The sequence below is a fragment of the Streptomyces sp. MST-110588 genome (assembly GCF_022695595.1).
Lineage (GTDB): Bacteria > Actinomycetota > Actinomycetes > Streptomycetales > Streptomycetaceae > Streptomyces.
In genome coordinates, this window is the sequence record NZ_CP074380.1 from 7,584,588 (window position 1) to 7,699,930 (window position 115,343).

Annotated in this window: 87 protein-coding genes and 13 pseudogenes (1 of these 100 only partly in view); 46 read left to right on the top strand and 54 right to left on the bottom strand. The window is 72.0% G+C overall.

Annotated features, from left to right (window positions below):
* From KGS77_RS32980 to KGS77_RS32990, 3 genes are all read right to left on the bottom strand, one after another.
* Nucleotides 1-1,455 carry the 5' portion of an SDR family NAD(P)-dependent oxidoreductase gene (locus KGS77_RS32980; protein ID WP_242587825.1) on the bottom strand. It extends 1,434 nt beyond the left edge of the window, so 1,455 of the gene's 2,889 nt are visible here — the first part of the coding sequence; it begins with the start codon at nt 1,453-1,455; its stop codon lies off the left edge, out of view.
* 232 nt (nt 1,456-1,687) lie between these two features.
* On the bottom strand, nt 1,688-4,969 hold the full coding sequence (locus KGS77_RS32985) for a type I polyketide synthase (RefSeq protein WP_242586978.1): 3,282 nt from the start codon (nt 4,967-4,969) through the stop codon (nt 1,688-1,690).
* A gap of 164 nt (nt 4,970-5,133) precedes the next feature.
* Nucleotides 5,134-5,421, bottom strand: a complete 288-nt coding sequence (locus tag KGS77_RS32990; protein WP_242586979.1) for a hypothetical protein — start codon at nt 5,419-5,421, stop codon at nt 5,134-5,136.
* A 608-nt stretch (nt 5,422-6,029) separates the two neighbouring features.
* Between KGS77_RS32990 and KGS77_RS32995 the strand changes: the two genes are divergently transcribed.
* Nucleotides 6,030-7,601 carry an AarF/UbiB family protein gene (locus KGS77_RS32995; RefSeq protein WP_242586980.1) on the top strand — a complete coding sequence of 524 codons (1,572 nt, stop codon included), beginning with the start codon at nt 6,030-6,032 and terminating at the stop codon, nt 7,599-7,601.
* Nucleotides 7,602-7,705: 104 nt separating this feature from the next.
* Here KGS77_RS32995 and KGS77_RS33000 read toward each other — a convergent pair whose 3' ends face one another.
* On the bottom strand, nt 7,706-8,707 hold the full coding sequence (locus KGS77_RS33000; RefSeq protein WP_242586981.1) for an NADP-dependent oxidoreductase: 1,002 nt from the start codon (nt 8,705-8,707) through the stop codon (nt 7,706-7,708).
* Nucleotides 8,708-8,874: 167 nt separating this feature from the next.
* On the opposite strand from KGS77_RS33000, the gene KGS77_RS33005 reads away from it, so the two are divergent.
* The 11 genes from KGS77_RS33005 (at nt 8,875) to KGS77_RS33055 (ending at nt 21,604) form a co-directional block, all read left to right on the top strand.
* Nucleotides 8,875-9,783 carry a LysR family transcriptional regulator gene (locus KGS77_RS33005; protein ID WP_242587826.1) on the top strand — a complete coding sequence of 303 codons (909 nt, stop codon included), beginning with the start codon at nt 8,875-8,877 and terminating at the stop codon, nt 9,781-9,783.
* Between the two features lie 17 nt (nt 9,784-9,800).
* Nucleotides 9,801-9,995, top strand: coding sequence for a hypothetical protein (locus tag KGS77_RS33010; RefSeq protein WP_242586982.1), 195 nt, complete (start codon nt 9,801-9,803; stop codon nt 9,993-9,995).
* 50 nt (nt 9,996-10,045) lie between these two features.
* A complete protein-coding gene (locus tag KGS77_RS33015) occupies nt 10,046-10,261 on the top strand; it encodes a hypothetical protein (RefSeq protein WP_242586983.1) in 216 nt (71 codons plus the stop codon).
* A 151-nt stretch (nt 10,262-10,412) separates the two neighbouring features.
* On the top strand, nt 10,413-12,044 hold the full coding sequence (locus KGS77_RS33020; protein WP_242586984.1) for a M48 family metallopeptidase: 1,632 nt from the start codon (nt 10,413-10,415) through the stop codon (nt 12,042-12,044).
* Between the two features lie 162 nt (nt 12,045-12,206).
* A complete protein-coding gene (locus KGS77_RS33025; RefSeq protein WP_242586985.1) occupies nt 12,207-13,253 on the top strand; it encodes a hypothetical protein in 1,047 nt (348 codons plus the stop codon).
* 300 nt (nt 13,254-13,553) lie between these two features.
* Nucleotides 13,554-14,840 (top strand): phosphatase PAP2 family protein, encoded by a 1,287-nt coding sequence (locus tag KGS77_RS33030; RefSeq protein WP_277994338.1) that lies wholly within the window; start codon nt 13,554-13,556, stop codon nt 14,838-14,840.
* Nucleotides 14,841-14,980: 140 nt separating this feature from the next.
* Complete coding sequence (locus KGS77_RS33035; protein ID WP_242586987.1) at nt 14,981-15,466, top strand: hypothetical protein; 486 nt, start codon at nt 14,981-14,983, stop codon at nt 15,464-15,466.
* 26 nt (nt 15,467-15,492) lie between these two features.
* The gene (locus KGS77_RS33040; protein ID WP_242587827.1) at nt 15,493-17,952 is read left to right on the top strand and encodes a glycosyl hydrolase family 65 protein; all 2,460 of its coding nucleotides are present in this window, start codon (nt 15,493-15,495) and stop codon (nt 17,950-17,952) included.
* Between the two features lie 205 nt (nt 17,953-18,157).
* On the top strand, nt 18,158-19,081 hold the full coding sequence (locus tag KGS77_RS33045; RefSeq protein ID WP_242586988.1) for a universal stress protein: 924 nt from the start codon (nt 18,158-18,160) through the stop codon (nt 19,079-19,081).
* A gap of 342 nt (nt 19,082-19,423) precedes the next feature.
* A complete protein-coding gene (locus KGS77_RS33050) occupies nt 19,424-19,951 on the top strand; it encodes a hypothetical protein (protein WP_242586989.1) in 528 nt (175 codons plus the stop codon).
* Between the two features lie 207 nt (nt 19,952-20,158).
* Nucleotides 20,159-21,604 (top strand): serine hydrolase domain-containing protein, encoded by a 1,446-nt coding sequence (locus KGS77_RS33055; RefSeq protein ID WP_242586990.1) that lies wholly within the window; start codon nt 20,159-20,161, stop codon nt 21,602-21,604.
* A 69-nt stretch (nt 21,605-21,673) separates the two neighbouring features.
* Here the strand turns inward: KGS77_RS33055 and KGS77_RS33060 are convergent, their stop codons facing one another.
* Nucleotides 21,674-22,303, bottom strand: coding sequence for a septum formation family protein (locus KGS77_RS33060; protein ID WP_242586991.1), 630 nt, complete (start codon nt 22,301-22,303; stop codon nt 21,674-21,676).
* A gap of 181 nt (nt 22,304-22,484) precedes the next feature.
* Here KGS77_RS33060 and KGS77_RS33065 point away from each other — a divergent pair, with 181 nt between their 5' ends.
* The 4 genes from KGS77_RS33065 to KGS77_RS33080 all read left to right on the top strand — a co-directional run bounded on the left by KGS77_RS33065 (nt 22,485) and on the right by KGS77_RS33080 (nt 26,884).
* On the top strand, nt 22,485-23,093 hold the full coding sequence (locus KGS77_RS33065) for a hypothetical protein (RefSeq protein WP_242586992.1): 609 nt from the start codon (nt 22,485-22,487) through the stop codon (nt 23,091-23,093).
* 486 nt (nt 23,094-23,579) lie between these two features.
* The gene (locus tag KGS77_RS33070) at nt 23,580-25,604 is read left to right on the top strand and encodes an APC family permease (RefSeq protein WP_242586993.1); all 2,025 of its coding nucleotides are present in this window, start codon (nt 23,580-23,582) and stop codon (nt 25,602-25,604) included.
* A 186-nt stretch (nt 25,605-25,790) separates the two neighbouring features.
* A complete protein-coding gene (locus KGS77_RS33075) occupies nt 25,791-26,402 on the top strand; it encodes a hypothetical protein (protein WP_242586994.1) in 612 nt (203 codons plus the stop codon).
* Entirely contained in the window at nt 26,399-26,884 is a 486-nt protein-coding gene (locus tag KGS77_RS33080; protein ID WP_242586995.1) for an RDD family protein, read from the top strand. Before KGS77_RS33075 ends, KGS77_RS33080 begins: the two co-directional genes overlap by 4 nt.
* Nucleotides 26,885-27,013: 129 nt before the next feature.
* On the opposite strand, the gene KGS77_RS33085 is transcribed toward KGS77_RS33080, so the two are convergent.
* Entirely contained in the window at nt 27,014-28,417 is a 1,404-nt protein-coding gene (locus KGS77_RS33085; protein WP_242586996.1) for an MFS transporter, read from the bottom strand.
* Between the two features lie 217 nt (nt 28,418-28,634).
* Between KGS77_RS33085 and KGS77_RS33090 the strand changes: the two genes are divergently transcribed.
* Genes KGS77_RS33090 through sulP form a run of 3 tightly spaced genes read left to right on the top strand, consistent with a single transcriptional unit; the run spans nt 28,635 to nt 31,064 of the window.
* The gene (locus tag KGS77_RS33090; RefSeq protein WP_242586997.1) at nt 28,635-29,057 is read left to right on the top strand and encodes a hypothetical protein; all 423 of its coding nucleotides are present in this window, start codon (nt 28,635-28,637) and stop codon (nt 29,055-29,057) included.
* A 28-nt stretch (nt 29,058-29,085) separates the two neighbouring features.
* Entirely contained in the window at nt 29,086-29,274 is a 189-nt protein-coding gene (locus KGS77_RS33095; protein WP_242586998.1) for a hypothetical protein, read from the top strand.
* Between the two features lie 29 nt (nt 29,275-29,303).
* Nucleotides 29,304-31,064, top strand: coding sequence for a sulfate permease (sulP, locus tag KGS77_RS33100; protein ID WP_242586999.1), 1,761 nt, complete (start codon nt 29,304-29,306; stop codon nt 31,062-31,064).
* 123 nt (nt 31,065-31,187) lie between these two features.
* Here the strand turns inward: sulP and KGS77_RS33105 are convergent, their stop codons facing one another.
* From KGS77_RS33105 to KGS77_RS33115, 4 genes are read right to left on the bottom strand one after another with little or no spacing between them, the layout of a single operon-like run.
* Nucleotides 31,188-32,675 (bottom strand): alpha-amylase family glycosyl hydrolase, encoded by a 1,488-nt coding sequence (locus tag KGS77_RS33105; protein WP_242587000.1) that lies wholly within the window; start codon nt 32,673-32,675, stop codon nt 31,188-31,190.
* Nucleotides 32,672-34,381 carry a hypothetical protein gene (locus KGS77_RS35135; protein WP_347404598.1) on the bottom strand — a complete coding sequence of 570 codons (1,710 nt, stop codon included), beginning with the start codon at nt 34,379-34,381 and terminating at the stop codon, nt 32,672-32,674. The genes KGS77_RS33105 and KGS77_RS35135 overlap by 4 nt, the downstream gene beginning before the upstream one ends.
* Nucleotides 34,312-35,361 (bottom strand): hypothetical protein, encoded by a 1,050-nt coding sequence (locus tag KGS77_RS35140; RefSeq protein ID WP_347404558.1) that lies wholly within the window; start codon nt 35,359-35,361, stop codon nt 34,312-34,314. Before KGS77_RS35140 ends, KGS77_RS35135 begins: the two co-directional genes overlap by 70 nt.
* 37 nt (nt 35,362-35,398) lie before the next feature.
* On the bottom strand, nt 35,399-36,820 hold the full coding sequence (locus tag KGS77_RS33115; RefSeq protein WP_242587001.1) for a hypothetical protein: 1,422 nt from the start codon (nt 36,818-36,820) through the stop codon (nt 35,399-35,401).
* Between the two features lie 140 nt (nt 36,821-36,960).
* Here KGS77_RS33115 and KGS77_RS33120 point away from each other — a divergent pair, with 140 nt between their 5' ends.
* The 3 genes from KGS77_RS33120 to KGS77_RS33130 all read left to right on the top strand — a co-directional run bounded on the left by KGS77_RS33120 (nt 36,961) and on the right by KGS77_RS33130 (nt 40,076).
* A complete protein-coding gene (locus tag KGS77_RS33120; protein WP_242587002.1) occupies nt 36,961-37,164 on the top strand; it encodes a hypothetical protein in 204 nt (67 codons plus the stop codon).
* On the top strand, nt 37,164-37,649 hold the full coding sequence (locus tag KGS77_RS33125; RefSeq protein ID WP_242587003.1) for a DUF1269 domain-containing protein: 486 nt from the start codon (nt 37,164-37,166) through the stop codon (nt 37,647-37,649). Before KGS77_RS33120 ends, KGS77_RS33125 begins: the two co-directional genes overlap by 1 nt.
* Before the next feature lie 141 nt (nt 37,650-37,790).
* The gene (locus tag KGS77_RS33130; protein WP_242587004.1) at nt 37,791-40,076 is read left to right on the top strand and encodes a LuxR family transcriptional regulator; all 2,286 of its coding nucleotides are present in this window, start codon (nt 37,791-37,793) and stop codon (nt 40,074-40,076) included.
* Between the two features lie 78 nt (nt 40,077-40,154).
* Here KGS77_RS33130 and KGS77_RS33135 read toward each other — a convergent pair.
* The 3 genes and pseudogenes from KGS77_RS33135 to KGS77_RS33145 form a co-directional block, all read right to left on the bottom strand.
* A pseudogene (locus tag KGS77_RS33135) lies at nt 40,155-40,389 on the bottom strand (carboxymuconolactone decarboxylase family protein).
* A gap of 99 nt (nt 40,390-40,488) precedes the next feature.
* Nucleotides 40,489-40,971 (bottom strand): LuxR C-terminal-related transcriptional regulator, encoded by a 483-nt coding sequence (locus KGS77_RS33140; RefSeq protein WP_242587005.1) that lies wholly within the window; start codon nt 40,969-40,971, stop codon nt 40,489-40,491.
* Nucleotides 40,972-41,040: 69 nt separating this feature from the next.
* Nucleotides 41,041-41,334 carry a hypothetical protein gene (locus tag KGS77_RS33145; protein ID WP_242587006.1) on the bottom strand — a complete coding sequence of 98 codons (294 nt, stop codon included), beginning with the start codon at nt 41,332-41,334 and terminating at the stop codon, nt 41,041-41,043.
* A gap of 173 nt (nt 41,335-41,507) precedes the next feature.
* On the opposite strand from KGS77_RS33145, the gene KGS77_RS33150 reads away from it, so the two are divergent.
* Nucleotides 41,508-41,972 (top strand): hypothetical protein, encoded by a 465-nt coding sequence (locus KGS77_RS33150; protein ID WP_242587007.1) that lies wholly within the window; start codon nt 41,508-41,510, stop codon nt 41,970-41,972.
* A 104-nt stretch (nt 41,973-42,076) separates the two neighbouring features.
* On the opposite strand, the gene KGS77_RS33155 is transcribed toward KGS77_RS33150, so the two are convergent.
* A complete protein-coding gene (locus KGS77_RS33155) occupies nt 42,077-43,387 on the bottom strand; it encodes a diacylglycerol kinase family protein (protein WP_242587008.1) in 1,311 nt (436 codons plus the stop codon).
* Nucleotides 43,388-43,600: 213 nt separating this feature from the next.
* Here KGS77_RS33155 and KGS77_RS33160 point away from each other — a divergent pair, with 213 nt between their 5' ends.
* Nucleotides 43,601-45,004 carry a DUF2252 domain-containing protein gene (locus KGS77_RS33160; protein ID WP_242587009.1) on the top strand — a complete coding sequence of 468 codons (1,404 nt, stop codon included), beginning with the start codon at nt 43,601-43,603 and terminating at the stop codon, nt 45,002-45,004.
* On the opposite strand, the gene KGS77_RS33165 is transcribed toward KGS77_RS33160, so the two are convergent.
* On the bottom strand, nt 44,996-45,802 hold the full coding sequence (locus KGS77_RS33165) for a YhjD/YihY/BrkB family envelope integrity protein (protein WP_242587010.1): 807 nt from the start codon (nt 45,800-45,802) through the stop codon (nt 44,996-44,998). The genes KGS77_RS33160 and KGS77_RS33165 overlap by 9 nt on opposite strands.
* 352 nt (nt 45,803-46,154) lie before the next feature.
* Between KGS77_RS33165 and KGS77_RS33170 the strand changes: the two genes are divergently transcribed.
* From KGS77_RS33170 to KGS77_RS33200, 7 genes and pseudogenes are all read left to right on the top strand, one after another.
* Nucleotides 46,155-46,817, top strand: coding sequence for an MFS transporter (locus tag KGS77_RS33170; protein ID WP_242587011.1), 663 nt, complete (start codon nt 46,155-46,157; stop codon nt 46,815-46,817).
* A 44-nt stretch (nt 46,818-46,861) separates the two neighbouring features.
* Nucleotides 46,862-47,281 carry a nitroreductase family deazaflavin-dependent oxidoreductase gene (locus tag KGS77_RS33175; RefSeq protein ID WP_242587012.1) on the top strand — a complete coding sequence of 140 codons (420 nt, stop codon included), beginning with the start codon at nt 46,862-46,864 and terminating at the stop codon, nt 47,279-47,281.
* A 62-nt stretch (nt 47,282-47,343) separates the two neighbouring features.
* A complete protein-coding gene (locus tag KGS77_RS33180; RefSeq protein WP_242587013.1) occupies nt 47,344-47,763 on the top strand; it encodes a MerR family transcriptional regulator in 420 nt (139 codons plus the stop codon).
* A 269-nt stretch (nt 47,764-48,032) separates the two neighbouring features.
* On the top strand, nt 48,033-49,655 hold the full coding sequence (locus tag KGS77_RS33185; RefSeq protein WP_242587014.1) for a DUF4331 domain-containing protein: 1,623 nt from the start codon (nt 48,033-48,035) through the stop codon (nt 49,653-49,655).
* A 378-nt stretch (nt 49,656-50,033) separates the two neighbouring features.
* Complete coding sequence (locus KGS77_RS33190; protein ID WP_242587015.1) at nt 50,034-51,398, top strand: hypothetical protein; 1,365 nt, start codon at nt 50,034-50,036, stop codon at nt 51,396-51,398.
* A complete protein-coding gene (locus KGS77_RS33195; protein ID WP_242587016.1) occupies nt 51,395-53,077 on the top strand; it encodes a nickel transporter in 1,683 nt (560 codons plus the stop codon). The genes KGS77_RS33190 and KGS77_RS33195 overlap by 4 nt, the downstream gene beginning before the upstream one ends.
* A 204-nt stretch (nt 53,078-53,281) precedes the next feature.
* A pseudogene (locus KGS77_RS33200) lies at nt 53,282-53,524 on the top strand (type B 50S ribosomal protein L31); the annotation flags it as partial.
* A gap of 408 nt (nt 53,525-53,932) precedes the next feature.
* On the opposite strand, the gene KGS77_RS33205 reads toward KGS77_RS33200, so the two are convergent.
* Nucleotides 53,933-54,085 (bottom strand): transketolase C-terminal domain-containing protein, encoded by a 153-nt coding sequence (locus KGS77_RS33205; RefSeq protein WP_242587017.1) that lies wholly within the window; start codon nt 54,083-54,085, stop codon nt 53,933-53,935.
* 152 nt (nt 54,086-54,237) lie between these two features.
* Here KGS77_RS33205 and KGS77_RS33210 point away from each other — a divergent pair.
* Nucleotides 54,238-55,178 (top strand): annotated as a pseudogene (locus tag KGS77_RS33210) (IS5 family transposase).
* Here the strand turns inward: KGS77_RS33210 and KGS77_RS33215 are convergent.
* Nucleotides 55,178-55,429, bottom strand: a pseudogene (locus KGS77_RS33215) (1-deoxy-D-xylulose-5-phosphate synthase); the annotation flags it as partial. The pseudogenes KGS77_RS33210 and KGS77_RS33215 overlap by 1 nt on opposite strands.
* Before the next feature lie 63 nt (nt 55,430-55,492).
* Here KGS77_RS33215 and KGS77_RS33220 point away from each other — a divergent pair.
* Nucleotides 55,493-56,059 (top strand): rhodanese-like domain-containing protein, encoded by a 567-nt coding sequence (locus KGS77_RS33220; RefSeq protein WP_242587018.1) that lies wholly within the window; start codon nt 55,493-55,495, stop codon nt 56,057-56,059.
* Nucleotides 56,060-56,215: 156 nt separating this feature from the next.
* Here the strand turns inward: KGS77_RS33220 and KGS77_RS33225 are convergent, their stop codons facing one another.
* The gene (locus KGS77_RS33225; RefSeq protein ID WP_242587019.1) at nt 56,216-56,413 is read right to left on the bottom strand and encodes a hypothetical protein; all 198 of its coding nucleotides are present in this window, start codon (nt 56,411-56,413) and stop codon (nt 56,216-56,218) included.
* 613 nt (nt 56,414-57,026) lie between these two features.
* Here KGS77_RS33225 and KGS77_RS33230 point away from each other — a divergent pair.
* Nucleotides 57,027-57,734 (top strand): phosphatase PAP2 family protein, encoded by a 708-nt coding sequence (locus KGS77_RS33230; RefSeq protein ID WP_242587020.1) that lies wholly within the window; start codon nt 57,027-57,029, stop codon nt 57,732-57,734.
* Between the two features lie 7 nt (nt 57,735-57,741).
* Here KGS77_RS33230 and KGS77_RS33235 read toward each other — a convergent pair whose 3' ends face one another.
* The 21 genes and pseudogenes from KGS77_RS33235 to KGS77_RS33335 form a co-directional block, all read right to left on the bottom strand.
* Nucleotides 57,742-59,085, bottom strand: coding sequence for a glutamate-1-semialdehyde 2,1-aminomutase (locus KGS77_RS33235; protein WP_242587021.1), 1,344 nt, complete (start codon nt 59,083-59,085; stop codon nt 57,742-57,744).
* 7 nt (nt 59,086-59,092) lie between these two features.
* Nucleotides 59,093-59,644, bottom strand: a complete 552-nt coding sequence (locus KGS77_RS33240) for a dTDP-4-dehydrorhamnose 3,5-epimerase family protein (protein WP_242587022.1) — start codon at nt 59,642-59,644, stop codon at nt 59,093-59,095.
* On the bottom strand, nt 59,641-60,915 hold the full coding sequence (locus tag KGS77_RS33245) for a polysaccharide pyruvyl transferase family protein (protein WP_242587023.1): 1,275 nt from the start codon (nt 60,913-60,915) through the stop codon (nt 59,641-59,643). Before KGS77_RS33245 ends, KGS77_RS33240 begins: the two co-directional genes overlap by 4 nt.
* Complete coding sequence (locus tag KGS77_RS33250) at nt 60,912-61,868, bottom strand: glycosyltransferase family 2 protein (RefSeq protein WP_242587024.1); 957 nt, start codon at nt 61,866-61,868, stop codon at nt 60,912-60,914. The genes KGS77_RS33245 and KGS77_RS33250 overlap by 4 nt, the downstream gene beginning before the upstream one ends.
* A complete protein-coding gene (locus KGS77_RS33255; protein ID WP_242587025.1) occupies nt 61,865-63,163 on the bottom strand; it encodes a hypothetical protein in 1,299 nt (432 codons plus the stop codon). Before KGS77_RS33255 ends, KGS77_RS33250 begins: the two co-directional genes overlap by 4 nt.
* Before the next feature lie 5 nt (nt 63,164-63,168).
* Complete coding sequence (locus tag KGS77_RS33260) at nt 63,169-64,461, bottom strand: DUF4910 domain-containing protein (protein ID WP_242587829.1); 1,293 nt, start codon at nt 64,459-64,461, stop codon at nt 63,169-63,171.
* Nucleotides 64,462-64,574: 113 nt separating this feature from the next.
* Nucleotides 64,575-65,600 carry an SDR family oxidoreductase gene (locus KGS77_RS33265; RefSeq protein WP_242587026.1) on the bottom strand — a complete coding sequence of 342 codons (1,026 nt, stop codon included), beginning with the start codon at nt 65,598-65,600 and terminating at the stop codon, nt 64,575-64,577.
* 3 nt (nt 65,601-65,603) lie between these two features.
* Nucleotides 65,604-66,251 (bottom strand): PIG-L deacetylase family protein, encoded by a 648-nt coding sequence (locus tag KGS77_RS33270; RefSeq protein WP_242587027.1) that lies wholly within the window; start codon nt 66,249-66,251, stop codon nt 65,604-65,606.
* Entirely contained in the window at nt 66,248-67,111 is an 864-nt protein-coding gene (locus KGS77_RS33275; protein WP_242587028.1) for a glucose-1-phosphate cytidylyltransferase, read from the bottom strand. The genes KGS77_RS33270 and KGS77_RS33275 overlap by 4 nt, the downstream gene beginning before the upstream one ends.
* A gap of 13 nt (nt 67,112-67,124) precedes the next feature.
* Nucleotides 67,125-68,434 (bottom strand): annotated as a pseudogene (locus KGS77_RS33280) (class I SAM-dependent methyltransferase).
* Nucleotides 68,431-69,704 (bottom strand): annotated as a pseudogene (locus KGS77_RS33285) (glycosyltransferase). The pseudogenes KGS77_RS33280 and KGS77_RS33285 overlap by 4 nt, the downstream one beginning before the upstream one ends.
* Nucleotides 69,705-69,717: 13 nt before the next feature.
* Nucleotides 69,718-71,022 (bottom strand): O-antigen ligase domain-containing protein, encoded by a 1,305-nt coding sequence (locus tag KGS77_RS33290; RefSeq protein WP_242587830.1) that lies wholly within the window; start codon nt 71,020-71,022, stop codon nt 69,718-69,720.
* Nucleotides 71,022-72,545 carry a right-handed parallel beta-helix repeat-containing protein gene (locus tag KGS77_RS33295; RefSeq protein WP_242587029.1) on the bottom strand — a complete coding sequence of 508 codons (1,524 nt, stop codon included), beginning with the start codon at nt 72,543-72,545 and terminating at the stop codon, nt 71,022-71,024. Before KGS77_RS33295 ends, KGS77_RS33290 begins: the two co-directional genes overlap by 1 nt.
* A 12-nt stretch (nt 72,546-72,557) precedes the next feature.
* Nucleotides 72,558-74,593: pseudogene (locus KGS77_RS33300) on the bottom strand (alginate lyase family protein).
* Nucleotides 74,590-76,776 (bottom strand): bi-domain-containing oxidoreductase, encoded by a 2,187-nt coding sequence (locus tag KGS77_RS33305; RefSeq protein ID WP_242587030.1) that lies wholly within the window; start codon nt 76,774-76,776, stop codon nt 74,590-74,592. Before KGS77_RS33305 ends, KGS77_RS33300 begins: the two are co-directional and overlap by 4 nt.
* Nucleotides 76,777-76,801: 25 nt before the next feature.
* A complete protein-coding gene (gene asnB / locus KGS77_RS33310; protein ID WP_242587031.1) occupies nt 76,802-78,730 on the bottom strand; it encodes an asparagine synthase (glutamine-hydrolyzing) in 1,929 nt (642 codons plus the stop codon).
* A gap of 3 nt (nt 78,731-78,733) precedes the next feature.
* Nucleotides 78,734-80,296: a Wzz/FepE/Etk N-terminal domain-containing protein gene (locus KGS77_RS33315; RefSeq protein ID WP_242587032.1), complete on the bottom strand. Its 1,563-nt coding sequence runs from the start codon at nt 80,294-80,296 to the stop codon at nt 78,734-78,736.
* Nucleotides 80,293-81,689 (bottom strand): annotated as a pseudogene (locus KGS77_RS33320) (Wzz/FepE/Etk N-terminal domain-containing protein). The gene KGS77_RS33315 and the pseudogene KGS77_RS33320 overlap by 4 nt, the downstream one beginning before the upstream one ends.
* Nucleotides 81,686-82,966, bottom strand: a complete 1,281-nt coding sequence (locus KGS77_RS33325) for a glycosyltransferase family 4 protein (RefSeq protein ID WP_242587033.1) — start codon at nt 82,964-82,966, stop codon at nt 81,686-81,688. Before KGS77_RS33325 ends, KGS77_RS33320 begins: the two are co-directional and overlap by 4 nt.
* Nucleotides 82,956-84,299 carry a nucleotide sugar dehydrogenase gene (locus tag KGS77_RS33330; RefSeq protein ID WP_242587034.1) on the bottom strand — a complete coding sequence of 448 codons (1,344 nt, stop codon included), beginning with the start codon at nt 84,297-84,299 and terminating at the stop codon, nt 82,956-82,958. Before KGS77_RS33330 ends, KGS77_RS33325 begins: the two co-directional genes overlap by 11 nt.
* A 100-nt stretch (nt 84,300-84,399) precedes the next feature.
* Entirely contained in the window at nt 84,400-85,866 is a 1,467-nt protein-coding gene (locus KGS77_RS33335; RefSeq protein WP_347404560.1) for a sugar transferase, read from the bottom strand.
* A 1,106-nt stretch (nt 85,867-86,972) separates the two neighbouring features.
* Here KGS77_RS33335 and KGS77_RS33340 point away from each other — a divergent pair.
* The 3 genes from KGS77_RS33340 to KGS77_RS33350 all read left to right on the top strand — a co-directional run bounded on the left by KGS77_RS33340 (nt 86,973) and on the right by KGS77_RS33350 (nt 89,757).
* Nucleotides 86,973-87,350: a hypothetical protein gene (locus KGS77_RS33340; protein ID WP_242587036.1), complete on the top strand. Its 378-nt coding sequence runs from the start codon at nt 86,973-86,975 to the stop codon at nt 87,348-87,350.
* Nucleotides 87,351-87,760: 410 nt separating this feature from the next.
* A complete protein-coding gene (locus KGS77_RS33345; protein ID WP_242587037.1) occupies nt 87,761-88,423 on the top strand; it encodes a helix-turn-helix domain-containing protein in 663 nt (220 codons plus the stop codon).
* Nucleotides 88,420-89,757: an MFS transporter gene (locus KGS77_RS33350; protein ID WP_242587038.1), complete on the top strand. Its 1,338-nt coding sequence runs from the start codon at nt 88,420-88,422 to the stop codon at nt 89,755-89,757. The genes KGS77_RS33345 and KGS77_RS33350 overlap by 4 nt, the downstream gene beginning before the upstream one ends.
* A gap of 72 nt (nt 89,758-89,829) precedes the next feature.
* On the opposite strand, the gene KGS77_RS33355 is transcribed toward KGS77_RS33350, so the two are convergent.
* Nucleotides 89,830-90,066, bottom strand: coding sequence for a transposase (locus tag KGS77_RS33355; protein ID WP_242587039.1), 237 nt, complete (start codon nt 90,064-90,066; stop codon nt 89,830-89,832).
* Between the two features lie 541 nt (nt 90,067-90,607).
* On the opposite strand from KGS77_RS33355, the gene KGS77_RS33360 reads away from it, so the two are divergent.
* Nucleotides 90,608-91,648, top strand: a complete 1,041-nt coding sequence (locus KGS77_RS33360) for a hypothetical protein (protein ID WP_242587040.1) — start codon at nt 90,608-90,610, stop codon at nt 91,646-91,648.
* Nucleotides 91,649-91,760: 112 nt separating this feature from the next.
* On the top strand, nt 91,761-92,354 hold the full coding sequence (locus KGS77_RS33365) for a hypothetical protein (protein WP_242587041.1): 594 nt from the start codon (nt 91,761-91,763) through the stop codon (nt 92,352-92,354).
* A 121-nt stretch (nt 92,355-92,475) separates the two neighbouring features.
* On the opposite strand, the gene KGS77_RS34765 is transcribed toward KGS77_RS33365, so the two are convergent.
* The 3 genes and pseudogenes from KGS77_RS34765 to KGS77_RS33375 form a co-directional block, all read right to left on the bottom strand.
* The gene (locus KGS77_RS34765) at nt 92,476-92,610 is read right to left on the bottom strand and encodes a hypothetical protein (protein ID WP_277994297.1); all 135 of its coding nucleotides are present in this window, start codon (nt 92,608-92,610) and stop codon (nt 92,476-92,478) included.
* A gap of 481 nt (nt 92,611-93,091) precedes the next feature.
* Nucleotides 93,092-93,320, bottom strand: a pseudogene (locus KGS77_RS33370) (IS5/IS1182 family transposase); the annotation flags it as partial.
* A 77-nt stretch (nt 93,321-93,397) separates the two neighbouring features.
* Complete coding sequence (locus KGS77_RS33375; RefSeq protein WP_242587042.1) at nt 93,398-94,009, bottom strand: GNAT family protein; 612 nt, start codon at nt 94,007-94,009, stop codon at nt 93,398-93,400.
* A gap of 139 nt (nt 94,010-94,148) precedes the next feature.
* Between KGS77_RS33375 and KGS77_RS33380 the strand changes: the two genes are divergently transcribed.
* Complete coding sequence (locus tag KGS77_RS33380; protein ID WP_242587043.1) at nt 94,149-94,490, top strand: hypothetical protein; 342 nt, start codon at nt 94,149-94,151, stop codon at nt 94,488-94,490.
* A gap of 127 nt (nt 94,491-94,617) precedes the next feature.
* Here the strand turns inward: KGS77_RS33380 and KGS77_RS33385 are convergent, their stop codons facing one another.
* Nucleotides 94,618-95,193 carry a hypothetical protein gene (locus tag KGS77_RS33385; protein WP_242587044.1) on the bottom strand — a complete coding sequence of 192 codons (576 nt, stop codon included), beginning with the start codon at nt 95,191-95,193 and terminating at the stop codon, nt 94,618-94,620.
* Nucleotides 95,194-95,221: 28 nt separating this feature from the next.
* Nucleotides 95,222-95,995: a hypothetical protein gene (locus KGS77_RS33390; RefSeq protein WP_242587045.1), complete on the bottom strand. Its 774-nt coding sequence runs from the start codon at nt 95,993-95,995 to the stop codon at nt 95,222-95,224.
* A 400-nt stretch (nt 95,996-96,395) separates the two neighbouring features.
* On the opposite strand from KGS77_RS33390, the pseudogene KGS77_RS33395 reads away from it, so the two are divergent.
* A pseudogene (locus KGS77_RS33395) lies at nt 96,396-96,623 on the top strand (YbaK/EbsC family protein); the annotation flags it as partial.
* A gap of 148 nt (nt 96,624-96,771) precedes the next feature.
* On the opposite strand, the gene KGS77_RS33400 reads toward KGS77_RS33395, so the two are convergent.
* Entirely contained in the window at nt 96,772-98,262 is a 1,491-nt protein-coding gene (locus KGS77_RS33400; RefSeq protein ID WP_242587046.1) for a carboxylesterase family protein, read from the bottom strand.
* 22 nt (nt 98,263-98,284) lie between these two features.
* Nucleotides 98,285-99,199 carry an MBL fold metallo-hydrolase gene (locus KGS77_RS33405; protein ID WP_242587047.1) on the bottom strand — a complete coding sequence of 305 codons (915 nt, stop codon included), beginning with the start codon at nt 99,197-99,199 and terminating at the stop codon, nt 98,285-98,287.
* Between the two features lie 564 nt (nt 99,200-99,763).
* Between KGS77_RS33405 and KGS77_RS33410 the strand changes: the two genes are divergently transcribed.
* A complete protein-coding gene (locus tag KGS77_RS33410; RefSeq protein ID WP_242587048.1) occupies nt 99,764-102,535 on the top strand; it encodes a LuxR family transcriptional regulator in 2,772 nt (923 codons plus the stop codon).
* Nucleotides 102,536-102,652: 117 nt separating this feature from the next.
* On the opposite strand, the pseudogene KGS77_RS33415 reads toward KGS77_RS33410, so the two are convergent.
* The 5 genes and pseudogenes from KGS77_RS33415 to KGS77_RS33435 form a co-directional block, all read right to left on the bottom strand.
* Nucleotides 102,653-102,876 (bottom strand): annotated as a pseudogene (locus tag KGS77_RS33415) (gamma-glutamyltransferase); the annotation flags it as partial.
* A 259-nt stretch (nt 102,877-103,135) separates the two neighbouring features.
* Nucleotides 103,136-104,554, bottom strand: a complete 1,419-nt coding sequence (gene lmr(A), locus KGS77_RS33420; RefSeq protein ID WP_242587049.1) for a lincomycin efflux MFS transporter Lmr(A) — start codon at nt 104,552-104,554, stop codon at nt 103,136-103,138.
* A 602-nt stretch (nt 104,555-105,156) separates the two neighbouring features.
* On the bottom strand, nt 105,157-106,680 hold the full coding sequence (locus KGS77_RS33425) for an aldehyde dehydrogenase family protein (RefSeq protein WP_242587050.1): 1,524 nt from the start codon (nt 106,678-106,680) through the stop codon (nt 105,157-105,159).
* 168 nt (nt 106,681-106,848) lie between these two features.
* On the bottom strand, nt 106,849-107,856 hold the full coding sequence (locus KGS77_RS33430; protein WP_242587051.1) for a DUF6114 domain-containing protein: 1,008 nt from the start codon (nt 107,854-107,856) through the stop codon (nt 106,849-106,851).
* Nucleotides 107,847-108,404, bottom strand: coding sequence for a DUF6230 family protein (locus tag KGS77_RS33435; protein WP_242587831.1), 558 nt, complete (start codon nt 108,402-108,404; stop codon nt 107,847-107,849). Before KGS77_RS33435 ends, KGS77_RS33430 begins: the two co-directional genes overlap by 10 nt.
* 223 nt (nt 108,405-108,627) lie before the next feature.
* Between KGS77_RS33435 and KGS77_RS33440 the strand changes: the two genes are divergently transcribed.
* Nucleotides 108,628-109,284, top strand: a complete 657-nt coding sequence (locus KGS77_RS33440) for a TetR/AcrR family transcriptional regulator (RefSeq protein WP_242587052.1) — start codon at nt 108,628-108,630, stop codon at nt 109,282-109,284.
* Between the two features lie 369 nt (nt 109,285-109,653).
* Here the strand turns inward: KGS77_RS33440 and KGS77_RS33445 are convergent.
* Nucleotides 109,654-110,345: pseudogene (locus KGS77_RS33445) on the bottom strand (hypothetical protein); the annotation flags it as partial.
* 353 nt (nt 110,346-110,698) lie between these two features.
* Here KGS77_RS33445 and KGS77_RS33450 point away from each other — a divergent pair.
* The 3 genes from KGS77_RS33450 (at nt 110,699) to KGS77_RS33460 (ending at nt 114,746) form a co-directional block, all read left to right on the top strand.
* The gene (locus tag KGS77_RS33450; RefSeq protein ID WP_242587053.1) at nt 110,699-111,871 is read left to right on the top strand and encodes an acyl-CoA dehydrogenase family protein; all 1,173 of its coding nucleotides are present in this window, start codon (nt 110,699-110,701) and stop codon (nt 111,869-111,871) included.
* Between the two features lie 491 nt (nt 111,872-112,362).
* Entirely contained in the window at nt 112,363-113,616 is a 1,254-nt protein-coding gene (locus KGS77_RS33455; RefSeq protein WP_242587054.1) for a hypothetical protein, read from the top strand.
* Nucleotides 113,613-114,746, top strand: coding sequence for a phosphotransferase family protein (locus KGS77_RS33460; protein ID WP_242587055.1), 1,134 nt, complete (start codon nt 113,613-113,615; stop codon nt 114,744-114,746). The genes KGS77_RS33455 and KGS77_RS33460 overlap by 4 nt, the downstream gene beginning before the upstream one ends.
* Before the next feature lie 93 nt (nt 114,747-114,839).
* On the opposite strand, the pseudogene KGS77_RS33465 reads toward KGS77_RS33460, so the two are convergent.
* A pseudogene (locus KGS77_RS33465) lies at nt 114,840-115,226 on the bottom strand (hypothetical protein).
* Nucleotides 115,227-115,343: the final 117 nt, after the last annotated feature.

Below are 115,343 nucleotides of genomic sequence, written 5' to 3' on the forward strand. Positions count from 1 at the left end.
GTGCATCTCCCGCTGCCGCTCCAGATGCCGGGCGCGTGCCTCGACGGCATCGCGGACGTCCGGATCCCCGGGGTCCTGGCCGACGGCGCGGGCCTGCCCGGCGCACGCCTCGCGCAGCGCCGCAACGCCGTCCAGGCCGGCGGCCCAGGCGGGGAGTTCCTCCATCGGTGTGCGCCCCAGCAGCAGGAAGCGGCACGGGTACCGGGCGGCGAGCGCGGTCAGGCACCAGGCGGTGATGCCGCGCGCCCCGCCGGTGACGAGCAGCAGGTCCTGCGGTCCCGGCGGGTCGGTGGCACCTCCGGCCGGCAGCAGGCCGGCGGGCTCCGGTGACAGGGCGGGCGCGCGGCGCGAGGTGCCGTCCCAGGCGGTCTCGGTCTCGGGTGCCGCGTCCGCCGCTTCCTTGAGCACCTGCTCGGCCGCCGCCGCGCAGTCGGTGCCGGGGGCGATGTCCACGGCCCGGCAGAACAGGCCGCCTTCCTCCACGCGGACCGCCTTGACCAGGCCGCCGAGCCCTCCGTACAGCGCCGCTCCGAGGTGGCCGCCGGACCCGGCCAGACCCGCGGCGCCGTCGAGGTGGGTGACGGCGAGCAGGCCCGCGCGATGTCCGGCGGCAGCGGCGGTCCTCAGCGCGGGGACGGTGTGTTTGGCGACGAGTACGGCGTGAGCCAGACGGGCGACGGCGGTCCCCGGGTCCGTATCGGGTCCGTGCCCGGCGACCAGCAGGCACAGATCGAGCCGGTGGCCCGGCGACAGAGCCCGGCCGATCTGCTCCTTCAGGGTCTCCTCGCGCCAGTCGGCCAACTCTGCGGCGGGGGCGCGGACGGCCACACCCGGCAGGGCGATGCGCCGGGCGTCCCAGCCCTGCTCCCGCAGCGCGCCGGCGAGCGCGTCCGCCGAGGCACTGCCGTCGTCCACCAGGAGCGCGACGGGCTGCGGCGCGTAGGCGTCGGCGAGGACGTCGACCGCGGGCAGCGGACGCAGCCCCAGACAGGCGCGGCCGGTGGCCACCATGGGGAGCCCGGCGTGCTGCTCGGCCGACGTGCCGGTCGCCGCGGTGGTCGTGGTCGCAGCGGTGGTCGCGGCGCTCACGGTGGTCGTGGTCGCGGCGGTGGTCGCGGCGCTCACGGTGGTCGCGGCGGGGCCCGTGGTCAGCATCCGGGCGAGTTCCCGGACGCTGCGCGCCTGGGCGAAGCGGTAGATCTCCTCGCGGGGCAGGAACGGGTAACGGCGCCACGCCTCGGAGGCGATCTCGACCTGCTTGAGCGAGTCGATGCCCAGGTCGGTCTGGATGTCCAGGGCCGGGTCGACCATGTCGACGGTGTAGCCGGTCTTCTCCGCGACGAGTTCCCGCAGGATGCGTTCGACTTCCGTGGCGTCCTCGGGCGGGCCGTCGGAGGGCAGGGGGGCCGGGCCGGGCGGGTCCGGCTGCACCACGGGGGAGGCGGGCGCGGGCACCGGCCCCGGCGGGTGGCCGGTGCCTGCCGGTGCGACGTCCTGGGCGGGTGTCGTGTCTCCGGCGGGTGTCGTTTCTTCGGTGGGCGTCGTCTCTTCGGTGGGGGCCGGGCCCTCGGCGATGACAGTGGCGCCGTCGATCGCCGGCGTTCGGGTTTCTCCGTACGCCGCAGTAGCGGACGCGCGCGCACCGGTGCCCGCCGGCCCGGCGCGGAAGTCCCGTACGGGCGCTCCGTCACGGCCCGCCTCCAGACCCGTGCGCGCCAGCTCCAGCAGGATCTCCTGGCCGCGGATGTGCGCCCGGCCCAGCGCGGCGCTGTGCTCCCGTACGGCCTCGACGCAGGCGAGCAGGGTCGTGTCCGGCGGCTCGCCGTCGCGGTGGCCCACTGCCTCCGCCAGGGCCCGGGCGGTCTCCAACTGCCCGGACAGGAACTGACTGTGCAGGTCGAGCTGGGCTGTCGCGGCGCGTACGAGTACCGCCTGGCCGTCGGCCGCGGGGCGGCGGGGGCGGGGGCGGCCGTGCCGGTGCGCGGGGCGGGCCGGGCGGTGTGGCGCTGTCCGTACGGGCCGGGGGCGCCTTTGGCACCTCAGCCGCTTCGGGCGCCCTGGGGACCGGGGCCTTGAGCTGTGCCTCGTACCGGGCCCGCCGCGCCCGGACCGCGAACGAGGGGCCCTCCAACAGCCGTGCCACCGGGGACGGTTCGGGGCGCTCGGCCGGCGGCGGGGCGTCGTGGCGGTTGATGTCCCGGAGGCCGAAGCCGAGGACGGCCAGCCGCAGCGCCGCGTTCTTCAGGGCCGCCGCGCTGTCGGTGCCCGGCCCGGCATCGGTCGGTACGGCCTCCACGGCCTCTGCGACGTCCACGGCCTCTGCGACGTCCACGCCCTCTGCGGTGTCCACGGCCTCCGCGGTGTCCACGGCCTCCGCGCCTTCCACGGCCTGCCCGCCGAGGGTACGCAGCACCAGACGGCTCAGGATCTGGCGGGGTCCGCACTCCACGAAGACCCGGCAGCCGTCGGCGTACAGTTCCCGGACCCGGCCGGCGAAGTCCACCGGGCGCACGATCTGCTGGGCCAGGACGCGCCGGTTGGCCTCCGGGTCCGTGCCGTACCGCGCTCCCGGGGTGTTGGCCAGGACCGGGACGGCCGGTGGCCGCAGACCGGCCTGGGCCAGGGCCTGGGCAAAGGGCTCCACGGCGTGCGCGACCAGCGGCGTGTGGAAGGCGGCGGCCACCGGCAGCCGGTGCACGACGGGCCCGCCGCGCCGCGCGGACTCCTCGGCCAGGGCCGCGACGGCCCGTACCGGACCGCCGACCACCAACTCGTCCGGGGCGTTGATGGTGCACAGCGTCAGCTCCGGGTGGTCCGCGGCCCGCTCGCGCCACTCCCGGACGGACAGGCGTACCGCCGCCATGGCCCCGGCCTCGCCGTCCCCGTCCGACGGCGGCGCCATGGCCAGGCCGCGTCGCCGGGTGAGCAGCAGACAGTCCGCGTCGGACAGGCTCCCAGCCGCCCACAGGGCGGTGACCTCGCCGGAACTGTGGCCCAGCGCCGCGTCCGGCACGAACCCGAGGGCGCCGAGATAGGCGTACTGGCCCATGGCCAGCGCGCCGACCGCTGCCTGTGCGTACGTGGTACGCCGCAGCCGCTCCGCCTGCGCCGCCGGGTCACGCCGCCCCGGTTCCGGGTGGACGACCTGGGCGAGGGTCTCCTCCTCACCCGCCCACAGGGCGTTGGCGTCATCGAAGGCGCGGCGGACCGGGGGCATGCCGAGGAGGGCGGTCAGTCCCATGTCCACGTACTGGCTGCCCTGTCCGGCGAACAGGACGGCGGCCTTCGTCCCGGCGGGCACTCCCCTACGCCGGTAGTGCGCCCGCCCCTCCAGGCTCCAGCGGTCCGCCTCCGGGCGGGCGGCCAGCCGTGCCGCCGCCGCGCTCATCAGCGTGTCGCGGTCCGCCGGGTCCGTGGCGAGGACTCCCAGGCGGGCGTGGTCCGGCGGGACCGGGCCGTCGACGGGCGGCGCGCCCTCCCGCAGCAGGGCCAGCAGCGCGGCCGGATCGGGGGCGTGCCACAGCAGTGCCTGTGCGGTGTGGTGCGGCACGCGGGCGTGCCGGTCGGACGGCGGGTGTTCCTCCAGGACGGCGTGGAAGTTCACTCCGCCGAAGCCGAAGGCCGACACACCGCACCGGCGCACCGGCTGCCGCGGGTCGCGGACCCAGGGCCGTGCGCGGGTGTTGACGTACAGGCCGCTGTCGCGGGCCGCGTCCGTCACGGTGTCGACGTTGATGGTGGGCGGCAGGACTTTGTGGTGCAGCGCCAGTACGGCCTTGATCAGACCGGCCGCCCCGGCGGCTGCCTTGGTGTGCCCGATCTGGGACTTCACACTGCCGACGGCGGTCGGCGGCCGGCCGTCGGCCGGGCCGAGCACACCGCGCAGCGCTTCCAGTTCGACCGTGTCACCGGTGGGCGTGCCCGTCCCGTGGGCCTCGATCAGCCCCACCGACCCGGGCGGTACCCCGGCGTCCGCGTACGCGCGGCGCAGCGCGGTCATCTGCCCGGCGGCGCTCGGCGCGTAGATGCTGCCGGTCCGCCCGTCGCTGGAACTCCCCAGGCCACGCAGGACGGCGTAGATGCGGTCGCCGTCCCGCTCGGCGTCGGCCAGCCGCTTGAGGGCCAGCATGCCGATGCCTTCGCCGAGCAGGGTGCCGTCGGCATCGCGGTCGAAGGGTCTGACGTTTTCGCCGGGGGACAGGGCGGGGGTCTTGCTGAAGCACAGGAACGTGGAGATCGAGTTGTCCGCGTCACAGCCGCCGGTGATCATGAGGTCCGCGCGGTGCGCGGCCAGTTCGTCCACCGCCATCCGCACGGCCGCCAGCGAACTGGCGCACGCCGCGTCGACCACGCAGTTCGTGGCGCCCAGACCGAACCGGTTGGCGATGCGTCCCGCCACGACGTTCGCCAGGACCCCGGGGAAGCTGTCCTGCGTCCAGCCGGGACTCCACGCGGCGAACCTGCGGGCGATCTCCTCCGCGTCGGGCTCCGGAATTCCGCAGCCGAGCGCCGCTTCCTTGACGCGGGGAGAGCAGAGGCGGGCGGCGAGCGGGAAGAGGGTGGTGTTCTGGCCGCAGACACCGAGGATCACGCCCGTACGGTCCGGGTCGTACCAGGCCGACTCCGCGCACCGGGCGTCCTTGAGCACCTCTCCGGCGACCTGCAGACTCAGCAACTGCACCAGGCCGATGGAGTCGAGCGTCGACGGCGGCATGGCGAATTCCGCCGGGTCGAAAACGACGGGGGACAGGAATCCGCCCCGCCGGGCATAGGTCTTGTCCTCGGCCGCCGGATCGGGGTCGTAATGGTCGGCGACACTCCAGGAGGATTCGGGAACGCCGGTGACGCAGTCACGGCCCGCCACGACATTGCGCCAGAACTCCCGGGCATCGGGGGCCTGCGGGAACATTCCGGCCACGCCGATGACGGCGACCGGGCTTCCGGACAGTCGGAAACGGGTTGAATCCACCACGTGGGACCTCGAATTCCATGACATGGCGTGGCTGCTTCGGGCGGGCTTCCCGCCCGGTGAAGAGAGCGGGCCGAAAGGTGCGGTTCCCGTCCGTGCGGCGCATCGCCCGGCGAGGGTGCGTGCCGGGCGTCGCGAGGCCGCGGAGATCCATCAGAAGCGCCCTAGGACGCCGGCGACTTCGGGGGCCGCTGGGCGACTTCTTCCAGGGCCTTGCGCAATCGGTCCAGTTCGGCGCGGAGCTTGTCGAGTTCGTCGGTGTCGCGGGTGTCGCGGTCGCCTCTCGCGGGCCGCGCGGTACCGGGGGCGGGGCCCGGCCGGTCGGTGCCGCTGGCCGTGGCCGTCCGGCCGAAGCCCTCGTACTTCTCGAATGCGGTGATGATGTCGTCCAGGAACTCCTTGGTCTCCGCGACCAGTGTGTGCAGTGAGTGACCCAATCGGTGCATCGGCATGGCGCGACACGGTCCTTTCCCGGTCTGCGAGTGGATGAGGCGGTCTCGACTGTCGGAGCTGTCGGAATGGTGGGGAGGCGATGTCCCCGGCGGTCCGCGGGAACGCCGCCGCCCGGACGGGCAGACGTACGTCCTCGCGCCTGCTGCACGCGGCCGGGCCATGGCCCGAATGCGCAAAGTCGCCCGTCATTGCTCTACCCAGGAATCGGCCCGTGCTATCCGACCGCATTCACGTCGAACCGCTCACCGCCGTATCCGCGCGAAAAATCCGTGAGAAATGGCCGGCGCGCGGCACGGTCTTCACGCCCGGTACGTGCTTCCGGTACGTGATTCGGTTCCGCCGCGCGCGGGAAGTGCGCCGCGTGCGCCTTTTCGCTTTCCGGTACCGACCGCCGTGCACATTCGCGTCCGCGGGACTCGAACGAGTGGTTTCACGCACCGTGCGCAGACCGGGGAACGAGATCCCGGCCGCCCGGACCCCTCCACCGGCCACGCACGTTTCAACACCCGTCGTCCGAGCCAGCTAACAAGGGGCGCATCGCTACGTATCCTTCCGGCCTTCCCATACGGACACAGTCATCCGCGGCGTACGGACATGCCGCTCGTCCATGCCCGCGCGTGACCGGTCGGCCGGTCGCTGCTCACTGGAGGTGCCGGTGCTCGCCGAGCGTGGCCGACTGCTGCTGACCGTCGCCGCGGGGCTCCTGGCCGAGGAGGTACGCGGCACCGGCCGGCGGAACGGGCCCGGCCTTGCGGAGGACGGCCGGCGGGCACGGCAGCGCGCGGTACGGATCCGCGGTGCCCTGGAGCGGCTCGGCCCGTTGTACATCAAGGTCGGCCAGATCCTCTCCACCCGTCAGGACATGGTCCCGCACGCTCTCGCACGGGAGTTGGAGCACCTGCACGACCGGGCGGAGGTCTGCCCCTTCGACCGGATGGCGGCCGTACTGGAAGCGGACCTGGGACGCGGCTGGCACGGCCGCTTCCGGGACTTCGACGCCGCCCGGCCGCTGGGCTGCGCCTCCCTGGCCCAGGCGTACGCGGCCACCCTCGCCGACGGCCGGCCCGTCGTGGTCAAGGTCCAGCGCCCCGGCATCACCACGCTGATGGCCGCCGACATGCGGCTGCTGCGCGGCGCGACCCGGCTGCTCGCCCGGCGTACGCCGGTCCTCAGCGAGACCATCGGCTTCGACGCGATGCTGGGCGTGATCTTCGACGCCATGCACGACGAGCTGGACTTCACCCTGGAGGCCGCGAACATGGACCAGGCACGTACCGCCGTCGCCGCCACCCCCGGGATCGAGGTGCCGGCCGTGGTGCACGCCACGCCGCGCGTCCTGATCCAGCGCCGCGCCCCGGGCACCAGCATCCGCCAGGCCGACCCGGCGGCCTTCAAGGACGAGGAACGCGAGCGCATCGGTACCGACCTCCTGACGGTCATGTACCAGGGCTACTTCATCGACCGCCGCTTCCACGCCGACCCGCACCCGGGCAACATCTTCGTGTGCCCGGGCGGCCCGGCCACGCTGATCGACTGGGGCATGGTCGGCCGTATCGACCGGCACCTGAGCATGACGCTGATGATGACGCTGCTCGCCCTGGCCAACAACGACGCGCACGCGGTCGCCCACACCTGGCCCGAAATGGGCAGACCCACCGCCTGGGCGGACATCGGCGGGTTCGAACAGGACATGGCCGCCGTGGTGCCGAAACTCGCCTCCGTCCCGCTGGAACGGCTGGAGTTCGGCGCCTCGCTGGCCGCCCTGCTGCGGCACTCCAGCCGGCGCGGCATCCAGACCAACCCCATGATCGGCATCCTGGGCAAGTCCTTCGCCAACATGGAGGGCGCCGTACGCTATCTCGCCCCGCACCTGTCCGTGACCGACATCCTGGTGCGCCAGAGCCGGCGGGTGCTGGCGGAGTACGCCCGGCAGTCGCTCGCCGAACCGCAACTCGCCTACACCGCTCTCCAGATGCTCTGCGGTCTGGAAACCCTGCTGCCGCAGGCCCGCGCCGTGGGCCGGGGCCTGGCCGGCGGCGAGCTGACCGTCCAGCAGGCGCCCGTCACCCGCCCCTTCTCCCTGGTCGACCACCGCGCGAACGCCCGGCTCCGGCGCACCGAACGCCATCTGCTGGGCGCGGCGGCCCTCCTGTGGCTGCTGCGCCGCCGCCGACGCTGACCGGGCCGAAGCGATGGCCCGACCACTGACTACCGACTACCGGCCACCGACCACCGACCAACGACCACCGACCCGGGCCGTCGCGCACCGGCCTCTCCGTACGTCTACTCCGCCCCCAACTGCACGATCATCTTGCCGCTGTTGGCGCCGCCCAGCATGCCGAGGAAGGCGTCCACCACGCTGTCGAAGCCGTGGACCACCGTCTGCACGTCCACCACCCGCCCCGCCTGGAGGTGGGGGACGAGGAAGTCCTCCAGTTCGCCCTGGACATCGCGGTGATTGCGGACGAGCACGCCCTCCAGACGCAGGCTCTTTTCGACGATGTCGAAAAGGTTGCGGGGCGCGGCGGGCGGCCGGGCGCTGTGGTACTGGGCGATCGCGCCGATCCAGGCGATGCGGCCGAAATCGCGGAGGTGGGCGATGGCGCCTTCCAGATGGTCGCCGCCGACGTTGTCGAGGTAGACGTCGATGCCGTCCGGGGCGGCTTCGCCCAGCAGGTCGCCGACCGGCCCGTCGTGGTAGTCGAACGCCGCGTCGAAGCCCCATTCCCCGGTCAGCCGCCGGACCTTGGCGGGCGAGCCGGCGCTGCCGATGACCCGGCCCGCGCCCAGCAGCCGGGCGATCTGTCCCGCCGCGCTGCCCACGCCGCCCGCCGCCGCGGAGACGAAGACGCTCTCGCCGGGCTTCAGGGACGCCGTACGGGTGAGCGCGACGTAGGCGGTCAGGCCCGTACCGCCCAGGACGCCCAGATAGGAACGGGCCGGCACCCCCCGGTGAGCGGGCAGGACCCGTACCTCTTCCGGCGTCACCAACGCATGGGTACGCCACCCCTTGCGGTGGAAGACCAGGGCGCCCTCCTCCAGCCCCGGCGCGCGCGAGGCGATGATGCGTCCGACGGAGCGGCCCTCCAGCGGCGCGTTCAGGTCCCAGCCGCCGTCCATCAGCTCCCTCATGTACGGGTCGACAGAGAGGTAGAGGTTCTCCACCAGGGCCTGGCCCGGGGCGGGCGCGGGAACGGTCGCCTCGGTGAAGGCGAAGTGCGCGGCGGTCGGGAAGCCGTCGGGACGGGAGATCTGGTGGACGAAGCGGGCGGCCGTGCCGGTCACGTGGACTCCTGGACGAGAAGAAGGCGTATGGGTGCGGGTGCGGCGGTCCGCAGGTGATCGTCGGCCGCGCCCTGCTCACCGTAGGGAACCGTCGCCGCCCCGGGCAGAGGCCCGCATCGATGGAACCGGGCTTTCCATGAAATCCGCTCATGGAATACTTCCGCCACATGAGCGACCTCTCGCCGCACGAGCTGCGCATCCTGATCGCGGTCGAAGAAGAGCGCGGGTTCACCGCGGCGGCCACCGGCCTGGGCCTGACCCAGTCCGCCGTCTCCCACGCCGTACGCACCTGCGAGCGCAAGCTCGGGGCCGTCCTCTTCGACCGCGGCCGGCACGGGGCCCGGCCGACCGCCGCCGGCACCCGGGCGGTCGCCCGCGCCCGCCGGATCCTGCGACTGATGGAGACGATGGGGCAGGAGGTGCGCGGGGCGCAGGACGGGACGATCACCGGCCCGCTGCACATCGCATCGTTCCGCAGCGCCGCGGCCCACCTGCTGCCCGCCGTGCTGGAGCGGCTGACCCGCCGTCACCCGGGCCTGGTGCCCGAGGTGCGGATCGTACGGGAAATCGGCCGCGGCACCGGGGGCGAGGTCGCCGACGGACGGGCCGACCTGGGCATCGCCACACTGGACGCCTCGGGCCCGCCGCCGGGCCTGACCGGCGCCCGCCTCTTTGAGGAGCCGTACGCGCTGGCGCACCCGGCGGGCCGCGGGCACGCCGACCCGCGGACGCTGCCACTGATCGACTGGGACGAGAACTGCGGCTCGTACACCCGCGAGTGGTGGGCCGGCCAGGACTGGATCCCGCCGGCCACGATCCGGGTGGAGGACGACACCGTGGTGCTGTCGATGATCGCCCGCGGCATGGGCATGTCGATCATGCCCATGCTGACCCTGACCGGCGCGCCCGCCGACGTCACCATCACCCCCCTGACGCCACGGCCGCCCCGCCGCGGCGTCGGCTACGTGACGACCCCGGAAGCCGCCGAATCGGCAGCGGTACGCGCACTGATCCGCGAACTGCGCTCGCCCGCCTCCGCCCCCGCATGGGCCGACGCCGGACCGGCCGCGAGCTGAACGACGGAGCTGGACGAATGACAGCGAGGCCAAGGCCGGTGGAGATGCGGCACGGCGTGGCGGCCCGGACCGCGGCGTGTACGGAACTGGTGGCGTGGTCGCGCGGCGGCGACCGGGACCACGTACGGGTGGTCACCGGGGCGCCCGGCGTCGGCAAGAGCCGGATGGGCGGTTGGGCGGCGCACGGGACACATCCGGCGGGCCGCCAATAGTGCACGCCACCGGGCACGTGGTACTGGCCGGGTGGGGCGAGACCGTACCGGTGAACAGCTCGGCCGACCGCTTCCTGCGCGCGCCGGCCGTCGCCCACTGGGCCGCCGCCTTCGGCTCCGGCCGGGATCCCGGTGAGTACGACGAATTCCTGGCCACCCTGCGCGGACTGCTGCGGACGATCGATGCCGCGGGTTTCGAGGGCGGCCCGACGGCCCGGTTCCGGCCCCGGCTCCTGGCGGACGGGACGGTATTCCTCCTGAGGTGACGCCCCGAAGTATTCCCCATGGGGAGCCGGCGGCATGACGGCCGACGCTGCCGTAGATGTGTTCGGTGACCGCGAAAATGATCCTGGCCATGGCGCCGTCGCACATATGATCCTCTCGCACTGTTTTTCTGTTTGTGGGGGACTTCGCCCTGTGGGCACATCTCTGCGGGCCCTGCGGGCACTGTTCCTGCTGGCCGGGTTCTACGTTCTCGCCCTCGCCGTACTCGGCGGGCTCGCCTGCGCCGCCCTCGTGGCCTGGAGCCGGGCCCCGACCGCGGGCGCGCTCACGGTGACCGCCCTCGCCGTGGTCCTGGGCCTTCCGATTGTGCGGGGTGTCTGCACACTCGGGACGGGGGACGGAAGCGGCACGGACGGCCTTGCGGTCACCGAGGCCGGGCAGCCCGAACTGTGGCGCGCCGTCCGCGCGCTGGCCCAGCGCACCGGCACCCGGGCACCCGATACGGTCCTGCTCACCGCGGAGGTGAACGCGGCCGTCCACGAGCACACCCGGCTGCTGGGCCTGCTGCCCGGCCGGCGCCGCCTGCACCTCGGCGTACCGCTGCTGATCGGCCTGAGCGAACCACAGCTCCACTCGGTCCTCGCCCACGAACTGGGCCACTACGGCAACGCGGACACCCGCCTGGCGGGCATCACCCTGCGTGGCCGCGACAGCGTACTGCGGACCGTGGAGGGCTTCCGGGCACCGCGGCGCGAGCGGGCCGACGGGGCGACACGCCGGCAGGAGGAGGCGGTAGCCGCCGGGGCAGGGAAGCGCGAGGCGGCGGGCGCCGGCCGGGTCCGGTCCGCCCTCGGACGGATCATCAGGCCGCTCCTGTACGGGGTGGTGGCCAGGCCGTTCCAGGCGTACGCGCGGTTCTACCTACGGGCCACGCAGAGTGTCGCCCGTCAGCAGGAGCTGGCCGCCGACCGTGTGGCGGCCCGCGTCGCGGGCCGCGACGCCACGGCCTCGGCGCTGCGGGAGATCGCCGTCCTCGACGCCGTCCACGACTTCTATATGAGCCGCTACGTCGCTCTGGGCGCCCGGGCGGGCCTGCTCCCGCCGCGCGGCGAGGTCACCGGCGGCGTACGGCGGCTGCTCGACGACGCCGAACTGCGGTCCGGCCTGGCGGAGCTGCGCGGCGAACTCCCCTCCGGCGAGGTGTCCCCGTACGACTCGCACCCGCCGCTGGCCGAACGGGTACGGCTGATCGAGGCACTGCCCGACGACGGCCCGGCCACGGCCCCGGTACGGGCCGCGCTGACGCTGTTGCGTGACACGGAGCGGGTGCTCGCCGAGCTGGAGGACGCGGTCCTCACACCGGAGGCACTGGCCATGGAACGGGCCGACTGGCCGGAACTGACCCACCGGGCCGTGCACACGCTGACGGAGGCCGGCGCCCGGCCGTTGCGTACGGCGATGGCAGCCGCCGGAATCCCGCCGGGCGGCGCGGCGCGGGACCTGGCGCTCCTGCTCGACGCCGTCGACGCGGGGCGGCTGTGGCCGGTCGCCGGCCATCTGCCCAAGTCGCCGGAGGCCGCCCGGGCGAGCGGCCGGGCAGCACGCGAGTTCCTGCGCCCGTCGCTGGAGGAAGGGGTGCAGCATCTGGCGGAGCTGGCCCTGGTGGAGGCGGCCGGCGCGCGCTGGGAGCTGTCCTGGTACGCCGGGCCCCGGCTGCGGCTGCCGGGGGAGCGGGACGTGGAGGAGGAACTGGCGGCGGCGGTACGGGCCGCCGTCACGGACGCCCCGGACACGGGCCCGCTCCGCAGCCTCCTCGCCGCCTGAACCCGCCCCCGGCGCCGACCAACGGCCCGCCACCGTCCAGCGCCTACCGGTCCCAACCCGCCGGCCCCCCTCCACAACTCAACAACTCACCGACCACCACTCACGTCGCCGGCGGCCACCGATGCCGCCCGGCGCACACCCCCGATTGGATCGCCACATCCCATGCACGGGATCCTTCCCCTCATCGTCCTGACCGTCTCGCTCTGCGTCTGGCTGTGGAAGCGCAGGCGTACGACCAAGCTCGCCGTCGCGGCCGGCGGGGACCTGCTGCCGCCGGAGCGGCAGAACACCGAGCGGTCCTGCCCGGACCCCGAGGCGGACGCCGTGTCGGCGGCCCTGTCCCGGGGCGAGTGGCGGACCGCCGCGAAGGCGATCGCCGCCGCGGGCACGGACTGGGAACGCCGCTCCGAACTGGTGGGTGTCGTCGCCGACCGGGCGGCCGAGGACGACACCTGGCTGCGGGCCTGGGAGGCGGAGCTTCCCGACGACCCGGACGCGGCCGTGGTCCGCGCCGCCGCGCAGGTAACCCTGGCCTGGGAGATCCGGGGCGCCGCCTACGCGAAACACACCACCGCCGAACAGTTCGCCGGGTTCCACCGGGTGCTGGCGCAGGCCCGGGAGGCGTTCGAGCGGGCGGAGGCCCTGGCCCTCCCTGGTGACCCCACCCCGTACGTGAAGAAGATCCCGCTGTACATGGGCCTGGGCGCGCCGCACGAGGCGATGCTCGAACTGTGGAGCGAGGTCACCGCCCGCGCCCCCTACCACTTCGAAGGGCACCTGTGCGCGCTCCAGTACTGGTGCGCGAAGTGGCGCGGTTCCGCCGAGGCCGCCCGCGACTTCGCGGGGCAGGCCGTGGCGGCGGCTCCGCGCGGCAGCCTGCTGACGGTGCTGCGTCTGATCGCCTGGTTCGAGCACCACGACGACGAGGCGCCGTCCGAGGCGTACGGCTGGCCGGAGGTCATGGGAATGACGGACGAGGCGCTGGCCGACATCGCCGCGGCGCGCCCGGACGATCCCAGGGTGGCGACGGTCCGGCACATGCTGGCGTACTTCCTGACGAAGCAGGAGCGTCACGAGGCGGCCCTGGAACAGTTCCGGCAGGTGGACGGCTATGTGAACGCGCTGCCGTGGTGCTACCGCACCGACCCGGCCAAGTTCTACTGCCGCTTCCGGACCAAGGCACTGCGGGGTGCCGTGAGCGGCGACTGAGCGGAGGGGGCGCCGGAGGCATCCCTGACGCGTCGAGTCCTCGGCCGCAGGGATCGGCCGGCCTTCGCGGCACCCGTGACCTGAGAAACCCACCCGTACCAGCTCCGATAGCATGTTCGATCTCACGGTGATCGTCCTCAATGTCCACTTCACCGGAAAGACAACGCCATCCGGCACGAAAAGTGATCCATTTAGCCACCATCTAACAAAGCGGCCAGACAATTGATATCTCGACCATCACGGGTGTTTTCGCGAAAAAACCGCAGAGTCACGTGCGTCGCACGGCGTCGGCCACGGGCGATTCTCTGGGCCACGGCCGGTGTGGTGGCCCTCGGATTCTTCATCGCGCTGGAGATCGCCGCGCGTCGTTACGGCCTGCCGGGGCCGATCACCAACCAGGCGCAAGAGATCATATTCGCCCCCGCGTCCGGGCCGCTGCTGTACGCCGGCATGACGCTGATGATGGTGACGCTCACCTGGCGGCAGCGGTTCATCGCGGCCGGTGCCGCCATCGGCATCGACGCCGTCTTCTTCCTCGTGCGGTGGGCGGCCGGCGCCAAGATGACCTTCGGCAACGGCGCGCTGTGGGTGATCCTGGGCTGCGCGGTCATCGCCGTCACGCGCCGCACCGGCCAAGAACGCGTCCTGCTGCTGAAGGGCGTCGGCCTGGGCCTGCTGCTGGTGGCCGGCCGCAAGACCGGCGACACCTGGCTGCTGATCACCTCCAAGACCCGCCCGACGGTGCTCGACCTGTACGTGGCGACCGCCGATCACGCGCTGGGCAACCCGTCGTGGCTGGTGGGCCGGCTCGTCAAGGCCACCGGCCCGGTCGGCGCCCACGTCCTGGACTTCGTCTACGTCCAGCTCGCGGTGGCCGCGGTCGTCGTCGCCCTGTACCAACTGCGCAACGTGGCGGTCGAGCGCCGCTTCCCCGGCCATCATCTGGTGCGCACCTTCCTGGTCATCGGCCTCCTCGGGCCGGCCATCTACATGATCTTCCCGGTGGTCGGGCCGGTCTTCACCTACGGTGACGGCGCCTTCGGCACCGGCGGCGGGCACTGGGCGCTGGCCCACCTGTGGCCGGACACGCTGCCGCCGGCCGGCACCCCGCACCCGATGCCGTACGACGAGGTCACCCCGCGCAACTGCATGCCCAGCCTGCACACGGCGTGGGCCACCGCGATCTTCATCCATTCCCGCACGGGCCCCCGCGTCCTGCGGTTCGCCGGCGCGTTCTGGCTGGTCGCCACGCTCGGCGCGACGCTGGGCTTCGGCTACCACTACGGCGTGGACCTCATCGCCGGCGTGGTGTTCACGCTCACGATCGAGGCGGCACTGCGCTCGCTCGACCGCGGCCGGGACCGGTCGGGAATCCGGCTGGCCCTTTACGGCACGGCGGTCTTCGCGGCGCTCCTGGTGTCCTACCGCTATCTGCCGGTGCACATGGCCAGGCACCCCTACGTGTTCGGGCCACTTCTCATCCTGGCGATGGCCTCGGTGATCTACGGCTATGCACGGACCACCAAACGGTGGGAACCGAAAGCCGCACCGGCGCCGCAACCGGAACTGCAACCCGAACCGGTGTGAGAGTCACGCCGATCGCGTCGATGACCGGCCGCGCGGCCCGGACGTAGGGCGAGGCCGTTGCCACGGACGGGGAAGCGGCCGGACGATGGACTCCTCCACCGGCCTCACCCGGTCCGGCAGCGGCTCACCAGGGGGACGGGATGCACGCGGAGTCCATCACCGCGGTGTGCGCCGTCGTGATCGCGGTGGCGTCGCTCGCCGTATCGGTCTACCAGGCACACGCGATGCGGCAGCACAACCGCCACTCGGTACGTCCGATACTGCAACTCCACCAGAGCTGGGCAGCGGGGCGGACCGCGGGCATCCGGCTCATCAACTCCGGGTTCGGGCCGGCCGTCGTCATCGGCAGCACCCCGACCGTCGACGGCACGGTGATCGGCGAGATGACCAGGGGCCGCCGTGTTCCCCGGGAACGGGAGGCGGCCGGACCGGACTGGCGAGGGGTGGACGCGGACGTCATCATCGAGGCGACGGGGCCTGCGCGCCGCGCGGGGACAACTGCGTCCTGCGGAGGGCGCCCTGGACGGGCCGCTCGGCGCGGTGCTGCGGGGAAGGTGTTCGGCTGGTACGGCAACACGGGCGGCCGGGCGGCCGGACAGCCGGACCGAGGGAAGGAAGCCGGATGACCGTACGCCGACAAGCCGCGCCGGCCATGCCGTCCGCGCCGCCCCCGACGTCCGCACCGGCCGGGCCGACGGGGGAGTGGACCTGGGAGTACGAGGGCTACGACCCGTCGCAAGAACGTCTGCGGGAGTCCCTGTGCACACTCGGCAACGGATACTTCGCCACCCGCGGAGCGGCGCCCGAGACGGTCGCCGGTGCCTGCCACTACCCCGGTACGTACGTGGCCGGCTGTTACAACCGGCTGGTGTCTCAGGTAGCCGGACGGCAGGTGGAGAACGAGGACCTGGTCAACCTGCCCAACTGGCTGCCGCTGCGCTTCCGCGTCCCCTCGGAAGCGGGCGCTGCCGCCCGGTGGATCACCCCCGACGACGCGGGCCTGCTGGAATACCGGCAGACGCTGGATCTGCGCGCGGGCACCCTCACCCGCCGTATGCGCGTCCACCTGGCTGGCCCGCGGAGCCTGCTCGTGGTGCAGCGCCGCCTCGTGCACATGGCAGACCCGCATCTGGCCGCCCTGCGTACGGAGTTCACGCCACAGGGCTGGTCGGGGGAGCTGGAGGTGGAGTCGGCGGTGGACGGCGACGTCACCAACGCCGGGGTCGCCCGGTACGGCGCGCTCGCCGGTGACCACCTGATACGTATGCACACCGGAGCGGTGGACCCGGCGACCGTGTGGCTGCGGTGCCGTACCTCCACCTCCGACATCCGCCTCGCCTGCGCGGCGCGTACCCGGGTCACGGCCGGCCGGGCGGCCAGGAGCCGGACCGTACTGAGCCCGACCGGCGCCGCCCACCGGGTGCGGCTGGCCGTCACGGACCACGAGACCAGCGCGGTGGAGAAGGTCGTGGCCCTGCACACCTCACGCGACCCGGCGATCAGCGACTCCTCGCTCGCGGCCGTCGACGACGTGGCACGGGCACCCGGCCACGCCGAACTCCTCCTCTCGCACACCGCGGCCTGGGACCGCCTGTGGCGCCGGGCCGACCTCCAGGTCCCCGGCGAAGCCGGCCGTATCCTGCGGCTGCACCTGTTCCACCTGCTCCAGACCCTCTCCCCGCACACGGCGGAGCTGGACGTGGGCGTACCCGCCAGGGGGCTGCACGGCGAGGCCTACCGCGGCCACGTCTTCTGGGACGAGCTGTTCGTCCTGCCGTACCTGAACCTGCACTTCCCCGAGATCTCCCGGGGCCTGCTGAACTACCGCCACCGCAGGCTGGGGCGGGCCTGCCGCGCCGCGGAGGACGCGGGCCGCACCGGGGCCATGTACCCCTGGCAGAGCGGCAGCGACGGCCGGGAGGAGACCCAGACCTGGCACCTGAACCCGCGCTCCGGACGCTGGCTGCCCGACCACACGCGCCTGCAGCACCACGTCGGCTCGGCCGTCGCCTACAACGTATGGCGCTACTGCGAGGCCAGCGGAGACACCGAGTACCTGCACACCAAGGGCGCCGAGATGCTGACACAGATCGCCCGGTTCTGGTGTGACACCGCCCGGTACGACCCCGGGACCGGCCGCTACCGCATTCTGGGGGTCGTCGGCCCCGACGAGTACCACGACGCCTACCCGGACGCCGGCGTTCCGGGCCTGAACGACAACGCCTACACGAACGTCACGGCCGCCTGGGTGCTGCGCCGTGCCCTGGACCTCGCCCGTACGCTGCCCGTCCCGCGGCGCCGCGAACTCTTCGACCAGCTCCACCTGGACGCCGGCGAACTCGACCGGTGGGAGGAGGTCTCCCGCAAGCTCCGGGTCCCCTTCCACGCGGGTGTGGTCAGCCAGTTCGACGGGTACGGCGACCTCGCGGAGCTGGACTGGGAGACCTACCGCAAGCGCTACGGCGACATCCGGCGGCTGGACCGCATCCTGGAGGAGGAGGGGGACAGCCCCAACCGCTACCAGGTATCCAAACAGGCCGACGTCCTGATGCTCGGCTACCTCTTCTCCCCCACGGAACTGGCGGACCTCTTCCGCCTGCTCGGCCACCCGATGGACGAGGCGAAGTGGCGGGCGACCGTCGAGTACTACCTGCGGCGCACCAGCCACGGATCGACCCTGAGCGGACTGGTGCACGGCTGGGTGCTGGCCCGCGCCCGGCGCGGTGACGCCTGGCAGCACTGCCTGGAGGCGCTGTGCGGGGACGTGGCCGACGTTCAGGGCGGCACCACCGCCGAGGGCATCCACCTCGGGGCCATGGCGGGCACCCTGGACCTCGTACAACGCGGACTGGCCGGCCTGGAGACCCGCGGGGAAGCGCTGAGGTTCGACCCCGCGCCCCTGCCGGAACTCTCCGCCTTCGGCTACCGGCTGCGGTACCGGGGCCACTGGGACGTCGGAGTACGCATCACCGCCGACCTCCTGCGGATAGCCGTACCGGCCTCCGAGGAACGCCCCGTCCGGGTGGTCTTCGCCGACCGCACCGTCATGGTCCCGCCGGGCGGCACCCACGAGTTCCGCCTGTCCGCCCCGCCCGCCGCGGGCGTTCACTGACCACCGGACCCAAGAGATCGCCACCCAGGAGAGCCGGCCTGGCGTCGAGGGGCCGATGGGGCCGCGCGGTGTCCCGCGTGGCCCTGCGCGGGACCCGTGCCCCGGCGGGACGATGCCGTCGTCCGGAGGACGGACCGTGAGGGATGCCGGAGTGTGAGGGGCGCCGGAGCGTGAGGGCGCCGGACCGCGATGGAGGGGTGTTCGCATGACTGGCCACATAGCCGTGGGGCTGGACGGCTCCCGGGAAAGCCTGGCAGCCGCCGACTGGGCGGCCGGCGAAGCCCGGCTCCGCGGGCTGCCGCTGCGGCTCGTGCACGCCTGGGAAGGACCCAAGGACCTGGACCTGGACCTGGACGGGGACACCGGCCAGAAGGAGCCGGACCTGCCGGAACTGGCCGTACCCAGGCACTGGGCGCGGCGCATCCTGCGGTCGGCGGAGAACGGCCTGAGCCTGCGCCACCCGGACCTGCGGATCGTGGCGGACCTGGTACCCGAGCCGCCGGCCGAGGCGATGGCGGAGGCCGCCGGGCGGGCGGAACTGCTGGTGCTCGGCTCGCGCGGGCTCGGCGGGGTCGCCGGATTCCTGGTCGGGTCGGTGGCGATGTCCACCGTGGCCCACGCCGGCCGGCCGGTGGTCCTGGTACGGGCGGGACAAGGGGCGCCCGGGAACGGCGGGAACAACCCGGCCGGCGAGCCGTACCACGAGGTGGTGGTGGGCATCGACGCCCGGCGTCCCTGCGATCCGGTGGCCGGGTTCGCCTTCGACGCCGCCGCCCGCCGCGGTGCGCCGCTGTGCGTCGTCAACGTCTGGAACCCGCCCTCGTCCTACGCGGACCTGCCGGTCTCACCGCAGGAACCGGACATCGACGCGGCATTCGGGGAGCGGGCGCGCCGGGCCGTCACCGCGGCACTGCGGCCATGGCGGGAGAAGTATCCGGAACTGGAGGTCACCGAGGTGTCGCGGACCGGGAAAGCCGCCCGGAACCTCATCGAATGCGCCTCGTCGGCAAAGATGTTGGTCATCGGGCGCCGCATCCGCCGTTCCGCCGTCGGGGCGCACATCGGCCCGGTCGCGCACGCGGTGATCCATCACGCGAGGTGCCCGGTCGCGGTCGTACCGCACGAGTGATGTCACCAGTGGTGCCCGGGGCACACGGTGGCCCGTGGCAGGTGCCCACGACGGGACATCGGGGCTCATCGGCCGACCGGTTCCGGCCTTTTCCTGACAGCGCTGCCTTCCCTCTTGCTCCGGCGTGGGCCGGGCGGCCCCGAGCGGCCCGGACCGTCCCTGCCCGGCGCGGGAGCACGTGCCCTGCCCTCGCCCACGGGCCGGAAGGTCCCTGACGTACCCCGTGCCGGCCCTGTCCCGTTGCCGGACCGTGTGTGAGCTCGTGTACGGCGAAGGAGGTGTCGGCCTGTGCGTGCTGCGAAAACGTGGTGGCGTCGGTGGCACGGCCCTTTGTGCCGCAGGGTGGACGTGTGGGATGCCTGGCTCGGCCTGCTGACGGCGCTGCTGCTGGCCTTCGGTGTGCCGGCGGCCGGCTGGTGCGCGGCGTCGTGGGCGTATGGGGCACAGAGCCAGAGCCGGCGGGAGCAGCAGCGGTCACGCCATGCGGTGACCGCCGTACTGACGCGGGACGTACCGGTGCATCAGCCGCAGGGGGACGGCGTCGTGGACAGGTATCCCACCACGGTCCGCTGGCGTGCGCCGGACGGGTCGGTCCGTACCGGGCGGACCGCGGTGGACGCCGGTAAGCGAAAAGGGTCCCGCATCACGGTATGGGTCCTCGACGACGGCCGCCTGACGGACAAACCTCTCGGCCACGGCGGCGTGCTGGTGGCTTCCACGGCCGCCGCACTGCTGGCGGCGACGGGAGCGGGCACGACCGTCTCCGCGGTGTTCTGGCAGGTCCGCCGGAGGCTGGACCGCAGGCGTTCGGACGCCTGGGCGCAGGAGTGGGCCGAGGTCGGCCCGGTGTGGTGCCGTGGTGCGGGATGACGGTCCCGGCCCGCACCCGGTGAGGGCTCCGTGCGGGCCCGCGGTGTGCGGGGCGGCGGGCCGGGCCGGGCTGCGGCCCCGGTCCGGCGTGTTCGCCTCTCCTCCTTCCCGTGGTCCGCGCAGCAGGCTCGAAGTCCGGGGACAGCCGGGCAGTTGCCGTCCAAGGACGCGGCGTCGCCTCCACGGGAGGCGGGGTGAGGAGGGACAGTGCTCCAGGACATCACAGCAGGGACGCAGGAGCGGGTCACCGGGATGCTCAACCGCCGGGCCGTGGGCGGACTGGCACTGGGCGTCGTGCACGACGGCCGCCTGGAGCACTTCGTCGGACACGGCTTCGCCGACATGGCCCGGCGGGTTCCGGTCGGCCAGGACACGGTCTTCCGTATCGCCTCCCTCAGCAAGACCTTCACCGCCGTCGCGGTGATGCAGCTTCGGGAACGGGGCCTGGTGGACCTCGACGCTCCCGCCGAGGACTATCTCAGTGCCTACCGGCTGGTGCCGGGAAGGCCCGACTTCCGGCCGGTGACCTTACGTCACCTGCTGACGCACACCGCGGGCATCGGCGAGCTGCGCACGGCCGCCGACCTGCTGCGGCCCAACGCCGGGGAAGGCGTACGGGTGGGCGATCCGCTGCCGTCGCTCGCCGAGTACTACCGGCGGGGCCTGAAGGTCGACGCGCAGCCGGGAACGCGGTGGACGTACGCCAACCACGGCTTCGCCACCCTGGGCCAGATCGTCGCGGAGGTCAGCGGCGAGCCCTTCGACCACTACCTGCGCGAGCACGTCTTCGCGCCCCTGGGCATGACCGACACCGACCTCGTACGCTCCCCACGGCTGCGCGACCGCCTGGCGACGGGCTACGACCTGGGCGCCCGGGGACCGAAAGCGGTCACCGACCGGGAGCGGACGACACCGGGCGCCTCGGCGGTCTACTCGACACCGCGCGACCTGGCCCGCTACCTGTGCGCGCTGCTCGGCGGTGGCACCAACGAATACGGCACGGTCCTCGGGCCCGAGACGCTCGCCACGATGTTCGCCCCCCACTACCGGCCCGACCCCCGCGTGCCGGGCATGGGCCTGGCGTTCTTCCGCGGCACGGCCGACGGCCACCGGCTCGTCGAACACCAGGGAATCCTGCCCGGCTTCACCTCACAGATGTTTCTGGCCCCGGACGACGGGCTCGCGCTGATCGCCCTGACCAACGCCGCCCACCGCGCGCTGCTGTGGCTGCCCGGCGAGACGGAAGCCCTCCTGCGCCATCTGCTCGGCCTGCCGGAAGCGGCCATCCGGGCCGATGTGCCCCAACACCCCGAAATCTGGGGCGAACTGTGCGGCTGGTACGGCCTCGCGGGCCGGATCACGGACGTACGGGCGCGCGCCATGGCGGGCACCGCCGTCGAGGTCTTCGTCCGCGGCGGCCGGCTCCTGCTGCGCACCCTGACGCCCGTACCGCACCTGCTCCGCGGCATTCCCCTCCATCCCGACGACCCGGACGACCCCTACGTCTTCCGCATCGACCTGTCGCGCTACGGAATCGGAGCGGCCCGGATCGTCTTCGGCCGGTCGGCGGACGGGAAAAGCACGGCCCTCCACTTCGTTCCGGTACCCCTCTCCCTCCACAAGATGACCGCTCCATGGCGCTGCCGCCCGTGACACCTCCCGGCGGCCGGACCTCGGATGAGAACACGAACGGCCGGACAACGCCGAAAGGAAGACCGGGAATCAGAGTTTCGAGCCCTTGACGCTGCGCCCGATCGGTTCCCTGGTGTGGAACGCGACACATCCGACCTCGCGGTCGCCGTCCTGGACCCATGAATCCTTGGAGGGGGTCCACAAGTAATAGCCCAGGACGGATTCACCGGGGCTGGAGCCGACATAGTCCGTGAACTTCTTCTCGCACAGCTCCGCGGCGGCCGAGTTCACCAAGTCATCGCCCGGGAACGCGACGTCGGCCGTCCATCCGTTGCCCACGAAATACACTTCCGCGTCGTGTTTCTCCCCGCAGGAGACGACACGGACAAAGTCCGGGAGCCCCTTGTAGTCGCTCCTTCGTATGCCGGGTGCCTGGAAACAGTAGCCGGGCTCCATGGTGAACAGTGACACGATCACGCCGACCGGAGGCCCGGGCGCGGGGTGGTGCTTTCCGTTCCGTACGACGGGAACGATCACGTACAAAACGACGGGGGCGATGGCCGCGAGCGCGAGGAAGAGGATGGACGACCTGACGAGGAGGCGTTTTCGCCGCTGCTGGTTCTCCTCCGGTGTGCGGTGGACTTCCCGCCGGTGGACCCATACGGTGCATGCGGCGCTCAGGAGAGCCGCCACCAGGTTCACCGCCGCGTCCAGGCTCATGGCATCAGGGTAGGGACGAGGCCGCCGGGAGCCCAGAGATGCCGTCCAACCTGGCACCGGCCGCGGTCCACGGCAAGGCTGTGCCGGGTCGCGGTGAGGAAGTACGCTGAGCCACGCACTTTGTGGGACGCCGGCGGAAACGTACCGGAGCGAAACCCTCCGGTATGCGCGGGAGGTGATCGTGGCGGAGTCCGGCGTGACCGTTGCGCTGATCAGCTTCGGCAGCAGCTTTTTCAGCGCGTTCATCGTCCTGCTGGGCGACCGCTACATGGGCCGCCTGCAAAAAGAGGCGGTGACCGAAAGCGCCCGTATCGGAGCCGGGGCGACGATCGCCGGCGCGGACCGGCAGGCGCAGGCCACCGTGGCGAGTTCGCAGTGGCAGTCGCGCAAGGCGGAAGCCGATGAATACCGCGTCCGGATCTCTGACCTGAAGAAATTCCAGGAATCGCTGTACAGCGTCAGGGACCAGATCGACCCGCTGATCGATGGAACGCTCCCCGCGGCGTGGCCGCCCATCGTCCGCAGAATTCCGCTCCATGTACCCAGATGGATTCCGTCTTCAAGCGATCTGTCCGTCCAGATCCTCGCCGACCGGATGCGACGCGGCGCGTCGCGGATCGATCTGGAGGTGCCGCTGGAGGTGGCTCAGACGGAGGGCACGGTGTCTCCCTTTCTCCGGGAAGTCGCCGAGGTGCTCAAGAGCGAGATCGATCAGATGATCGCGCTCGCCGAGGAGGGAATCTCCGCGCTGGAAGGCTGGATATCCGACACCGTACGCCCGGAACGGTGACGCCTCCACCGGCTCCTCCGCGCGCAGCCGGCCGCCACCACGGCATGCCGTTCGTGTGACCGCCACCGTCCCGGCCAGGGGCCGACCGGCCTGTTCCGGGCCCTGCAGACCCATGCCGGGCGGGAACCGCAGCGTGCTGCTCGGCTCGGCACGACGCGGGGAACCCTTGGGTTGCGCCGCCCGACGGCCAGTGCGACACGGCGCACGGTACGGGCTGTGCTCATGGTGCTGACTCCCTCTCCGAAGGTGATGGACGCACCTGCATGGTCAGTGCACCGCCGCCGCCCCGCGCGCGCCGGACGCCAAGTGGGGTACCGCGCAGGCCCGGTGTGCCCTGCCGCGGCTCCCCCTTCGCCCGCCGCGCGGTGGTCGCCTCCGGGCGCGAGGAACGGCACAGCAGTCCCCGCCCGCCGCTCGCCCGGACCGTGACCGTCCGCCGGTCCGCCGTGGCTGTGCGGGGGTGGACCGCGTCCCTAGGATCGCCTCATGCCGAAGCTGCTGGACGTGGTCAAGCGCATAGTCATCGGCCGGGTACTGCCCACGGAAGGGATCCAGGAGACGCTGCTGCCCAAGCGGCTGGCGCTGCCCGTCTTCGCCTCGGACCCGCTGTCATCGGTCGCCTACGCCACCCAGGAAATTCTGCTGGTCCTCTCGCTGGGCGGCCTGGCCTATCTGCACCTGGCCCCGTGGGTGGCGCTCGCGGTGGTCGCCCTGATGGCCGTGGTGGTGCTGTCCTACCGGCAGGTGGTGCACGCCTACCCCTCCGGCGGCGGCTCGTACACCGTGGTGTCCACCAACCTCGGCCCGTCAGCGGGCCTGGTGGTCGCCGCTTCGCTGCTGGTGGACTACGTGATGACGGTGGCGGTGTCCGTCGCGTCGGGCGTGGACAACATCATCTCCGCGCTGCCGGCGCTGCACGCCTACCGCACGCTGATGGCCGTGACGTTCGTGGCGCTGCTGGCCGCCCTCAACCTGCGGGGGGTGCGCGAGTCCGGACGGATGTTTGCCGCACCCACGTATCTGTTCGTCACCGGCGTTCTGCTGATGTGCGCCACCGGCTTGCTCCGCTGGCTGCTGGGGGACGCGCCCGTGGCGGAGTCGGCCCGTTACGGCATCAGTCCCGAAAGCGGCCACGGCGAGCTGTCCTCGCTCGCCGTGCTGCTGCTGGCCGCGAAGGCGTTCTCCAGCGGCTGCACCGCGCTGACCGGCGTGGAAGCCATCTCCAACGGCGTTCCCGCCTTCCGCGAACCCAAATCGCGCAATGCCGCCACCACGCTGACGGTCATGGGCGGCATCGCGGTCGTGATGTTCTCCGGCATCACCGCGCTGGCCCTGCTCGCCAAGGTGCACATCGCCGCGGACACCTGCGACCTCACCCCGCCCGTCGACCACTGCGCCGACGTGCCGCAGCCCACCGTCATCGCCCAGCTCGCGGCGGCGGTCTTCGGCGGGCACGGCGCCGGGTTCTTCTTCATCCAGGCCGCCACCGCCCTGGTCCTGGTCCTCGCCGCCAACACCGCGTTCAACGGTTTCCCGCTGCTCTCCTCGGTCCTGGCCGAACACCGCTACCTGCCCCGTCAACTGCACACCCGCGGCGACCGCCTCGCCTTCTCCAACGGCATCCTGCTCCTGGCCCTGGCCGCCGGCGGCCTGCTGTGGGCCTACCAGGCATCGGTGACCAGCCTCATCCACCTGTACATCCTCGGCGTCTTCACCTCCTTCACCCTCTCCCAGGCGGGCATGGTCCGGCACTGGAAACACGTCCTGAGGACCGGGACGGAACCGGCACTGCGCCTGCGTCACCACCGCGCCCGGGCGATCAACGCCCTGGGGGCCACGGTGACGGCGTTGGTCCTGGTGATCGTGCTGGCCACCAAGTTCACCCAGGGTGCGTATCTGGCGGTGGCTGCGGCGGTGGTCCTGTGGGTGACGATGCGGGCCATCCACTGGCACTACGCCCGGGTCGCCGACGAACTGCGTGCCACCGACCCGGCCGCCGACCTGCTCCCGCCCACGCGCGTACACGCCGTGGTCCTGGTCTCCCACCTGCACCGGCCCACCTTGCGCGCGCTGGCCTACGCCCACGCCACCCGTCCCGACGTCCTGGAAGCCCTCACCGTCGCGGTCGAGCGCGAGGAAGCGCGCGAACTGTGGTCCCGATGGGACAGCTTCGGCATCGACGTCCCCTTGAGGATGCTGCGGTCGCCCTACCGGGAGATCACCCGGCCGGTCGTGGCGTACGTGCGCTCCCTGGGCCGGGCGGGCCCGCGTACCGCGGTCAGCGTGTTCATTCCCGAATACGTCGTGGGGCACTGGTGGGAGAACCTCCTGCACAACCAGTCCGCGCTGTGGATCAAGGGCCGGCTGATGTTCGTCCCCGGTGTCATGGTCATCAGCGTGCCCTGGCAGCTCACCTCCTCCCACCGCAGGAGGCACCGCGCCCCGGCCCAGGCCGCCGGTTCGATCCGCCGCGGCGAGCCTCTGTGGCCGAGTGCTCCGGTGGACAGGTAGAGAGACGCATGCAGCGGATGAGGCGGATGAGGTAGGGACAGGGCCGTGCCGTGGGTGTGGCGCAGCCGGCCGGCTCTCCGGCGGCACCGGGCCCTGGGAGCCAGGGAGGCCCGGGCCCGGCTCCGGCGCCGCGGTTCACCCACGGCGGATGACGCGTGCCGCGCCGTGCGGCGCTGTGATGCGGGCATGGGTGCAGACCGCGCCGCCGAAGGCCCGCTGGCAGCGGTCCTGTTGACCGGGCCCCGGCTGGCCCTGGGCGCCGTGGCCGCCGTGGGGACGGCGGCGACCACGGCTGCCGTACGGGTCGCGGAGGGCGTCCGCGGCGCCCGGCGTGCCGTGCTGCGGCGGCTGGTCGCCGCGGTCGTCGGCGAACTGGACGTGGATGCCGTGGTGGCCCGGGTGGATGTGAACAAGGTGGCGGAGCGGGTGGACGTCGACCGGGTCGCCGACCGCGTCGACGTGGCGCGCGTCACGCGCCGGGTGGACATCGACGCCGTACTGGACCGGATCGACCTGGTGAGCCTGACCCGGCAGGTGCTTGAGGAGATCGACCTCGGCAGAATCGTCCGGGACACGGGCGGCGACATGACCGGCGAGGTGCTGGACGCCGTACGGCTGCGCAGCGCGCGGGCGGACCGGCTGGTGGACGCCGTCACCGACCGGCTGCTCCGTCGGAACAAGGACGTTGTACTCCGTGACGTGACCGTTGAGGAGCCACGGGCCGGGCGTCCGGGCGCCGACGGACAGGCGGCCGGCGGACAGGCGGCCGGCGGCCCGGCCGGACGGGCGTCCCCGTGAGGCCGTCCGCCGCCGTGACCGGCCCGTCCCGCCTTCAGGGCCGGGCCGCGGGGCTGGTCTCCCGCACCCTGACGGCCATCACCGACATGCTCGTCGTGCTCGGCATCGCCGTACTGGCGGATCTGGGCATCGGCGCCGTCCGCTTCTTCGTCCTGGGACCGCCGTTCGCCCCGCCGAAGCCGTCGGACTGGCTGACCGGCCTCTGGGGTTTCGCCCTGGCCGTCGTCTACCTGGCCGTGAGCTGGTCGGTGACCGGACGGACCGCCGGCGGCTGTTGGATGGGGCTGCGCGTGGTCCACCGGTCGGGGCGGCAGCTCGGGCCCGGCCGCGCTCTGCTCAGGGCCGTGCTGTGCGTCATGTTTCCCCTGGGGCTGCTCTGGGTGCCGTTGAGCAGGCGTGACGCGTCCGTCGCCGATGTCCTCGCGCAGAGCGCGGTGGTGTACGACTGGTACGGCCGACGGGCCCGCGACGGCACGCCGTGACGGCCGGCCGGTGACCACGGCCGCGAGGCGAGAGGTGACGGGGCCTGCCGCTGTGGGGTGCGCAAGGAGCGGCGGGCGGAAGGCGCGCTGCCCGGTCCGACCGCTGCCCGGTCCGCCGGTGCCGACGGCTCAGTGCGCTTTCACCTGCCGCGGGAGCAGCATGGCGGCGAGGAAGCCGCCGCAGCCGACGGCCGCCAGCACCGCCAGCGCGGCAGCGTAGGAGCCCACGGCCAGGTCGGCGACGAGGATGGTGCCGGCGATCGCCGTACCCATGGAGGATCCGAGGTTGGACACGCTGCGCGACAGGCCGGAGATCTCACCCTGCTGCTCCTCGGGGAAGCTGGACTGCACGATGTTCACCGACGGGGTCAGCATCACCCCGAGCCCCAGGCCGATCAGGAGCAGCCCGGGTGTGCTCGCCCACGCGTCCGGTGAGCCGCCCGCCATGGCCAGGAGTGTGGCGATGCCGGCGACCGTCACGGCGAAGCCGGTCATGACCAGGGTGCGCGGTGTACGGCGCTTGGCGAAGCGTTCGGCGGCGAGCGAGGACGCCAGCAGCCCCGCGGTGGCCGCCGTGAAGATCACTCCCGTCCGGATCGCATCGTAGCCGCGTACCACCTGGAGATAGGCGGCCACCACGAACGAGACCCCCATCAGGATCAGCCACTGGAGATTCTGCGTGAGCAGACCGAGGTTGGAGGTGCGATCACGGAACAGGCCCGTCGAGAGCAGCGGTTCGGCCCCCGAGCGCTCCATGGCCCGTACCCGGCGGAAGAACCAGGCCAGTACGGCGGCCCCGAGCACGAGCAGCCCCGCCATCAGCCAGGCGTTGTCGTCGGCGGCCAGGATGCCGGCGACGAGGAGGACCAGTCCGACGGCCGACAGGATCGCCCCGCCGGTGTCGAAGGTCCGCGTGGGGTCCGGGGGCAGCGGATCGGCGATCCGGCGGCTCAGTACGACGATCACCGTGACCACCAGTGCCTGGAAGATGAACGCCGCCCGCCAGCTCAGCCCCGAGGTGATCAGCCCGCCGATCAGCGGCCCGGCAGCCGCGCCGATGCCGCCCATCGCCATGATCGCCCCGAACGCGCGGGCGCGGGCGGTGAGGTCCGTGAAGTACAGCGTGGTGAGGATGTAGACCGGCGGGATGAGCAGTGCCGTCCCCACGCCTTCGAGGATCGAGTTGCCGAGGATCAGTACGCCCAGGCCCGGCGCCGCCGCGCTGAGCAGGGCGCCGACGCCGTAGACGGCAAGGCCGGTCACCAGGCACCGCTTGCGGCCGAGGCGGTCGGTCAGCTTCCCGCCGGGGATCATCAAAGCGGCCATGACCAGCAGGAAGATGGTGATCGCGAGCTGCACGCCCTGCACGGTGGTGTCGAGGTCCGCGCTGATGTCGTTGATCATCACGTTCATGTTGGAGCCGGCGAAGCTGCAGATGAACTGTGCGAGCGCGAGCGGCACCAGCACCTGCCGTGGTGTGCTCACCGCGTGTTTACGGGTTCCCGGTCCGGCGGGAGTGGGCGGTACTGCCATCGTCGCGCCTTTCGATCGCTGCCGTCGGGCGTACGGCGCGGACCCTGTCGTCCGGCGTACGGCACCAAACCGCCGCCCGCCGGGCGCCGTTCATCCTCGCGGCCAGGTGATCGCGCGTCGTCACCCTCCGGGGGTGACGACGCGCCCGCGCGCCCGGAGCATCCTCGGCGCCGACGCGGGGGCAATCCGCACCCGCCTCGGACACGGAGGGCCTGCCATGGCCACCACGACCAGCCCGCACCACCGCTCGGCAGGAGTCAGCGCCGCCGCCAGCGGCCTGACGATCTTCGCCGCCGTGATGCTGCTCATCTCCGGTGTGCTCGACCTCTTCCGGGGCATCATGGGCATCGCCGAGAACGAGGTCTTCCTCAACACCCCCAACTACGTGTTCAAGTTCGACCTGACGGCCTGGGGGTGGATCCACCTGGCCTTCGGGGCGGTCGCCATCGCCGTGGGCCTGGGCCTGTTCACGGCGGCCACCTGGGCCCGGGTGCTCGCGATCGGCATCGCGGCACTGCTGATCATCGTCAACTTCCTCTCCATCCCCTACTACCCGGTCTGGTCGATCACGCTGATCGCGCTGTACGGGGTCACCATCTGGGCCCTGTGCATCGTCCGCCGGGACACCCTCAACGAGTAGCCGGGCCGGGCCCGTGCCGGACCGGGCGGTGCGCACGGCACAGGAGTGCGCCGGGCGGATCGCGCAACTCATCACTCCCCTGCGGGTGCGGCCGGGGCCGGAGAGCGACCTGGGCCACAACTCCGGCCCCGGCCACCGCGCGGGCACCCGCCGGCGTCCGCCGGACCGGACCGTGACCAGCACCTCTGGTACCGGCCCGGCGCCCGCGCCATGGTGAGGGTGCGCGACGCGGCGCCCGGTCTCCGTATGCTCTCAAGCTACCGGCGGCAGTGGCTCGTCAAGGACGTCGTCGCCGGAGTCGTCCTGACCACGCTGCTGGTGCCGCAGGGAATGGCGTACGCGGAGCTGGCGGGCCTGCCCGCGATCAACGGCCTGTACACCTCCGTCCTGTGCCTGCTGGCGTACGCCCTCTTCGGACCGTCACGGATCCTGGTGCTCGGCCCGGACTCCTCGCTGGGCCCGATGATCGCCGCGACGGTGCTGCCGCTGGTCGCCGCCGGAGGTGAGACCGAACGGGCGGTGGCGCTCGCCTCGGTGCTGGCGCTGCTGGCCGGTGCCGTCATGGTCCTGGCGAGCGTGGCCAAGCTCGGCTTCATCGCCGACCTGATCTCCAAGCCCACCATGACCGGCTACATGAACGGTCTGGCGCTGACCATTCTCATCGGGCAGTTGCCGAAGCTGTGCGGCTTCTCCACGGACGCCGACGGGCTGCTCGGCGAGGTCCGCGCATTCCTCCGCGGCCTGGCCGACGGACAGGCGGTGCCCGCCGCCCTCGCGGTCGGCGCGGGCGGGGCCGTGCTGATCCTGGTACTCCAGCGGTGGCTGCCGAAAGTGCCGGCGGTGCTCGTCATGGTGCTGCTGGCCATCGCTTCGGCCTCCCTGTTCCACCTGGCCGACCACGGCGTCGGCCTGGTCGGCACCCTGCCCACGGGCTTCCCGCCGCCGACCGTGCCGCACATCGCCTGGAAGGACCTCGGTCCCTTGTGCGTGGGAGCGATGAGCATCGCGCTGGTGTCCTTGGCCGACACCATCTCCAACGCCTCGGCGTTCGCGGCCCGCACCGGGCAGGAGGTCCAGGGAAACAAGGAGATGAGCGCGATCGGTGCCGCGAACCTGGCGGCGGGGCTGTTCCAGGGCTTCCCCGTCAGTACCAGCGGCTCACGGACAGCGGTGGCCGAGCGGGCGGGTGCCCGGACCCAGCTCACCGGGATCGTCGGGGCGGCGCTGATCGTCCTCATGCTGGTGCTTCTCCCGGGGCTGTTCCGCAATCTGCCCCAGCCCGCGCTGGCCGCGGTGGTCATCACGGCCGCGCTGTCCCTGGCCGACATCACGGGGACGGTACGGCTGTGGCGGCGGCGCAAGGCGGAGTTCCTGCTGTCGGTCGCGGCCTTCCTCGGGGTGGCGCTGCTCGGCGTGCTCCCCGGCATCGTGGTCGCGGTGGGTCTGTCGATCCTCAACGTCTTCCGGCGCGCGTGGTGGCCGTACAGCACCGTGCTGGGCCGGGTGCCGGGCTTGGAGGGTTACCACGACGTCCGTTCCTACCCCGGTGCCGGGCAGCTCCCCGGCCTGGTGATCCACCGGTTCGACGCGCCGTTGTTCTTCGCCAACGCCGTGACCTTCCGGGAGGAGGTGCTGCGACTGGCCCGCGCGGAGCCGCCGCCCCGGTGGGTCCTGCTGGCCGCCGAGCCCGTGACCGACGTGGACACCACCGCGGCCGACGTACTGGAGGAACTCGACCGGGCGCTCGGCGTCCGGGGCGTCAGGCTGGTCTTCGCCGAACTCAAGGACCCGGTGCTGCGCATGATCGACCGGTACGGGCTGACCCATGTCTTCGGCAGCGACCGGTTCTTCCCCACCGTCGAATCCGCCGTCGCCGCGTTCCGGGCCGGGACCGGCGCGGACTGGACCACGGGCGGACCGCGTCCTGACGCCGCCGGCCCGGACGGCAGCGGCAGCCCACCACCACGGGCGGAAGGCCGACACGACGCCTCGGCACCGCCGTCCTAGTCCGGGGGCGTCCTGGGACCAGTTCGGACAGTACGACAGTACGGTACGGAGGGATGGGCGCCCGGCCCGGCGCGAGCGTTCGCGCTCGGCGCCGGACCGGCCATCGAGTTCGCCGGTCTCTTCTCAGTCGCGCTCCGGGCCGATGGCGAGCACGTGCGTCCCCCAGGCGTCCAGATCCACGAACAGGCCCGCACCGGTCAGTTCCTCCCCGGTGCGGACGTACCACTCACCGTCCAGCAGCCCGGTCAGCAGCCATGTGGCATCGTCCCCCAGTTCCGGCCACGGCAGCCGGATCCGTCCCTGGGCCGTCCGTTCCGAGAGGTTCACCGCCGTCAGGAACCGTCCGGCGGGGCCCGTCCAGCACCAGGTCAGCACGTTCCGGCCGGAGTCGTTGTCGGGCCAGCCCGCGCACTCCAGCAGCCTCCACCGCCCGGTCCGCATCCCGCTGCGGTGCACCCCGGCCAGCAGCCGCTCGTGAAACGCCCGCAGTTCGGTGTCCACCGGCTCCTCCGGCCGCCGGTCCAAGAAGACCGGCAACCGGGTACGGCGCCCGGTGAACTGGCCCTCGTGCCACAGCGTCGCGCCCGGCAGCGTGGCGATCAGGACCGCCGCCGCGCGCTCCTTGGCCGGGTGCAGCGTCTGCGCGGCCCGGGGCTCGTCGTGGTTCTCCAGGAACCGTACGAGCCCGCGCTGGTAGCCCTCGTCCGCCGTCAGGTGCTGCCGTACCGACTCGGGGCCCTCGTGCAGGATCCGGTCGTACAGCCGCTTGTCGTAGCAGAAGTCGAACCCCTGCTGCTGCAAGGCCCATTCGAGGTCCCAGTACGCCTCGGCGACGAACGTCATGCCGGGGTGGCGCTGTCGTACGCCGTCGATGACCGTGGGCCAGAAGTCCTCCGGCGGCGGGGTTCCGGGGCGCTCCCCCCAGGTGCGGGCGAAGATGTCGTTCATCAGCAGCATCGCCATGTCGCAGCGCACCCCGTCACAGGTCTGCCCGATGCGGGTCAGCACGTCCGTGGTGGCCCGGCGCAGGGCGGGTGCGAAGGCGTTCAACTGCACCACGTCCGGCCAGGGCGGGAAGAAGGGGTCCCGGCCGCGGGCCAGGACGGCGGTCCCGGTGTCGAGGTAGGCGGCCGGATCGCGCCGCGCGTCCTCGGCGGTGCCGCGCACGAAGTACTCGGGGTGCGCGGTCACCCAGGGGCTGTCCGGGGCGACGTGATTGGGGACGTAGTCCAGGAGCAGTCCCAGGCCCCGCCCGTCGAGTTCGGCGCGCGCGGCGGCCAGCCCCTCGGCGCCGCCGAGCGCCGCATCGACCTCGTAACGACGGATGCAGTACGGCGACCCGGCGATCTCGTCCTCCTGGATGCCGGGCACGGCCTGGGCGAACGCGATGCGCAGCGACTGGTCCCACAGGGCGATGCCCCGGCCCTGCGGGCTGCGCTCCCACACCCCCATGAGCCAGACGGCGTCGATCCCGTGCGGGGTGATCTCCTCCCACGCGTCCTTGGGCACGTCGCCGAGTCCGCCCGGACGCCCGGTGCGGCGCTGCACCTCGCGCAGCCACACCCGGGTGTTGACCTCGTGGACGACGGGCTGCGCGGGCAGTTGCGTCATGACCTCTCCTTCCGGCCCGGATCATCCGTCAGGAAGTCGCCGGGCGTCAGCGTGCCGAAGAGCTGCATCAGGGCGGCGACCAGGCCCGTCCAGCCGGTCTGGTGGGCCGCACCGATGCCGGCGCCGTTGTCGCCGTGGAAGTACTCGTGGAAGAGGATCAGGTCACGCCAGTACGGGTCGCTGCGGAACTTCTCCTGCCCGCCGTAGACGGGCCGCCGGCCGTCCTCGCCGCGCAGGAACAGACGGGCGAGCCGGCGCGAGATCTCCTCGGCCACCTTGTACAGGGTCATCCGGGTGCCCGAGCCGGTCGGGCACTCGACGGTGAACTCGTCGCCGTAGAAGCCGTACAGGTTCAGCAGCGCGCGCACGACCAGGGCGTTCATCGGGAACCACACCGGGCCGCGCCAGTTGGAGTTGCCGCCGAACATCCCGGTGTCGGATTCGGCGGGCAGGTAGGACACCCGGTACTCCTCGCCGCGCACCCAGAAGGTGTACGGGTGCTCCGCGTGGTACCGGGAGAGGGACCTGATGCCGTACGGGCTGAGGAACTCCTCCTCGGACAGCAGGTGGCCGAGCACCCGCAGCAGCCTCTTCTCGTCCACGACGGACAGCAGCCGGGCACCGCCGGCCACGCCCGCCTGGGCCGAGGCCAGCGTGACGGACAGCGAGGGGTGGCGGTCCGCGAAGCGGCGCAGCCGCTCGCCCAGGCCGCTCACCCGCTCCAGTTGCCGCGGGCGGAAGACGGTCGATGCGCACAGCGGCAGCAGGCCCACCATCGAGCGGACCTTGAGCCGCACGGCCTGCCCGTCGGGCAGGCGCAGCACGTCGTAGAAGAACCCGTCCTCCTCGTCCCACAGTTCGTCACCGAGGTCACCGACGCGGTCCATGGAGCCGGCGATCCACAGGTAGTGCTCGACGAACTTCAGCACCTGTTCCTCGTAGGCGGGGTTGTCCTCGACGAGTTCCACCGCGATCTGCAGCATGGACTGGCAGTACAGGGCCATCCAGGCCGTTCCGTCGGCCTGTTCGAGCGAGCCACCGGTGGGCAGCGGCGCGCTGCGGTCGAAGACACCGATGTTGTCCAGGCCCAGGAAGCCGCCCTGGAAGATGTTGCGGCCTTCGGGGTCCTTGCGGTTGACCCACCAGGTGAAGTTCGTCAGGAGCTTTTGGAAGGTGCGCTCCAGGAAGGCGGTGTCGGCGTGGCCCGTGCGGCGCTGCTCGATCAGGTAGACGAAGTACGCGGCCCAGGCGTGCACCGGCGGGTTGACGTCCCCGAAGTTCCACTCGTAGGCGGGGATCTGCCCGTTGGGGTGCTGGTAGGCGTTCTGGAGCAGCAGTTCGAGCTGCTGCTTGGCGAAGCGGTTGTCCGCGACCGACAGGGCCACGGTGTGGAAGGCCAGGTCCCACGCGGCGAACCAGGGGTATTCCCACTTGTCGGGCATGGAGATGATGTCGTCGCTGACCATGTGGAACCACTCGCGGTTGCGGATGCCGGGCCGCGGCAGGCTCCACGGGTCCAGGCCGTGCTCGGCCAGCCAGGTCTCCAGGTCGAAGCCGTAGTACTGCTTGGTCCACAGCATGCCGGCCAGCGCCTGCCGCAGCACCCGGGCCTCGTCCTCGCTCGCCCCGCGCGGGGTCAGCTCGCGGTAGAAGGCGTCGGCCTCGGCGATCCGCTCCTGGAAGACGCTGTCGAAGCCGCGGGCCACCGACAAGGACGAACCGGTGGGCGCGAGGCGTAGCCGCAGGACCTCCTCACCGCCCGCGGGACGGTCAGGGTGTAGTGCGCGGCGGCCTTGGTCCCTTCGCCCGCCGGGTTGACCGCGCCTCTCTCCCCGTCGACGACCGCGCGGCCGATGCCGTCCTTGACGTACGGCGTGCGGTTGTGCGTGCCGAAGATCCGCTCGTCGTTGGTCTCGTTCTCGGTGAACAGCAGGGGGACCGAGCCGGCGCAGCGCAGGTCGTAGCTGCCCAGCTCGGGGTGGACGGCCCGGACGGTCACCGTGTGGCGTGGACCGGCAGCCGCGGCCAGCCGTGGCCTTGCGGCTCCCTCGTACCAGGACCAGGTGTTGCGGAACCACAAGGTGGGCAGCACGTGCACCGTCGCCTGGTCGGGGCCGCGGTTGGCGACGGTGATCCGGATCAGGATGTCCTCGTCCGCCGCCTTGGCGTACTCCACGGTGACGTCGAAGTACCGGTCGTCGTCGAAGATGCCGGTGTCCAGCAGCTCGTACTCGAACTCCTGGCGGCTGCGGGCCTGGTTGGTGGCCAGGAGGTCGAGGTAAGGGAACTCGGCCTGCGGGTATTTGTACAGGTAGCGCATGTAGGAGTGGCTGGGGGTGCTGTCGAGGTAGAAGTAGTACTCCTTCAGGTCCTCGCCGTGGTTGCCCTCGCCGTTGGTCAGGCCGAAGGCGCGTTCCTTGAGGATCGCGTCACGTCCGTTCCACAGCGCGAGCGCAAAGCACAGACGCTGCTTCTCGTCGCACAGGCCGCCCAGTCCGTCCTCGCCCCAGCGGTAGGCGCGGGAGCGGGCGTGGTCGTGCGGGAAGTAGGACCAGGCGTCACCGCCCGCGCTGTAGTCCTCGCGGACCGTGCCCCACTGACGTTCGCTCAGGTAGGGGCCCCACAACAGCCGGCGGTCGCCGTCCTCGGCCGCGCCGGCCCGTTCCGTGCCCGTCTGCTCGCTCATGTCTGCCTCCCCGCCCGCCGCCCTGCCTGCCGCGGGCTCACCCGGCTCCAGGCTGGGCACCCGTACCGGACGCCGCCTCACCTGGCCCGGGTGAGGAGCCGTCGCGCACCGCGAGCGTGACCGCGGCCTCGTACACCGCCAGTACGACCGCGGTCACCAGCAGACTCGTCCACGAGGAGAGCAGCAGCGCGACCAGGGCCGCGACGATCACACCGGCGACCCGCAGCACGTCGGCGTGTCCGCGCATCCACGTCCGCAACTCACTCCCCTTGGGAACCCGCCGGCCCGCGCGTACGGCGAACCGGCCGACGGCCCGGGCGCCCCGGGAGGTGTGACGGCGCAGACCGACGGGCAGCCGGCCGGGGCCCACCAGGTACATCAGCAGGGCCAGGACGACACCGATCCACAGCAGTTGGGCGCCGCGGTCGCGCAGCGTCGTGAAAATCGTCCACAGCGCCTGCTGTACGCCGTCCCGGTACACGCCGGATGGCACCTGGGACAGGAGCTGGTTCCGTACCGCCCGCAGCACCCCGAAGAGCGCGGTGACCCCGATCACGAGCCACAGGCCCAACTGGAGCAGGGTGCGCCGGCGGTCGGGGGAGACCCACAGGGCGAGGCCGAGCAGCAGCGGCGTGGCGATCAGCAGCGCCACCAGGCCGCGCTTGACCGCGAGCACGCCCTGCTGCAACTGCCCGAGCCGGTGCCGGTTGTAGAGCGTGATCTGCCCGAAGTCCTCGGGCAGCGAGACACCGAGCGCCTTTTCGATCCGGTCGTGCAGCTTGGGCGGGATCTGGCCGGAGGTGACCTCGGGCAGGTCCAGCCGCTTGCCGAACAGGGTGGGGAGCTTGTCCTCCAGGGCGTTGAGCGCGTTGTTGACCAGGGGGAGCAGGTTGAGGGTCACCGTGTCGCCCTGCACGCGCACGCCCGTGCTGCGCCGCTCCAGCACCGCGGTGATCCGCTCGTGCGCCAAGCGGTGGGCGGCGCGCCACAGGGACTGGAACTGCTCCGTCGCCAGCAGCTTGGACACCGTGTCGTGTACGTAGCCGTGGACGGCCTCGGTGACCGGCGCCGCGACGAACGAGGCGCGCGGCGGCAGCGCGTCGGACAGCCGCTTCTGGACGTCGAGCCGGTCGAAGATCTCATCCGTGAGGTAGGTGGAGACCGCCGCGTTCACGGCCGGGTCCTGTGGCAGCGGCCCCACCGTGGCGACCCAGCGGTCCGTGTTGAGCGCGGTCCGCGCGCCCCATACGCCGACGACCGTGGTGACCGTGAGCACGGCCACCAGGGCGATCACCACGGCGGCGGCCAGGCGCCGCACGGCCAGGAGCCGGGCCCGGCGCCGTCTGTCCGTACCGGCACGGTCCCGTAGCTCGCGGACCTCCGCCCGCAGGCGCTCCAGTTCGCTTGCGGGCGCGGAGCCGCCGGCCGTGCCCTCGTCCGCCGTTTCCTCACGGGCCATGACACACCTCCGCCGCCCACCGTCGCGTGACCCGCGCCGTGCGGCCCTCACCTGCGGCGGGTGACGCCATGGGCGGCGGGGTGCGGCTGCATGGAGGCAGTGCCGCCGCGGGGGCTGCTCGAAGGGAGGTGCGCGTGGTCATGACCGGACCGGTAAACCTGCTGACGACCGCGTTCGGCACCGGCACGGATTCCGCGGGCCGGATCGTCCAGGAGCCGGACCTCCTGGAGGCACTCACTCCCGTGGTCGTGGCAGCCACGGCCGCTGTGGGGCGGCTGGGCGAGCCGGCCGCTTCCCTGCCCACACCAGGCCGGGCGACCGGCCGACTCGCAAGGAGGCTCTGATGGCAGATCTCGTCGTTCTCGGATTCTCGGACAGGGAGAAGGCGGGCGCGGTGCTGCGCCTGGCCAAGGACCTCTCCCGCCAGGAACTGCTCGACCTGGAAGACGCGGCACTGGCCTGGCGGACCATGGACGGCAAGATCCATGTCCGCCAGTCGCACAACCCCACCGCGACCGGTGCGGCCGGTGGCGCCCTGTGGGGCACGCTGTTCGGGATGCTCTTCCTGATGCCGGTGTTCGGTGCGGCGGTGGGCGCGGCCACCGGCGCGGCTGCCGGCAAGCTCACCGACGTCGGCATCAACGACGCCTTCGTCAAGGAGATCGCGGGCACCCTGGAACCGGGCCGGGCCGCGGTGTTCGCGCTGGTCCGCCGCTCCACGCCGGACCGGGTACGCGAAGCGGTACGCCCCTTCAACCCCAGCGTGATCCGTACGTCGCTGACCAAGGACCGTGAGGAAGATCTGATCGCGGCACTCCACTCGGTCTGACGTATCGCGCTCGGCGCCGGATTTCACCCGGGTGAGAACTTCACCCGGGTGAAACGGCGTCGGTGGCGCTGCCCATGTCACCTCGCCCGTCCCACACTTGCCGCAGCCGCACTCTCCCGCTTCGAGAGCGAGGTGCCGCCCATGGACAGGTGTCCGAAGGAGCGCGGTGACGGACTCTCGCCCGCGCCCGGGACCACGGTGCCCGCGCTGCCGAGGTGGCTGGTCCCCAGGCCCCGGCTGACGGACCGGATCTCCCAGGGCGTCCTGGGGCCGCTGACCGTGGTCGTCGGCCCGGTGGGCGCCGGGAAGTCGGCGCTCGCCGTGGAATGGGCGCACACCGGGCGGGCGCCGGGGCCGGTGGCCTGGGTGACCTGTGACGGCCGCGACGAGCGGCCCGACGTCCTGTGGCCGCGAGTGATCAGCGCGCTGGTCACCGCCGGCACGGACGTGCCGCCGTCCGCGGCGGCGTCCTGCGGTCCGCCGCTGGTGGCCGGTCTGACGGCCGCACTGACCGCACGGCAGGACCCGGTGGTCCTGGTCCTGGACGACTTCCAGACGGAGCCGGGTTCGCCGACCGCCGACAGCGTGATCGGTCTGCTCAAACACGCGGCTCCCGTGCTGCGCCTGGTGGTGCTCTCGCGCCGCGACCCGCCGCTGCACCTGCACCGGTTCCGGCTGTCCGGTGAACTCACCGAACTGCGCACCGCAGACCTCGCCTTCGACGACCGGGAGACGGCCGCGCTGCTCGCACAGCACGGCATCGAGGTGTCCAAGCAGGTGGTGGGCGCTTTGCGCAAGCGCGCGGACGGATGGGCCGCGGGCCTGCGCTTCGCGGCCATGTCCATGGAGAAGCAGCCGTCTCCGGAGAAGTTCGTGGCGCAGTTCGCCGGTGACGACGAGACGGTCGTCAGCTATCTCGTGGAGGAGGTCCTGGACGTACAGCCCCCGGGGATGCGGCGGTTGCTGCTGACGACGAGCGTCCTGGACCACATGAACGCCGAACTGGCCGCGGAACTCGCGGGCGCGGAGGCGGGGGGCCACTTCGCGGAGCTGGTGCGGGGGAACTCCTTCCTCCAGCCCGCCGGTCATGGCTGGTACCGCTGCCACCGGATGTTCGCCGACGTGCTGCGGACGCGCCTGCGCCACGAGACACCGGCACTGGTCCCCGAACTCCACCGCCGGGCCGCCGCCTGGCTGGGCCGGCACGGGCTGCTCGCCGACGCGGTACGGCACTGGCTCAAGGCCGGCGAGCCCACGCGCGCCGGCCGCCTGATCGTCGGCCGGCTGGCGATCGGCCAGGTCCTGGGGCTGACCGAGCCCCGCCTGCCGGACGACCTGGTCCGGCAGTTGTCCCAGGTGGCCGAGGCGGGCGAGCCGGAACCCGCGCTCGTCGCCGCGGCCTCGGCCCTGGCCCACGGTGACGAGGCGGCCTGCGCGGACTCGCTGGCCCGGGCCGGGCGGCTCGCCGGGGAACTGCCGGCGGACCAGGAGGACCGCGTCACCGGCTGCCGTCTGACGCATGCCGTGATCCGCATGGCCCAGCAGCGCTCCCGGCTACCGGATGCCGCGCGGTCCGCGGCGGCCGAGGCGGAGGCCCTGTGCTCGCGGCTGACGCGGGCGACGCTGACGGCGCATCCCGAGATCCCGGCCCTCACCCTGGCGATCCGCGGCCACGGCGAACTGCGCGACGGCGCTCTCCAGGCCGCCGCGGTCTCCCTGGCCGCGGGCCTCAAAGCCGCCTGCGCCGCGGGCAACGGCGTGCTGCGCCGGGACTGCCTGGTCGAACTCGCGCTGCTGGAGGTGTTGCGCGGGCGCTTCCGCGCCGCCGACGAACTCGTCACGCTCGCCTCCCAGCCGCCCCTGCCGACGTGGACCGCGACCGACCGCTCCCGGTCCTCGCTGCACGTCGTACGGGCCTGGGTCGGCCTGGCCCGCGGCGAGCGCGCGCAGGCCCACCGCGAGCTCGGGTGCACGCGTACCGCGCTGAACCTCACCCCCGATCCGTTCGTCGCCGAACTCTGCTCCCTGGCGGCCGAGCTGGCCAAGGCCGCGGAGCGCGGCGGGCCGCTGTCCGGCCGGATCGGTGACGCCGTGGCCGGCTGTCACCTGCCCACGGGGCTGCTGCGGACGGTGGAGCCGGTGTGCGCGGCCGTGCTCGACTCGTCCGCCGGCTCGCGTACGCAGATCTTGGCGCGTCCCGCGCCGCCCCCCATGAACCCCGGCCCCGCTCCGGTCGAGCGGCTCAGCGCGCGGGAGCGGGAGGTGCTCGGCCGGCTCGCGCAGATGATGACGACCGAGGAGATCGCCACGGACCTGTACCTGTCGGTGAACACGGTCAAGACGCACCTGAAGAGCGTCTACCGCAAGCTGGCCGTCTCCCGGCGGTCGGCCGCGGTCCGGCGGGCCCGTGAGCTGGAACTGCTGTGAGTAAGTGACCGGTGACCGCCCACCGGGCCGGCCCGCCGGGGACAGGGCGGTGGAATCTCCGGTTCCGGCGCCGTCCATTCATGCGAGCCGACCGGGCCGGTAGTTCCCCGCGGGCTGCCGGACGATCACATTCATCCGGTTGAAGGCGTTGATCAGCAGGCCGCACCCGTTGATCTGACTCGCGCGGATCTTGACCAGTTCCTGCGTGGCGGCCGGCAGCGTGGAAGTCCGAGACCACCTGTGCCGCCGAGATGACGTGCTTGAGGACCGTGCCCGCGGTCGGGCTGTCGAAAAGTTTCAGCCGGGCATCCATCGTGTGCTCCTTCGCTGTTGTCGAGGGCTCACACGTATGACGGAAGGGACCGGCGCGATGTGACGCGGCCCGCGGCGAGGTACGTCCGGTCCGCGGGCGCTACCGGATGAGCCCGTGCTGCCGGGCCCGGTGCAGCGCCTCGGCCCTGGAGTGGGCACCGAGCTTGCGGTACACCGCGCGCGTATGGCTCTTGACGGTGTTGTACGACACGAACAGGTCATCGGCGATCCGCCGCAGCGGAACCCCCTCCTGGAGGTGCCGCAGCACGGTCAGTTCGCGGTTGGTCAGCGGCTCGGCCGACGCCCTCGGGCCCGGTGCGCCCCGGCGCTGCCGGGGCACCGCGGCCCGTACCACCGACATCCTGTCCACCAGGGTGTCCGCGAGCCGCGGATCGCCCAGCTCTTCCGCGATCTCCACCAGGATGTCGGCGATCCACACCAGACAGGCCGAGACGGCCGGGTCCGCCGCCACGGCCTCGCGGCCCCGTTCCCGTAACCGTCCGTACAGGTCGGGCGCCCGGCCGGTCTCCCACGGACCGGCCGGAGCCCGGCTCCTTCGCGGGGTAGGACGCGCGGCGAGCATGTCCTCACCTCCCGGCGGCAGGCGGTAGACACCCAGCGTCGCGTGGGCGGCCCGGTGCCGGAAGGGGGCTTACGGCCCTTCGGGGCCGGCGCTCCCTCCGCCGGCCCCGGCCGCCCCGGGCAGTCGCCGGACCTCCAGCAGTTCCAGCCCCAGTGCCTGGATGCGGTCGAGGATGCCGTACAGCGCGGCCTGGTCGAGACCGGCTCCGTACAGCACCGTCTCGGCCGGGCACAGCCGGACCGTCAGCTCGCCGAAAGCCGACGCCAGAGCAGTACCGACTCTGCCCCGGACCCGTATCTCGAAATCGCTGCCGCCAAACGGTGTTCCCGCTCGCTCGTGCCCTGCGCCCGCCTGTGCGCCCATGGCGTCACCTCCTGCGGCGGCCTGGCTTCCCCGCCATTCTCGCCGGGCGGCGCCGGACGGCCTCACCTGCGGCGGGTGACGTGCGCGCGCACCGGTGCGTTCTCATCCTGTCCGGGTGAACCGGCGCGGGCCCGCGGGGGAATGCTCCGGCCCACCGAGGAGGAGGTGCAGGCATGGCTGAGCAGACTTCGGCGGGAGGGACAGGACACAGCCGACAGGGTGTGTCCGAGCCACGCATTCGCCCGGTCGCGATCGGCGGCGTCGTGTTCGCCGTGTGCATCATGGGCATCATCGGGGCCTACCACGCGATTGCGGGGCTCGCCGCGATCATCGACCACAACTTCTACCGCTCGCAGCAGAACTACGCGTACGACTTCAGCATCAGCGGGTGGGGATGGATCCAGTTGATCACCGGCATCGTCGTCGTCGCGGCGGCGTTCCAGATCTTCAGCGGACGCACCTGGGCGCGCGCCGTCGGCATCGCGGTCGCGGTGATCAGCGCGCTGGAGAACTTCTTCTTCACCCCGTACTACCCCGTGTGGTCGGCGATCGTCATCGCGCTCGACGTCCTGGTGATCTGGTCCCTGGCCACCTACGGCCACCGGGAGGCCCACAAGGTCTACAACGCGCCGCTGTAGGGACCTGCCGGCCCCGCGGACGCCGCGCGGGAGCCGGAGAAGAACCGGAAGAGGTGAACCGGAGGGGCGAGGCCCGCCCGAGCACGGTGGCGTTCCCTATGAACCTATGAACCGCGGGCCGGCCCCAGCCCCAGCCTGAGCAGGAGGCGCCAGTCCAGCGGCGGGCGGGCCGGGCGCACGCCCGGCCGCCGCCGGGGCACGAGCACCCGCAGGGCCAGCGGTCGCACCTCGCAGCGCACCGGTACGCGCAGCCGCAGCGCCTCCCCGTCGACGCCGACCGCGATCCGCTCCTGATCGGCGTCGACGACGACATGCCGGGCCGTCACCCGCGTCAGGCCGGCGGCCCGCCGTCCCCGCACCAGGCCGGCGGCGTGCGCGGCGCTGCTGACCTGGACACCGACGCAGCCCAGCACACCGCTGTCCAGGCGTGCCCGGCGCCCCAGCCCGGCGATATCACCCAGACCGTAGGGGTTGTTGCTCACCAGCAGGGCCTGCGGGCCGCAGAACGTACGCTCCCCGGCCTGTGCGGTGAGCCGCCCGCCCTGGTGGCCCATGAGCAGGCCGGGCAGCAGTTCCAGGGTCGTGCGGGTCTTGCCGTCGCGGTAGGACGGACTCTGCACCACTTCGGCGTAGGCACCGAAGGACACGTTGTTGACGAAGGGCCGCCCGGCCGCCCGGCCGAGGTCGACGCGCAGTTCCACGCCGTCGCGCAGGGCGTCCAGGGCCTTGGACGGGTCCTCGCGGTCCAGGCCCAGATCCAGGGCGAAGTGGTTGCGCGTACCGGCCGGGATCACCAGGAAGGGCAGGCCGAGACCGGCGGCGACATCGGCGACCAGGGCCTGTGTGCCGTCCCCGCCCGCGACACCGAGCAGGTCGGCGCCCCCGGCCGCGGCCTTACGGGCCAGCTCCGCCACGTCCGTGACGCCCGGCCCCTCCAGAAGCAGCACCTCCGCGCCCAGCGCCGCGGCCTTCTCGCGCAGCCCGAACCGGTCCACCTTGCCGCCGCCCGACCGCGGATTCATGATCAGGACCGGGTGGCGGACCCGCGGTGCCGGCCGCTCGGGCATCGGGACCGGCCTGTCGTGCAGCACGAGAGCGGCCCGGCCCGCGCCGGCCGCGACCAGCCACAGTCCGCCGGACACCGCGACGACCCACGCCAGATGGGCGCCGGTGTACTTCCAGACGACCCACGCCGGGGCGGCCAGCGCCAGGAGGAAGGCCAAGGCCCGCAGGACGCCCCGCCGGCTCAGGGCCCACCAGAGCGCGGCGGCGGCGACCGCCACACCGAGGAGCCCGACCGCCACCAGGGCGATGGTCCGCAGCCCCGCGAACACCCCCAGCACCAGCACCGCCGCGGTGGCGGCGGCCAGTGACGCACGCGCCAGCCACCGCTGCTTCCGCATGGTCGGTTCCATGCCGCCACCGTGCGCCGGAGCGCCCGTACAGGCATCACCCGGGCAAGGCGACCCCGGCCGTCCGTACGCACCGGGCCGGGCGGCCACGCGGCGGCGCCGGCACCCCGCCGACGTCTCCTGCGCCCTGCCCACCCGCCCGCCTCACACCACCGGGGTGATGGCCGGCCCGACCGCACACGCCGAAAGTCGTGCCCTCGAAGAGGGGAGCCCGCCATGTCCGACGCCCAGCACGCGCACGCCACACCCCAGGAGCGGGCCGCCCGTGGCCGGGCCGCCCGCACCCTCGTACCGCGCTCCCGCCACGCGGAGTTCACTCCCACAACGGACCGGCCCGACCCGGTCGCCGTCATCGAGCGGCAGTCGGCGACCAGGCTCCCGGAGCTGGTGCCGATCCGGTACGGGCGGATGCTGCAGTCCCCCTTCCGCTTCTTCCGCGGCGCCGCCGCCCTCATGGCGGGCGACCTGGCCGGCACGCCGTCCACCGGGCTGCGGGCCCAGTTGTGCGGGGACGCGCACCTGCTGAACTTCCGGCTGCTCGCCTCCCCGGAACGGCACCTGATGTTCGACATCAACGACTTCGACGAGACACTGCCGGGCCCCTGGGAATGGGACGTCAAGCGGCTGTCGGCCAGCCTCGTCATCGCCGGCCGCGCCAACGGCTACAGCGGGCCGGAGCGGGCCCGGGTGGTACGGGAGACGGTCCGCGCCTACCGGGAGGCGATGGACGGCTTCGCCAAGATGCGCAACCTGGACGTGTGGTACGCGCGGATCGACGCGGACGAGCTGTACGGCGCGCTGAGCGGGGAGTGGGACAAGGAGGCGCAACGGCGGATCTCCCGGACCCTGGCCAAGGCCCGCACCCGCGACCACCTCCAAGCCCTGGAGCGGCTCGCCCACGCCGTCGGGGACGAGCTGCGGATCGCCCCCGACCCGCCGCTGGTCGTGCCGCTCGGCGACCTCCTGCCGGGCGCCGAACGCGAGCAACTGGAACAGCAGTTGCGGGAACTGGTCGAGCGCTACGCGCGGACCCTCCAGGCCGACCGGCGGACGCTGCTCACGCAGTACCGCGTGGTCGACATGGCCCGTAAGGTCGTCGGCGTCGGCAGTGTGGGAACCCGCTGCTGGATCCTCCTGCTGCTCGGCCGGGACGCCGCCGACCCGCTCTTCCTCCAGGCCAAGGAGGCGCAGGAGTCGGTGCTCGCGCCGTTCGCCGAAACGGGCACCTTCACCAACCAGGGGGAACGGGTCGTCTTCGGGCAGCGGCTGATGCAGGCGGCCGGCGACATGTTCCTCGGCTGGGAACAGGCCGAGGGCCTGGACGGGCGGCGGCGCGACTTCTACCTGCGCCAACTGCGCGACTGGAAGGCCATCGCCCGGGTCGACACCATGACGCCCGGCCTCATGCGGCTGTTCGGCCGGCTCTGCGGCACGACCCTGGCCCGTGCCCACGCCCGGTCCGGCGACCGGATCGCCATCGCCGCCTACCTGGGCCGCTCCGACGCCTTCGACCGCGCGCTGGCGCAGTTCGCCGAAAGCTACGCCGACCAGAACGAGCGCGACCACCGGGCGCTGGCCGAGGCGGCGCGCACCGGCCGGGTGACGGCGACGTCAGCGTAAGGATTCCTCCGGCACCCCCAGCCGACGGCGCAAAGGCCCGGTATGGGCCAGTACTTGCCCGACGGCGATACCGGACACGACGGTGGCGAAGAAGAGGATCAGCCAGGACAACAGCGTGAAGACGGAGCCGAGCTGCCCGTACCGCTCGACGCTGCGGTCCAGCGCGCGCGGCAGCCACAGACCGGAGACCGAGGAGAACGCCACCACGCCCACACCGGTCAGCAGCGCACCCGGCAGCAACGGCAGCCAGGGCAGACGCCCGGCGAGCAGCAGGTGCTGGGTCCACCACCACATCGCGACGGCGCCGGCCATCTGGAGAGGTATCCCCAGGCCCGGGCCCGCGCCGAACGCCCGGTGGAGCAGCCCCTGATACAGGAGCGCGGCGATCCAGACCACGAGCCACAGCGCCCAGCGCCAGGCCACGATCCGCGCCCCCGCGTGCGGCAGGTGCCAGGAACGTTCGCACACCCGCTGGAGGACCCGGGTGAAGGCCGTGGCGGACAGCAGGGCGACCAGCACACCGACCGCTCCCCAACTGTGCAGTTCCGGGTCCGAGGCCCCATGGGTCAGGTGCGTCTGCGCCAGGACGGAGCTGTCCGCCCCGAACAGGGAGCGCAGCGAGTTCACCAGCTCCTGCCGCACGGCGTACGGGCAGAAGGACGAGACGGCGATCAGCATCGGCAACGCGGCCAGGAACGCCTGCGCCGCCAGCCGCGTCGCGAGGTCCAGGATGTTGACGCTCACGAGCTGCCGCACGATACGCCCCGCCAGTGGCCGGGCGAGATCGGTGATCGTCATGCTGCTGCCCTCTCGCGGCAGGGAGAACCGGCCCGGCCAGCCTCACAGTTGTCCACCCGATGCGTGTCGCCCGCCGGGGGTGACGGAGAACGGCGGACAGGGCGACTGCCAGGGGTCCTGTCCGGGCCGGCCGGAGCCTGCCGCGGACCGGTCCGGGCACAGGCGCCGGACGATTTGACCTTCACGCCGACGTCAAGGTCGAAGGTGGCGTCATGACTACCTCCGACGACATCGGCGGTCCTTCCAGGGACCGCGGGCACGCATGGGCGCTGACCGTGCTGACCTTGTGCGCGTTCACCCTCGGAACGGGCGAAATCATGATCGCCCGCTGTTCTTCGGCCTGGCTGCCGACGTGGTGCCCGAACACAGGCGGGGCACGGCGGTCGCCCGGGTCTCCCTGGGCCTGAGCCTGGCGATGATCGCGGGCCTGCCGCTGGGTACGGTGATCGGCCGGTGGCTCTCCTGGCAAGCCACCTTCGCGGCGGTGGCCCTGCTCGCCGTGGTCGCGGCCGGGCCGTTGCCGGCACTGGTACGCGCACCGTACGCCGGCTCCGCGCCCGCGACCGAGCCCCTCATCACCGAACTGCGGGTCCTGACCGAACGCCGGGTACAGGCCGTCGTCGCCGTCACCGCGCTCGGCGCCGCCGCCGCTTTCACCGCGTACACCTTCATCACCCCGCTGCTCACCGAGGCCGCCGGATTCACCGCCTCCGCCGTCACCCTGCTCCTGTTGCTCTTCGGTGTCGGCGGCACGGTGGGCAATCTCATCGGCGGGAAACTGGCGGACCGTTCGGTGGCGCGGTGTGCGCCACGGTGGCGGCCCTGGCGGGAGCGCTGCTGCTCTTCGGGGCGACGATCGAGGTCAGGCCCGGCGGTGGGCGGACTCCTTGCGGTGCTCGCCCTGGGCATCGCCCTGGCCGGACACCGCGGCGACCGGCGGCGCGGGGACGCCCCGGCCGCTGCCACGCGTGACCGGACCGGTTCACGTACCTCAGAGCCACTGCATACGCCATAACCACTCGACATGCCCGAAACCCTCCACATCGGGGAGATATCCGAATGAATACGTTCAACCAACGAGTCATCGAAGAGTTCCGCGCCCGCCGAGGTGCCGTAGGCGGACAGTTCGAGGGACGGCCACTGCTCCTGTTGACCTCCACGGGAGCGAAGTCCGGCCTTCTGCGCACCAACCCCGTCATTTATCTTCCCGACGGCGAGGACCGGTTCGCCGTCTTCGCCTCCAACGGAGGCGCACCCACCGCGCCCGCCTGGTACCACAACCTGACCGCCCACCCCCTGGCGACGATCGAGGCCGGCGCCGGCACATACCAGGTCCGCGCCACCGAAGCCATGGATGAGGAAAGGGACCGGCTGTGGGCCCGGCAGGTCGTGGCCGACCCGCACTTCGCGGCCTTCCAGGAACGCACCCGGCGCCGTATCCCCGTCATGGTGCTCACCCGGCAGCACACCCGGCCTTGACCTTCACGTCCACGGCAACGTTTACGCTCCCTCCTGAAAGCATCCATCAGGAGGGACGCACCATGCGCATCGGGGAGCTGGCCCACGCCACCGGCACGACGACCCGGGCCCTGCGCTACTACGAGGAACAGGGCCTCCTGCGCCCCGACCGGTCCACGAACGGCTACCGCAGCTACGGACAGGGCGCGGTACGCGTCGTGGAGAACATCCGGCTGCTCCTGGCCGCCGGCCTGACCACCGACGACCTGCGCCTCCTCGACGGCTGCCTGCGCGACGAGCTGACCGGCACCCACGCCTGCGCCGACCCCACTCCCAAGATCGAGGTCTTCGAACAGCGTCTGTCCCTGCTCCAGCAGCGCATCAACGACCTCGTCGCCGTACGCGACCAGCTCCTGGACCGGCTCTGCGACCTGCGCCGCCCCGCCGACACCGCCAACCGGCCGGCCTGCCCGGCGCCCGTGACGACGGCGGCGACCGCGTAAGGGCTTGCCGGTCACCGACGTGCCGTCTTGATCCCACGGCGGTGTCAGGCACCTGCCGGCCCGGAACCGCGCGGCCGAAACCGCTCCTTCCACGGCTGTTTTCGGCCAACTCCGATGCCGGCGCATCCACCGCGGGCGGTCGGCCGAATGAGTGGCACCGGGACGTGTCCCGTCGGCCGTGGCCGGCACGCCGTACGCGTTCCGTACCGAAACGCATCCGTACGTGCCGTACCACACCGGGACATACCCGCACCGCAAAGGACGCCGCGATGTCGACAGCATCACTCCGCAGGCCGCCGGCCCGGGCACTGCTGGCCGGGGGAATCGCGCTGGTGGCCACCTCCTTGGCCACGGGGACGGCCGCACTCGGCCCGGCCCCGGCCACCGCGTCGAGCCACCGGGAAGCACCGCTGATCTCCGGTCAGCCGGAATACGACAACACCGACGTGTACGCCTTCACCAGCCCGGACAAGCCGGACACCACCACGCTGATCGCCAACTGGTGGCCGTTCGCGGAGCCTGCCGGAGGCCCCAACTTCTACAAGTTCCCCACGGACGCCCGCTACGACATCCACATCGACAACACCGGCGACGGCCGGTCCGAACTGATCTACCGCTGGACCTTCGAAGAGAGCTACCGCAGCAAGGACACGTTCCTGTACAACACCGGCCCGGTCACCTCGCTCGACGACCCGGACCTCAACTACCGGCAGACCTACGACCTCCAGCTCCTGCAGTTCAAGGACGGCAAACAGACCGGCACGCAGACGCTGGCCGACGACGCGCCCATCGCCCCCTCCAACGTGGGCAAGGCATCCATGCCCCGGTACGGGGACCTGCGCAAGCAGGCCGTACGGGCGGTGGGCGGGAGCGGTACGTCCTACGTCGGGCAGGCGGACGACCCGTTCTTCCTGGACCTGCGCGTCTTCGACCTGCTCTACGGGGGCGACCTGTCCGAGGTCGGCCGGGACACGCTCAAGGGCTACAACGTCAACACCGTGGCCCTCCAGGTGCCGACGAAGGAGCTGACGGCCGGGCCCGGCAAGCCCGTCATCGGTGTCTGGAGCACCACCGAGCGCCGTACCGCGGCCAACGGCTGGCAGCAGGTGTCCCGGCTGGGGATGCCGCTCGTCAACGAACTGGTCATCCCGGTCAGGGACAAGGACACCTTCAACGCCTCCACGCCGTGGCAGGACGGCCGGTTCGCCAAGTACGTGAACGATCCCGAAGTGGCCCGGCTGCTGGAGAAGATCTACAAGCTCAAGGCACCCGCGGTACCCCGCAAGGACCTGGTGCAGGTCTTCCTCACCGGCGTGCCGGGACTCAACCAGCCGGACGGGGTGCGCCCGCACGAGGCGATCCGGCTCAACACCTCGATCAAGCCGGCCGCCGATCCCAAGCGGCTCGGCGTGCTGGACGGCGACCGGGCGGGCTATCCCAACGGACGCCGGCTCACCGACGACACCGTGGACATCTCCTTGCAGGTCGTCCGCGGTGAGCTGGCCGGGCAGAAGAACGACCTGGGTGACGCGGTCGACGCGAACGACAAGAAGTTCGACGGCCGGTTCCCGTACGTCGCCGAACCCACCTCCGGGTCGCGCGGGCCGCTGGCCGGTGGCGGCTCGGCCGCTTCCGCTTCCTCCGCCTCTCCTTCCGTGTCTTCTCCTTCCGTGTCCTCTCCTTCCGCGGGCCCGTCCGTGAAGAACAGGGCGGCAAGCCCGCTGACGGGCGGACGGCCCTCGGCCGCCCTGCCCGGGGCGTCCGGGACCGGCGAGGGGGACGGCCGGCTCGTCCTGATTTCCGCCGCCAGCGGTGCCGCGGCCCTGGCCGTGGCCGGGCTGGGGCTGCTGCGGTGGCGTCGTACCCGTCGGCGGAGCACCGACCGGCCGTGATCCGCCGGCGCCACCGGAGCCGCCGCACGGGGACCGGCGGCTCCACCCCGGCCCCTGACGTGGGGGAGGGGCCGGGGCCAGGCATGAGGAGAGCCGGGACCGCGGGCCGGAGACGACCGGTCCGCGGTGCCGGCGGTGCCGGGCGGTGAGGACACGGCCGCCACCGGCCGGGCCGGACCTGACCGGTCGTCGGCGTCGGCACCACCGACAAGCCCCCACCACGAACCGGGCCGGGGTGCGGCGATCCGCTTCCCGCGCCGCACTCCGGCCCTCCGACGGGCACGGGCGTGCCCCCAGCCGCCCGCGTCCGCCGACACCAGGCATCACGAGACGTCACGAGACATCAAGAAGCATGACGAGGCATCGAGGAGGTACGCCGTGGGGTCCACCCACACCCTCCGCCGGGCACTGGCCGTCGTGGCCCTGGCGCTGTCGCTGAGCACCCTGGCGTGGGTCACCGGGTTCCGCTTCCCGGGCGTCCGGGACGACCAGGGGCCCCGGACACCCGTTCTGCGGGGGGACACCGACGGGTCCGTGGTCCTGCCGCTGACCGGGGAGGGGCTGGGCCGCCGTCTGGACACGCTGCGGCGGCACCTGCGCGCCCAGCCCCGGGACGCGGCCAACTGGGCGGCGCTCGGTTCCGCGTGCGTGGAGCAGGCCCGGCGTACCGCCGATCCAGGACTGTACGGACAGGCGCAGCGCGCCTTCGCGCGTTCCCTCGCGCTGAGCCCGGCACCGGGCAACAGCGGCGCCCTCGCCGGTCAGGCCGCGCTCGCCGCCGCCCGGCACGACTTCTTTGCCGCGCTGCGGCTCGCCGACCGCTCGCTGGCGGTCAGCCCGTACGGCGAACTGGCCCTGGCCGTCCGCGTGGACGCGCTGGTCGAACTCGGCCGCTACGACGCCGCGCACCGGGCCGCGCTGCGGGCCGACGCCCGCCGTCCCGGCATCCCCGCCTTCACCCGGTTCGCGTACGTGGCCGAACTGCGCGGCGAGCGCGCCACCGCCCGCCGGGTGCTGGAACAGGCCCTCGCCCCGACGAGCGCCCCCGGTGACATCGCCCACCTCGCCACGGCCCTCGGCGAGCTGTCCCGGTCGGAGGGGAAGCCCGGCCCGGCCCTGCGCTCGTACGCCGTCGCGTTGCGCGCCGACCCCGGTCACGTGCCCGCCCTCCTGGGCCGGGGACAGGTGCGGGCGGCAGTCGGCGACCTGGCCGGAGCGGTGCGTGACCTGGAGGCGGTCGTCGCCCGGCAACCGCTGCCGGCACACCTCGCCCTGCTGGGCGAGATGTACGCGGCGCGCGGGGAACGCCGCGCCGCCGCACGGCAGTACGCCGCGCTGGACGCCTGGACGCGACTGGCCCGCGCCCAGCGCGTCAACACCGACCTGGACACCGCCCTGGTCGCCGCCGACCACGGCGAGCGGGCGCAGGCGCTGCGCGCCGCCCGCGCCGAGTGGAAGCGGCGGCACACCGTACACACCGCCGACGCCCTGGCCTGGGCGCTGCACCGCCGGGGCCGGGACGCGGCGGCGCTGCCCCTGGCCCGGCAGGCCACCGAGACCCTGACCAGGGGCGGCTACCGCAACGCCGCGTTCCTCTACCACCGCGCCGAGATCGAACACGCGCTGGGCCGCGACGCGGAAGCCCGTACCCATGGCAGGGACGCTCTCGCCCTGGGAACGGCACTGACGCCCCAGGCGCGTACCGCCCTCGGCCGGTGGGTGACAGCGGGGGAGCAGGGGTGAGCGGGCGGCGCGTGATGCCGGAGGTGCGCAGGAGGCGATGGGCGCGGCGCGTCGTACTGCTGGTGGGCGTCTTTCTGCCGGTGGTGCTGCTCGGTACGACGGGAGCCGCGCCCGCGGCGGCGCACCCGCTGGGCAACTTCACCGTGAACGCCTACGACGGACTGACCGTCTCGCCCCGCGAACTGCGCGTCGACCACGTCGAGGACCTGGCCGAGATCCCCGCCGCCCAAGCGGAACCCCGGATCGACCAGGACGGTGACCACCGCCTCGACGCCGCCGAACGCATCGCCTGGGCCCGGCGGATGTGCGTCCGCGCGGCACGGGGGAGCGCGCTCACGGTGGACGGCCGTCCCGTACGGCCGGCGTCCCGCGGCGAGCGGGCACGGGCCGTGCGCCGGCCGGGACAGGCCGGACTGTCCACCCTGCGGCTGGAGTGCCTGCTGACCGCGCCGCTCGGCCTGTCCCCAGGCATGGACGACGACACCGATAACACCGCTGACACCGACAGCACCGCTGACGCCGCTGACGCCGCTGACTCCGGTACGGCCGTGCGCTTCACGGGCGGCATGGCGGTGGGGGAGGACGGTCCCGGCTGGCGCGAGACCACGGCGCGTGGCGACCGGGTACGGCTGGTGCGCACCGACGTCCCGGCGCGCTCCGCCTCCGCCCGGCTCACCCGTTACCCCGACGACCTGCTCTCCACGCCGTTGCGACAGCACGGCGCCCACCTCGCCGTCCGCGCCGGCGGCCCCGCGCTCACCGCCGATGCGAACGGCGGCCCGAGCGGCGGCCTGAGCGACGGCGCATCGGACGCGGCGGGGGAGCAGGCGCGCCCCGGGGCGGTGGCGGCGCTGCCGCGCGGGGCGGACGGGCTGACACAGCGTTTCACCGGCCTCGTCGGCAGCCACCGGCTCACCCTCGGCTTCGGCCTGCTGGCCCTCGCGCTGGCCGCCGTACTGGGCGCGGCGCACGCGCTCGCCCCCGGACACGGCAAGACCGTGATGGCCGCCTACGCCGCCGGCGGACACCGTGGTTCCTTCCGGTCCCTGCTGCGGATCGGTGCGGCGGTGACGGTCACGCACACGGCCGGGGTGCTGGTCCTGGGAGTGGTGGTGGCAGCGGGGCCACAGGCCGTACCCCTGGCCATCCCCTGGCTGACGGCGCTGAGCGGCCTGCTCGTCGCGGCGGCGGGCACCGCCCTGCTCCGCCGGGCCCTGGCCCACCGGTCAGGGCCCGTACACGTACACACACACCTCCCTTCACACGACCATGGCCACGCGCACCAAGGCGAACACGAACCGGGCCGTGCCCATGCCCACGCCACTGCCGTTGCGGCGCGGCCGAGGACGCGGGACACGCTGCTGCTCGGCTTCGCCGGGGGGCTGGTGCCCAGCCCATCGGCGGTGCTGGTGCTCGTCGGGTCCAGTGCTCTGGGCCGGCTCTGGTTCGGGGCGCTGCTGGTACTCGCGTACGGTGTGGGGCTCGCGTTCACTCTTGTGGTGGTCGCTGTACTGCTCGTCCGTGTGGGCGCGCGGCTGGGGCAGCGGCTCATGGGGGCGGCACCCCGTTATGAGCGGGTCTTCGGCTTCCTGCACCGTACGGCTCCGGCCATCACGGCCTCTCTGGTCGTTCTCCTGGGCGCGGCGCTCGCCCTGCGGGGGGTCGTCGCGGCGGGGTGACGCCGCCGGCATCGGACTGCTTTTCCGCCGAGGCTCGTGGGGCACCCGATGGGGGAGCCCTGACGGGCTGGGTTGTGCGCACTTCATGCAGACATCAGGGAAATATGGGTGGATAGAGGCAGCCATTCGCCGCTCCGGTCCGCGAGCCCGACGGCCGGCCGCGGAGTGCCGCCTACCCACCCCTACAAGGAGTAAGGAGCAGACATGCCGCAGGACCAGGACAAGCACCCTCCTTACCGCCCGGTCGTCTTCCGCGACCGTTCGGCGGGGTTCGCCTTCCTCACCCGGTCCACCGCGACCAGTGAGCGGACCATCGAGTGGGACGACGGCAACACCTACCCCCTCGTCGAGGTGGAGATCTCCTCCGAGAGCCACCCCTTCTACACAGGGAAGGCCCGGGTCGTGGACGCCGAGGGTCAGATCGCCAAGTTCACCCGCCGTTACGGCGAGGCCCCCGGGGACGACACGGACATCGACGTACGGCCGCGCCCGCAGGACGTCACACCGGACAGCGCGCTGCGCACCGGTACGGAAGGCGAGGTGTCCCCCGAGGACCTGGTGCTCGCCGCCGGACGCGACATCACCCCGAAAACCTGGAGTGGGCCCGCCGGCGCCTGGCGGAGGAGGGCCGCGCGGCGGTGGAGAAGGAACTGCCGTAGGCCGGCCTTGGGGGTGTTGCGGGTGATGCCTTGCGCATCCGGTCCCGCCCGGGCCAGGAGGCCGGGGCGCTCGCCATGGGCGAGGAAGGAGCGGGGCAGGCCCAGTACCCGTACGGGGGTGATGATGTGTGCCGGTGCGCGCGGCGCTGCCGATGCCGCCGTCGGCGAGGGCGTCCCCCACGGTGACGGCCGGCCGTCACCGGGCCGCCAGGCCGGGCAGGGGGCTGGAGACGAGATGGGTCCAGCGGGGGTCGGCGACGGTGATCCCGTGGCCGTCCCGCTTCAGCGCTGCGGCAGCCTCCAGACACGGGGTGGCCATGACCCCGGCGCCGACCAGCAGGACGTCCAAGGGGCGGTGGGGGGCCGCGGTGCAGTATGCCGATGCCGTCCATGGTGCCGAGGGCAGGGATGTCGGGTCCGGCGGTGGCTTTCGGCTAGGGCGCTTCTGATGGCTCTTGTCGGTCGGGGTGGGCCAAGCTCTGAGCTGGGCACGCGTAGGGCATGGTGCGGCGACATGAACTGACCGATGCGCAGTGGCGGAAGATCGAGCCGTTACTGCCGGCCAACGGCCGGCCTGGTGGGCAGTGGTCCGATCACCGGAGGGTGGTGAACGGGGTGCTGTTCCGGGCCCGTACGGGGGTGCCCTGGCCGGACCTGCCGGAGCGGTACGGGCCCTGGCAGACCGTCTACGAACGGCATCGCCGCTGGTCGGCGGACGGCACCTGGCAGCGCATCCTGGCCGAGCTGCAGATCGAGGCCGACGCCGGCGACCCCGACGGCGCCTTGGCCCGCGAGCTGGAGCAAGAGTGGGCGGTGAACATCGACTCCACTTCCTGCCGGGCCCACCAGCATGCGGCCGGGGCCCGGCAACGACCGCCGCGCGACTGGCCCGAAAAGGGGGCGGGACGCGTGTGGAGGCCGATGGACGGGAGGCCCTGGGACGCTCACGGGGCGGACTGACCACCAAGGTCCACCTGCTGGCCGATGACCGGGCCCGCCCGCTGACCTGGCTCACCTCGCCGGGCCAGCGGGGCGACAGCCCCATGCTCCTGCCGGTGCTGGAGTCGCTGCGTATCGCTCGCCGCGGGCCCGGCCGGCCACGCCGCCGCCCGGACCGGGTGCGCGGCGACAAGGCGTACTCCAGCCGCGACAACCGCGCCTACCTGCGCCGCCGGGGTATCAAGGCGACGATCGCCGAGCCGGACGACCAGCGGGCCCACCGCCGCAGCCGTGGCCGGGCAGGCGGCCGGCCGCCTGCCTTCGACAAGGCCCAGTACCGGCGGCGCAACGCGGTCGAGCGCTGCGTCAGCAAGTGGAAACAGTTCCGGGCGGTGGCCAGCCGCTACGACAAGCGCGACTACATTTTCAACGGCACCCTCACCGTCACCACGCTCGTCATCTGGCTCCGCGACACCGTCCAAGAGCCATCAGAAGCGCCCTAGCGCAGTGCCGTGGGCCCGTCGGCGTACCCGTCGGCCTCGCGCAGCAGTTCACACCGGGTGGCGGGGTCGCGGGTCGCGGCGAGCCGGATGCCGGGGACCGCGGACAGCAGCGCGGTGTCCCATATGCCGTGGTGGCCGGCGCCGTTCGGTCCGGTGACGCCTGCCCGGTGCAGGATGAGGGTGACCTGAAGCCGGTGCAGGGCCACGTCCATGAGCAGTTGGTCCAACGCCCGGTTCAGGAAGGTCGCGTACCGGCACCGCGGGTATCGGTACCCTGTCGAAGGGGAAACCCCTGACCAGCAAAGGACATCCCCGTGGCAGCCACCGCTTCCCTCACCGCCGCCCAGGCGTACGCCCGCCTTTCCGAACTGACCGTCATCGACGTCCGTACCCCCGGCGAGTACGCCTCCGGACACCTGCCCGGTGCCCACAACATCCCCCTCGACCACCTTTCCACGGCCCTGCCTGCCCTGAAGACGGCCGCCGGCCGTGGCGACCTGCTCCTCGTATGTGCCTCGGGCGCCCGCTCCGCCCAGGCCCGGGGCCGCCTGGCTGAACACGGCATCGCCGCCGCCGACCTGACCGGCGGCACCACCGCCTGGCAGCAGCTCGGCCACCATGTCCAGCGTTCCGCCGGCCCCCGCGCCGTCTGGGCGATGGAACGTCAGGTACGTCTCGCCGCCGGCTCCCTCGTCCTGACCGGTCTGCTGACCGGCCGCCGTCGGCCCGCCGCCCGCTGGCTGTCCGCGGGCGTCGCCGGCGGACTGGTGTTCTCCGCCCTCACCAACACCTGCGGCATGGCCAGGATTCTCGCCAAGCTCCCCTACAACCGGCCCGCGGCCACCGACCTCGACGCCACCCTCGCCGCCCTGACCGACTGAGCGCACGGAACCACTGATGTGGCGCGCAGTTTGCCCTGGGTACGGCGGTGGCCCTCGTCGGGCCACAACGCCAAGTTCGTGGCCGGCGTGGGCGGCAGTCGCGCAGGCCGCGCAACTGGGGGATGCCGGCACCCGGCTCGTCCTGGTGGAAGAGCATCACCCAGCGGTCCGGGCCGTCACGGTCGGCACGCAGGAGACGGCGCGTCCACACGCGACGCTGGGCGCGGTCGTCACCGTACTCGTAGCGGTCGTGCCGGCCATGCGGACCAGGTGCGCGTCGGAGCCGGTGTCCAGCGCGGACAGCGGCTCCGCGGCCCGGTCTGCCCGCGGCTTGAGGGCGCCGATCGGCAGCATCCGGGACTCCCGTTGCGCCCGGACCGCCAAGAGCGAGCGTGGCCACGCTGACCGGTGCGCCCCGAAGCTGGAGCCGGTGCCGGATGCGGTCCAGGTCGAGCCCGCTGTTACGGATCGCGCCTTGCAGCGCGTGGGGGAACGGCACCGGTTCCCTGTTGTCCGAAGTCGCCGCCAGTCGCCGGAAGATGCTGTGATCAGCTCGGGACTGTCAAGGGTGCGTGATCGATCGGGAACACCGGGGACCGAAGGCCCAACTCTTGACTCAAGAATCCCCAACTCGCCGCATGGCGCCGCATGTTGTCCGGCATCTCCCTGCGCGCCCGGGTGCCCCCGGCGCATTCTGCACTTCTGAACGGTCCCGGTGGCGAGAGTCCCCGGCGTCCCGGCCCGCGTCACCACGTACGCCGCTGACCTCAGCCGACAGATCGACGGCTGATGCACCACCATCGGAGCCCCGCGCCTTCCCCTCGCGGGGCTCCGGCACGTCAGACACCGGCCGGGGCGGTTTGTCGCGCCGCGTTGTTGGCTAAGGTTCAAGTCGGAACACGAGAGGGGGCTCGTCGGTGGGCGGGAGCGGGCGGTTCTCCGGGGCGCGGCAGTGCGGTGGCGGCGGGTGACCGGCCGGCCGGCGCCCGTTGTGCTGCCCCCGTTGCTGCGCGCGTGGCTCGGGCCGATCGCGGCCCTCGCCACGCTGATGGTCATCGTGCTCGGGGTCCGGTACGCCGGCCGCGGCCGGCCCGGCATGGTGGACGCGTGGATCCAGCCGGCGGTGGACGGTGTGCGGTCGCCGTGGCGGCACGTCGCCCTGGCCACGGATTTCCTGGGGGAGCCCGTCGGAGCGGCGGCGCTGGTGGTGGCCGTCGTGGCGGGCTGTCTGCTGCTTCGGTGTCCGCGCGCGGCGGTGTTCGTCGTTGCCGGGGCCGGCCTGGCCGTGGGGACGGCGACGCTGCTCAAGTCGCTGGTGGGACGCTCCATCCACGGCGAGGACAATCTGTCCTATCCGAGCGGGCACACCGCCTTCCTCACCGCGCTCACCCTCGCGGTGGCGCTGTTCGCGGTGGGCCGGCTCGGTCTCGGCAGGGCGGCCGGTACGTTGCTCGTGCTCGCCGCGGCGCTGGTCGCCGGTGCCGTCATGGGCTGGGCGCAGGTCGCTCTGGGCGCGCACTACCCGACCGACGTCCTCGGCGGCTGGTGCACCGCGCTGGCGGTGACACCGGCGACCGGGTGGCTGGTCGACCGGACGGCCGACAGGCTGGTTGCCCGGACGGCCGGTCGGGCGGCCGGCCGGGCAGCCGACGCCGGCCGGGAGGAGCGCTCCTGACGCCGCGTCATGCCAGGCGGCGGAACACGGGTTTGACCGGTCGGCCGGCCATCCAGGGGGTGGGGTCGGCGGCGTCCAGTGCCTTGCGGTACACCGCACATGCCTGGGCCACCACATCGACGGTGTGGTCGATGTCGGCCTCTTCGAGTGCGCTGCTCACCACGAACGACGGGGCCAGCACGCCGCCCGCGAGGAGCCGGCGCAGGAACAGGGTGCGGTACCCCTGCGAGGGTTGCCGGTTCTCGTCGAGGGTGGCGAAGACCAGATTGCTGGCCCGGCCCCGTACGAGGACGTGGTCACCGACGCCCATACTGGTCGCGGCGTCCCGGACACCGGCGGCCAGCCGCTCACCGAGGGCGTGCAGCCGTGCGGTGATGCCCTCCTCGACGTAGGTGGCCTGCACGGCCATCGCGGCGGCCAGCGAGTGGGTCTCCGCACCGTGCGTGGTGGACAGCAGGAACACCCGCTCGTGGGGGTGGCGCAGCCCGCCCCGCTCCATCAGGTCACGCCGCCCGGCCAGCGCGGAGACGGCGAACCCGTTGCCCAGCGCCTTGCCGAACGTGGAGAGGTCGGGGACGACGCCGTACAGACCCTGGGCACCCGCCTCGGACCAGCGCAGGCCGGTGATCATCTCATCGAAGATCAGTACGCAGCCGTGCCGGTCGGCCAGCTCGCGCAGGCCGGCGAGGTACCCGGGCGGGGGCTCGGTGTGGGTGGCGGGTTCCAGGATCAGAGCGGCGACCTCGCCGCGGTACCGGGTGAGCAGCTCGTCCGTGGCGGTCAGGTCCCCGTACGGGAACGCCACCGTGAGCTCGGTGGTCGCCGCCGGAACACCGGCGGACATCGGCGTGGTGCCGATGAACCAGTCGTCGACGGAGAAGAACGGGTGATCGGCACAGATGGCCACCCGTGGGCGCCCGGTGACGGCGCGGGCCAGGCGCACCGCGGCGGTGGTGACGTCGGAGCCGTTCTTCGCGAACTTCACCATCTCGGCGGTCGGCACCGTGGCCAGGAAACGCTCCGCGGCCTCGACCTCCACGACGGACGGCCGCACGAAGTTGCTGCCGCGGTCGAGTTCCCGCCGTACCGCCTCGATCACTCGGGGGTGGGCGTGGCCGAGGCTGACCGACCGCAGGCCGGAGCCGTACTCGATGTAGCGGTTGCCGTCGATGTCCCACACGTGGGCACCGCGGCCGTGGCTGATGACCGGGGCCAGGTTCTCGGGGTACTGGTCCTCGCCCTTGGCGTAGGTGTGCGCGCCACCGGGGATCAGGGAGTGCAGCCGCTCGTTGGCCTGTTGTGACCGGGGCAGGAGGAACTCCGCGCCGTCTTCGGGTCGTCGGGTGTCCACGCCGGCCTCAGCTCTCTTCTCGCTTCAGGGCCTCGGCGAGGCCCGGTGCCTCCCGGTCCCGCCGGGACATCGATGTGACCGGCAGCGGCCAGGGAATGGCGAGCTGCGGATCGTCGAAGGCGATCGTCACGTCCTCGGCCGGATCGTGCGGGCGGTCGATCCGGTACGAGACGTCGGCGGGTTCGGTCAGCGCCTGGAAGCCGTGCGCGCACCCCGCCGGGACGTACAGGGTCACCTGCGTCTCGCCGGACAGCTCGAAGAAGGCCCGGTTGCGGTAGGTCGGCGAGCTTGCCCGCAGGTCCACGACGACGTCGAAGATCCTTCCGTACGAGCAGCGCACCAGCTTGGCCTCGCCGGCTCCGGAGCGCAGGTGCAGGCCGCGCAGCACCCCCCGGGCCGAGCGGGACACGCTGTCCTGGACGAAGGCGCCCGGGTCCAGGCCCACCGAGCGGGCCACGCCGGCGTCGAAGGTGCGGCAGAAGAAGCCGCGCTCGTCGGTGTACGGCGTGGGCTCGAACAGGTATGCGCCGGCGATCTCCGGGACTTCCCTCGCTTTCATGAAACCTCCTGCTGAGCGTGGGCACGGGCGTGTGTGTGGGCGTGGGCAGAGGTGCGGTCGGTCGCTGGGAACAGGGCCTCGCTCAGGGCGGTGAACTGGTCCTCAAGGCGCCGGGCGGCGATCAGGTTCCGCTCGGCGAGGGTCCGCCGTAGCTCCGCCGATCGGTGTTCCAGCGCCCGGAACTGCTCCAGCAGCCGGCCGGCGTCGACCTCGCGGGCCGGGTGGCAGTACGTGCCCAGCCCCATCTGTCCCATGAGCGCGTCGCTCTTGGCCGCGTAGCTGAGCGCGAGCGTTGGCGTGCCGACCTTCAGCGCGCAGACCAGGTTGTGGTAGCGGGTGGCCACCACGGCCCCGGCCGCCGCCATCTCCTTCATCAGGCCGGCCAGCGAGGCCGCTTCGGCGGCGGTGACCAGCGGCGAGTCCACCGCGCCCCGGATCGCGGCGACCACCGGCGCATCGCACTCGTCGCCGGTGAGCAGCCGGACCGGCCTGCCGTCCTCGACCAGCGCGCGGACGAAGCGGGTCATCCCGTCGAGGTAGCGCCGGTGGATCTCCTCGGCCCGGGCGCGGTCGTCGTTGCCGCCGTGGAAGGCCATCACGCCGACGCAGACCGGGCCCGGTGGGCTCGTCCGTTCCGCGGGCGTGACCGCCCCCGGCACCGGCAGGGCGAAGGCGAGGTCCGGATAGACCTCGTCGCCCGTGGTGTCCACGCCCATGGCCCGTATCGCCTGGCGGGACAGGGCGTCCCGGTACGAGCGGTACGTGGCCAGCCGCGCCGACCACCGCACCAGCGTCCGGGTCGGCCGGTCGCGGATCGTGTCCGCGCCGACCCCGACCAGCGCTACCCGGGTGCCGAACAGCCGGCCACCGGCGCAGAGCAGGAACAGGGAGTACGGGAAGCCCCACGGCCGCAGCGGCAGCGTGGCCTCCAGGACGCCCATGCCCGGCACGATCACCACGTCGTGCCGGCGCACCCAGGCGGCGGTGCGGAAGGCGTCGACGAGCTTGCCCGCACCCTTGGCCGCGATCGCGCCCGCACGCGAGGCGGTCCGGTACTCCCCGCGGTACCAGTGCAGCCGCGTCGCGGGAATCCCGTACCGGGCGGCGACGGCCTGGGGCCCGCCGCACAGCGCGTCCACGACCGCCTCCGGATGCTCGGCGCGGAGGTAACCGAGCACGGCCTCCAGCGACCCGTCGTTGCCGAGGTTGCCGGAGCCGAGCAGGCCGAACACCCCGACACGCACCGGAGCCCCGGAACGCTCCCGCCTCATGCCCGCCTCCCCTCACGGCCCGCGACCAGGGCGTCGACACAGACGCTGATCCGGTCGGGGTCCACCGGAGCGCGGTCCTCGACCCGCTCGCCGGCGCCCGGCCGGACCCGGCCGGCCATCCATGCGGCCAGGTGGCGGTAGCACGCGCGCCGGTCGGCCGGGGACAGCGGCGCCCGCCGGACCGCCGAGGCGAAACCCCAGACGTACTCGGCGAGCAGCCGGGGCGTGGGGTGCAGCGGGCCTGCCCGGCGCGGATCCAGGTTGACGCACCGGGAGCGCTTGGAAGGGTTCGCCCGCTCGGCGCGGGTGGGGTGGTCGCGGCGGAAGTACAGCAGCTCCGGCACCTGGTGGAAGGGCCCGTGCAGGGCGATCTCGGCGACGAACGTGCGGTCCGCGTGGTGGTAGCTGTCGTGCGGCTTGACCCGGCGCAGCACGTCGGCCCGCATCACCCCGTAGAAGTCGTCACCCCCGGGCTCGAACAGCAGACTGCGGAAGCGCTCCGGCGCGTGGGGCGATGCGGTGGCGAGCGTGTACTCGTAGGGGACCTTGACCCGGCCGTTCTCGTCGATGACCGCCTGGTCGGCGTGGGCGAGGATCACCTCGGGCCGCTCGTCCAGCGCCTGCACGCAGCGCCGCAGCAGATCGCGGGCGTACAGGTCGTCGTGCGAGGCCCACTTGAACAGCTCGCCGTGGCACCGGGTGAACACGTAGTTGTGGTTCGGTGCGGCACCGATGTTCCGGGGCAGGCGGAGGTAGCGGATGCGGGAGTCCCGCGCGGCGTACTTACGGCAGATGTCCTGGGTCCCGTCGGTCGAGGCGTTGTCGGAGATGACCAGTTCGAAGTCCTCGTAGGTCTGGCCGAGCAGGGCGTCGAGCGACTCGGCCAGGTACTCCTCGCCGTTGTACACGGGCAGGCCGATGCTCAGCCGGGGAGTGCGGCGCAATGCGGTCATGGCGTCCTCGCTTCGCGGATGGTGTTCCGGTGGTGCTCACGCAGGGCGGACCGCAGGTGCAGCCACCACACGGCCGAGCCGGTCGACGTCGCGGCGGCGACGCCCCAGGCCGAGCCGGCCGTACCGGCCACGGCCGCCCCGCCGAGCCCGCCGGTGACGTAACAGGCGGAGGCGAACAGTTGACTGCGCAGGCTGCGCCGGGCCGCGCCCAGCGCACGCAGTCCGGCCGCCGCACCGGTGCCCAGACCCGCGCCCGCGACGCCGAGCGTGACCGGAACGATCAGCGCCGAGGCGGAGCCCCAGACACCGCCGAGCACCAGTTCGCCGAGCCGGCCGGGCACCAGGAGCAGCGCCGCGCCCCACAGCAGCGCGGCGGCGGCCTGCCCGCCGCCCAGCAGGAAGCAGAACCTGCCGAGCTGGTGCGGGGCGCGCCGCAGCACCCGTGCCGCCTCCGCGACGGTGACCAGGGAAAGCCCCATCAGCACAGCCATGAACGGGCCGAGCAGCAGCTCGGCACCGCGGACCACGCCCACCGCGCCGACCCCGACGATCGCGCCGAGCCCGTACGCCCGAAGCTGGCCGGCCCCGCTGTTGCCGAGGTTCTCGGCCAGATACCGGTAGCCGAGGTCGCGGTGCGCGTGAAGCCACCGGCGCGCACCGGCCATATGGGGCCGGATGCCGGACTGGAAGCAGCCGTACACCGCGGCCACCGCGGCGGACCCGCCCCAGGCGAGCACGAAAGCGGACACGCTGCCCCCGCTGCCCGTGCCACCCGCCACCACCATGGCCGGGACGAGCGCGAGGCCCCACACGAGGTCGTTGACGAACGCCTTGTGCCCGGTGCCCGCGGCGAAGAACGCGAACCGCCACGCGTCCTGCAGCAGCAGCCCGGGCAGGACGACACCGAGGCAGGCGAACGCGGGCCCCACACTGCCGCCGACGCCGAGACCGGCCACCACACACGCCGCGCCGAGGGCGGCCCCGACACCGAGCGCGGTTCCCGAGGACCGGGCCACCGCCTCGCGCCAGGACGCGTCGGGTACCCCGCTGAAGCGCACCACCAGCGGGTCGGTGGCAAGGCCCCGGGAGACGTTGAGCACCACGCCGTAGGTCACCCAGGCCAGGCTGAAGGCGCCGAACGCGGTCACCCCCAGCGAGCGGGCCACGTAGATGCCCACCACGAAGTTGGACATGCTGGAGGCCGCCTGGTCGGCCAGCCCCCAGGACAGCCGCCCGACCAGGGCCCGTCTGGCGGTCGCGGCCCCCGGCCGCGTCTTCTCCCCCTCGGTGGTCATCGGCGTCACGCCTTGATCAGCCCGGCGCCGTGCAGGGCGTCGGCCGCGGCGGCGACGGTGTCGAACGGCAGCCCGGACCGCTCGGCGACATCCAGCAGACCGTGCTCGCCGTCGGAGAGGCTGAGCACCCACAGCATGGCCATCTGGGCCTGCTTGGCGTCGCTGCGCCCGCCGAGCGCGTCGTACAGCCCGCGCCGGCCCAACTGCGGTTCGCCGTACGGGCTGAGGTTGACGTACCGCCGGTTGCGGTCCAGCACGGCGAACGCCTCGCGGCAGACGGCCAGCGTGTCCGCCATCGCCTCCGGGGAGACGAACTCCAGGTCGTCCGCCGAGGTGTGGTATTCGGGGTAGCCGGCGTACGGGGTCCGGCTGAGCGAACCCACACCGAGGTCGAACCCGGGCGAGCAGAACTGCCGCTCGTCGTAGCCGTACGGAGTGAACTCGATGACGCGGTGCGGGCGTCCGGAGGCGGCCAGCACATGCCGCATCACCCGGTCGATCTCCGCGTCACCGCGCCTGCTACGCTTGTACGTCACCTGGCCCGGGTCGCCGGCGCAGGCCAGCACCAGCCCGTGCTTGACCCTTCCCCCAGCTCTCGGCTCCGCTTGAGCAGGGGATACCCCATTCACCCGCTCCTTGTTGCGGGCCAGCCAGGTGATCGCCCCGATGGTGCCGGGCGCGAACAGGAACCGGTAGGTGTAGTACGGCTGCGCCTCGGCCAGCGCCCGGGCCAGGAACGTCGCCACCGCGATGCCGGCCAGGTTGTCGTTGGCCAGCGACGGGTGGCAGACGTGGCAGGAGACGATCACCTCGTCGGCGACCTGCCCGGGGACCACGTGCTCGGCGTAGGTGAGGTGGCCGTCGGCGAGCGTGGAGTCGATGCGGACCTCGTACTCGCCCTCCGGCAGCGCGTCCAAGGTCTCCTGGGACAGACAGAATCCCCAGTCCGGCTTGTAGTAGCTGGTGCGGTACGGCACCCAGCCCGGGTGCTCCGGCAAGGTGTGCAGATGGCCGCGCAGCTCGGCCAGCGGCATGGTCGCCGACACCGGCACGCTGTAGCCGAGCACGTGCAGGTTCGAGGCGGCGAAGTCGACGACCCGGCGGCCGGTGCTGTCGGCGATGTACGCGTCCTTGATGTTCCACTCCTGAGGCACCGTCCAGTCGAGCACCTGCGTCCCGGTCGGCACCTCGTGCACCTGGAGCGGGACGTACTCGCCGACGATCTCCAAGGTGGCGCGCACACCGTCGCCGGTGATGCTCCGGCACAGCGGGTACAGCCGCTCCACCAGCGCGTACATCTGCTCGCCGGCCGCGGTCGGCGAAGCCGCACCGGTCCCCGCAGCCACACCGGTCCCCTCAACCGCCCCGGACCCCGCAGCCGCCCCGGCCCCCGGCTGCTCGCCGGCCCCGGTCACCGGCGCCACCGCAGGGTGTCGTCGACCGTGCCCGCCTCGGACGCCGCGCGCAGCACGGCCAGCCGGGTGAAGCGCCGCTCGAAGCCCTCCCGGGTCAGCCCGTGTTTCCGGTAGGCGTCGGCGAGTTCGAGCGCGCCCTGCTTGACCGTCCACTCGCAGTCGAAGCCGGGCACCGCGGCGCGGAACCGGGAGAAGTCCACCCGGTAGGACCGCGGATCGGCACCGGTCTCCCCGGTGATCACCACCCGCGAGCCGACCACCGCCTCGGCGACCTGCCCGGCGATCTCGGCGACCGTGACGTTGTTGATCTCGCTGCCGATGTTGAACGCCCGGTCGTGCACCGCCTCCCGCGGCGCGGTCAGCGCGGCTGCGAAGGCCCGTGCGATGTCGACGGCGTGCACCAGCGGGCGCCAGGGGGTGCCGTCGGAGAGCACCAGCACCTCACCGGACAGGAGCGCGTGGCCCACCAGGTTGTTCAGCACGATGTCGGCGCGCAGCCGGGGTGAGTGGCCGAAGGCGGTGGCGTTGCGCATGTACACCGGGCTGAAGTCGCCGTCGGCCAGCGCGTGCAGGTCGTCCTCCACCCGCACCTTGGACTCCGCGTACGGCGTGACCGGGCGCAGCGGGGCGTCCTCGGTCACCAGGTCCGCACCGCCGGCGGCGCCGTAGACGGAGCAGGTCGACGCGTACAGGAAGCGCCGCACCCCGGCGTCGCGGGCCAGCCCGGCCAGCCGTACGGAGGCGTGGTGGTTGATGTCGTAGGTGAGCTGCGGCGCCAGCGCTCCCAGCGGGTCGTTGGACAGCGCGGCCAGGTGGATCACGGCGTCCACCCCCGCCACGTGATCGGCCGTGACGTCACGCAGGTCCACCCGGTACCCCGGAGGGTCCGCGGGCGGCGGGCCCAGCACGCAGTCGGCGAACAGGCCGCAGTCCAGCCCGACGACCTCGTGCCCGGCGGCCGTCAGGACCGGGGCCATCACGGTGCCCAGGTAGCCCTGGTGTCCGGTCAGCAGTACGCGCAAGGTTCATTCCCCCAGGTCGAGAGTGAGTTTGGTGACGGCGAACGCCTCGGCGTAGCGCGCATGGCATTCGATGCCGCGGATCCGGGCCAGGCCGAGGAAGGCCTCCCGGTCGTACCAGGGCCGGTGCCGTTGCGAGGGGTAGTGCTCCTGCAGCAGCCGCACCTTCTCCTCGGCGGTCTCCGGCGACAGCGGCTGGTACGCCGCCATACGGCCGAGATCGCCGTCCCACTTGACGATCTCGTAGCCGAGTACGAGGTGATCGCGGAACGCGGTGGTCACCAGCTTCGCCAGGCCGCGGTGATCCTGGTGCGCGTCATCGGTACGCGGAGCCAGCACGAGATCCGGCCCGGTCCGCTCACGCAGCTCCTCGACCGCGGCCTTGGCCTCGTCCCACTGCGCCGGCAGCCGGCCGTCCGCCAGCTTGAGCACGGTCAGCCGCAGATCGGCACCCGGGCAGAAGGCGGCCAGCGCGGCCTGTTCCTCCTGCTCCCGCTCGCTGCCGCCGCCGGTGAGCACCAGCGCGTCGATACGGACACCCGGCCGCGCACGGCACATCGCCAGCAGTGTGCCGCCGGCGCCGATGGCGATGTCGTCGCAGTGCGCGCCCACCGCGACGAGCCGGTCCAGGCGCCCGGCCCCGAGCCGGATCACGCGGTCCTCGCCGCGGCGCCGTGACTGCCCCCGGCCGCGCCCGCCTGCGCGCCGCCCCTGCTCCCCGTCGCGCCCGCCCCCGAACCGTCCCGTTCCCATACGGCCCACGGGCGTTCGCCCCGGGCGTAGGCGGTATCGAGCGCGGCCCGCTCCTTGACGGTGTCGGTGGGCTTCCAGAAGCCGCGGTGCCGGTGCGCCACCAGCCGCCCCAGCTTGGCCAGTCGGGCGCATCCGTCCGCGACCAGGTCCCCGTTCTCCGGGATGTGGTCGAAGATCTCCTGACGGAGCACGAAGTAGCCGCCGTTCTCCCACAGCGGCAGTTCGCTCACCGCGGTGATGCCTCCCACCAGGCCGTCCTCGCCCAGGTCCACGCAGTGGAACGAGGACTGCGGCGGCACCACCATCATCGACGCACCGGCGTCGCGCCGGGCGAAGGAGTCGATCATCTCGGGCAGCGGGGCGTCGGTGAGCACATCGGCGTAGTTGGCGAGAAACATCTCCTCGCCGTCCAGGTGGTGCCGCACCCGGCGCAGCCGCTCCCCGATCGGTGACTCGACGCCGGTCTGCACGAACGTGATCGTCCAGGAGGCGATGTCGGTGGACAGCAGCTCGGTCCGCCCGCCCCGCAGCACGAAGTCGTTGGACACCGTCTCCTCGTAGTTGAGGAAGAAGTCCTTGATGTGGTGGGCCCCGTATCCCAGGCACAGGATGAACTCCGTGTGCCCGAAGTGCGCGTAGTAGCGCATGACGTGCCAGATCAGGGGCCGCGGGCCGACCATCGCCATCGGCTTGGGCAGGTCGTCGGCGGCACCGCTGCGCATCCGCAGTCCGTAGCCGCCGCAGAACAGTACGACCTTCATGCTGCAACCTCATTCACGACGTGGCCTCGACAATGCTCAGTTCCGGGATGGGAAAGACCAGCCGGCCGCCCCAGGCGTGCACGAAGGACAACTGCTCGACCAGCTCGGCGCGCAGGTTCCAGGGGAGGACGAGCACATAGTCCGGCCGGTCGGCGGCTATCTGCTCGGGCGGCAGGACCGGGATGCGGGTGCCCGGGGTGAACCTGCCGTGCTTGTACGGGTTGCGGTCGACCGTGTACGGGAGCAGGTCGGGCCGGATGCCGCAGTGGTTGAGCAGGGTGTTGCCCTTGCCCGGGGCGCCGTAGCCGACGACCGTCCGGCCGCGCTCGGCCGCCTCGATGAGGAATTTCAGGAGGTCCCGGCGCACCTTGGCCACCCGGGCGGAGAACTCGGTGTACCCGGACAGCTCCTGCAGCCCGGCGGCCTTCTCCTTCTCCAGCACGTCGGTCATCCGCCGCGAGGGCTCGCCGGCCACCTCGGCCGGCCGGGCCCACAGCCGGATGGAGCCGCCGTGCGTGGGCAGCACGTCGGTCGAGGGCTCGCCGGCCACCTCGGCCGGCCGGGCCCACGCCGGATGGAGCCGCCGTGCGTGGGCAGCAGCTCGACGTCCACGAGCGCGAGTCCGCCACTGGCCAGCGCCCGGGCGGCGGAGGCGACCGTGTAGTACTGGAAGTGCTCGTGGTAGATCGTGTCGTACTGGTTCTGCTCGATCAGGGTCAGCAGGTGCTGCACCTCGATGGAGACCCAGCCGTCGTCGGCGACCAGGGCGCGCAGCCCCTTGGTGAACCCGGCCACGTCGGGGATGTGCGCGTAGACGTTGTTGGCCACGACCAGGTCCGCCGGGCCGTGCTCGGCGCGGACGTTCGAGCCGGTGTCCGGATCGAGGAACTCCGTGAGCGTGGGCACACCCGCCTCCCGCGCCGCGGCGCCGACGTTGACCGACGGCTCGATGCCCAGGCAGCGGACACCACGGTCCACCATGTGCTTGAGCAGGTATCCGTCGTTGCTGGCGACCTCGACCACGAAGGCGTCGGGGCCAAGAGCAAGGCGCTGTACGGCGTCGGCGACGAACGTGCGCGCGTGCTCCACCCAGGAGGTCGAGTAGGAGGAGAAGTACGCGTAGTGCGTAAACGTTTCCTCCGGAGTGATCAGCGGAGGGATCTGCGCCAGCCAGCAGTCGGTGCAGACCCGCAGGTGCAGCGGGTACGCCGGCTCCGGCCGGTCCAGTTGGTCCGCGGCGAGGAAACTCTCGCACGGCGGGGTCGCCCCCAGATCGACGACGCTCGCCATCGCCGCCGAGCCGCACAGTCGGCATCGTGTCACTTACTGCCCCCATTCCTGCCCGCGCGGGTGCCCCACCGCGAGCCAGTGCTTCTCTCCCCTGCCGGCGGCGGGCACTCCCCGCCGCCCGACCGACCCGCGATCGCGGTGCGGTACCCCTCCACCAGGCGCTCCAGCCCGACGGCCGGGCTGAAACCCTGCTCGTAACGGCGCCGGGCCGCCTGCCCCATCTCCCGGTTGCGGGCCGGGTCCGCCGTGATCCGGCGCAGGCAGGACACCAGCGAGGCGGTCTCGCCCGGCCGGTGCAGCAGCCCGCTCACCCCGTCCTGGACGAGTTCGACGAAGGCGCCGTGACCGGCGGCGACGGCCGGCACCCCGGCCGCCATCGCCTCCACGACCACCAGGCCGAACGCCTCCAGCCACGTCGAGGGAGCCACCACGGCGACCGACCGCGCGATGGCCTGCCGGCACTGCTCCCCGTCGTACAGACCGACGTACCGCACGTCGTCGCGGCCCGCCGCCCAGGCGGTCACCTCCGGCTCCAGCGGCCCGGCGCCCGCGACCACGAGCGGCACGCCCACCCGCCGCTCGCCGCGATCTCCTCCCACGCGGCCATCAGCAGCCGTACGCCCTTGGCCTCCACGAGCCGGCCGAGATAGAGCAGATGCTCGCCGGCGCCCGATCGGCGGGCGCCGGGATCGGGCACGAAGTTGTGCTTCACCACCAGCCGCCCGGCCGGCATGCCGGCCCGAACCAGCACGTCGCGCTGCGCCGCGGAGATGCAGAAGAACCGCTCCACACCGGACCACCACCGCCGCCGGTTGACCGACAGGCTGACCGCGAGCGGCACCGTCGCCAGCCGGGAGCCGCGGTAGCAGCCGTGCCGTACGGCGGGCAGCGGCGCCGACCCGACGCACTCGGTGCACGGCCGGCCGTCCCGCTGCAGCGTGCCGGGCGGGCAGACCTGGCCGTAGTTGTGCAGCGTGGCGACGGCCGGCACGCCGGCGTCGGCGCAGGCGGCCAGCACCGCGGGCGACAGCAGCGGGAAGACGTTGTGGATGTGCACCACCTCAGGGCGCGAGGTACGCAGCCGGGCGGTGAGCTCCGTGCGGACCGCCGGGTTCCACGGCACCAGCAGCGGCACCGCGGCCTTGCCCGGCAGGGACCGGGCGGCGATGTCGTCGCTGCGCCGCTGGAACAGCTCGACCCGGTGGCCGGCCGCGCGCAGCAGCCCCACTTCCTGGTCGACGACCTTGTTCTCGCCGCTCGGCTGGGCCGAGGAGTAGCGGTTGTGCACCACCAGGATCCGCATGCCGTGCATGTCTTCAGGTCACCTCCCGGTCCCGGGCCCACCGCGGGACACGTCGTGGGGGGAGTGCGGGCGCCGTCAGGGGCGTGGCCGCGGCGGGTGCCGCCAGCAGTGAGGCGGCCACGGCCAGATGCAGCAGATACGGCGAGGCGTCACCCAGCCCCGATTCGGTGTACGACGCGATCGTGCAGTAGCTGATCAGGAAGATCGCGCAGGCCCTCGGCAGCGACGGTGGCCGCAGCAACGCGACACCGCCCAGCACGATGACGACCGCCGCCACCAGGGCGACGCCGGTCAGCCCCTGCTCGTGGTAGACGGCCAGCCAACTGTTGTCGATCGGCAGCCCGCCGAAGGACTTGTCGCCCAGGCCCACGCCGAACAGCTCCTTCCCGGTCGTCCGGGGCTCCGCCAGCAGGGCGTCCCAGACGTTGGCCCGGCCGGTGAGGCTGGTGAGGTACTCCTGGCTCTGTCCGCGCAGGAACCACGTCCGCAGCGCGGAGGCGAACCCGATCGCGGCCACCGCGGCGCACAGCACCGCCCAGGTGAACAGCCGGCGGGCGGCGGCACTGGTCAAAAGGAGCGAGCCGATCGCCAACGCCAGCCCCACGAGCAGGCCGAGCGTGGCCGTGCGGGTATGGGTCAGCGCGAGCAGAACGAGTGAGGGCACGATGATCACCGCCGCGCTGCCCCTGTCGGTCCGCCGGCCCAGTACGAGCAGCACGGTGAGCCCGGTGATCACCGCTGCGTACTGTCCGATCTGCGGCGGGGTCAGCGGCCACAGCGCGCCGACCAGCCGCCCGCCGTAGAGCTCGGGCATGGCCGCGCCCGGTGAGACGAGCGCGCCGGCGGCGACCGACCCGAGCACCGCGAAGTACATCCGGATGTGGTGCCGGACGAAGGTCGTACTGCCGTCCCACCAGCGGCTGAGGAGCCACAGCGTGCTGACGAAGAGAGCCAGCCGGGCGCAGCGGAACAGCGCGCCGAACCCGGACTCCAGGTGCACGCTGGAGAGCACGCTCGGCACCAGCAGCAGGGTGAGCAGGAACAGGAAGGCGCCGCCTCGGATACGCAGCCGGAGATTGAGCGCGAGCGCCAGCGCGAACGCGGCGACCAGCGCCCCCATGGTGACCACTTGAATGAGGGAGCGGGGCAGTGGGATCACGGTCTTCGCCCCGGCGGAGCCGAGGGTGTTCAGGACCAGCAGGCCCCAGACGACCCCGACGGCCTTCGGCGTGCCGTCTGGGCACGGTCCGGCGCCGGGTCCCGTTTCCGCCGTGTCCGGGCCGCCCGGCAGCCCGCCGCGCCGCAGGTCCCCGCCCATCAGCGACCGGCCCACGGGTCGAGGGTGCTGCCCGCGTCCTGCCGGTACGGCGCGGCCTGCCACTGCCCGAAGTCCAGCACCCGGCTCGGGTCGTGGGCGACGAACTTCCACGGTCCGAGGTAGACGTTGTCGTGCCAGCGGTTGTGCTGCCCGCGGGTGATCGCCTCGGCCACCAGCTCGCCCTGGTACGGCGACCAGTCCGGATAGGTGCCGTAGTTGGCCAGCACCGCCATGCGGTCGCACCTGACCGTGCACTTGAGGACGGACTTGTCCAGTACGAAGCGGTTGCCGTGGATGTCCACCCGCTGGGTCTTCCAGCGGCAGTCGCCGTACAGCGGTGCGGTGGCGATCGCCGGCCGCGCGCAGCGGCGGGAGTCGCGCACCAGCAACGTACAGTCGCCGGTGGAGGTGTTGGCCGGACTGTTGCAGAACCGGTCGGCGTTCTCCCACAGGGTGATCCCGGACCAGTTGTTCTCCAGTACGTTCCGGTAGACCTCGATCTTGTCCGTGCGGGCCTTGATCCGTGGTTCGCCACCGGACTCGGACAGGTAGACGGATCCGAACGGGAAGCTGTCGCCACGGTCGGCGTACCTGCGGCCCTCGACCCAGTTGTTCCGCCGGATGGTGTTCTTCCGGATGACCGCGTTGTAGCTGGTCTCATAGATCAGCGCGGCACCGTCGTTGGCCTCCAGCACATTGTCCTCGATGCGGAAGTCGTTGTTGTTGGTGTCCGCCCACAAACCGGTTCCGCGGTTGCCGTGCACCCAGTTGCCGCGTACGTCGGCGCCGTCGACGGCCCAGAACTTGATGCCGCCGGTGCAGCCGCAGCCCGGCTGCCGACGCTCCCAGTCGTCGCGGTTGTTGGCCACGATCTCGTTGCCCTCGACCACCAGGCCGCTGATACGGCCGCTGTCCTTGTACACGTTCATGCCGTACTGCCCGTTGCCGCGCAGGCAACTGGCGCGGACCCGCTGGCCGGCACCGGCCATCAGCCCGGCGCCGGAGTTGTACTGGATCGTCGTGTGCTCGATCACCCATCCGTCGGCCGAGTCATGGTTGACCACGCCCTCGTTGTGCGGCGCGACGAAACCCTGCACGGTCAGGTAGCCGATGGTGACGTCGCGGGCGCCGCCGCCGAACGCGTACTGGTTGGTCCTGCGGCCGTCGAGCACCGCGCCCGGCGCGCCGAGGTAGCGGTTCCCCTTCTTGGGGACGACCTGGGAGTAGCGGTCCGGCTCCAGTCGGTGGCTGCCCGGCCGCAGCCAGAACGTGGTGTTCGCGGGGCTGCTGCGGGTCTTGGCGGCCAGGTCACCGACCACCGCGGGGTCGATGGTCACCGCGCCCGCCGGCGCCTTCGCCGGTCCGGCCGCGGGCTTGGCGCACACCCGGGCCACGGGCCGGGTCACGGACACCGAGGGCTGGGCGGTCGGCTCCGCCGGGGCGCCCGGCGTGCTCACACAGCCGGTCGCCAGCAGGGCCGGCGCCGCCACCGGCCACACCCAGTTCCGCCACTTGATCCGCACGCGTCCTCCCCCCTAGCCGCGGAACCTGAGTACGGTGGTGAAACCCTGCGCGCCGTCGGCGAAGCCGCTGCCGACCAGCGTGGTGGCGGGTTCCTTGCGCCCGAAGCCGGGGAGTACCAGCCCAGCCCGGGGTGGTCCCTGCTCGAAGAGCCCGGGGAAGAGCCGGTCCCGCTGCTCGAAGGGCCTGGGGAAGAGCCGGTCCCGCCGCGGTGCGCCCGCCAGCGCAACTGCCCGGGCAGGTCGAGCACCGCCGAGCGGTCCTCGCCGTCCCGGGTCCAGGTGAGCACCGCCCGGTTCCCCACCAGGTGTACGGCGATCGCCGGCCCGAGGTGGAACGCCAGGTCCACGGCCCGGCGCGGGCCGCGCACCTCGTCGACCACGCGCAACTCCCGGCTCGCGGCGGCCAGTTCGACCCGGCGGCGGTGTACGCAAGGCTGGTAGCCGTCGTGCTCGGCGCACCAGCGGGCCGTCCCCCCGTCCAAGGCGCCCGAGGTGTCCGCGACCAGGACCCGGCTGCGGGCGTGCCGGGTCCACAGGAACGGGCCGCCGGAGACGGACTGGTCACGGCCGTCCAGCCGCAGGGTGTTGTGGCCCAGGGTCGAGCGGAAGTACTGCCGCCACTCGGGCTGCCCGTGGTAGCAGAACGTCCCCGGGTCGGCGAGCACGTCGACCCCGTCGTGCCGGACCTCCACGGACAGCGCGTCCGCGTGGGCGTGCGCGGCGATGGACAAGAAGCCGTGCGGACCGCCGTCACAGCGGCACCAGATTTCCCCCGGGCCGCGCAGGATGGTGAGCCCCGCGTCGGCGAAGTGGGCCGGCCGGCTCGCCGGGCGGGTCACGGCCGGTGCGGTTCCCTTCGCCTGCGGCCGGATCAGTGCGGCCAGCAGGGGTGTACGTACATCCGTGCCGGTCACCGTCGGCCACCAGGCGAGCCGGCCGAACACGGCGTCCCCGGTGGCCAGCAGCGAAGCCCAGCGGTCGGTGCCCGCGCCGTCCAGGACCAGACCGTGACCGTCGTCCGCGTCCCCCTGACGCGGCGGTCGCAGATGACTGTCCACCACCGCCGCGAGCGCGTCGGTCATCCGCAGCAGCACCAGCCGGACCGGCGCGGGGACCGGTACGCCGGCGGCGTCCGCCTCGGCCACCGCGGCCAGGCCCAGCTCCAGCACCAGTCCGTGATACTCGGTGGCCAGCTCACGGTTGAGGCCGGAGGGGAAGGTGTTGCCGCGCAGATGCCGCTCCAGCGACCGCAGCGCGTCGGCCCGCCAGCGCGCCGAGGAGGGGAACCACCCGAACGCGCAGGCCGCCGCGAACTGCCCGGTGGCCTCGGCGATGACGTGGTTGTTCGCCGAGGACCCCCGGCTGGGAAAGGCGGCGAGCCAGCGCTGGTGGTGCCAGATCTGGCGGAGCGCCACCGGATTGCCCTCGAACAGCTCTGCCGCGCCCGGCCAGCCGTCGAGCAGCCGACGGATCCACACCCACGACAGCAGCCGGATGCCCAGCTCGATGCCGCTGATCCAGTGCACGCCGCGCAGCGGCGGGTTGGCCGCCCACCACGACCGCAGGTGCCCCTCCACCCGCTCGGCGTACCGCTCGTTCCCGGTGAGCGCGTAGGCGGCGGCGAGCACGGTGAGGTACTGATGCCGGGACAGCTCCCAGATCTGCTTGATGTCCCCGACCGCGTCCTCGTTGCGGTACGGCACGTCGAAGGCGTAGCCCCACGGAGCCCGGCGCCCGGTCTTCGGGTCGTACCACCAGTCCGGGTCGGCCAGGTCGTCGCGGACCACACCGAAGAACTCGGCGTGCCCGGCCACCAGCCGGTCCGCCTCGGCGATCAGACGTTTCGCGGCGTCCGGTGGCACCGCGGCGAGCGTCCCGGCGGGCAGGACCGCGGTGAACCGGGCACCGGCCACGCGCGGGCAGTCGGGCCGCGCCGAGCGCCACCGCCGCCTGCGCACCGCGTCGCCCACCCGGCCCGCGACCTCCTGCGGCCCCATCCGGGACAGCCGTCGCAGGTACCAGCCCAGGCCCCCCGGGCTCACCGTCATCGCGTCCTCGCCAACGTCACCGGCGCGCCGCCGGCCAGGCCGGTCTGCACAGCGAGGGTGGCCGCCGTGGTGGCGGCCAGCGACTCCAGCCGCACCGGCATCGGCCCGCCGGTCCGTACGGCCTTGATGAACGCGGCCAGCTCGGCGTTCTGTCCCTTGTCCCGGGCCTTGGGCAGCCGCGAGCTGACCCACCGCTTACGGCCGGCCGTACCGTCGAAGAACACCGAGGCGCGGACGAAGTCCTCCAGCCGCAGCGCACGGTTGTCCGCGACCAGGTCCAGCGTCTCCTTGGGGTAGGAGGCCGGGCCGGTGGTGAGGTAACTGATGGTGGCCGTGGACCCGTCCGGGTAGCGCAGTACGACCTGGAGGTCCTCGTTGCCGGGCGTGGCGAGCGCGTACACCGATGACGGGTCGGCCCCCAGCAGCCAGCTCGCCGTGTCGATGAAGTGTCCGCCCTCGCCGGCGAACCGCGAGCCCTCGGTGCCTTGCCGCAGGTACCAACTGCCGTGCTCCAGCCGGCCCGCGTTGACCAGGTAGCGCAGGTTCGCCGGGCCGCTGCGGGCGCCGAACCGCTGCCGGGCCTGACGCAGCAGCGGCGCGAACCGGCGGTTGAAGCCCACCTGCAGCCGGTCGTTGCCGGACTCCTCCACCGCCGCGAGCACCCCGGCCAGCTCCTCCTCGGTGAGGGCCAGCGGCTTTTCCACGAACACGGCCTTGCCGGCCAGCAGTGCTCTTCGGGTCAGTTCGGCGTGCGAGCTGTGCCGGGTGACCACGAACACCGCGTCGATGGACTTGTCGCCGAGTACGGCGTCGAGATCGGTGGTCGCCTCGGCGAAGCCGAACTTGCGCCGCGCGTTGGCCGCGGACAGCGCCGTCGTGGTGACGACCGTCGACAACGTGACGCCGTCGCGCTGTGCCAGGTGCGGCAGCAGCATGGAGGTGGCGTAGTTTCCCGCGCCGACGAACGCCAGGCGCACCGGCGTCCTGACGGCCCGGGCCGAAGTCCGCTCGACGTTCACCGCGGGCACGGCCACCGCAGGGGCCTGCGGTTTCGCCGCCTGTCCGGGGTAGCGGAACAGTACGGCCACGGCCTTCAAGTCGCCGTCCTCAAGACTCCGGTACGTCTCGACGGCGTCATCGAAGCCGGCGACGTGGGAGATCAGGGGCTCCACGTCGACACTGCCGCGCGCCAGGAGGTCCAGGAAGCAGGCCAGGTTGCGGCGCTCGGTCCAGCGCACGTAGCCGACCGGGTAGTCCCGCCCCTGGAGTTCGTACTCCGGGTCGTAACGCCCGGGGCCGTAACTGCGGGAGAACCGGACGTCGAGCTCCTTCTCGTAGTACGCGTTCCACGGCAGGTCCAGGCGGCACTTGCCGATGTCGACGACCCGGCCGCGGTCCCGGCTCAGCCGGGCGGCCAGCTCGACGGGCTGGTTGCTGCCGCCGCCGGCGGCCAGGTACACCTGGTCCACGCCGTGACCGCCGGTGAGCTCGGCGACGGCGGCCTCCACGGCCGCGGACGCGGGATCGCCGCAGGCCGCGGCGCCCAGACGCGCGGCCAGCTCGCAGCGCGCCGGGTCGGGGTCGGCCCCGACGACGCGGACCCCCGAGGCGGCCAGCAGTTGCACCACCAGTTGCCCGATCAGCCCCAGGCCGATGACCAGGGCCACGTCGCCGAGCTGTGACTCGCCGCGGCGCACCCCCTGCAACGCGATCGACCCGACGGTGCCGAAGGCCGCGTGCCGCGGCGCGAGGCCGTCCGGCACCCGGGCGTAGAGGTTCTTCGGCACCCAGTTCAGCTCCGCGTGCAGCGCGTGCTCGTTGCCGGCACAGGCCACGAGGTCACCGACCGCCACATCCTCGATCCCGGTGCCGACCTGCTCGACCACCCCGCACAGCGAGTAGCCCAGCGGCGTGTAGGAGTCCAGCTTGCCCATCACCTTGCGGTAGGTGGCGGGCACCCCGTTGGTGGCCACGCTCTGTACGACCTTGGCCACCTGGTCCGGCCGGGAGCGGGCCTTGCCCAGCATCGACATGCCGGCCTCGGACACCTTCATGAGCTCGGTCCCGGTGGAGATGAGCGAGTAGGCGCTCCGGACCAGCACGCCGCCCGGCTTGCACCCCGGTACCGGCACGTCGAGCAGCGCCAGCTCGCCACTCCTGTAGTTCTGCACAACCTGTTTCACCCGAGCTCCTCTTGTTTCCACGCCGTCAGGCCGCCTGTCTCCGGCCGGAGCCGGAGGTCGCGCCGCGATACCAGTACTCCAGGGTCAGCACGTGCCACAGATGCTTGGAGAAGTCCCGCTGCCCGGCGGCGTCCTCGGCGACCAGCCGCGCCAGCGCGTCACGGCGCAGGAACCCGGAACGGACGAGCAGGCCGTCGTTGACCACCTCGCGCACCAGCGGTGCCAGATCCCGGCTCATCCAGGCGCGCAGCGGGGCGCTGAACAGGCCCTTGGGCCGGTAGACGATCTCCCGGGGCAGGACCGAGGTGGCCGCCTCCTTCAGGACGGCCTTGCCCTGCCGTCCGACGATCTTGCGATCGCCCGGCACCGCGAACGCCGCCCTGACCACCTCGACGTCCACGTACGGCACCCGTACCTCGGTCGAGGCGGCCATGCTCGACCGGTCCGTGTACGCGAGGTTCAGGCCCGGCAGGAACATCCGGGCGTCCCCCAGGCACATACGGTTGACGAAGTCGTCCAGGTCGTTGTCCTGGTAGATCTGGGCGTGCTCGCTCAGCACGTCCTGGACCGTCCGGGCCAGGTCCGGATCGACCAGGGCGAGCAGCTCCTCCTCGTCGTACATGGTGTAACTGCGCCGGAACGCGGTCTCCTCGGGCAGATCGGCGAAGGAGAGGAACCGCTTGGCGAAGCGCACCGACCGGTACCCCCGGCGGGACGTGGCGACCGGCAGCCGGTCCACGGCCGCGGACACCCCGCGCCGCAGGGGCCGCGGGACGCGCTGGTAGCGCAGCGCGAGCAGGTTGGCCAGGTGCTTGCGGTACCCGGCGAACAGCTCGTCCGCCCCCATCCCCGAAAGCATCACCTTGACCCCGGCCTCCCGGGCGGCCGAACAGATCAGGAAGGTGTTGATCGCGGCGGGGTCGCCGATCGGCTCGTCCAGGTGGTACGTCATCCGCGGCAGCAGGTCGAGCACGTTCGGAGCGATCTCGATCTCGTGCAGGTCCACGCCGAACCGCTCGGCCACCTGCCGGGCGTAGCGCAGGTCGTCCGGCATCGCCTCGAACCTGGCGTCCTCGGCGCGGAAACCGATCGTGTACGCGGAGATCCCCGGCTGGTGGCGGGCCGCGAGCGCGGTCAGGTAGCTGGAGTCGAGACCGCCGGAGAGGAAGGTCGCCACGGGCACGTCGGAGAGCAGGTGCTGCCGGGTCGACTCCTCGACGATGGCCGCCAGGTCCGGCTGCTCACCGGCCCGGGCCTGTTCCCGGCCCTCGGCGGCGACCTCCTTCAGGTTCCAGTACCGGCCACGCTCCACCCGGCCGTCGGGCCGGAACCTGAGCCAGCTCCCCGGCGGCAGCTTTTCCGCCTCACGGAACGCGCAGCGCGAGTCCGGCACCCAGTAGTACAGCAGCGAGGCCACCAGCGCCGCGGGGTCCACCTCCAGCGACCCGCCACTGATGGCGGCCAGCGCCTTGAGCTCGGAGGCGAACACCAGGCCCGCACCGCGCCGGAGCAGGAACAGCGGCTTGATGCCCAACTGGTCGCGGGCGAGCACCAGATCACCGGTGCGCTCGTCGAAGACCGCGAAGGCGAACATGCCACGCAGCCGGGGCAGGCAGTCGGTGCCCCAGCGCCGCCATGCCTCCAGCAGCACCTCGGTGTCGGAGGTACCGCGAAAGCGCACCCCGGCGGCTGCCAGCTCGGCACGCAGTTCGGGCGCGTTGTACAGCTCGCCGTTGTACGTCAGGGCGAGGCCGCCGGAGACCATCGGCTGGGCGCCGGTCCCGGACAGGTCGATGATGGCCAGTCGGCGGTGCCCGAGGTGCACCTCGCCGTCACCGGCGCGGTGGCTGTAGCGGCCCGCCCCGTCCGGGCCGCGGTGGGCGAGGACATCGGTGAGCCGGTCGGTCACGGCCTTCCCGTCCGGCCACCGGTACGTACCTGCGATGCCACACATGTCCTACCGCGCCTCCTGGTCGCTGTCCGGGATCCGTGCGGCCGGCCCCGACCGCCGCTCCGTCCACGGCCCGCCCTCTCCCACTGCCTGAACGGCGTGGGAGGTACCGCCACCGTTGCGCCGGGCCAGCCACTCGAAGTGGCCGCGCAGCGCGGTGCGCTGCCCGTCCCACAGCGTGCCGTCGGTCCGGTCCCGCGGATCGGGGTCGATCAGCACCACACCGATCACCGCCACGCGCAGGTCCGCGAGCTGCCGCGCCACGGTGTGCAGCCAAGCGGCGCTGCCGTGCCCGGCCCGTACGACCAGCACGGCCCGGCCACCGAGCCAGGGCAGGTCGGTCCACGCCGTGCCGGGCGCGACCGAGCCGACGCCGAGCCGGCGCACCCGGTGCGGCAGGGCCGCGGCACGCTCGCCGCCGACCACGGCAGGGTCTCCCGGCTCCTGGCGGCTGTTGGCGAGCTCCGGGCCGGGCAGCCCGTCGACGACGACCACCTGCTCCTTCGCCGCCAGCGCCCTGGCGAGGTTCAAGGCGATCACGCTCGCGCTGTGCGCACAGCCCAGTTCCAGCAGCGACACCGGTTCCGCGGAGCCGCGCACGATGCGGGCCAGGGCCGCGGTGAGCCGTTCGTACGCCGCCCGGGTCCCCGGGCGCTGCCGCAGCCCGGCCGGCCGGCGGGGTGCGCGGCGCAGCTCCGCCATGACCGAGGCACCCAGGTTCACCGCGATCTCCCGGCGCAGTACGGGACGGTCCGCCACCACCGCGCCGACCGCGGCCAGCGCGAGCCCGAGGACGAGCCCGAGGACGGATCCGATCGCGGCGTTGGTCGCAGCGGCCTTGGGCAGGGAGTGCCGTACCGCGCGCGGGGCGTCCACGATCTGCGTGCCGGCGACGAGCCGGGGCGTGCCGGTGCGCGCCTCCGAGGCGCGCTGGTCGAAATCGGCGATCCGCGAGTTGAGTTCGGCCCGGCGGGCGAAGAGCGACTCCAGGCTCGCCGAGGCTTTCGGGTCGCCCTTCGGCGACCGGTGTCCGATCGCCTTGTTGACCTGCGCGAGCTCCTCGCGCATACGGTCACGCTGGTCGAGCAGGGCCGTGGCCTCGGCCGTCGCTGCCTCCCGCATCCGCCTGATGTGGTCCGCGACGAACGCGTCGGCCAGCGCCTTGGCCCGGGCCACCGCTTCCGCCTCACTCCCACCTGTCACATCGATCTGCAACAGGTTGTTGGTCAAGCCGGTACCCCGGTAGTCCCCCATGAAGTCTTCCGGCTCTTGCGGGGACTTCAGGGACGCAAGGGCCTGGCCGGCGATCCGCGTGGTCCCCAGCAGCGCCACATCGGTACGGATCAGCGTTCCGGTGTCGTTCGGCTGGTCCTCCTTGTGCGCGACCAGCACCTTGGTCACCGCGGTCGGCGGTGGCGGCAGCAGCACCGCCACCGCCGCGCCGACCAGCAGCCCTAAGAGCACCATGGAGCACCACAGGCGGCGGCGCCTGCGCACCGCCGCCACCAGCGCCTGAAGGTCCAGCAGCGGAGCGGCCGGCGAGGACTGCGACGTCGTGTCCGTCGTCACACCGGGCCTCCCCTCGCGTGGCCGTGCACCGCGAGTGCCACCGTGGCGTTCTCCGGAGGGCGGCCGGCGGACCGCGCCGGACGGGCCCGGACCGTACCGGCGAGGACGGTGCCGACAAGCTCGTGCCCGGCGTCCGTACACGCCTGGGCGATGCCGGCGAGCTCCTGCGCGGTCCACAGGCCCGCGCTGAGCACCACCAGGGCACCGGACTCGGTGCCGCGGTCCGGCACCATCGGCCGGGCCACCGAGACCTCCACCACCCGCAGCATGGGACACCCCCTGCTCGACGAGCTGGGGGAGGATCGCCGGCGGCCTCGGCGACGAGCTGCCCGGCGGCCCGGCGGGCGATCTCGTCACCGTCCGGTACGACGACCAGAAGCCGCCGGGAGACCGGCAGATGGTCCCGGAGTCGGGCGCACACCCGCCGGTAGCGGATCCGCCGGGCGGCCTCGCCGCCGGACGGCTGCGGGGGAGGCACGTCCCACCGGGTCTCCACGCCCAGCAGCCAGCGGATCCAGGCCCGCACGCCACGGCCCTTCGGCCGGTGCGCGGGCCGTTCATCAGGTACGTCGACGCCCCCCAGCAGCGCCGAGCCGAGCGCCGCGGCGATCTCCGGTCCGGTGCGCGGCCGACGGCTGCCCCGTGCGGCGGCGAGATGGCCGACGACCCCGAGCAGGAAGAACAGCAGTGCCCCGGCGAGGACGAGCTGCGCCCTGGTCGGCGCCGCCTCACCGGCCGGCCGGGCCGCCGGCCCCATGACGACCATGCCGGCCTTCTTGACCGCCGGGTCGGCCTCGTCCAGCTTCTTCATGGCCTCCTGGAGCGCGGTACGCAGCTTCTCCAGCTCGGTGCGGGCCTGCACGCTCTCCACGGTCCGCCCCGGATCGGCCCCGTTCGCCAGGTCGCTGATGCGGCGGTTGGTCTCCTCCATCTGCTGCCGCAGCGCCTCGGACCCCGTCACCGCTTCGGGGTCGGTGCTGTCTCCCGCGATCCGCGCGGCGAAGGTGACGAATTGCTGGGCCACCTGGTCACAGAGCCGCTGCGCGTGCTCCGGTGTGTCGGCCGTACCCGAGATCTTCAGGATGTTCCCGTCGGTGGCCTTGGCGCTCACCCGCTCCCGCAGCTCGGCGCCACTGCCCCCGGTCCAGCGGAGCATGGCGGCAGCCCGGTCGACCACCTCCGAACTGGTCGCGATCTCCGCCTGGGTCAGCAGCTCGCGCTCCTCCCACTGCCCCGGCAGCAGCACCGATGCCGAGGTCGTGTACGTGGGCGGGAACAGCAGACAAACGCCGTAGCCGACGAGCGCGCCCACCAGGGCGAGGAGGGCGAGAAGCCGTCGGCGCCGACGGAGGATCCGCCCGATCGTGGCCAGGCGCACCGGGTCATCGCTCAACGGCGCCGCCTCCTTGGCGCCCGGACCGGGCCGCCCGCCGGCACCGGGGCGTGGTCACGGCAGGCGGCGGCGTAGGCGGCGAGCAGTGACGCCTGCGAGTTCCGCCAGGAAAGCTGTCCGCCGATCCGTTCCCGGCCGATCTTGCCCATCCTCGCCCGCTCCTGGGGATCGTCCAGCAGCCGCGCGATGAGTCCGGCGAACCCCGCCTCGTCGTTGGCGGGTGCGTAGAGGGCGGCGTCACCGGCGGACACTCTCGCCTCCCGCAGGTCGAAGGAGACGATCGGCCGGCCCATCACCATGTACTCCAGGACCTTGTTCATGGTCGACACGTCGTTGAGCGGATTATGCGGGTCGGGGGAGAGGCACACGTCCGCGGTGGACAGGTAGCGCACCAGATCGGCGTCGGGAATACGGCCGGTGAACTGCACCTGCTCCTGGAGCCCGAGCCGCCGGGACAGCTCCACCATCGCCTCGAAGGTGTCGCCGGCGCCCACGAACACCGCGTGCCAGTCGGTCCGCCCCAGCTCGTCACGCAGCTTCGCCAGGGCCCGCAAGGCGTAGTCCACGCCGTCCTGCGGGCCCATGACGCCGAGGTAGCACAGCAGATGAGGCTTGCCGCGCTTGAGCTCCGGCTCGGGCGGTACGGGGTGGAACCGCTCGGTGTCGGGCGCGCTGCGCACCACGAAAACGTCCTTTGGGCGCCGGCCGCCACGGCGCACCGCGACGTCCCGGTAGCTCTCGTTCGTGGCGAGCACGACGTCCGCGGCCCGGTAGGTCAGCCGCTCCAGTGCGCACACGGCGCGGTAGAGCAGGTCCTCGCCGCGGCCGAACCGGGAGAGGTACAGCTCCGGTACCAGGTCGTGCTGGTCGAAGACGAACCGCGCGCCGCGCCGCTTGAGCCACAGTGCCGGCAGGAACAGCAGGTCGGGCGGGTTGCAGGCGTGGACCACGTCGACCGGGCCGGCCTTCCGGGCCAGCCGGGCCGTATGCCACAACGCCGATCCGTACTCCCGCAGATAGCCGGCCGGCCCTCCGGTGGCCGCGCGCAACGGGTAACGGTGGATCCGTACCCCGTCGATCTCCGCCTCCGGCTCCGTGTCCCGCTTCGTGCCCTGCGGACAGATGACGTGCACCGTCCAGCCCGCGTCGCGCAGCGTCGTGCACTCCTGCCACACCCGCCGGTCGAACGGCACCGACAGGTTCTCCACCAGGATCAGCGCGCGCCGTCCGGGCCGGCCGCCGCCGGGTGTCCCGCGAAACGATGTGTCACCAGGCAAGGCCCACGTACCCCGGTTCGGCCCGGCGCGCCTCGGCGTCGGGGAGGCGGACGAGATCGACGATCACCGGACCGTCGCCATGGGGCAGCGCCGAGAGCACGGCCGGGTCCTTGGTCCCGACCAGGCACACCTCGGCGTGCTGGAGCACCTCATCGACGGAGTCCGCGAGCAGTTTGGCCAGGTGCGGCAGCCGGGTCTCGATGTATTCGCGGTTCGCGCCGAGCAGCCGGGACAGGCTGACGTTGGCGTCGTAGATCTTCAGGTCGTACCCCTTGCCGAAAAGCCTCTCCGCCAGCTCGACGAGCGGGCTCTCGCGCAGGTCGTCGGTGCCGGGTTTGAAGGACAGCCCGAACAGGCCCGCCCGGCGTCTGCCGGTGCGCTCGACCAGTTCCACCGCGCGCTCCAGGTGTGCGGAGTTGGAGGGCAGTACGTGGGAGAGGATGGGCACCGAGACGTCGGCCCGCCGTGCCGCGTGGACCAGGCTGCGCAAGTCCTTGGGCAGGCAGGAGCCACCGAAGGCGAAGCCGGGCCGCAGGTAGGCGGGGCTGATGTTCAGCTTGCGGTCGGCCAGGAACACATCCATCACCTGGTGCGAGTCCACCCCGAGCGCCTGGCACACCGCGCCCAGCTCGTTCGCGAAGCCGATCTTGAGGCCGTGGAACGCGTTGTCCGCGTACTTGATCGCCTCGGCCGTCGGCACCGGCACCCGGAACACCTCGCCGGGCAGGTCCTCGTACAGCGCCGCCACCACGTCGCCGCTGGCCGGGTCGAGTTCGCCGATGACCGTCTTGGGCGGATCGAAGAAGTCCCGCACGCTCGTGCCCTCGCGCAGGAACTCCGGGTTGACCGCGACCCCGAAGTCCACCCCGGCCGTGCCGCCGACGTGCTTCTCCAGGATCGGCACCAGCAGGTTCAGACAGGTGCCCGGCAGCATGGTGCTGCGGAAGACGACGGTCCGCCGCCCACTGCGCCCACTGGGCCCACTGCGCCCTTTGAGGTCCGCCAGCGCGGCGCCGATCTGCTCGGTGACTCGCTCCAAGTACGTGGTGCACAGGCTGCCGTTGGGCTCCGAGGGCGTGCCCACGCAGACCAGCGACACCTCACTGCCCATGACCGCCTCGCGGACGTCGCCGGTGGCGCGTAACGCTCCACTGCGTACGACTTCGGCGATGAGCTCGCCGATCCGCTCCTCGACCACCGGGGCCTTGCCGTCGTTGACCAGGTCGACCTTCACCTGGTTCACGTCCACCCCGATGACCTGGTGACCCATGCCGGCCAGGCACGCGGCCGATACACAGCCCACGTAACCGAGCCCGAAAACGCTGACCTTCATGACCCGTCCCTCCCCCCAGGCAGGCCCCGGCGGCCTGCGGTTCTCGCACCGGCGGGACCGTCGGGCCGCAGCCCCCCGCACATCAGTAGGCCCCCCGGCATCAGTACGCCCCCTGCCCGTAGATCACCGCACGCAGCGTCTTCCACAAGATCACTGTGTCCAGGGCGAGCGACCAGTCCTCCACGTACCGCAGGTCGAGGCGGACCGCCTCCTCCCACGGCAGGTCGCTGCGCCCGCTGATCTGCCACAGGCCGGTGAGTCCGGGCTTGACCAGCAGCCGCCGCCGGATGTCCGGGCCGTAGGCAGCGCACTCCTCCGGTAACGGTGGCCGCGGGCCGACCAGCGACATCGATCCGGTGAGTACGTTGAAGAGCTGCGGGAGCTCGTCGATGGAATACCGGCGCAGCACCGCTCCCACCCGGGTCACCCGCGGATCCCGGCGGAGCTTGAACAGCAACCCCGCGCCCTCGTTGAGGCCGGCCAGCTCGGCACGTACCGAGTCGGCCCCGACCACCATGGTGCGGAACTTGATGATGGTGAACTCGCGGCCGTCCTTGCCGACCCTGCGCTGGCGGTAGAACGCCCCGCCCCGGCTGTCCGCCACCACCAGCAGCCCGACGAGCACCATCAGCGGCGCGAACAGCATCAGCAGGACCGCCGCGCCCATCCGGTCGACGACCTCTTTGACGGCTCTTCGCCCGCCGGTGAAGGCCGGCATGCTGACCCGCAGCAGCGGAATCCCGAGCACCGCGTCGACGTGCAGCCGCGGACCGGCCACCTCCATCAGCACGGGAGCCACGACCATCTCGGCATCGCTGCCTTCGAGGTTCCAGGCCAGCCGCTGCAGCCGGTCCGGTGACCAGTGCGGGTCCGGTGTGATCGCCACGACGCGGTAGCCGTCGCGGCGGACGTGGTCGGCGACGTCCGCCAGTTGACCGACCACCGGCACTCCGTCCAGTTGGTCACCCTCGGGCCCCAGGCCGTCCGTCGTGCACACCGCATCCACCCGCCAGCCGAGGTGCGGGAACTTGCGGGCCCGGGTGATCAGATCGCGCACGGTCGCCGGGCTCCCGGCAGCGAGCACCGGTCGCAGACACCGTCCTTCCTTCCGCTGTTTGTGCAGCCACAGGCGCAGCAGATACCGCGCGGTCATGGTGACGAGCGTGATCGCGGGAATCGCGACGAAGATCCAGAGCTTGATGTTGCGCGAGGTGAGGGCGATCCCGCCGAGCGCCAGTACGACGGCCGCCGCGAACAGCGAGCGTCCCAGCCGGCGGAATTCCTCGGCGCCCTGGCCGAGTACGGCCGGAGCCCACGCCCGGCTCACCGCAAGCGCTCCCAGCACCAGCAACTCGGTGCCGAATGCGAGAATGCCCCATTTCTCGTGCCAGTTGGCCGCGTCCCGGGCACCGAAGAAGATGCCGATCGCCGCCACCACGAAGGCGGTGGCCACCGTATCGCTGATGATCACGGTACGGCGGTACCGCTGCTCCCAGTCGATCGCGGGCCGGCTGATCGCCGCCCCGTCCGTAAGATGCCCGCGCGCCGACGCAAACGGGCTGACCAAATCCCCCTGCCGCACAGAACCCCCCCAGGTCGCCAGTGGTTCGACGTGCTCGCCTCGCACTGTTCCTCGGGAGGCCCCGCCCCCCGCGCCGCGCTGTTATCTCCCCTCGGGAGGCCCCCGCCCCCCGGCGCATGACATCCCGGTTCTTTCGGTGCTACGTGAACAACCCGCCCTGGCGACAGCGGATGCGCATGTCCTACCAGACTCTTGAGGCGCGCGGGAACCCGTCGAAACCTCGGATGCTCCCCGCACCCAAGACCCTCTCAGGCTCCAGAAATTGATCACCCCCACGTCTGATGCCGGGGACGTGACTGCTGGCTGCTCGTAGCACCGGACCTATTGATCACTTTTGGGCGCTTCATGTCCGGTCTGTCGAAGCACGGTCAATTTAGACCATCGAGGCCAGTATGTAGAGAGGCTGTGTGCAAATTGTGTCCAGGCTTTCAGACTGGACCCGCCGGTCGGTTATCGCCTCCAGACGCCTGGACGCCACCACGCGCCTTCTGTGACGCCCGGTTCGGCCGCGGCTTCCCCCCAGCACTGATCGGCGAGCCGCAACGAGCCTCCCGTGCCTCCTGCACCGCCCGGTTGGGCAACAACTTCCCGTCGGCTTCGTTCGCAAAGCTGCAACAGCAGATGCCCGCAGCAGGTGCCCACAACGGATACCCACAGCCGATGTCCACCGGCTCCGGCAGCACCCGTCACCGGTGCCGTCCGCGGGCCAGGACAGCGCCTTGATCCACTCGGTGCCGACATCCGCGTACCGCTGCGCTTTTCCGATGTCCGGATCGGTCGTGTGGAAGTGGTGGTGAGGATCACCGGATCCATGAACCACTCGGCATCGGACATGCCCCTGGTGAACTTGGAAGGGCAAGAGGACAGCCGCCGCCCTGAAGGCCCAACGGCCGGAATTCCGCCCCTGTGGACGTATGCTGTCGCAACTCGCGAACAGAGCTGGCTACCCGCAGCTCGTGCCCGATCACCAGCTCCATGCCGGGCCACGAGTACCGACCTGCCCTTGTCGTTCAAAACTGCCACATGCCCCGTTCGTCCGAGATCTGGGAATCACATGGACTGCCGCAGAGCTGCCGTGCTCTACTCACCTGATGAGCTTGTCGGTGGATGTCTTCGTCATCGCCCCGGACGGGCAGACGCAGGTGCTCGACGTGCCGCCAGGCTGTTCAGACCTGGCCGGTTTCGAGGACTGGCGCACCCGCGTGTGGGGCTCGCAGGCGGTCCGATCGCTGGGAGCCCGGTTCTTCCCGGTCCTGGCCGACGGCGACTTGCGAGTCGAGGCCGACCAGGTTCCGGCCTTCGTGGCCGAGTGCGTCCTGCTGCGTGAGAACCTGGAGCGGATCGTGACGGAGACCGTGCCCGTCCGCACGGTCGAGGAGCACAGGCAGGCGATCTCCGGACGGTTGGCGAACATCGAGGATGCCGCCCGCAGAGCACAGGAGACGGACGGCGGCATCCTCATCTGGTGACGCCCCCGCGCTGGGGCCCAGGTGGTCGGCAAACCCGTCCAGTAGGGCGCGGTCGGCGTGAATACGCGGCGCCCGGAGCCGTAACCCGAATGCAGCCCGGGCGATGATCACCAGGCGGCGTACCGCGTCGCCGTACACCGCCATGCGCTGCAACTGGTCGAACGCTTCGAGGTACGCACAGGGCTCGCTGGCGGAGGTGGCGCCCTTCAAGTTCTGAGCGTGTCGGGTTCCTGACGCCGCTTTATAGGCATGATCTGACGTCGATCCGGCCGCTCGCCGCCCACTTGCCGATCTTGCTCAACAATCAAGTCGGTAGATAAGCACCAGCATCTCGCAACCCGGTCGAACCGCAAAGAGTTCTTCGCGAAGACCCCTTTGCGAAGAACTCTTTGCGGTCTACCGTGTGTCGTATGACTGATGCAATGGAGAGCGCCGATGGCTCCGCCGAAGAGAACTCGGTTGTTCTGGACGCCAAGGGGCTGCGTGCCCTCGCACATCCGCTGCGCGTGCAGTTGGTCGGGTTGCTGCGGAAGTACGGCCCGTCGACGGCCACCCGCCTCGCGGAGCGGCTGGGCGTGAATTCCGGGACGGCCAGCTATCACCTGCGCCAGCTCGGTGCGGCGGGTTTCGTCGAGGAGGTCACAGAGCGTGGCAACGCACGAGAGCGCTGGTGGCGTTCGGTTCATCAAACGACGGAGTTCAACACCCGGGACCTGGCCGACCGGGAGCCCGAGGCCGCACTGGCGTTTCTGCAGTCCGTCGCAGCCACCTACACCTTGCGGACTCAGCGGACGCTGAACGAGCTGCAGACGCTGCCTCATGCGTGGCGGGACACCTTCGACATGAGCGACTGTGCCCTACGGCTCACCCCTGAGGAAGCGATCTCCCTGGGACAAGAGTTGAGGGCCGTCATCGTCCGCTACCGGAGAGATACCCCAGACGCGGTGGCCAGTGCCCCGAAGGGGGCCGAACGGGTCGGCGTCATCACGCAGATCCTGCCCGAACTAGTTGTACCTGCCGCGTCGTCGCTCCCTTCCGACCCTACGGAAGCGGAAGGAAATCCGACGTCATGACCGACGACGCCACCGAGGCCGGCGGCATACCCGGCAAGAGGTCCTTACGGCCGCTGGGCGGGGTGCTGGCGGCCATGATCGTGTCGCTGACCGGCACGCGGATCTCCGTTGTGGCACTGCCCTGGTTCGTCCTCGTCACCACCGGCAGCGCCACCCGGACCGGACTGGTCGCCTTCTGCGAAATGGCGCCCTGCGTGGTGGTCAAGGCGCTCACCGGGCCGCTGGTCGACCGGATCGGTCCGCGGGCCGTTTCCTGGATCACCGATCTGGCCAGCGCGACCGCCGCCGCCGCGGTTCCCCTGCTCCACGCCCTGGACCTGCTGTCCTTTCCGCTTCTGCTAGCTCTGGTCGCGCTGATCGGCGCGGCCCGGGGACCCGGCGACCTGGCCAAGGAGGTGATGGTCCCGGAAGCGGCCGAGCGCGGCCGGGTGCCGCTGGAGCGGGCCACCGGTCTGGCCGGTGTGATCGAGCGGCTCGCCGCTACCGTCGGCCTGGCGGTCGGCGGGTCCCTGGTGGCGCTGCTCGGTCCGCTGACCGGACTCGCCGTCAACGCGGGCTGCTTCGCCCTCGGATCGGTGATCATCAAATTGGCGCTGCCTCGCGGCATGGGACACGCGGCCGAGGAAGCCCCCTCGCCGGCCGGGGGAACCGAACCGGGCTACTGGCGGCGGTTCGGTGAAGGCTTCACCTTCCTGCGCGGCGAGCCGCTGCTGCTCATCGTCATCATCATGTGCGGCCTCACCAACCTGCTGGACGCGGCGATCACCTCGGTGCTCGTACCCGTCTGGGCCAGGGAATCCGGCACCGGGCCGACCGCGATCGGTGTGATGGGCAGCGTGATGGGGGCCGCGGCGGTCGGCGGGAGCCTGATCGTCGCGGTGGTCGCGCACCGGCTGCGGCGGCGGGTGGTGGTTCTCACCGGGTTCCTGCTGGCCGGGGCACCGAGATTCCTGATCCTCGCCTTCGATGCCCCGTTGGGAATGGTACTGGCCGTCTTCGCGGTCAGTGGGTTCGGTGCCGGCTTCGTCAACCCGGTGTTGGGAGCCGTCCTCGTCGAGCGGGTGCCGCGCCGGATGCTGGGCCGGGTCAACGCGCTCGGTGACGCGCTGGCCTGGGCCGGTATCCCTCTCGGTGGGCTGATCGCCGGGGCGGCGGTGACCGCTGTCGGACTCGTGCCGGTGCTGCTCGCCTGCGGCACCGCTTACTTCCTCACCACGAATCTGGCTGGACTGCGGCCGGAATGGTGCGAGATGGACCGTACGCGTAGCCGGGGCGTGGCGAAGCCGCATTCCAAGGCAGACGCCTCACAAGACACTGTGAATGCAGCGACATGACGTCCGCGGGAGGGAGGTGGAGCGTCTGGTTTCCTTCCCTCTCCCGCCGCTCCTTCTGACCTCGCCCACGCTTCACGCACGCTCAGATGACTTGATCCGCTTGATGCGGGGCAGCAGGTCGAAGTTCAGCAGCCGGGTGATGCCAATCCCGATTTCCGACTGGCCACGCGAGTCCGTGTAATTGGCCTCGACGTCCATGGTGGTTTCGTGCCGCATCGTGCCCCGACCGTCGCGGCGACCTCGGAGGCGGTGCACCTCCCTGGCCTTGAAGTGGTCCTGGGGCCCGCTCGTCGACCAGAGGAGCGCCACCCACCCCGCCACCTTCGTCAACCCCATCGGCTGACCAACGCCGCCCGTGCCGCCGGGCCCGGGCGTTCCGCCAGGCAGAACGGGCGGAACGGCCGCGTACATCGCGGACTGCCGTGGCTCACGTAGGCGGGAATTGCGTAATGCGTTACGTAGATCGCGCCCGAACGGTTCGGTGACGCCGTCCTCGCACTTAGCGTCGACGGCGTGAGCCAAGAACATCTCTGGGCGGGGCTGGCTCGGAGTGTGAAGACGAGCAAGGAGAAACGATGACGTCGTGGCGTAACCGCATCACGGCGGGGCTCGCTGTTGGTGTCGCGACGGTCACTGTCCCGCCAACCGCCACCACCGCTTCTACTGCCGCCGCCTGGGAAATCGCCGACGGTGAAAGCTACCCCCAGGGGAAGGCGTTCTATGAACTCAACGCCAAGATCGAGTACGGGTACGACCGCTGCTTTATAGGAGGTGGCGGTCTCGAAACACGACGAACGTCAACCTGTTGCTGCCCTGGCGGTGGCACTTGGGATCCGAGAGGTTCTGCTGGATGAAGATTCGCCGCGCCCTGACGGCCGCCGCAGCGGCTGCCGTGATAGCGCCCGCCGCCGTACTGGCCGCGCCCGCAGCCGCGTTCGCAACGGAGCCGGTGCCCAAGGCCGGTCCCCGCGCGCCCGCTTCACCCGACTCCACCGATGCCGCGACACCGGCGGACCGGCCGGTGAAGCCGTCGAAATCCGCCGCGACCGCCGAAGGGAACACTGAGGGCACCACCGGCGCGGGCGGTGCCACAGGTGGAGGCAAGGATGCCGGCGGCGCCGATGGTACGGGTCAGCCCTGCGCGTTCGAGTCCGGTCAGTTGCAGGTGGCCGTCCACGGGCTGCCGTCCCGGCTGACGGCGGGCGGCGCCTGGACTCCCTTCTCCATGACGCTCACCAACACCACCGGCAAGCCGTTGGAGAAGGTCCAGCCCTTCCTGCTCGTGTCCTCCGCCGAAAATGTCGACCGGCCGTACTGGGAACTGGATACCGAGTACCGCGACGCCAAGACGGGACGGTGGAAGACCTTCCACGACGCGGAGCCCGACGACCTGTTCGGCTTCTTTGCCGTCGGCCCGCGCAGCACCATCACGCTCCAACTGCGCACCCGCGCGGTCAAGGACGCCAAGCCCGGCGCCGGGTACGCGCTCGCCGCAGGTGACTACCGCAACCGCGACGGTGCCTGTGGCTCGGCCAAGGAAGCCTGGTACGACTTCACCATCCTCCCCGCGAGCGCGAAGCCGACGCAGCACCCGACCAGCAAGCCGGGTGGTCCGGGCAAGCCGGGTAAGGCGGGTGAGCCGGGCAAGCCCGGTGGCACGGCCGAGCCCAGCCAGAGCGCCGCATCCGGCGGCGGTACGGGTGGCTCCGATTCCACCGGTGGCCTCAGCCAACAGAGCAGCGCCCACCTCGCCACGACCGGCTCCTCATCCGCGCTCCCGGTGATCGCTCTCATCGGCGGAGCCGCGACGGTGGTCGGCGCGGGTGCGGTCATCGCCGTACGCCGTCGGAAGGGCGCGGCCGGCCCGGACGCCACGGACGTCACCGCGTAAGCCCAACGCACCTCTCCACGAACCTGATAACCCAAAGGATCCACCGCCTCAGACCTCAATGGCACTGGAAACACAGGCTCCAGGGGCCCGAAGAACCAGGAAAGAGAACTTCATGAAACTGCACCGCGCTCTGTCGGCCTCGGCCGCGACGGCCGCCCTGATCCCCATGGCGGTGGCCGCCGCGCCCGCCTCCCAGGCGTCCCCTGCCGCGGACATCCCGCAGTGCTCCGAGATCGGGAGCCCCCACAGCAACAACGTCCTCGTGGGCCGCTCATTCGGCATACCCGCATCGGTCGCTCTCGGCACTCACTGGACGACTTACACCGCCACGCTCACCAACACCTCGGCAAAGGAGCTGAAGTCCTTCGAACTCAGAGGCAAGCTGGGCAGTTACGTCTACAACGAGGGCGAGCGCGATCTGAGCCCGTACGGCGATCTGCAGTACTGGGACACCTCGCAGCGCACCTGGAAGACGCTGCGCCAGGCCGATGGAAAAGCCGGCGGCACCATCCCCGCCCCGAAGACGCTCGAGCCCCGCGAGTCCGTCCACGTGCAACTGCGGTTCAGAGTGAGCAAAGACCTGCCCCTGGACCACACGTACGACGCGTTCACCGGCCTCACCGGCACCTTTGTCGACCGCTACCGCGACATGGACTGCACGGCCCACGGCGACGCCGACGGCGGCTTCTATCCCCGCAAGGGCTGAAACCTGCGATCGGTCGCCCTATGGCCAGGTCGACTGGTGATCGGCAGCCGTACGCACCGACGGCCATCGACGCCCACCGCTCTGCCGAAGCCACTTCCACCTGCCCGGATACCAGAGACATCTACCGACACCCAGGACCACCCGTGGCGATGATCCGGGCCAAAAACCGCTCCAGCAGTTCCAGGAAGTGGCGCAGGTCGTCCGCCGCCTTGTCGAGTACGGGCTTATCCAGCGATGCCGCCCGCGTCCGGTGCACCGAGCCTCCCAGGGCCCACGCCATAAGGCAGGCCGCCGGGCCGGGGATCCTTGTAGGTTCCGAGATCTGCGCCTCCAGCGATGGCCGTGGCGGTACGAAGGCGAATGCGGCAGCCAGGGAGGCTCGGCAGTCTGAACAGAGCTGAGCCCAACGATTTGCAGTGAGGCAAGGCCGGATATGTGGCCGATGTATTGAGGTATTGAGGTCCATACTGCCCGTGCCCCGCCTACAGGGCGTCGGTCCGTATGTGGTCTGGGCTTTGGCCTCTGCCACCGAAGTTTGAGGTGCGGAGCGGTGCAAGGGTGAGCGCTGCGCTGGGTGGCGTCAGGGCTGAGGTGCCGGGAGCACGGGTGAGCTGTTCATCCAGGCCGCTGAGGCCCCCCTTGCCGCGCGGAAGTCAGCCGGTTTCGGGGCCTGGCATCGCGGGTGGAACGGGCGTACTGGGTGACCGTGTCGGGTGCGTGACGACCGGGTCTTCGGTGCCCCGCACGTGGTCCGGTCGCGTCCGCGGGTGGCCGCGGACAGGACGCGGGACACGGATACGGCCAAGCGCCGGGATCAACTGCGGCGCGTCACGCCACTGCCCGGGCGTGACCAGGATGGCGGCGGACGGCACCGGCCATCGCTCGCCAGGTAAACCTTCGTCGTAAGGCAACCCACCCTGTGTGAACGGCCGGTTCCTCATCCGGACGGTGTCCGGAAGAACGTCGATCACGGTCCATGACCTTACGGGCGGGTCTGACGGACCACTCGGCGGCATCTCTTCCGGCTCCACTGCCGCCGCCATCTACCGGCCGGGGTTCCCGCCTTCCTCTGGTCGCATGACGATCCGCTCACGGCGGCGGCTCCACTCGTCCGCGCTCACGGAGTTCAGGTTGCAGTCCCGCCACGCACCGTTGATGAACACATGATTGCGGCGTATTTCGTCGGTGACGAATCCCAGCTTGCCGACCGCGCCGTGCTCATCGAGTGCTTTGATCCTCGGCTCGTTGTCCAGGGGAATCCATCCGGCGACGCGTTGGACCCCGAGTTCGTGGAAGGCGAAGTCGAGAATCACGCGATGCGCGTCGGTGCTGTAGCCGTGCCCCCATTCGTCCGCGGCGATGGCGCAGCCGATGTCCTGGCCCTGGGACCCGGAGTGCACAAGGCGGATGAAGCCGATCGCGCGGTCGTCGTCCAGCTTGGTGACGGCCAGGTAGAACTCTGTCCGCGGGGACGACTGCGAACTTCGGATCGCGGCCTCGATCCTGGCCCGGGTCTCGTCACGGGTGCGACTGTCGAACGACAGCCATTTGGTGACGCGGTCGTCGCCGAATACGCGCTGCATGTCATCGACGTCATCTAGGGTGAAGTCGCGCACCACGACTCTGTCACCGACCAGCCTGAGGGGGTACGACAACGGGCCTCCCTCCCTGTCGATCCGTCGGCTCCACGCACCACTGCACGCCGTCACCCAGCCGTATTCGAGCTGACTGGCCCAGCCCCGACAAGGGAGCGGCCACAGTTCTGGGCAGCCGGCGTGTGGCAGGCGGGAGACCATGCTCCGTCGATCGGGCTTCACCGCAGAAGCTCACGCTCAAGACCGGAAGCTTGTGGTCGGCCTCCTCGAACAGCTCAGCGTGGGCCGCCCGGCCGAGGGCCCGTCAGCCGACGCGGCAGAGTTCGACGGTGTGCCGCATGCCGCGGGTGTCCTCCATGGACGTACGCGACAGCTCTCCCTCTTCGCGTTCCTGACCGACCTGCCCGACTCCGCGCTCACCAGCACCTCGGACGTCGTGGCCGGGGCCGCCTTGGCCTGCCTCGCATCCGCCCTGTGGAGGTCCACCAGGACGGCGACCCCACGGAGGAGTACCCTCACAGGCCACGCCCGCACCAACTGACCCCGTACGGCCGGCGGATACCCCGGCCACCGTGACGGCGCGGTCGCCATCTTCGCGACCGCGCCGTGGCCCCGCCGGCCTCGGGCCGGATCGCCTTGCGGCTCAGCCGACCGGATCGCCTTGCGGCTCAGCCGACCAGGTCGGCCCAGGAGCGCGGGCGGAAGGTCTGGGCATTGCCGAAGGGGTCGTCGAAGGTGATGCCGTGCCGGACGGCCACCAGGTACGCCCGCCGTTCCGTGGTGTCCCGCATGCGGATGGATCCGGTGTACTCCTCGTCGGCGATCCAGGAGTCACCGGCCCCGGCGATGTCCATGCGCAGGGCGAACCGGATCTCCTCGTCGTACACCTTGATCTGCTTCACCCTGCGCATGCTGTTGCTGGAGCCGGTCGCGGAGAAGTAGTGGTAGTTCCCCTTGCGCTGGACCGGCCGGGACCAGGCGCCGCTCCCGACGCGGAACAGCAGCGGGGGCCCCTCGCCGAACCAGCCCGTGAGGCTCTCGTCGATGTCGCCCTCGGCGTCGAACTTGAACTGCACGACGTCGTTGCGCGAGATCGAGTCCTTGGGGCTGAAGTCCTTGTTCTCCCAGCGGCCCACGGGGTAGAAGCGGTCCCCGCCACGCTTGTGCCAGTACAGGATGAACGGCATCTGGCCGCCGAGCCGCTTGGGCTTGTTGTCGCGGTCCTTGAAGTGGATGAACGGCATGACGCTCCTTCCGGGTGGGTGACGCGGGCTACGGCCGGGAGCGGACCTGTGCGGTGACGTCCCGTGTGTCGGCGTCCCGGCTCCACTGCTCGGGGAGCAGTACGGCCGGGAACGTCAGCACGCCGTCCTGTTCCTCGACCCACCGCGACCTGAGTTCGGCCAGTTCGCTCAGTGCGCCGCCGGCCCGGCCGGGGATCGGGGCCTCACGTACCCGGATCACGTCGGACAGGTCGCCCTCCACACCCGGCGCGTCCACCTCACCGCTGAACTTGCCGATGAACGCCTGCCCGAGGAAACGACGCATGTAGATGAAGTTGCCGTCGAGGCGCCGCATCACCGGTGACAGCTCCAGCCAGGAGCAGTAGCCGGGCGGAATGATGACGGTCAGGTAGTCCTTGAAGGTGGTCTCCTTGCTCCAGGTCATGGAGAACGAGGTGGTCACCGATACCTTGACGATGTCGAAGAAGCCCGCTTCGACGGTGGAGGAGATCTCGAAGGTGTGCGAGGTGCCGATGGTCTCCTCGCCACCGATCTGCCGCTCGATGGGGTTACTGGTCTCGTTGCAGACCGCCCTGCCCAGCCTGGTGGCCGGGCCGAAGCGGTACGACATCACGTCCCAGCGGCCGGCCACACCGTAGCCCGTGCCGGCGTCCCCGACAGGATCCACCCAGTGGCTGTCCGGCACCTCCCTCGGAAGGATGACCGGGGTCCGCTCCGGGAAGTCGAAATGACTCCCGAAGCCCAGTCGGTACATGGTGTTCCGGAGCTCGGTCAGGTCCGGTTCCCGTTCCAGCAGTGTCACGAGGGTCTCCCAGACGGTGATGAGGGCTGCTCACCCGAGCGGGACCCGCTGCCGACGAGAAGCCCCGGACAGGTGAGCGCGGGACGGTGCACCGCCCGGCTCCACCGGCGGGGCCGGGTGAGCCGGGCTGCGGAACGAAGATGCTGCGGGACGGGGACGTTGGCCAAGGTGGGCAACGTGCCGCGTCACCTCGCAGTCTCCGGCGCAGCGGGCAGCGCACACAGTCCGCATCCGGCCAAGCATGCCGGTCGGCAGCACAGAAGTACGGGCACGCCCCGTCCGGGCATGCCGACGACGCCTTCCCTCGACTTCCTCGACCGACGCGGGATTCCGTCAGTCCCTGTGAATGCTCCGCGTCCCCTCCTCGGCACTTCGCTGAGCCCGGGCCACGACCCCTGACGTCGTCCGCACACACCGGGGCGCCCGCAAGGTGTCGTTCGCCGCGATGGACACGGCCGTGGCCGAGACCGGCATGGAGTACGGCGGCACCACTCCGATCGGCCTGCCCGGCACATGGCCCTTCCTGATCGACGAGGCCGTTGTCGCGACCCCGTACGTCCTGACCGGCAGCGGGCGACGCTGCGGAAAGCTCATTCTGCCCGGCAGCGCACTCGCACAGCTCCCCGGCGACGAGAAGCTCCCGGACTTCTGCGTGAACGTCCATCAGCGGGCTCGGCGGTGTGGTGGTGCCCGTCGCGCGGGTGACGGTGATTTCGATGACGCCCCGTTGCGCATTGACGTAAGGGGGCTTGTAGCGCTGGGCTGAGCGCCGCTGGTCAGCTCCAGGCCTGACGTTCCTGGCTGCGGGGGTCCTCGACCTGGGTCCACTCGGCGTCGATGTGCATGGTGGACCTGCGGTCGGTGTCGTACGGGTCCCAGCCGGGGTCGCCGCTCCTGGCGAACCGGACCCAGCTCTCGTGCATGCGGGCGGCGAGCCCCTCAGGGGGCCGGCCGGGGCCGAGCAGGGCGGCGGGGCCGAGCAGCGGAGGCAGGTGCGTGAGGTCGAAGACGAAGGGCAGCTCGACCGTGTGGGTGGCGCCGAGCTGTCCGTCCAGGGCGTGGGAGCGCCAGGCGAACTCGTAGGCGTAGGTCGCGGACTGCGGGTGGGCGGCATGTGCGCCGGCCAGGGCCCGGCTGCCCGCGCCGAACAGCGCGTCGCCCATGATGGCGGAGCGCAGCTCGCCAAAGGACGCCTCGGGGCGTGTCGCGCGGTAGGTCCTGACGAGTCGGACCGGATCGGGGTGTGAGCGGGCCGCCGCGTCGTCGACGTCTTCGGCGGTCGCGGTGGCGTACTTGTTCACGGGGACCAGGTAGAGGTTTCCCTCCTCGGTGTTGGTCCCGATGAGCAGGTCGATGCCGGCGCCGCGGCCGGCGGCGACGGATTCGGCGGGCTGGGTGTCAAGGACCAGGCTGAAGGGGCTGAGTCCGATCAACGGGTCGCGATGGGCCCTGGTCCGCAGGTCGATGCCCGTGAGCCGGGAGGCGGCCTCGACCAGACGCTCGTCGGGGATCTCGGCGAAGGCGTCGGGGTGGGGGTCGATGCCAAGGGTCTTGGCCGCCGCCCGGGTGACGCGGGCGGCCTGCTCGGTGGTGAACGCGCCCAGGCCGTTGCCGCTTTGGACGATCGCCCGGCGGAACAGGCCGGCGGCCTCGGGGGTGGCGAGGACGCCGCCGACGATGGTCGCCCCGGCCGACTGGCCGAAGAGGGTGACGTGGTACGGGTCACCGCCGAAGGCGGCGATGTTCTCCCGGACCCAGCGCAGGGCGGCGACGACGTCCAGCAGGCCGCGGTTGGCGGGTGCTCCGGGAAGGTCGAGGAACCCGGCGATGCCGAGGCGGTAGTTGAGGGTGACGAGGACGACGCCGTCCCGGGCGAAGGCGGTGCCGTCGTACAGTGCGGACCGCGTCGATCCGGCGACGAAGCCGCCGCCGTGGACGAACACCATGACGGGCAGGCCGCCCTGGGCCGCGGCGGGCGTCCAGACGTTGACGGTGAGGTAGTCCTCGCCGCGGCTCCAGCCGGTGCCGAAGTAGGGGGTCATGTCCACGTTGCCGAGCGTGCGCTCGGACTGCGGCGCGTTCGGTCCCGGCACGGTGGCGTCCCGTACGCCGTCCCACGGCTCGTGCGGTCGCGGCGGCGCGAACCGGCCGGCGCCGCGGGGCGGGGCCGCGTAGGGGATGTTCAGGAAAGCGGTGGTGTCGCCCTGGCGCAGGCCGCGGACGGCTCCCTGTGCGGTGGTCACGACGGGGTCGGGGTGGTGGCTCATGTCTGGTGTCTCTCCGCGGGCCTCAGGCCTGCTCGGTGTACGGGGCGAAGGGTGCCCAGCCCTTGATGGCGAACGCCTCTCCCTCGCGGACGACTTCGGCGGCGCCATGGCCGCCGAGGTGCGCGGGGAAGACGAGGGCGTTGGTGTCGGCCGCCGAGCCCAGGAGCTTGCGGCGGGTGGCGCGGGCTTCGGCGGGGTCCTCGCAGAAGCAACTGTTGGCGTCGGGCTCGTGGATCTGGAGCGGGCTGTGCACCAGGTCGCCGACGAAGAGGGCCCGGTCGGAGCCGGACTCCAGCCGCAGTACCGACGAACCCGGGGTGTGACCGGGTGCGAGGTCCAGGCTCAGGTTGCCGTCGATCCGGTGGCTGTCTTCCCACAGGTGGGTCAGGCCGGCCGCGTGCACGGGGGCGACGCTGTCCTCGAAGACGTTCTGGTTGCCTCGGCCGAGCAGGGTCTCGATCTCGTTGGCGGGGTTCCAGTAGTCGAAGTCCGCCTTGGCCATCAGGTAGGTGGCGTTGGGGAACGTCGGCACCCAGGTCCGGCCGTCGAGGCAGGTGTTCCAGCCGACGTGGTCGACGTGCAGGTGCGTGTTGACCACGATGTCGACGTCCTCGGGGCGGACCCCGGCGCGGGCGAGGCTGCCCAGGAAGCCGGTGTTCAGCCGGCTCCACACCGGCGCGTACGGGCGCTCCTTGTGGTTTCCGACGCCGGTGTCGACCAGAATGGTCTTGCCCTCGCTGCGCAGCACCCAGGTCTGGATCGCGGAGTTCACGATGTTGGTCTCGGCGTCCAGGAAGTCCGGGACCAGCCAGGAACGGTGGGTCTCCCACGCCTCCGCCGGGCTCTGCGGGATGAACGCCTCGGGCGTCAGGTCGACAGGACCGTAGTACTCCCGGACACGGGTCACGGTGACGTCGCCCAGGGTGATGGTGTCCACGATTCTCTCCAGTTCGATCGGTTCCGCGTGCTCGGGCCGCGGGCGCGGGCGAGACACGGATGGGCATCTGCTCATGACGGGTACGGGGTGCGCGCCCCTGCGGGGGCCGTGCACCGGTGGAAGCAGGGCCGTACCGTGCGCGTCCGTTCGTGGACGGCCCTGCTCGGCCATCGTGCGTTGCTCCGGGCGTGCCGCGGTATGCGTCACGTGACTGCACCTGGGCACAGCAGTCCTTGCGCTGATCCGGACGCGGCGCGGCGCGAGAACCGCAGGAGCCGTGCGTCGGCCGCCTCGGTGACCCCGGTGGCGTACGCGGCGCCGTTCTCCTGCGGATGGCCCCCGGACACGTTGGCCAGGCTCCGTGCGTGGTCGGCCCCGGCTTCCGGCGGTTCCAGCAGGCGGCGGGCGCGATCACGAGTGACAGCAGGCGGCGGGTGCGATCACGACGGCCGCGCTGAGGAATGAGCGGTTTGAGCGGGTGGGGGAGCGGCGGACGTGCCCTGCGGAAGGACTCCGGTGCCTGGTCGAGATCAAAGGCCGTGCGTATCAGTGGAAAATACTGAGATGGCTCAAGGGAACCAGCGCTCGACACGTGATCGCGGTCTGCCGGTGGTGGGCCGGGAAACCGAGACCGCGGACATCATGCGGCGGGTCGCTTCCGGCCGGTCCCGCAGCGAGGTGTTGATCCTGGCGGGTGACCCCGGTGTCGGCAAGAGCGTGCTGCTCGATCTCGTGACCGACCGCGCGCGGCGCGAAGGGGGCCGGGTCCTGCGCGCGGTCGGCAGCGAGTCCGAGGCACACCTGGGATTCGCGGGGCTCCATCAGATGCTTCGCCCCGTGCTCGACGGACTGGAGCGCCTGCCGCCGCGGCAGCGCACCGCGCTCCGGGCCGTCCTGGGCCTGGACGACTGCCCCGAGGCCCCTGACGGCATGCTCGTCGCTCTGGCGGTTCTCACCTTGGTGTCGGATCTGGCCGAACCGGCGCCGCTGCTCATGGTGGTCGACGACGCCCAGTGGATCGACCGTGCGTCGCTGGACGTGCTCTCCTTCGTGGCCCGACGCATGGACAGCGAACCCGTCACGCTGCTGGTGGGGGTGCGGGCCGCGGCCACGCTGCCCGGGCTCGACAAGGGCTACGAGCGCCTGGAGATCGGTCCGCTCAGCGCCGAGGCGGCGGCCCGGCTGCTCGACCGGCAGCCGACGCCGCCCACCGGGCGCACTCGTGTACGGATCCTGCGGGAGGCGGCCGGCAACCCGTTGGCCCTCGTCGAACTCGCCCGCGCCGCCGCGACCCGACGGCCCGATGGCAGCGGCACGGCGGGCCCGCTGCCCGTCACCGACCGGCTGGAGCGGATCTTCACTGGGCACGCGGAGTCCCTGCCGGAAGCGACCCGCCGTTCGCTCCTGCTCCTCGCAGCCGCCGACTCGATGGATGTGCCGACGGCCTCCCGGGAACTGCCCGAGGCCGGCGACAAGGCGTGGGTGCCCGCGGAACGGGCCGGTCTCATACGTCAGGACGGCCCCTGGATCTCCTTCCGCCACCCGCTCATCCGCTCTGCCGTCTACCACGCCGCGTCCTTCGGGGAACGCAGACAAGCACATCTCGCTCTCGCCGAGTTGCTGAGCGAGGAACCCGACCGCCGCGCCTGGCACCTCGCCGCCGCGAGTACCCGCCCCGCCGAAGACGTGTCGGCCGCCCTGCGGCAAACGGCCGACCGGGCCCGGCGCCGGGGCGGCTACGCAGCCGCGGCTGCGGCACTGGAGCGCGCCGCGGAGCTGAGCCCGCGCCGCGCGGACCAGGCGCGGCTGCTGACCGAGGCCGCCGTCACGGCCGTCTTCACAGGTCAGCTCGGCTGGGTGGAACACCTGGCCGCCGAGGTCCGTGAGCGCAGCGACGACCCGGACCTGATCAGCAGGGCCTCGCTGGCCGTCGGGCAACTCATGAGCTTGCGCCGGCACCACACGGCGGCCTTCGCCCTGCTGGTCCGCCTCGCCGGCGAGGCGGCGGCGGCCCGGTCGCCCCGCGTGCTGGACGCGCTCGCCGCAGCCGCGGTGGTCCGCTACTACTCGGGCGAGCAGTCTCAGCGACAGCAGATCGAGGACCTGCTCCCCGCCACGCCGGACTCCGCCGCCAGGGGCGCCCTGCACGCCTGGGTGCCGGTAGTCTCCGACCCCAACGGCGCGGGAGCCTCCCTCGTCCCGGAGCTGCCCCGGCTCATCACCGAGGCCAGGGACGACGCCACCGGTCTGACCGCGCTCGCGATCGTGGCCTGGCTCCTGGACCAGACCACTCTCGCCGCCAGGACCTTCGACGAGGCGTTCGGCCGATGGCAGACCCATGGTCCTGTGCCGGCCGGACTGGGATGCGCGGCCGGCTGGACCTACCTGGAGCAGGGCCGGTGGGCCGACGCCCGCTCGGTGGCCGCCGAGTTCTCGACGGTGGCGTCGACGGCCGGACTGGACCACGCCGAGGCGTGTGCCAAGGCGCTCGACGCGACCGTGCTCGCGCTGCTCGGCCGGCCGGCCGACGCCCGCCGGGCCGCCGGGCGGGCGCTGGCCCTCGTCGACCCGCTGGAAAGCCGCTCCGTCGCGGTCTTCGCACGTCGGGCTCTGGGCCTGGCGGCCGTGGCCGAGGGCGACTACGACACCGCGTACGCGCAGTTCCGCTCCGCCTTCACCGACGACGGCGATCCGGTGCACTACCACGTCTCCTACACCGTCCTGGCCGAACTCGCTGCGGCGGCCGTCCGCCGAGGGCGACAGCAGGACGCCGCCGAGCTGGTGGAACGGTCGGCGCGGCACCTGGGCAGGGGAATGTCGGCACGGATCACCGCACTGGTCGACCGAGCCCGCGCCCTGCTCGCCGAACCGGAGCACGCGGAACCGTACTTCCAGGCGGCGTTGGCCGACGACGCGGGCGAGCAACGGCCGTTCGAACGGGCGCAGACACAGTTGGACTACGGTGAGTGGCTCAGGAGGCAACGTCGTATCGCAGCCGCCCGCCCCCTGCTGACCACGGCACTCGACACCTTCCAGCGGCTCGGCGCACGGCCCTGGGCCGAGCGGGCGAAGGCGGAACTGCGGGCCGCGGGCGTCGAGGCCGCCGGTAGCGTGGTGCCCAGTGCCTTCACCGAACTGAGTTCCCAGCAACAACAGATCGTCCAGCTTGCCGCCCGCGGCCTGACGAACCGTGAGATCGGAGAGAAGCTCTTCCTCTCACCCCGCACGGTCGGCTCCCACCTCTACCGAGTCTTCCCGAAACTGGGCATCATCGCCCGGTCACAGCTCCGCGACGTGGTCGAAGGCACCCTGCCGGGCACCGGTGACCAGATCTGAGACGGCAGCGTCGCGGAAGCGGGAACCGGCTTTGGGGGCGGCGCCGTTCGCCAGGTAGATCTGCCCCGAGCCGGTCCACTCGGCGCTGAAGAGCGGGGCCAGTACGTCGGCCGCGTGGGCGGTCTCCGGGAGGAGCGGGTAGCCCTCTTCGCGTAGGTGACGGCCGGTGCGAGGACGTCCGCGAGGCGCAGGGTGCCGAACTCCGCCAGCAGCCGCAGCCAGCCGCCGAAGGCGCCCGGCACGCAGGCGGGGAGCAGGCCCGAGCCCGGGACGTGGTCCAGGCCGAGGCCGGCGAAGGCCCGCGGCGTCGCCGCGCGGGGCATGGGGGCCTGGCCACAGATCTCGACGGCGTCCTGCGCCCCCGCGGGCAGGGCGACGATGGAGACGCCCGTATTCCACGGAACTTATCCGGGAGTCGGCGCGGCCCGCACCGCCACGGTCTCTCGATTTCCGGTGCATTACCGCGAACAGGGAATCGGTGATCGGCGGCGGGGGCAAGCCTCGGGGGAGTGCGGACGCGCGAGGGCCCGCGCCCGGCGGATGGTGCCGGACGCGGGCCCTCGACCGCTGGGCTGCCGCGGTCTCCATTACGCGGTGCGGTCAGTCCTGCGGCTCCTGCGGCTCCTGTGGGGCGGCGAGACGTCGGCGCGGGGACATGGCCAGAAAGGCGACGACGGCCGCGATCAGACCGGCCGCGGCGAGACCGTACGCCACGGTGAACGGGTCCCAGCCGCCGCTGAGGTGGGGCGAGAAGCCGACGCTGACGTAGACGGCGATGCCGCTCGCGCCGCCGAGCTGGTCGGCGCAGCGCTGCACCCCGGACGCCACGCCCGCGTCGGCCTCGGTGACCGCGTGCAGGGCGGCGTTCTGGAGGGCGACCAGGCCGGTGGCCATCCCGCAGGCGAGCAGGATCATGCCGGGGAAGACGCTGGTGACGAGCGAGTCGTCACTGGGCAGCAGGGCGAAGCAGCCGGCGCCGAGGGCCGCGAGCACCATGCCGAGCACCGCCGCACCGGTGGTGCCGATGCGTTCGATGAGGCGGGGCACGAGGGTCGAGGCGAGGATGAGGCTGACCGCGAGGGGCAGGAAGGAGAGTCCCGCCTCGATGGGGGACAGGTCGCGCTCTTCCTGAAGGTGCATGGTCAGCAGGAAGAAGGAGGTCGACAGGGCGGCGCTGAGCAGGACCGTGGCGCCGTTGGCGACGATGCGGACGCGGTTCTTGAAGAACGTCAGGGGCACCAGGGGCTGGGGCGTGCGCCGTTCGACGGCGACGAACGCGGTCGCGCACGCCACGGCGGCGAGCAGGCTCCCGAGGGCGAGCGGCAGCCGGGGCTCGTCCTCGCCCAGCTCGATGACGCCGAAGATGAGCAGCAGCGGCGCGGTCGTGAAGAGCAGTGCGCCGGGCAGGTCGATGGGGGCGCGGTCGCTCGTCCCGTCCTTCTTGACCAGCAGCAGCACGGCGGCGAGGACGAGGCTGACGAGGGGAAGGTTGATCAGGAAGATCCAGCGCCAGGTGAAGAGCTGGGTGATGACACCGGAGAGCAGGAAGCCGAGGACCAGGCCGACGCTCGCGACCGACGCCCATACGCTCAACGCCTTGGAACGGGCGGCGGGTTCAGGGAAGAGCAGCGCGATGAGCGACATCGCGGCGGGCAGGGAGAGGGCCTCGCCGGCGCCCTGCCCGAACCGTGCGAGCACGAGCAGCTCCAGATTCGGGGCGAGACCCGCGGTCAGGGACGACGCGCCGAAGAGGAAGGCGCCGAGCAGGAGGGTCCGCCGCCGCCCGAAGAGGTCGGCGATGCGCCCGCCCACCATGAGCAGACCGCCGCCCATGACGGTGTATCCCGTGACGACCCAGGTGAGATGGCGGGTGTCGACGTCGAAGCTGTCGCGGATGGCGGGCAGGGCGATGTTCACGACGGTCACGTCGACCGCGATGAGGAGCTGGAGCACGGCGAGGAGGACGAGGGTGACCCAGCGGGAGCGGGACAGGGTGGTGGCGTGAGCCGGCACGGACATGGAGAGAACAACTCCGGTTTCCAGGGAGGCGTGCGCGCAAGCACGGGGAGCACAGGGACGGGAAAGGACCTGCTGCGCGACCGGCGCGATCTGCGAACCCCCGCGTCCGCGGCCGTCGACCCTCGCAGCACACCGAGGGCTCACCACCGCGACGGAAGCCGATCACCCGCTGGGGCACGCCTGTTTGTGGCTACGGCTGTGCCGGGGCCGGCCCGTCATCGCACGGGCAGTCTGCCGGTCGTTCCCTGGAAATCTCTAAATTCCGCTCACGGGCGCCACTTTAACAGCACCGTGGGCCGCCGATGACGGCCACTTCCGGCTTGAACTACGTGGACGCAGCCGCGTACGGCACAACTTGGGCGCGGGCACGGAAGTACGTCCTGACGCGCACGGAACTCGCCTCCGGGCCGGCCGAGCGGCCCTACGAGCTCCGGCATGCCCGGAGCTCGTTCGGCTGTACTCCGGTGTGGACCCGGCCGAATGTGCTCGCCGCGCGGGCCAGAGCATCGCGGTCCTCTTCCGCCACTACGCCAAGTTCCTGGACGGCGTCCGGGAGCAGGCCAACCGTCTCATCGAGCAGTCGATGGCCTTTTTCCGTGCCTCTAGAAGAAGCCGAGCTTCTTCGGCGAGTACGACACCAGGAGGTTCTTCGTCTGCTGGTAGTGGGCCAGCATCATTTTGTGGGTTTCGCGTCCTATGCCGGACTGTTTGTAGCCGCCGAAGGCGGCATGGGCGGGGTAGCTGTGGAAATTGTTGACCCAGACCCGGCCGGCTTGGATGGCGCGGCCGGCGCGGTAGGCGGTGGAGCCGTCGCGGGTCCAGACGCCTGCGCCGAGGCCGTAGAGCGTGTCGTTGGCGAGGGTGATGGCTTCGTCGAAGTCGGTGAAGGGGGTGACCGCCACGACCGGGCCGAAGATTTCTTCCTGGAAGACGCGCATGTCGTTGGTGCCTTCCAGGATGGTCGGGCGGACGTAGTAGCCGCCTTCCAGTTCGCCTCCGAGTTCGGCGCGGGTGCCGCCGGTCAGGACGCGGGCGCCTTCCTTCTGGCCGATGTCCAGGTAGGAGAGGATCTTTTCCAACTGGTCGTTGGATGCCTGCGCGCCGATCATGGTGTCGGTGTCCAGAGGGTGGCCCTGGATGATCTGTTCCGTACGGGATACGCCGGCGTTGAGGAAGTCCTGGTAGTGGCCGCGCTGGATGAGGGCGCGGGAGGGGCAGGTGCAGACTTCGCCCTGGTTGAGGGCGAACATGGTGAAGCCTTCCAGGGCCTTGTCGTAGAAGTCGTCGGCGGCGGCCGAGACGTCGTCGAAGAAGAGGTTGGGGCTCTTGCCGCCCAGTTCGAGGGTGACGGGCTTGAGGTTCTCCGAGGCGTACTGCATGATCAGGCGCCCGGTCGTGGTCTCGCCGGTGAACGCTATCTTGGCCACCCGTGGGCTGGAGGCCAGCGGGCGTCCGGCCTCCGCGCCGAAGCCGTTGACGATGTTGACGACGCCCGGCGGCAGCAGGTCGGCGATCAGGCTCATCCAGAAGTGGACGGAGGCGGGGGTCTGTTCGGCGGGCTTGAGGACGACGGCGTTGCCCGCGGCGAGGGCCGGGGCGAGCTTCCAAGTCGCCATGAGGACGGGGAAGTTCCAGGGGATGATCTGGGCCACGACGCCGAGCGGCTCGTGGAAGTGGTACGCGACGGTGTCCTCGTCGATCTCCGAGAGGCTGCCTTCCTGGGCACGGAGGGCGCCCGCGAAGTAGCGGAAGTGGTCGATGGCGAGCGGGATGTCGGCGGCCAGGGTCTCCCGTACGGGCTTGCCGTTCTCCCAGCTCTCGGCGACCGCGAGGGCCTGGAGGTTCTCCTCCATGCGGTCGGCGATCCGGTGGAGGACCAGGGCCCGCTCGGCCGGGGCGGTACGGCCCCAGGCGGGGGCGGCGGCGTGTGCGGCGTCCAGCGCGCGCTCCACGTCCTCGGCCGTGCCGCGCGCGACCTCGGTGAAGGGCTGTCCGTTGACCGGGGTGGGGTTCTCGAAGTAGCCGCCCTTGGCGGGCGGGACGTAGGCGCCGCCGATCCAGTGGTCGTAGCGGGGCTGGTAGGACATCACGGCGTCGGCGGACCCGGGGCTGGCGTAGCGAGGCATGGGGCGGTCTTCCCATCGTCGGATCGGGGTGCGTACGCCGATGGTGCTCTTGCGGGCGTGGGGCGTAAAGGCCCCGTCGCTGTCATGTGGGTGGGGGAGGGGGCGATCAGGTGCGCCCTTGCGTGCGCCCGGAACCGTACGTCCGGGGAAGCGCGGCCGGGACGGGGGTCACGGCTCTCCCGCTTTGAGTGTCAGCCCGTCGGCGACGATCAGGTCGGAGGTCACCAGGGCCTGCTCGGCGTTCACGTTCGTCATGTAGACGAACGGCGGGACGACCGGCGGCACGGGCAGGGTGTCCGGGGTGAAGGTCAGGCAGATCAGTCCTTGCAGACAGCCGCTGAACTTGGTGAGGTACAGCGTTACATTGCCGCTGAGGTTGAGGTTCTTGGCGCCGAGGCCGAGCTGCGGGCCTTGGCCGTCACGGGTCCGCAGCCGGTAGTCGGTGAGGGAGGCGGCCTTCATCCGGAGCACCATCGCCTTGACCGGGCCACGGGCGGTCTGCACCTCCGTGACGCCGGCCAGGAGGAAGCCCTGCGGTGCGAACCTCGCCGTGGTCACCGTCGGCGGGACGGCCGCGGCGGTGATGCCGGCCGCCTGCGCGGGCGCGGCCGGGGTCCCGACGGCTGCCAGGAGGACGACCGGCAGTGCGACGGCCAGGGATTTGCTGCCGGTGGGGCCGGTGGGGCTGTCGGGGCTACCAGGGGGGTTCGTTTGGCTGGCTTCGGCGGTTCGGTGTCCGGTTCCGTTCTCGTGCGCGCTCCCGTTTCCGGTTCCGGCTTTCTGCTCGTCGCGTACGGGAGTCCAGCCGAACCCCATGGCGCCGCCCGCGATCCCCAGGCCCATGCCCACCAGGAAGCCGCCCAGATTGGTGGCCGCGAAGGAGAGCACCGACAGGATCAGCGCGTTGACGCTCACGTAGTGGTGCGCGGCCGGCTTCCACCACAGGAACAGCCCGGCCACGATCAGGGCCAGCCCGATGCCCAGCGCGGCCAGGCCGCCGAGCCCCAGGCTGACCAGGACCGTCAGCGGGGACAGTGGTACGAGCAGCATCTCGGCGCCGCCCAGTACGAGCAGCAGCCCGGCCCAGAACGGCCGGGTCCGCCGCCACCCGCGCAGTGCCGCCCGCTGCCGAGGCCAGGGCAGCGCGCGATCCAGCCACCCGGCGGTCAGAAGCACTTCTTGCCGCCGAGGCTCACGTTCAGCCGCAGCCCCTTGAGGCGGAAGTTGCCGCCGGTGGCCGACCAGGCGTGCGACTTGACGCCGGCGACCTCGACGTTCCCGGCCTGGAGCCCGAACTTGCCCTTCTCACCCCTGACGCCGGGCACCTGGTCGAGGGTGGAGGCGTCCCGGCCGATCTGGGCCGTGCCGAAGCGGGCGTCGCCCACCAGGTCCTCGGCGTCGATGACGAGGTTGTCGGCGGTCACCGTACCGGCGTCGCCGCCCGCCGTGAGCTTGAAGACCACTGTGCCGAGCGGGGTGTCCACCTCGGCGGCCTGGCAGATGTCGCTCAGTTCCGCCTTGCCCAAGCCGAGCAGCGAGACCGGGTGGCCCTTGCCGCCCGCGTCACGGTCGGTCTCGACGTACGAGGCCAGTCCCTGGCTGGTCAGCTTGCCGGAGGTGACCTGGAAGTGGGTGCCCGATACGGCGAAGGAGGCGGCCAGCGCGCCTTCGGCCATCACCGAGGCCATCGCCGCGACCGCCAGGACCGCGGGAAGGGCCACCACCGCGGTCTTCTTCCACGCCGTTCTGCCCTGCGGCAACGGCCGGCTCTTCTTGCTCACTGTTTCCTCCCCGGGGCAGCGATGGAACGGCCGCGAGCGCGCGGCCGTGGACGAGTGCGAGCGCGCAAGGGAAGTGCTGTGTCGAGCCGCTACGGGGTGAGGGCGCGGGTGGCGTGGCTCTGCCATACTGCGCCAGACCCGTGGCAGTTGGAGACTAGGGCTGATTTTGAATAATAGTCAACAGCGCGGACCGCTCGTCCCGCCGGCCGCCCGCACCTCCGCGCGCTCGCAGGCACGTCGCGGCGAACTCATCGCCATCGGCCGGAAGTTGTTCGCCGACACCTCCTACGACGCGCTGTCCATGGACGACATCGCCCGCCAGGCCGGTGTCGCCAAGGGCCTGATCTACTACTACTTCAAGAACAAGCGCGGGTATTACCTGGCCATCATCGAGGACTCCGTCGCCGAACTGGTGCAGCGCGCCGGCAGCACCCATGATCTGCCACCTGCCGAACGCGTGCAGCGCACCATCGACGGCTATCTGCGGTACGCCCAGCACCACCAGGCCGCCTACCGGGCGATCGTCACGGGCGGGGTGGGCTTCGACGCGGAGGTCATGGCCATCCGCGACGAGGTACGCGAACGGCTGCTGGTCACCATCGCGCACGCCGCGTGGAGCCGTACGGACGTGCCGCCGCTGGCCCGTACGGCGCTCATCGGCTGGCTCTCCAGCGTCGAGGGCGTCACGCTCGACTGGATCGCCCGGCGGGAGCTGGAGCGCGGGACGGTCGCTGCGCTGCTCGTACGCGGGCTGGGTAATACGCTGCGGCTGATCGAGGAGTTCGAGCCGCGGTGTCCGGCGCCGCCGTACCCGGGGCTGTGACCGCGTACCCGGGGCTGTGGCCGCGCGCCGGGGGCTGTGGCCGCGCACCGGCGCCGGCGATCCGGGCGTGGGCAGGGCTCGGCGGCCGAGGGCCGACGGCCGGGCTCGATGGCCGGGGTCGGGTTTCGGACGTCCGGGCGAAAGACCTGCCTTGGTGGTGTGAAGCGGCATCAGCGGGTAGGCGCACGTCCATGCCCCGCCCGGACCGGTGTGTGCGAGAGGGTCCGGGGCGTCCCGTCCGGCTCGGGCCGGGACGCGAGGGGCACCCGGCGACGGGCAACGCCGGGGGACATGGGCGGGCCGCCGCCGTGAGTGATCACGACGGCGGCCCGTGTCCTGGGCCGTCCGGCCCGTCCGCTACCGGATGGCCTCTTCGATGCCCGTTTCGTACGTGTCCGGTGCCGCGCCGTTCGCCGTACCGCCCGGCGTGGACCGGGTGACGCCCTTCCGGTCGCGCCCGTAGAAGCCAAGGCCCAGCAGCAGCTTGCCGGGTGGAATGCCCGCGCCCGTCAGCTTCTTGACCGTGGAGGTGGTGTCGGAACCGGCCTTGGTTATGCCGTTGTAGGAGGTCGGCGGTGAATGCGGGGCCGGCTTGCGCAGTTGGTTGACGTTGCCGCGCAGCGCGCCGGCGTCCCAGGTGTCCGCCTTGCCGTCGACGCTCCGGTCGGCGGTGTACGCCTTGTCGTGGTCGGCGTAGGCGTCACCGATGGTGCATCTGCCGCTCTGGCCGTTGCCGAACGCGTAGTTGATGTGGGTGAGCCGGTCGGCCGATTCGGAGGTCCAGATGGCCTTGACAGGGTAATTGCGTCCGTACACACCCCAGTTGGTGAAGTCGCCGACCACCTTGCCGCCCGCCGCCGACGGCGCGGGGCGCAGGGAGTCGGCAGCCGGTGCGGCGGGCGCGGGCGCTCCGGAAGAGGTGGGGCGGGGGCCGGCGTCCGGCCGGGGGAGGAGGCGGCGGCCGGGCCGGTGAGCAGCGCGCCGGCCAGTGCCGTCGTACGCACCGAGGTCGTCGTGGGCAGGAGGCGGCGCCACGCGCGCCTTTGGAGGACGGGGAGCATGTCATCTCCTCCGAGGGGACCGAAGGGAAGAAGCGGGGGAATGTGCCCTTGAATTGGCATGAACGCGTTGAGTGTTGCCGGAAGGTGAGAGGTCCAGACGGCTCGGTCAATGGTCCGGACCAATTTTCCGGCCGCGGTGTTCCTTCGGCGGCAGCCCTCGCGATCATGATCGAACCGGTGGCCGAACAGTGACGTCAGGCCCCGGATCGGGCATACTCCTAGCGCCACAGCCGCAGGTCATGGCCCTTCGCGACCCGGCGGGAGATGATCGGCTGAGCATCACGGAAACCGGCGGCGGCGCCCTACCCCCAGCGCACGCTGCCGCAGCGCCCGACAGGGAGGAGAGCGCCGCCATGACCGAATACGGCCCCCGGCCGGTGGACCGCAGGCTGCCCACGGAAGAAGCCCGCGATCTGTTGTCGCTCGTACGCGACCTCGCCGAGCGGGAAATCGCGCCCGTAGCCGCCGAGCAGGAAGAAGCAGGGCATTTCCCCCGCGACACCTTCAAACTCCTCTCGGAATCGGGCCTGCTGTCCCTCCCGTACTCCGAGGAGTTCGGTGGCGGGGAGCAGCCCTACGAGGTCTACCTCCAGGTCCTGGAAGAGCTCGCCGCCGCCCGGCTCACCGTCGGCCTCGGCGTGAGCGTCCACACCCTCGCCTGCCACGCGCTCGCCGGTTACGGCACCAAGGAGCAGCGCGCCGAACACCTCCCCGCCATGCTCGGCGGCGGCCTCCTCGGCGCGTACTGCCTCTCCGAGCCCTCCTCCGGGTCCGACGCCGCGTCGCTGACCACCCGCGCCACCCGCGACGGAGACAGTTGGACCATCAACGGCACCAAGGCGTGGATCACCCACGGCGGCATCGCCGACTTCTACACCGTCCTGGCCCGTACGGGCGGCGAGGGCGCCCGCGGCATCACCGCCTTCCTCGTCCCCGGTGACGCGGAGGGTCTGAGCGCGGCGGCACCCGAGCGCAAGATGGGCATGAAGGGCTCGCCCACCGCCCAGTTGCACTTCGACGGCGTACGGGTTCCCGACGCGCGCCGGATCGGCGAGGAGGGCCAGGGCTTCAGCATCGCCCTGTCGGCACTGGACTCCGGACGGCTGGGCATCGCCGCCTGTGCCATCGGCGTCGCCCAGGCCGCCCTGGACACGGCGCTGGCCTACACCGCCTCGCGTCGGCAGTTCGGCCGGCCCGTCGCCGACTTCCAGGGCCTGCGCTTCCTGCTGGCCGACATGGCCACCCAGATAGAGGCGGGCCGCGCCCTGTACCTCGCCGCCGCCCGGCTGCGCGACGCCGGCGCTCCCTTCTCCAAGGAAGCGGCCATGGCCAAGCTCTTCTGCACCGACACCGCGATGCATGTCACCACCGACGCCGTCCAGCTCCTCGGCGGATACGGCTACACCTTGGACTTCCCCGCCGAGCGCTACATGCGCGAGGCCAAGGTGCTGCAGATCGTCGAGGGCACCAACCAGATCCAGCGCATGGTCATCGGCCGCCACCTCGCCGGGCCCGAGACCCGCTGACGGAGGCGCCGCACCGCCGCCCGGCCCTTGCCGTCGCCCGGTTCGGGCTGTCGCTCGGTTTGTGCCGTCGCTCGGCTGCTCATGCTGTCATCCGCACCGCGCCGGTCTCGGCACGGCCGGTCCCGGTGTGAGGGCAGGTGGCAGGGCGCGGCCCGGCCGGCCGGTCCCCGCGGGGTGCGCGCTGCGGGTGCCGGGCCCGGCATGGATGCGGCGGGTCGTCGAAGCCTGTCGGGGTGAGTCCGGCACGTCCGGTCGTGGCGGCCGTCATGATTCTTCCGGTCCCTGTACGTACCCTCTGTACGTACTCCCTGTACGTACCCCCTATAGGTACCCCCTGTACGGGGCGGAGGACCTGGCGGGCGGCGGGGAGCCGGTACCGGGGGTGGTCGCGCGGGCGCCACCTGACGTACCGTCAGCTTCGCCGCCGGGACCGTGCACCGGGCGCGCAGCCCGGTCGCGTCCCGGACGATCCGCGCGCCCAGGAGGCCCCCGTGACCGACCGCCCGATCGCGCTCGACGAATACCCCGTCCACCAAGTCCCGCTGTCCATGCGGCAGGTCGCCACCGGTGACCGCAACGCCTATGACCGCTGCATCTTTCACGTCATGGACCACGCCGGCCGTGCGCTGCTGATCGTGGGCCTCGGCGTCTACCCCAACACCGGTGTGATCGACGCCTATGCCACTCTCCGGCTGGGCGCGCACCTGCATGCCGTACGAGCCTCCGACGCCCTGAGCGATGACCGGATGAGGCTGGCCGTCGGTCCCCTCACCATCGGTGTCGAGGAGCCGCTTCGGCGGCTGCGGCTGCGCTGCGCGCCCGATCCGCGGGACCCCGACGGCTTTTCGTGCGATGTCGTATGGGACGCGGCCTTTCCCGCCGTATGGGAACCCCATCACACCCAGTACCGCGGCGGCCGGCTCGTCCTGGAGGGGCGCCGGTTCGTCCAGGCGGGGAGCTGTAGCGGCGTCATCCGGGCCGCCGGGCGGGAACTGGCCGTCACGGCGGGGGAGTGGACCGGTACCCGGGACCGCAGTTGGGGGGTACGGCCCATCCCGGGGGAGGAGGGCGGACGGGCCGAGCAGGAGTCGCGCCCCGAAGGGTTCCACTGGATCTGGTGCCCGGTGCGCTTCGAGGACCGTTTCGTCATGGTCGTCGTACAGGAGGACGCGGACGGTCATCGCACGCTCAACGAGGCGCTGTCCGTACGGAACGGCGCCCGCGACGTCCAACTCGGCTGGCCGCACGCCGACATCACCTACCGGCCCGGCACCCGGCAGCCCGAGCGCGCCGTCATCCACCTCACCGAGCCGGTCCCCGGACCGGCCCGGGGCCGGTCCGCCCGCACCCCCGTGGAGCTGACCGCCGAGATCCTGGTCTCCTCCCCGCTGGCCGTCGGCGCCGGATACCCGCCGGCCGAGGACTGGCAGCACGGCACCTGGCGCGGCCGTGGCTGGACGGACCGCCGCACCTACGATCTGTCCGACCCCGCCGCGTACCCACTGGCCGCGTACGGCGTCACCGATCACGCCGCCCGCTTCACCCTCGGCGACCGCGTCGGACACGGCATCTTCGAACACGGCAGCTTCGGCCGCCACGACCCCAGCGGCTTCACGGGCTACGACGACCCGGGCCGCCCCGTCGCAGCCGACCCGGCCGCGCCCGGCCCGGCCGGTGCCGATCCAGCCGCGCCCGGTCCGGCCGCCCCCGAACCAGCCGGCGAGAACGGCGAGGTACCGTCATGAACACCGCGCCCCGGCCCCGTACGACCACCCGCGACCCCGCCGACCTCGCCCGCCGGCTGACGGCCTGGCTGGCCACCCGCCTGCCCGGTGCCAAGGCTGTGGCGCCGACCGTCCCCGCCTCCAACGGGATGTCCAGCGAGACCCTCCTCTTCGACATCGACCACCCCCGTCCGCCCGTCCGCTCCTGTGCCCTGCGCCTGGCCGCCGACCCGTCCGCCTACACGGTATTCCCCACCTACGACATCGGGCGTCAGCACCGCACCCTGCGCCTGGTCGCCGACCACACCGATCTGCCCGTCCCGCGCGTGCTGTGGCTGGAGGAGGACCCGGCGTACCTGGGCGCCCCGTTCTTCGTCATGGAGCGGATCGACGGCCGGGTGCCGCCGGACGTCATGCCCTATACGTACGAGGGGAACTGGCTGTACGACGCCACCGACGCCGAACGCGAGCACCTGGAAGCGGCCACCGTCTCGGTCCTGGCCCGGCTGCACGACCAGGTCCCGGTCGAACAGGCGGGATTCCTGGCCCCGGTGGGCACCGGGCCGGGGCCGGGCACGGGGGCACGTACCGGACCGTGCGCCGGTGACCCGCTGCGTGAGCACATGGCGGCCCAACGCGCCTATTACCGCTGGGTCGTCCAGGGTCTGCCCAGGTCCCCGCTCATCGAGCGCGGCTTCGCCCATCTGGCGGCCATCTGGCCGGACGATCCCGGCGAAACGGTTCTGACCTGGGGAGACGCCCGTATCGGCAACATCGTCTACGACGGGTTTCGGCCCGCGGCCGTACTGGACTGGGAGATGGCGGCCCTGGGTCCCCGCGAACTCGACCTCGGCTGGCTCATCTACCTGCACCGCTTCTTCCAGGACCTCGCCGAAGATGCCGGCCTGCCCGGCCTGCCGGGCCTCCTGCGCCGCCCGGCCGTCGAGCGGCGCTACGCCCGGCTCACCGGGCACACGCCACGGGACATGGACTTCCACACCCTCTACGCGGCGCTGCGGCACGCGATCGTGATGCTGCGGGTGGCCTACCGCCAGGTCCACTTCGGGGAGATACCAGTCCCGGAAGACCCGGACGCGCTGATCATGCACCGGACCGCACTGGAAGCGATGATGGAGAACCGCTACTGGTGAACTGGTGACGGCTGCCGAGGGTGCCTGGATGAGGCTGCTGATGACGGCCACGGGCGACGGCCCGGTGACGGATGCGCGACGCCCTGACGACGGCTACGGGCGACGGCGTATCCCGGGCATCCGGACCGGACGGGTTCCCGGCCCGCCCACGTGCGAGAAGGGCTGCCGGCGCCAGTCCAGCCCCTCAGCAGCATCGCAGCGTCAGCTCGCCGCGTCCTGCTCCTGGACCCCGGTCGAGTCGTCCGCCGGGGAGGCGTCGGCGACCGCCCGCCCGGAGCCCTCGCACACCGTCAGGCAGAACGGGTTCCACGGCGAGGGGCACAGTGCGTGCTCGGGGAGGGTGTCCTCCTCCGCCAGCATCGCGATCGGCTGCGCGCAGTCCGGGCAGATGACGCGGTAGATCTCGTACGTCTCATAAGCCCCGGACGCCTCGAAGTTCTCGGACGTCTCGAAGGTTCCGGGGGCCCCGGAGTTCTCCAGGGAGTCGAGCGGCTCGTACGCACCGTCCTCGCCGTCGGGGCTCAGGCCGTCACCCGCACGGGCGCTGTGGCTCTCCGGCGCGGACTGCGTCCTGTCCGTCTTGACCGGTGTGGATTC

Excerpts from the sequence above, each read along its gene's own strand:
- KGS77_RS32990 (WP_242586979.1), bottom strand. The coding sequence starts at position 5,421 with ATGCCGATGCACCGATTGGGTCACTCACTGCACACACTGGTCGCGGAG.
- KGS77_RS32995 (WP_242586980.1), top strand. The coding sequence starts at position 6,030 with ATGCCCGCGCGTGACCGGTCGGCCGGTCGCTGCTCACTGGAGGTGCCG.
- KGS77_RS33005 (WP_242587826.1), top strand. The coding sequence starts at position 8,875 with ATGAGCGACCTCTCGCCGCACGAGCTGCGCATCCTGATCGCGGTCGAA.
- KGS77_RS33010 (WP_242586982.1), top strand. The coding sequence starts at position 9,801 with ATGACAGCGAGGCCAAGGCCGGTGGAGATGCGGCACGGCGTGGCGGCC.
- KGS77_RS33025 (WP_242586985.1), top strand. The coding sequence starts at position 12,207 with ATGCACGGGATCCTTCCCCTCATCGTCCTGACCGTCTCGCTCTGCGTC.
- KGS77_RS33035 (WP_242586987.1), top strand. The coding sequence starts at position 14,981 with ATGCACGCGGAGTCCATCACCGCGGTGTGCGCCGTCGTGATCGCGGTG.
- KGS77_RS33040 (WP_242587827.1), top strand. The coding sequence starts at position 15,493 with ATGCCGTCCGCGCCGCCCCCGACGTCCGCACCGGCCGGGCCGACGGGG.
- KGS77_RS33045 (WP_242586988.1), top strand. The coding sequence starts at position 18,158 with ATGACTGGCCACATAGCCGTGGGGCTGGACGGCTCCCGGGAAAGCCTG.
- KGS77_RS33060 (WP_242586991.1), bottom strand. The coding sequence starts at position 22,303 with ATGAGCCTGGACGCGGCGGTGAACCTGGTGGCGGCTCTCCTGAGCGCC.
- KGS77_RS33070 (WP_242586993.1), top strand. The coding sequence starts at position 23,580 with ATGCCGAAGCTGCTGGACGTGGTCAAGCGCATAGTCATCGGCCGGGTA.
- KGS77_RS33075 (WP_242586994.1), top strand. The coding sequence starts at position 25,791 with ATGGGTGCAGACCGCGCCGCCGAAGGCCCGCTGGCAGCGGTCCTGTTG.
- KGS77_RS33085 (WP_242586996.1), bottom strand. The coding sequence starts at position 28,417 with ATGGCAGTACCGCCCACTCCCGCCGGACCGGGAACCCGTAAACACGCG.
- KGS77_RS33090 (WP_242586997.1), top strand. The coding sequence starts at position 28,635 with ATGGCCACCACGACCAGCCCGCACCACCGCTCGGCAGGAGTCAGCGCC.
- sulP (WP_242586999.1), top strand. The coding sequence starts at position 29,304 with ATGCTCTCAAGCTACCGGCGGCAGTGGCTCGTCAAGGACGTCGTCGCC.
- KGS77_RS33105 (WP_242587000.1), bottom strand. The coding sequence starts at position 32,675 with ATGACGCAACTGCCCGCGCAGCCCGTCGTCCACGAGGTCAACACCCGG.
- KGS77_RS35140 (WP_347404558.1), bottom strand. The coding sequence starts at position 35,361 with ATGAGCGAGCAGACGGGCACGGAACGGGCCGGCGCGGCCGAGGACGGC.
- KGS77_RS33115 (WP_242587001.1), bottom strand. The coding sequence starts at position 36,820 with ATGGCCCGTGAGGAAACGGCGGACGAGGGCACGGCCGGCGGCTCCGCG.
- KGS77_RS33120 (WP_242587002.1), top strand. The coding sequence starts at position 36,961 with ATGACCGGACCGGTAAACCTGCTGACGACCGCGTTCGGCACCGGCACG.
- KGS77_RS33125 (WP_242587003.1), top strand. The coding sequence starts at position 37,164 with ATGGCAGATCTCGTCGTTCTCGGATTCTCGGACAGGGAGAAGGCGGGC.
- KGS77_RS33130 (WP_242587004.1), top strand. The coding sequence starts at position 37,791 with ATGGACAGGTGTCCGAAGGAGCGCGGTGACGGACTCTCGCCCGCGCCC.
- KGS77_RS33140 (WP_242587005.1), bottom strand. The coding sequence starts at position 40,971 with ATGCTCGCCGCGCGTCCTACCCCGCGAAGGAGCCGGGCTCCGGCCGGT.
- KGS77_RS33145 (WP_242587006.1), bottom strand. The coding sequence starts at position 41,334 with ATGGGCGCACAGGCGGGCGCAGGGCACGAGCGAGCGGGAACACCGTTT.
- KGS77_RS33150 (WP_242587007.1), top strand. The coding sequence starts at position 41,508 with ATGGCTGAGCAGACTTCGGCGGGAGGGACAGGACACAGCCGACAGGGT.
- KGS77_RS33155 (WP_242587008.1), bottom strand. The coding sequence starts at position 43,387 with ATGGAACCGACCATGCGGAAGCAGCGGTGGCTGGCGCGTGCGTCACTG.
- KGS77_RS33160 (WP_242587009.1), top strand. The coding sequence starts at position 43,601 with ATGTCCGACGCCCAGCACGCGCACGCCACACCCCAGGAGCGGGCCGCC.
- KGS77_RS33165 (WP_242587010.1), bottom strand. The coding sequence starts at position 45,802 with ATGACGATCACCGATCTCGCCCGGCCACTGGCGGGGCGTATCGTGCGG.
- KGS77_RS33175 (WP_242587012.1), top strand. The coding sequence starts at position 46,862 with ATGAATACGTTCAACCAACGAGTCATCGAAGAGTTCCGCGCCCGCCGA.
- KGS77_RS33180 (WP_242587013.1), top strand. The coding sequence starts at position 47,344 with ATGCGCATCGGGGAGCTGGCCCACGCCACCGGCACGACGACCCGGGCC.
- KGS77_RS33185 (WP_242587014.1), top strand. The coding sequence starts at position 48,033 with ATGTCGACAGCATCACTCCGCAGGCCGCCGGCCCGGGCACTGCTGGCC.
- KGS77_RS33225 (WP_242587019.1), bottom strand. The coding sequence starts at position 56,413 with ATGCTGCCGATCGGCGCCCTCAAGCCGCGGGCAGACCGGGCCGCGGAG.
- KGS77_RS33240 (WP_242587022.1), bottom strand. The coding sequence starts at position 59,644 with ATGAAAGCGAGGGAAGTCCCGGAGATCGCCGGCGCATACCTGTTCGAG.
- KGS77_RS33245 (WP_242587023.1), bottom strand. The coding sequence starts at position 60,915 with ATGAGGCGGGAGCGTTCCGGGGCTCCGGTGCGTGTCGGGGTGTTCGGC.
- KGS77_RS33250 (WP_242587024.1), bottom strand. The coding sequence starts at position 61,868 with ATGACCGCATTGCGCCGCACTCCCCGGCTGAGCATCGGCCTGCCCGTG.
- KGS77_RS33255 (WP_242587025.1), bottom strand. The coding sequence starts at position 63,163 with ATGACCACCGAGGGGGAGAAGACGCGGCCGGGGGCCGCGACCGCCAGA.
- KGS77_RS33260 (WP_242587829.1), bottom strand. The coding sequence starts at position 64,461 with ATGTACGCGCTGGTGGAGCGGCTGTACCCGCTGTGCCGGAGCATCACC.
- KGS77_RS33275 (WP_242587028.1), bottom strand. The coding sequence starts at position 67,111 with ATGAAGGTCGTACTGTTCTGCGGCGGCTACGGACTGCGGATGCGCAGC.
- KGS77_RS33290 (WP_242587830.1), bottom strand. The coding sequence starts at position 71,022 with ATGGGCGGGGACCTGCGGCGCGGCGGGCTGCCGGGCGGCCCGGACACG.
- asnB (WP_242587031.1), bottom strand. The coding sequence starts at position 78,730 with ATGTGTGGCATCGCAGGTACGTACCGGTGGCCGGACGGGAAGGCCGTG.
- KGS77_RS33330 (WP_242587034.1), bottom strand. The coding sequence starts at position 84,299 with ATGAAGGTCAGCGTTTTCGGGCTCGGTTACGTGGGCTGTGTATCGGCC.
- KGS77_RS33340 (WP_242587036.1), top strand. The coding sequence starts at position 86,973 with ATGAGCTTGTCGGTGGATGTCTTCGTCATCGCCCCGGACGGGCAGACG.
- KGS77_RS33345 (WP_242587037.1), top strand. The coding sequence starts at position 87,761 with ATGACTGATGCAATGGAGAGCGCCGATGGCTCCGCCGAAGAGAACTCG.
- KGS77_RS33350 (WP_242587038.1), top strand. The coding sequence starts at position 88,420 with ATGACCGACGACGCCACCGAGGCCGGCGGCATACCCGGCAAGAGGTCC.
- KGS77_RS33360 (WP_242587040.1), top strand. The coding sequence starts at position 90,608 with ATGAAGATTCGCCGCGCCCTGACGGCCGCCGCAGCGGCTGCCGTGATA.
- KGS77_RS33365 (WP_242587041.1), top strand. The coding sequence starts at position 91,761 with ATGAAACTGCACCGCGCTCTGTCGGCCTCGGCCGCGACGGCCGCCCTG.
- KGS77_RS33380 (WP_242587043.1), top strand. The coding sequence starts at position 94,149 with ATGCTCCGTCGATCGGGCTTCACCGCAGAAGCTCACGCTCAAGACCGG.
- KGS77_RS33385 (WP_242587044.1), bottom strand. The coding sequence starts at position 95,193 with ATGCCGTTCATCCACTTCAAGGACCGCGACAACAAGCCCAAGCGGCTC.
- KGS77_RS33400 (WP_242587046.1), bottom strand. The coding sequence starts at position 98,262 with ATGAGCCACCACCCCGACCCCGTCGTGACCACCGCACAGGGAGCCGTC.
- KGS77_RS33410 (WP_242587048.1), top strand. The coding sequence starts at position 99,764 with ATGGCTCAAGGGAACCAGCGCTCGACACGTGATCGCGGTCTGCCGGTG.
- KGS77_RS33425 (WP_242587050.1), bottom strand. The coding sequence starts at position 106,680 with ATGCCTCGCTACGCCAGCCCCGGGTCCGCCGACGCCGTGATGTCCTAC.
- KGS77_RS33450 (WP_242587053.1), top strand. The coding sequence starts at position 110,699 with ATGACCGAATACGGCCCCCGGCCGGTGGACCGCAGGCTGCCCACGGAA.
- KGS77_RS33460 (WP_242587055.1), top strand. The coding sequence starts at position 113,613 with ATGAACACCGCGCCCCGGCCCCGTACGACCACCCGCGACCCCGCCGAC.